Raw genomic sequence first — 115,343 nt, 5'->3', positions numbered from 1 at the left:
AATAGCGAGCAAGCTTATAACGCTGCGCAGTTGAGCATTTTAAGAGTTGTTGGTAATCATTTGGCAGTGGCACTTGCTAACTCACTGTCTTACAGTGAACTTAAAGATGCTGAACAACGCCTAGAGCTTGCTATGCAGGGAGCGAATGCGGGCATGTGGGAGTGGGATAGTTATAGAGATATTTTGGTGACCAATAGTACTTGGTCATCCATGTTGGGCTATTTGGGTGATGAGCTTGAACAAAAATTCGGTAAAAGTGTTGCCCGCTGGCGAGCCTTGATCCACCCAGATGACTTTGATCACGTACAGGGTACGTTGATAGCTTATTTTAAAAAACAAACGTCGATGTTTCGCTGTGAATACCGTATGCGTACCGCTGATGGCTCATGGAAATGGATTTTGACAATTGGTCGCAGCATGCAGCACGATGCGAGTGCGCAAAAAAAGAGTATTTTTGGCATCAATATGGATATTTCGGATGCGAAGCATTTAGAAGCCGCATTGAAGCAAGCCAAAGAGACCGCTGAGCGAGCCACTCAGGCCAAATCTGACTTCTTATCTAATATGTCTCATGAAATTCGTACGCCTATGAATGCCATTATAGGGATGAGTTATTTGGTATTGGATACAGAGCTGGATCGCAAGCAGCGAAATTATGTTGAAAAGATTCATCGCAGTGGTGAGTCGTTATTAGGCATTATTAACGATATCTTAGACTTTTCTAAGATTGAAGCCGGTAAGCTGGATATTGAACTTGTGCCCTTTTCGATTGAAGAGGTACTGTCGAACTGTGTTGACGTGCTCAGTATCAAAGCTCAAGAAAAAGGGCTGATGCTCAATATCTCGTTAGACCCACATATTCCTAGACAGCTGCAGGGAGACCCATTACGCATTGGGCAGGTATTGCTTAATCTTGGCTCTAATGCCATCAAGTTTACCGAGCAAGACGGGCAGGTCATGATCAACGTCACACTTGAGCAACAGCTCGATGATAGGGTGACGCTGGCCATCGCTGTGATTGACTCTGGTATAGGCATGACTGATGAACAACAGCAAAGGCTGTTTGAGTCTTTTAGTCAGGCCGATTCATCTATTACTCGTAAATACGGCGGTACGGGGTTGGGTCTGGCGATTAGCCAAAAGTTGGTCACGCTCATGGGTGGAAAAATAGAATGTCAAAGCACGCCAGAGATAGGGAGTACCTTCTCCTTTAACTTGTCAGTGCAATGCCTCACGGATGAGCAGATAACCAAGCCTCAGTTAGCGATTAAACATGCTTTGGTTGTGGATGATGATCAATACGCCAGCCGAGTGCTATCTATGTACTTACAACATGCGGATATACAAACGCATTGCTACAGTGCAAGCCAAATAGAGCTGCTTAATACGCAGTTTGAGCACTCAGATATTCTGTTTGTCGATCAGCAGGCACAACATATTATTGACAAGTTCAAAGAGCAACAACCGACTGGTTTGGTGGTACTCATGGCACCTTACGACACACACCATTTAGAGCACTGTGTAAGTGGCGATGACATCATATTACTAAGCAAACCTATCTTCCCCACACCACTTTATACACATTTACAGGAGTTGAGTGGTGAAAAGAGACCCGATAAACAAGTTTATTCTGAGCATGATACCAGCCAGCCACTTGCTGGGGTAAACTTACTACTCGTTGAAGATAACGAGTTGAATCAAGAGCTAGCAGTTGCATTGTTGACGAAGCAAGGCGCTCAGGTCAGTGTTGCTGGCAATGGCAAACAGGCACTCAGTAAACTTCAAACACACACTTTTGATGGTGTGCTGATGGATTGCCAAATGCCGCATATGGATGGCTATGAGACCACTCGACAGATCCGTGCTCAGACAAACCTTGCGCAGTTGCCCATCATCGCGATGACCGCCAGTGTCACCAAAGACAACCAACATGCGGTTAAAGCCTGCGGTATGAACGACATTATTTTTAAGCCCATTGATATTGCCCATATGGTCTCTACCATACAGCAATGGGTTAAGCCTAGCATTGCGATAAACACTGAATCCGTTAAGGTCAGCGAGCAGGATGTGAGCGCATTTGCTGATATTCAGGGTTTAAACCCAAGACAAGGGCTGCACATTGCTGGTGGCGATATTGCATTGTATATACAACTGCTAAAACGCTTTGTAGATAAACAAGGTTCACTCTTAAGTGAGTATGAACACATGATATCTCTACATGATGAAGAGCAGTCAGACACTCAGCCTGCGGCGTCGGCATTAGTATTAAATTGGGCGCATACCATGAAAGCATTGGCAGGTAACATCGGCGCTTATCAGCTCCAAGGAGCGGCCGCAGAATTAGAACAAGCGTGTATGGTGAATACGCAGCAGCTCAGGCCCTATATTGACCGAGTAGGTCAACAAATTGCGCCCATAATTGATGGAATTAAACACGCCTTGCGGGCATTGAAGCCGCACTATAAAGCGGCAGATAAAACACTTAATAGCGCATTAAATACCGCTCAGGTGAGTAATAAGTTGACCAGTTTGGCGACGATGTTAGAAGACAGTGATACAGATGCAGCGGACGTGGTAGAGGAATTACTTTACATCATGCACGATGAGCGCTGTAAAGGTTACTTGAAAAAGCTCAGCAAAGTTCTGGATGAATATGATTTCGATACAGCCAGTGAGCTCATGCTCAAACTAATGAGCCAATGGCAAGTAACACATCAAGATAGTGAATAAATCTATTTGTGTGGGCCACTTTGGATGGCCCACACACTATTATAGGCTCATGCTGAAACTAAGTTTTACATTACGTTCTTCCCCTGGCATGCCGCCTAGGAACATCGCTTTACTGTAGTACTTTTTGTTAAACAGATTGTTTAGGTTGAGTTGTAGCGTCCAGCTGTCAGTAACGTAGCTTAGTGCTGAATCAAATACGGTATAACTGGGAACATAGCCATCAGGGATCCCAAATGATGTTGAGTGGGTACTGCGTTTATCAACATAGTTTGCACCTAGGCTTAGCTCTATAGGGTGAGCCAGTGCAGTCCAGTGATGAGCGTAGCTTAACCAAGTGCCAGCGCTGATATACGGTACGCCCTTTTGGCGACTGTTGTAAGTCGTTTCATTGTTGGGGTTGGTTTTATCACGCGCGTCTTGATAAATGGCATTCACATTAAGCTTCCAATTGTCATTCAGGTGCGCGTTCAAATCCAGCTCTACGCCTTTGGTTTGCTCTTTGCCATCATAGAAATAGCGAGGTACATCGGCAGCAGACACGGCCTCATCATACTCTGGGTTATTATATTGTAGATTTGTACGCGCACTTTCAAATATTACGACAGAGGCGAGCAATTGATCGTCAAACGCTTTAAAACGCAAACCAATATCGTTGCTGAGTGATTCTGAATCGTCACGATCTTGCTCCGTGCCCGATACGCTATCAAGAATTCCGTAGGCCGTTCGACCTTTTGCATGGTTGATAAAAACAGAGAGGTTATCGGTCGGCATATAGGTTACACCTAGGTTGTAGGTAGCCCCCTTATCAGCGGTATTTTGTTCTGGCGTCGGTTGTGCGGCGCTGGCTCGGTAGCGTGCATCAACACCAAAGTGTTCGTAGCTTTGCTTGATTTCATTAAATGCCACACCAACGCGGGTGGTAAAGCCATTATCGAAATAGGCAACATGTTGCACACCTGTGCCCCAAGCACTCACGGTTTTGTTGTAGTTGGCAGTATTGAGTGGATCATAATCCTCGAAACGGCCTTGTGCCCAATTAGGTGAGCGAATGTCGAAGATATAAGGCAGTGTACCGCGATATATCACATCACCTTGTTTGTTCTTGATCACCTTATCCGCGTCGTAGATTGAATACTGTTTGAAGCGAATGTCACGATCTTCATAATTCGCGTTGACCAATAGCTCTTGATTGATATCTGCTAAATTAAAGTCATAACGCAAGTCTGCAAAGTATTGCCATGAACGTTCATCTGCGCTGACTTTACGGTACTCCTGACGTCTGGCTGCAAAAGGGTATAGCTGCCCATCAAGCACCAAAGGCGCGCGAGGGTCAGCATTGATAGTCCCTCTTCGATCCCAATAAACGTAGTTGTAAGCACCGGTTTGACGCGCAAAGCCTGTGTCATAGTCGCGGTATTGCAGCTGCTGGTTTAAGAACAGATTATCAGTTAAATAGAGGGTATGCGTTAACTTAACGCGCAGCTCTTCGCCTTGGTTGTCGCTGGCCATTGGGGAGATAAGCCCTGCATGACCAAATGAGTATGGCGTCAGCCCATCATTGTCTGCCAATGAAGTTGCTAAGCGTTGGCGCTGTTCATCAGTAAGTTGAATGCCCTCGCCGTTTGGGTCGTTGATGAGATCTTGCCACGTGGCTTGTGCTGCTGATTTATTGCCAACAGACTCAGCATTATAGATACGAATGGGGTGGCCTATCGAATCAACAGCAATACTATCTTTGATATAAGCTGTGGCAAGGGTTAGATCTTGGTTATCATCGACCAAGTAGCGAAATGACAAATAAGCTTCATCGCGGTCATTGTTGAGATCGCGAAACCCTTCGCTACGTTCATGTTTTGCGACAAAGCGATAAGCCAGTTGATCCGTTATAGCATTTGTTGAATCTAAGCTCATGGCATAGCTTTGCCACTGACCTAGCTCAATGAGCATGGTGTTGTGTTGCTCAAACTGAGGCTTTTTCTCTATTAAGTTGATGACCCCCCCGGCGCTACCCATGCCATATAGGCCCGTTGCTGGCCCTTTCAATACCTCTACCGACTCTACATTGGTTAACGAGCGCGTAGGGTTAAAGGTGTTGCCAAGCCCTGCTCCGCCATACATACCGTCATAGGTGTAGTTTGCGCCTAGGCCTCGCACCACGAGGTTATCGCCAATACCATAGTTGTTACCCGCCTGTGTAACACCACTAATATTGCGAACCAAGTTCTGTAAGTTATTGACGCCTTGAGCCTTGATCATAGCTTCGTCAATCACAACGACCGCTGCGGGGGTCGCCATTAGTGACATGTTTGATTTTGTTGCTAGTCCAGAATTCATAACCACATCATTTTGTTTACCATAAACGCTGATGCGTTCTACGCTAGGATCATGGCTCTGTTCATTGGCTTGGGCCGTGGTGGCGACTAAGCACGCTAAGGTGACTAATGATAGGTTAAAAGTTTGCATAAAAAATTCCGACTAAAAAATAAGGTTGCGAATATTAATGGTTCTCATTTAGATTGCAATAAAAATTAGTCTGAAGGACATGGCTTTTTGAACGGTTAAAGCTGAGTTAACAGTGCGCTTACCAAAGTGGTGTATTTATTACATGAAGCTGATGTTTTCAAAACAAAACTTGTCGCGCAGTGGTAGAGTTGGGGCTAGGCCTTTAAAGCGAACAGCTAGACGTTCTATAATAGAGCCTAATGTCCCGTGTGTATGTTTATTGGACGCGGGTACCAAAGAATTCATTTAAGGACTTATTGCATGCACAAAACGCTCATAGTGATCCCCGCCCGATACGGAAGTACCCGCTTGCCAGGTAAGCCATTGCTGAAAATTGCAGGCCGAGAGATGTTGTTACGTGTTGCCGATATTGCGCGTTATGTGTGCCAAACTCAAAGTGACTGTGACTATGTGGTTGCAACCGATGATGAGCGTATTGTGCAGTTGTGTGAGCAGCATCAGGTCCGGTACCTAATGACCTCCGAGCAATGTAATAGTGGCACTGAACGCTGTTTTGATGTGCTTCAACAACTAACTGAAAAGCCAGATTTTATTGTTAATTTGCAGGGAGATAATCCGTTATGCCCACCTTGGTTTATCAGTGCCTTGATAGAGTCATGGAAATCCAGTGACGTTGGTGAGGTGTTTACGCCATACGTTGAGCTGAGTTGGCCCGAGCTGGATAAGCTTAGGGAAGTCAAACAAGTAACGCCGTTCAGTGGCACGACGGTACAAATCAATCGAGAACAATTGGCACTCACTTTTAGCAAAAACATCATTCCGGCTATTCGTAAGGAGGCATCGATGCGCCAAAGTAGCGCGTTGTCACCGGTGAAACGGCATATTGGCTTATATGGCTATACAGCCAAAGCGCTAGAAGGGTATTTTGCAATGCCAGAGAGCACCTATGAGCAATGCGAAGGGCTGGAGCAAATGCGCTTTTTGGAAAACAGTATCGCAGTTAAAATGGTCAAAGTTGGCTATCAGGGTCGTACTGGTATGAGCGGAGTTGATAGTCCTGAAGATATTCAGCGTGCAGAGGCGATTATTGCCAGCGACGGTGAATATGAGTTAGTGCCTTAATGGCGATCACTTATTTGATATGAAATACAGAACGGATGCTAAGTGTCCGTTCTATAACAGGATACTCCATGACAACACGCTTAATTGTGGTAAGACACGGCAATACTTTTTTACCGACCGATACGCCCACGCGGGTTGGGGCTCGTACCGACCTGGATTTAGTTGAAACAGATAAAGGGACGGCAGTTGGCCAATATCTGTTGGCAAATAATTGGATACCTAGCAACGTGTATGCAGGCCCACTAAAACGCCATCAGCAAACCGCTCAGTTGATATGTGCGGTGTTAGGTTTATCGACTGATGAGATCTTAAGTGATGAGTTCTTAAATGAAATTGACTATGGGCCCGATGAAAACAAGCCAGAAGATGAGGTCATGTTGCGTTTGGGGAAAGGCGATGTAGCAGCAGGTAAAGCGGTAATCGAGCGTTGGAACACGCATGCTCAGGTGCCAAACGGTTGGTTAGTCAACCCAGATGAGTTGCGTCAAGGGTGGTTGTCGTTTGCTAATACTGTGCTTACGCAACAGCGTGACAAAACCACACTAATGGTGAGCAGTAATGGCATAATGCGTTTTAGTCATGTGATTGATAAGCAGTTTAATGAACGCAACCTAAAGGTCCCTACGGGTGGTGTGTGTATCTTTGAGAATGATACCAATCAGCCAGATGGTTGGCGCTGTGTTACATGGGGTAAGGTGCCTAAAATTACTGCTTAAAGAATAAGAGCACAACCTATCGTGCTCTTTTTGTTAGTAAAGACGCTCGTTTAGCGAATATCAAAGCGATCAGCGTTCATCACCTTGTTCCAAGCCATGATAAAGTCTTGTATGAACTTTATGTTGTTGTTGTCACAGGCATACACTTCACTGATGGCCCTAAGTTGAGAGTTGGCGCCAAATACAAGGTCGACGCGAGTTGCTTGCCATTTTTGCTGGCCCGTTTTTCTGCAACGCCCCACAAAGGTTTGTGATTTGTCGTCATCTGGGCTCCACTCGGTGTCCATATCCAGCAAGTTGACAAAAAAATCATTACTCAAAGCGCCTGGACGAGCGGTCAAAACACCGTGTGGGCGTTGTTCAAAGTTAGCATTCAAAACGCGAAGCCCACCAATCAACACGGTCATTTCTGGTGCGGTTAATGTGAGGAGTTGCGCTTTGTCGAGCAATAGCTCCTCAGCGCTGATACTATAGTCGCTCTTTTGATAGTTTCGAAAGCCATCAGCAATGGGCTCAAGTAAGCCAAATGACTCAACATCGGTTTGCTCGGCACTGGCATCACTGCGTCCAGGAGTAAAGGGCACCACGGCGTCAATCCCTGCGTCTTTGGCTGCCTTTTCGATGGCTGCAGCACCTGCCAGAACAATCATATCGGCAAGTGAAATCGCTTTGTTACCTGACTGTGAGTCGTTAAAACTCTGTTGGATCTGGCTCAACGTCATCAGTACTTTGTGTAGCTGTTCAGGGTGATTTACTAACCACTGGTTTTGCGGCGCTAACCTTAATCTTGCGCCATTGGCACCACCACGGCAATCAGACCCTCTGAAGGTGGATGCTGATGACCATGCGGTATAAACCAGCTCTGAAACGCTTAGCCCTGATGCAAGGATCTGTATGCTCAGTTGGTCAATATCGCGCTGATCTACCAGCTCGTGATCGACAGCAGGAATGGGGTCTTGCCAAATTAAATCTTCGTCAGGAACTTCTGGTCCTAAATAGCGTGACTTTGGTCCTAAATCGCGGTGTGTAAGCTTAAACCAAGCTCGGGCGAAGGCGTCTGAAAAAGCCTCTGGGTTATCGTGATAGTATTTGGAAATCTCTCGATATTCAGGGTCTTCACGCATTGCCATATCAGCGGTGGTCATCATGATCCCTACACGTTTGTTAGCATCTTCGGCATCGGGGGCATGATGCTCTGGTGTTAAATCCACAGGCACCCATTGGTGTGCACCAGCTGGACTTTTAGATAAGGTCCACTCATAGCCAAATAACACATCAAAGTAGCTGTTATCCCATTGTGTTGGTGTGGGAGTCCAAGCGCCTTCAATACCGCTGGTAATGGTATCTGCGCCTTTACCTGAGCCATATTGGTTGTGCCAGCCAAAGCCCATTTGTTCTAGAGGAGCGGACTCGGGTTCGGGTCCAACGTGAGAGTCGGGTGCAGCCCCATGGCACTTACCGAATGTATGGCCGCCTGCGGTTAGCGCAACGGTCTCAGCATCGTCCATTGCCATGCGTTTAAAGGTTTCGCGGATATCTTTACCTGAAGCTATTGGGTTTGGGTGGCCATCAGGGCCCTCTGGGTTCACATAAATCAAGCCCATTTGCACTGCCGCTAAAGGGTGCTCAAGATTTCGCTCGCCATAGTAGCGATTGTTGTCCAGCCATTCTTTTTCGACGCCCCAGTAAATATCTTCTTCAGGCTCCCAAATATCTTCACGTCCACCTGCAAAACCGAACGTTTTCAAACCCATTGATTCGAGCGCGACATTGCCTGCGAGGACAAAGAGATCGGCCCAAGAAAGATTGTTGCCATATTTTTGCTTAACAGGCCATAGCAAGCGACGTGCTTTGTCGAGGTTGGCGTTATCTGGCCAGCTATTGAGCGGTGCAAAGCGTTGGTTACCCGTCGCAGCCCCGCCTCGACCATCTGCGGTTCGGTAGGTGCCTGCAGCGTGCCACGCCATACGTATCATCAAAGGGCCATAATGACCAAAGTCGGCAGGCCACCAAGGTTTTGAGTCAGTCATAATGGCATGTAGGTCTTGTTTTACGGCGGCTAAATCAAGCTGATTAAAGGCTTTTGCGTAGTTAAATCCTTCTCCCAGTGGGTTCGCTTTTTTGTCATTTTGGTGAAGAATTTTTAAGTTTAACTGATTGGGCCACCAATCGGTATTTTTGGTTCTTTGATCCCCAAGGCGCGTGTTACTGCCATGCATAACTGGGCATTTACCGGCTGCATTTTCGTTACTCTTATCCATGCTCTATACCTTATTGACTGAGGTTTAAAAATGACAAAGCACTTAGCTTGTGTGCTTAGCTAAGCGCTTTGATTACATTTTAGACTATAAAGAGGATCTTCGGCGAAATACAATGGCTTATCTAGATTGCTGTCATCGCTTTTTTTCATCTGTGTTTAGCTATCGCTGCGCTCTACTCGCCATGGTGGATTCAGGCGGTTGTTGCCAGCCCAATAAAGCTTGATGCTGTTGCCACTGGGGTCTCGCAGTTGCGCTTCTCGCCACAAATACCTTTTATCTTCTGGGAGGCTATCAAACGTAATATCTTTGCTTTGAAGTTCTGCGACCCACTCGTCTAGTTGCTCATGCTCAAAGTAAATCGTGGTACCGTTTGTTTGCATATTCTTATCGAGTGATAACGAAAAGGTTGCGCCGTTTGGACATTCAAAGCGTGCATAGTGCGGCGTGTCAACGATCTGCAAAAAGCCGAGTTGACGGTAAAACAATGTGGCTTGATCCATGTTGCGTACGCTCAGGGTGACTTGATTTAAGTTCATAGCATCTCCCTAGTTGGTTTTTTGTTTAGCCAGTATAAAAGGGATGAACAGATAAACAATGGCGATTGCAAGCGCGTTATTTTGAACGGATGGTAGCTGGTGGATGTGACGGTTTAGAGCAAATGTAGGCCATCACCAGTAGCTCACACAGGGCCACACAAATAAGCACCCAAATTGGCGGCGTATTGTAGGCTAAAATAACCAACCCCAGTAGCATACCTAAGCCCGCGTAACACTTACCTTTGGTTGGGATCACTCGGTAGTCATGCCATTGTTGCAAAGTGGGACCAAACTTTTTGTGATTAAGCAGCCAGTTGGCCAATCGAGGGTTGGAGCGAGTAAAACACGCCAGTGCGAGGATAAAAAATACCGTGGTTGGCATCACCGGCAGCACTATGCCCACAAAGCCTAAAGCAACAAAGCTGATACCTGCAACATGCAGCCAGAAACACCGATTAAAAAGCGCTGTTACTTTGTTTACCATAGCTTTGCTCACTACACATGATGATGCTTAAAGCTTACCACAGCGCAATCAGTTTGCGAGTTTTTATCTCATCAGCAGTGATGTGGGTCACTGCTGATGAGCAAAGGTAGTAGTCTAAAAGCTCGCGTTTTTAGAAGTAATAGCCGATGTTGATATTAAAGCGTTGCTCAGTTTCATCGCTGTCACCAGCAATTGAACCACCGACAAATGGCTGATTTTTCGCGTTTACAAAATCAAAGTAAGTGAAAAAGCCACCCGCTGCAACGGACACACCGGTGACATTCATCCAGGTATCTTCACTGTTGTCTGATTTGTCGTAAATGATTCCAAAGTCATTGTAAAACTGCAGGCCGGTGACTGCGCCCCATTTAACAGGCAAACTGTAGGCCACGTTGAGGTTTGAGGTCATCGCTTCAGCGGCAATACTATCGTAGAAAGCATATGCACCCACGGCCATGCGATCGACATTGGCATCATCTACATCGTAGCTATACTCACCGTGTTGTAACTGAAAGTTCCACGGACCCATATGGCTGTTTACATGCACGGCCCATGAGTGATAGTCACCCGCGCGTTCTATGCCGTTGTGCAGGCCGCCCGTTTGGCCTGAAAAGCCGACTTCCGTACTGCCACCTTTGTGTTTGAAGTGATACGCATAACGGCCAGCAAACGTATTATATTCACCTAGCGGCTGCGTTGGATCATCATACACGCCATCATCTGCATTACGGTATCCAACAATATCGTATGAGTAGCGGTCACTGCGATCTTCAACATAGCCATCAACACCGCCTAACTCATCATTTTTGAAAAAGCCAATGTCTAGTTGCCAGTTGTCTTTTAGCTTGCGTTTGAACAATACGCCTAAGTCATGGTCGTCTTCTAAGCCGATATAGTAAGTTGTGTTGAAGAAATAGTTGTGTGAGTTATATGGCCAATTACCAAAGGGAACTTTGGTAATACCGGCCTGTACTTGCCAGTCTTTGGCAAAGTCATAGCCCACATACGCATATTTAATCGCGCTCATATAATCGAAAAAGCGTACTTCGGCGTTGAGTTGAACATCGCCAATATCGCCGGAGAAGTTGACTCTGAAAATGTCAAAGTCAAAATCACCACCGCGATTTTTGTTGCCATCGTTATACGAGGTGTGACTAAAGTTAGTCCGTACAGCACCACCTACTTTGATACCAGAAGACTTTTTCTCTTCTTTTTGGGTGGATTTGGCTTCAAGCTTTTGGATTTGCTTTTGCAAATCTGCCAGTTGTTGCTTTAGTTTGTCTATTTCTGCATCGCTCGCCTGAGAGAAGCTCGGAAACAGGCTCATTGCGAGCGCTAGAGGTGTTAATTTATGCATGGTTACCCACTTTTTAGTTACTGTGATAGTTACTTGTCTGTATAGGGTAGACTATTCTAACTGATTACCTCAAATTAGAAACCATATACGATTATAAGGAAATTCAATCTATTACATCTTGTAGCCTTGACCATTTGGTGAGTTGCTGACTATATTTTTTATACGATAAATGTGGATAGTCGCATTATGAGTATTTCGCAAAAGCTCCGTCTGGCTTTTATTTCAGCGATTGTGCTACCCCTTTTGATCATTGCTGGGTTGATGATTTCACAAACCCGACAAGCATCACTGGATAACTTTTCGCAATTGGCAAATCGAGAAGCGCTGCAAATTGATAATGGTATCAGTATGTTTTTTGCTGAAATAGAGAAAAATGTAGATTACCTTGCCAGCCATCCGAAAATTTTAGCAGCACGTACACAGGTCAAAACGTATGTCAATTCAAGTGCCGCAACACAGCTCAACTCCATACAAAACCACGAAGTGGAAAAGGCAGCCTACCAGCAGTTTGAGTTGTTTGGGCAAACGCATCCTGGCATTGCATACATTTATATGGGTAATACTGAAGGTGGATATATTCAATGGCCACAAGGTGAGGTAAATGCTCGATATGACCCTCGCACTCGACCTTGGTACAAAACGGGCGAGCTAGGTGGCGGCAAAACAACTCGTACGGACGCTTATTACTGGGCACCAGATGATATGGTTATAGTCTCAACCGTTAAAGCCATCAAAGATAACGGACGAGTGATGGGTGTGCAGGGTATGGACGTGTCGTTAAGTGGACTAACAGACATCGTTAAGAAGATCCGTTTGGGCGAGACGGGTTATTTAGTGTTGGTTGAAAATACCGGCACCGTGTTAGCAGACGCCAGCAACGCGGAGCATACATTCAAGTCTTTTACTGCCATATCTGATGGTGCATTTACTAAAATCTCGGATTACAACTCGGGAACTTACAGCATACAAGTGAACGGAACAGAGTATTTCGCCAACATTTATACGTCTGAGCGGTTGGGGTGGAAGTTTGTTGGGTTGGTACAAAAAAGTGAGGTGATGGCGTCAGCCAATAATATGACCATCACAATTGTGGCGATTAGCGCAATATTGATAGCGGTATTTGTGGCGCTTTCAACATACATAGCGCGCTTAATATCGGGTCCAATAGTGGAGGTAAGTGATGGCCTTACCGTGATTTCACAAGGTGGTGGAGATTTAACGCAACGCCTCAATATCGTCGCCAAAGATGAAACGGGCAAGTTGGCCAATAGCTTTAATCTGTTTTTGAACCTGATTGCACAGCTGGTCACGCAAATTAATCAGTGTGCGCAACAAGTGACCCATACTGCACAGTCTACCTCAGCTCAAGCCAGTGAATTGACGGAGTCTACGATGCAGCAGCAACAGGCACTGGAAATGGTGGCTACTGCCATAAATCAAATGGCAGCAACGGCCAATGAGGTTGCTGCCAGTTGTGCGAATGCGGCACAGCTTGCCTCTCAAACTCAACATGCATCGCAGTTAGGGCAAGAAGTGATCACGAAAACAGTATCCAGTGTGGCTGATCTCGCATCGGTGATAGCCAGTGCTACATCGGATATCACACAACTGGACAGTGAAAGTGAAAACATCATGTCTATCTTGAGCGTGATACGTGGCATTGCCGAACAGACCAATTTGTTAGCGTTGAATGCGGCTATCGAAGCGGCTCGTGCGGGTGAGCACGGTCGCGGCTTTGCGGTGGTGGCGGACGAAGTACGTGCCCTGTCGCAAAGAACTTCTGAGTCTACCGAAGAAATTGCAGCCCAACTTGATAAGCTGCATAAAATGACGGAACAAGTTTCTCAAGACATGCGTAAAAGCTTAAAAGCGACTGAGCAAACGGTTGAATTGAGTCGCTCTGCCCAGACCCAGTTTTCAGAGATCACTCAATCCATTCAAACCATCAGTGATGTGAATACTCAAATAGCCACAGCTGCGGAGCAGCAACAACATGTGGCTGAGGATATTAGCCGCAATGTAGTCGATATCAAAAATGCCGCAGATAGCGTGACAGAAGTTGCGAATAACACTGCTACAAGTGGTGAAAAAATGAATCAGTTGTCTGGCAAGCTTACGGATTTAGTTGGGCAGTTTAAGGTGTGACAAGATTTACCTCACCATAACGGCCAATGATGAGTATCCTTCATCTTGGCCGTTATTTATTTACTCTCAGGGCACTTATTCGGTAATGTAGCAGTCAGCAAGCAATTTAATAACAAGGTGAGATATGGAGTTATCAGCATCAGTTTCGATTCGACATACTGACAGTGGACTTGAATACATAAATGTTGACAGTCCGTTGTGCACAGGCAAAGTATTTTTACAGGGCGCGCAACTTAGCGAATTTACGCCTAAAGGCAAAGGGAGCCTGATCTGGGTCTCGGCTGATGAAGATTACCAAGAAGGAAAGGCAATCCGTGGTGGTATCCCCATTTGCTGGCCTTGGTTTGGCGTACATGAAAAAATCGATTGGCCAATTCATGGTGTTGCGCGCAAGCTACTGTGGCGTGCTGAAGATGTGCATGAGCATAGTGACCATATAATTGTGCGTTTGTCTCTGCCCATGCGTTTAGTGGATAAAACCTACTGGCCGTATGACTCAAAACTAGAAGTAGAGTTTAAGTTTTCAGAGCAATTGGAAGTACGTTTGACCAACACAAACCTAGGAAAAGAGCCATTTACTTTATCTCAGGCATTACATACTTATTTTCCGACCTCTGCTATTGAGCAAACGCAGGTTGATGGCTTGCAGGGCGCAAGTTACATTGAGTTTGGTGAGGGGCCGTTTATGCAAAATGAGGTGGTCACCTTTGCGCGCGAAACGGACATGGTGTACACACAAGCCCAAGCAGTGCAAACCATTCATACCCCTGAGGGGGTCATTGAAGTGGCCCGAGAAAACTCAACGTCTTGTGTGCTTTGGAACCCTTGGATAGAAAAATCCAAACGACTTACCAACTTTCGTGATGATGAATATCACACCATGCTGTGCCTAGAAGCCGCAAACGTTATGGAAGATAGAGCGCGGGTGGAACCCGGTCAAAGTCACACTTTGGCAACGATCATACGTTGGATCTGATTTTGGTAACATATGTGACACGCTCGGTGTACCTTCATTGAGCGTGTTTCATAGCTTGGTAAACGTTTTGTCTAAACATCCGCAGTTATTTTCATGTTTTAAAACAGTTGCGACACGGCTATTTAATTGTATATACAACTAAAGTGCCGAACGATTGGCTCCCAGTCTGATGGTTGATATGGCCTAACAGTCGTTGTTCGTTACAATTTTTCTAAGTTTTTAAAAAAGTTACCCCTGATTATTTGGCATACTGATCACAGTCAAACTTGTGAGGTTTAGAATTTATGCGTTTACAATGGATATGGGTGAGCTTAGTCACCATCGCAGGCCTTTGGATAGTATTGCTATGGCCCGTGCAGGTTTTAGCTGCGCCGACTTGGCACACCATACAAACCGATAACTTCAACATTCATTACACTCAAGGTCATAAGGCGTGGGCTAGCAGTGCTGCCAAAGAGCTAGAAATAGTGCGCGACAAGGTGTGGCAGCAGCAAAATAGGGGGCTGGGCACAAAAGCCGACGTGGTCGTTTTTGATCCCTACCATGCCGCGAATGGATTTGCGCTTCCCAGTACTGATAGTCCACTTATGGCTTTGTTTACGACGCCACCGCAATCAGACACTGTTATTGCCAATCACAACAGTTGGCAGCAACTCCTTATACTGCATGAATACATACACTTAGTACATCTTTCTCAACCCAGTAGACACGTCTGGAAGCAAACATTGCGAGATGTGTGGGACTTGTACGATGTCTCTGAAACAATGATGCCCCGCTGGGTGGCTGAAGGATACGCCACATTGTTGGAGTCCAAAATGACGGGACGTGGCCGATTGTATGATAATTATAGTGAGGCATTGCTGCAGGAATTGGCACAACAAGGTGCCTTGCTTAGCTACCAACAGTTGAATGATGGCAATCATGAATATAAATCTAAGTCGATGGCCTATTTGTTGGGAGCTCGGTTTCTTGCTTGGCTCGAGCAACGCTATTCACAACAGACACTTGATGCGGTATGGATCCGTATGCGAGCGGTAACCGCGCGAGATTTTACCAGTGCTTTTAAGGGGGTATTTGCAGAGCATCCCGCAACTTTATATCGGCGCTTTACCGCGGAATATACCTATCAGGCAATGGCCAAAGAGCAGCAAGAACCTGAACTACCAAGTCGCCTATGGCAAGAGTATGCCTATGGTGCTCGTAGTCCCGTATTGTCGGAGGATGGTAGTCGATTAGCCATTGTTGAGTACGATAAAAAGGGACGAATTAAGCTTAACGTCTATCAGAGCGAAGATGACCCCGACGCAGAGCAAAAGTTTGAGGAAAAGCAGCGTGCGCTGTTAGAGAAAGATTCGCAAGACGTGGCAGACGTTCGACCTAAAGTATTCGCGAAAAAGCGGCTCTTTTCACTCGAACCTTTCAATTTTTCTGGTATTCGCTACCCTCACTGGCTAGATAATAATACGTTGTATTTCATTGCCTCTACAGCAGACAACACAAATTCAAACCAGCGTCGAGGAGAGCTGTTTCGTTGGTCACTGACCTCAAATAAAGTTGAGCAATTAACTAAAAACCAAGCAATACGTCGCTTTACCTTAGTCGATGATGGGCAGAGCATTTATGCCGAACAGGTTGCTTTTGGTTATTCTGAGCTGGTAAAAATTCATTTACCCAGTGCGCAGGTTACACCATTATTTGGCAAACAGTTGAGTACGTTATATGACTTTCCCGTATTTAACGCCATGCAGCAAAAACTGGCATTTTTGAAGCATACAATCAATGAAAATTGGCAGTTGTATATACAAGATGTCGATACCAATAAGACCATACCTGTTCCCCTACCGAAAGGGTATCAGTATTTAACACAGCCAAGTTGGACTTCTGACGGCAGCGCGCTGCACTTTGTTGCGGGCAAAAACGGTGCTTTGGATATTTACCGATATGAGCTGGTTACGGGGGCGCTATATAAACTGACACAAGGGCAGGCACTGTTTCAGTTTCCCATTGCTTATGAACACGGCTCGCTACTCTATTTATCGAGTGGCTTTGAAGGCGTGGACATGTATCTGTTGCCAGTTTTGCAAGGAGAGTTGGTGAATGAGCTTGAATCTAGGCATCAATCAGGTAATGAGAACGCGCTAGCCGATGAACAAATGCGCAATGTTTATAGTGTTCAATTGCCACCAGCACAGATATATGAAGATGAGATACCGTCGCAACAATATAATATCTGGCGTCAGAATGCTTCACTGGCTTTGGGCGCACAATATGCCTCAACAAGCACCACGTTATTTGATGTTGGTTTAAAAGGGTCAGATTTTCTGGAGCAATTAAGTTGGCATATAGGGCATACCCATGATGTCTCGCACGGGGTGTTAAAAGGTAGCTTCGCAAAGCTGCGTTATCAATACAATCAGCTACAGCTGGATGTGCATGGCTTTGATTTTGAAATAAACAGCACAGCGGAAACCTCATCAACTCCGATTAATGATAAACAGCACGGAGTGTTTGCACAGTTAAGCCAGCAATACCAATGGAGACAGTTCAAGTTACAGGCTCAGTTTGCGGGTTTGGTTGGCAAACAAGCACAACAACAACAGTCAGCTTCTGTGCATTGGCTACGCGCAGGTATACAGCAATCATGGCTGTACGACCAGCAATCCTTTGCCATTGGTCAAAAGGTGTCTGGCTATCGGGTGGAAGGTCAAACTTCTGAACAAGATTGGCAGGGGCAAGGTTTTTCAGCGAGTGTATATGGAAAAGCGTTTTACATTCCGATGAACGTGTCTTACCAGTACGCCAAGCGACAAGATCAGGCTCTTCAGCTTGGAGGGTTTAGCTCTTCATTGCTCAGTGAAATGCGCATGGTCAATGTCATAATGGCGCCAGAGTTGCCTTTTTATTCGGCTCAAGGGAGTAAATATGAGGGTCTTAGTGGTGCCATAACACTCAAAGAGAGCTACCCATGGTTGTACTACCAACAGCACCAACTTGATGAACAGTCATATGCACAAAGTTACGGTATCAAATGGTCAACGCAGTTAAATGGGCGGACATGGTTAGGTAAGTTTGCGCCAGCAGGCTTGAGTGATTTTAAAATTGATATGGGTATGAGCCGCGTTGAAGGCGAGCGATTTGAAGATGAGAATAGAGCTTGGTTTGGTCTATGGTACGACTTATAGATTATCCTGAACAGGCCATGAAATAAGGCGACACATTGTGTCGCCTTGAGTATAAAACAGATATGGAGAATGAAGTGCATGTCAGGGTGTACACCTGTTTGGGTGGAACTAAAACGCACTGTTCTACCCATTCACTCCCGATATGCCTTAGTTAGTATAGTCGGCTGTTAGCTGTACGCCATTAAATGCAGAAAATGCTCTGATCATGACATGATATCTGCCAGCACCATCGTTTTGTGTACAGGTTTCACCATTACCCCAACGGTAAGGGCGGCAGTCATATGTAGACGTTGTAGGCTTTTCATCTTTACGCACGTACAAGTCTGCATCCCCCGTGCCTCCGGCCATTTTAAAGGTGATATTGGTTGCACCCATTGGGACATCAAAGTAGAAGAACTGTTCTGAGTACTTTTCACCTGAGAGGTCTTTTCTTGTCACACCTTTTTCAAGTTGTGCTGGGTCGGTCGCATCAGAAACAGAAATTGTTTTGCTTAAAGAAGCCGTTTGACCTTGGTCATCTGTAACGGTCAGAGTTACAGAGTAATCACCACCATTGGCATAGGTATGCGCAACATTACTGCCAAAGCCATTGCTGCTATTGTCGCCAAATTGCCATTCATGCTGGTTAATTGAACCGCCAGGTACACTAGAGCCTGAGCCATCGAATTGGCAAGCTAACTTGTCACAGCTATAGGTGAAGTGAGCCACAGGTACTGGGTCGCTGCCAGGTTGATCGCCAACCGGGATTTGATTGTTAAACTCGCCGGCAACTTGTGGCCAAATCTTACTGATTTTAGCCCCTTTGTTTGTGCAGCCACCCAAGTGGTGTAACGCGATAACATTGTTGGTTGCCGCAGCAAGTACAGGGGAGCCTGAAGAGCCACCAATTGTATCGCAATAGTAACCAAGGTCTGTGCCCGTACCACGGCCATTTGCATTGGCTTCATTCACCTGACATAAGCCGTTGCTGTCTTGATCTGATTCAATCGATAGTTCTTTTGGATTACCAGAACCGTGCTGTGGAATATAGATACGTTCGCCTTGCGTTGCATCGCGTACATCTAGGCCAAAATAACCAAAAGGTTCCGTTAGTTCGAAGTTATTAACGGTAAATAGTGTGTAATCCAGAGTGTAATCTGTTTTAAGGAAATCTTTACCTGTTACCTTGACCACTGTTTCTTTAGTGCTGCCGTTACAGGTGGTATGCTGGTAGTTAAACCACACTTCAGTTGATGTCAGTTCTGACGCTGTTTCTACACAGTGGTTGTTGGTAAACATGTGGTTGTCGGCACCAACGCGCCAACCGGTACACAAGCTGCGACCACCAATAACCAAGCGAGCCACTGGGCGACTACGTTCAAACTCAGTAGGGTGAGATTGTGCCCAACACTGAACGTCTCTGCGCTCATTAACACCACAGGTAGATGAAGTATCAACGTCTGTAATACTTAGCTGGTCTTCAGTGCCAAAGTGATAATAGTCGATGATAGGCGTGCCTAAGTTAGCATTGTTCGCCTGACCCGGTGTGTACTCAACGATTACCGTGTCGCTTGATACTGACATGGCCGCAAAGTCACTGGCACCGTTGTCACCTTTTTCTAAAGTTGCTTTACGCATGTCAGAAGCTGTGTACTCATAACGTTCGCTATTGTCCGTTGCTCTAACAACCAGTTTACCACCACCATTTAAGTTAATGTTTTTAAAGTGTAGTTTTATATAACTGGCGTTTGGGTGCGAAATGGTTTGTGAAATTGTATTGGCTTTGCCACTGAGGGCTAAGTTCAATGTTTCAGTTTTACCTATGATGGTCTCGGTGGTCTTGCTTGTGTAGTTTAACATTTGCTCTTCAGTTAATGGCGCTTGTGCAAAAGCACTCATCGAAACGATACTAAGAGCTGGGAGAAAATAGCGTTTTTTCATTGTTGATCCTTACATGTTTTGTATTTTGTCTAAAAGTTAGACACATCTAAGGTAGAACGAAAAAACGCAAAAGTAAACAGGTTGTTAATAATAAATTAACATTGAGTTTAATTTTGTTCTTTGTTTTGGTTATAACTACGACCAACATACTCGAGGGTATTTAGCTTAGCCTGATAGACCCCTTGCTTTTCTCTATCTTCCGATTTGTCGATCGCATATTGTAAATACATTGCAGCTTTTGCTTTTTTATCCTGCAGGTAGTAAATCTTTGCCAATGCGAAGTAAGGTTCAGGAATGTAGGGGGTGCTTGCGATGAGCTCTTTAAGCAGCGCTTCGGCGCTAGAATAGCGTTCTTTGGCAATATCTTGTTCGGCAAGTTGTAGAAAATCAAACGGAGTTTTTGCGTTGTTCAACAATTGCTCTTCTAGTTTCTCTTGAAGTGGTGTATCAGCGAGTTGCTGTGCAAGATAGCTGTAACTATATAGTAAGTTGTTGCTTACTAGTTGATTGTTTAGCGCAAACTCAAACAGCTTCTTTGCGGTGTCTGTGTCACCGACTCTGCGATGTAAAATAGCGGCTAAGTTGATAAGTTCTGGATCATATGGGACGTATTCAAGGGCTTGAGAAACGAGGGAATAGCTCATATCGAACTGTTCTGCCAGTAAAGCTTCAGTGGCTAAATTTGCATAATATTTTGCCACTAAATCAGCGTATGTTGCGCTACCGATAAATACTAAATCTCTTGCTGGGAAGTAATCAATGACGGTACCTGGACGAATTGCATATAGCCACTTCTCATCCTCTTGCTCTTTAGGTGCGTATAGCTTGGTTTTAAAATGGTTAGAGACCAAAATGGTTTGGTCCTGCTTTTTGTAAACAGGCATTGTCGCAACTTCTTTGAAGCTGGTTTCAATACCTAGCATATTCGCATAGGCTTGCGTCAAAATAGCGAGACTGATGCAATTGCCTTCATTCATCGCCAGCGTAGCGGTGGCATTAAGCGTAGCACCATCATAAGTGAACTTGTCGAGATTACTATCTAAATAGTTGGCAATGATTGTATCGGCTCGGATATTTTGTAGCTTTTGCTCTTGAGCATAACTTAAAAATTTGTGTCGTTCGGCTTCGGGCAGCGCAAAAATACTCTCTTCACTCTCAATATTCAAACGCGTAAAAAGGCTATGGTTAAGTAGCGTTGATGGGTTTTTAAGTGGTTCTTTTACATCAATTTTCTGAGTGTGATTGCAAGCTGTTAAGAACAGAATTAAAGACAGCGCAAAGAGTTGTTTCATGGTGAGATACTTCCTTATTTGTTACTCAAAAATGTAATCTTTTGGGGCGGATTCACAACTTCAAATCAGGTGCATGTTTAAGCTACCTGAGAGGCGTATTTTTGCGATATAAATTATGTCGACCCCTGAGCTATTCAATGCTTTTGGAGCTGGCCCCAAAATATGTAATAGAAACTTACAAATGTCACGTTTTTCTCAGCCATAAAGTTGTTATGATAGATGTAGGAAAATTACACAAGGTGCAGTCATGAAAACGAACATAGTAAGGTGGATTTTGCCTTTTGCCGTATTAACGCTCGGCGGTTTAGGTGCGTTGGGTATTAATGTAATGGCAGCAGATCCCAAAGAAAAGGAACCCGTTGACAGCAGACCCGTGGTCGAAGTGGAGTCGATATCAGCGTTAGACCATCAGGTTGTCATCAACAGCTACGGTGAAGTAAAACCCTATGAACAGACCAATCTGTCCGTTCAGGTATCAGGTGAGGTAACGTATTGGCATCCGAGCTTTATTCCAGGTGGTGTAATCGCTCGTGGTGACGTATTAATGCGGGTAGAAAAAGATAACTATGAAGCCGCATTGCTACAAGCTGAAGCTGAGTTATCTCGCGCTAGGGCTGCATTGATAGAAGAGCAAGCACTGGCAGATGTGGCTGCCGATGAAGCGAAACGCTTTCCGAACAAAAAGCACACCGATTTATTTTTACGTAAGCCTCAACTAATGAGTGCCAAAGCAGCGGTTAAATCTGCAGAGGCTGGGCTAAAAAGAGCGCAGCGAGATCTAGACAATTGCGAGGTTGTGGCGCCTTATGATGCATTGGTTGTTTCTCGTAGTATTGGTTTAGGTCAGTTTGTGAGTGTTGGCACACCGGTTGCGCAGCTCAATAATATTGAAGCAGCCGAGGTTGTGATCCCTATTGCTGGGTTCGACAGTGCTTTCTTACCTGAGCGTATAGAAGGCATACCTGCTACCGTGACGCAAAGTGGTTTAAACGGGTTTACACGTCAAGCTGTGATCGATCGAGATTTAGGGGTTGTGGATACCCAAACCCGAATGGTGAATTTAGTGGTCAGAATTGACGACCCCTATGGCATTGAGTCTAAACAACCTGCTCTGAAATTTGGTGCTTTTGTGCAAGTGGACTTTGCGGGTAAAACGCTAAGTCGTATATACAAGCTTCCTCAGGACTTAGTGAATAACCAAACGGTTTGGTTGCTAACGGATGAAAACAAATTAGAACCGCGTAAGGTTCAGGTCATTCGTGAAGAGGGTGAGTACTTCTATGTAAACGTCGGCCTGAACGGTAATGAGCGCATTGTAACGACGGTACCTGAGTACCCGCAGAAGGGGATGGCTGTTAAAGTCGCTGGCGCTGATTCATCTGATGCAAAAGCGTCAAAGCAAACCTTGTAAAGGCTGGGATCAGGAATGAGTACACAACAGCATGAAAAACAAACGGGCATAATTGCCTATTTTGCAAACAATACTGTCGCAGCCAACTTATTGATGTGGTTTATCATTATTGTTGGTATCGCCTCTTATTTTTCAATTCAGAGGCAAATGTTTCCGAATGTAGAATTAAATTACATCAATATAGAGGCGAATTATCCTGGGGCATCTCCACAGGAAATAGAAGAAAGTATTCTGGTCAAAATAGAAGAAGCGCTCAAAGATATCACTGAAATAGAAGAAGGGGTATATCGAGCGTTTCGTAATGGTGGCAGTGCAACATTAGAGATTGACCCTGATGTAGAACTGGCCGACGTAATGGACAAAGTCAAGCTTCGCGTGGATGGCATAGCAACGTTTCCAGCGGCCATGGAGCCGCTCACGGTCAGTCAGCGGGAGTTTCGGCAAGACGTGATTGGGATGACGGTCTCAGCCGACTTACCACTGACGGATTTAAAACCCATCGCTAAGAATATAGAAGATGAATTGCTACAACTCAGTAGTGTCTCTTTGGTTGAGGTGAGTGTCCCGTTGGATGAAATCGCTATCGAGATTGACCCAGATATGCTGCGCCAATACGATCTCACCATCAACGATGTGACACAGGCTATTCGTGGTTATTCTACCAATCTATCGGCTGGGCAAATACGCACCGGTGCGGGAGTCATTTCTGTGCGTGTTGAAAACCAGTCTTACAATGGCGATCAGTTTCGACAACTGCCAGTGAAGATTGGCGACAATGGCGCCAAGTTGTTACTCAAAGATGTTGCGGTAATAAAAGACGCGTTTACTGAGGGAGAGCGCTACTTCAAACTCAATGGTAACAATGCTGTTTATATTGCGGTCAAGGCCACTAAAGACCAAAACATGATCCCCATTGCTGAGACGGTTAAAGACTACATTGCCCATAAAAATGAACAACTACCAGCGGGGGTACAAATTGACCCATTAGTTGACATGACGTACTACCTCAATGGCCGTCTCGATATGATGAAGAGCAACCTTTTTCAAGGGGCGATTTTGGTGGCCATCATGCTTTCCATCTTCTTACGCTTTAAGCTTGCGTTATGGGTGATGGTTGGCCTGCCGATTTGTTTCTTAGGCGCGATCATGACGATGCCTTTACTAGATATTACCGTCAATGTGGTGTCGCTTTTCTCGTTTATCATGGTACTGGGGATAGTCGTTGATGACGCGATTGTGATAGGTGAAAGTGCCTATACCGAAATAGAAAAGAAAGGGCCAGGTGTTGAAAGTGTTGTGCGTGGCGCTAAACGTGTAGCGACACCCGCAACATTTGGGGTGTTAACCACGATGGCCGTGTTTGTGCCACTCATGTTTTCAAGTGGTCCAGATAGCTCCAATTTTGTGTCTATTGCGGGGGTTGTTCTACTGTGCCTTGCCTTTAGCCTAATCGAATCAAAGCTGATCCTACCTGCGCATATTGCCCATACTAAATTTGAACCAATGCCAGAAAACAGTTGGCGCGTTCGTTTTAACAAGCGGTTTTTTGGTTTTGTGAATGGGCCTTATAAACGATTTGTAACCCTGTGCGTGCAGTGGCGTTGGACGGTACTTTTTGCATTTGTTGGCATGTTCATTATGAGTATTGCGCTCATCTCAAGCGGAGCGGTACGTACGCTGTTTGTGCCTAAAATACCGCATGATTTCCCAGCAATAAACCTAACCATGAACGACAATGCATCGGACGAGCAAACGATTTCGGCCATTCGTCAATTAGAAGCGCTGATTGTTTCGGTGGATAAAGAAGTCGAGCAAGAGTACGGGCAAAAAATGGTGCGAGATATCATGGTTATGAACGAGGGGCGTACTGAAGGACGAGTGTTAGCGCCTTTAGTGGATGAGCCACTTAGACCATTTAATACCTTTGAACTAACCCGTCGTTGGCGTGAGAATATGCCAGAAATAGCCGGTGTAAAATCGATCCTTATTGAAGAGGAGGTGATTAATATTGGCGGAGATGGTGATTTTGGCTATTTGCTGTATGGCTCGGACATTGACACCTTGAACGCTGCGGGCAGGCAGCTAATTCGCATGCTACAAGATGAAAAAGGCCTGTTTGATATCAGCTCGACCATTGACCCTGCCAGCAAGGAAATTCAACTGATACTTAAACCTGTTGCCTATGATTTAGGGTTGAACCTACAAAACATCGGGTCACAAGTGGGGGCGAGCTTTTACGGTGGCGAAGCACAGCGTGTGATACGAAACGGTGAAGAGGTGAGAGTCATGGTGCGCTATCCAAAGCTAACACGTGAAGCCTTCTCATCGCTCAAGCATACTGTGATCACCACGCCACAAGGCAAAGATGTGATGTTAGGTGATGTCGTTGAACTCATCGAAAAGCCGGGGATCAGCTATATTCGCCGTGAAGAAGGTTATCGCACCGTTTATGTTTACGGCAACATTGACGAGGAAGTGGTTGAGCCCAATGCTGTAACCAAACGCATTGATGATGACATTTTGCCTGAGTTGTTAAAAACCTTCCCTTCGGTAAAAACGAAACTGGGTGGATCGGTTGAAGAGCAGCAGGCTCAGGCCAATGAACAATTTGTATTTTTCATTGTTGGTATGTTGATTGTTTATATTCTCTTGGCGATACCACTTAAGAGCTATGCACAACCTTTGATAGTAATGTCAGTGATCCCTTTCAGCCTTGTAGGCGCTATTTGGGGGCACCTATTCTTTGGGCTGGACCTGAGTATGATGTCAACCTATGGGATCATTGCGGCGGCCGGTGTGGTAATCAATGACTCGCTGGTCATGACTGATTTTGTAAATCAGGCCCGCAAAGAAGGTATGCCATTAAAAGAAGCGGTGATTAGCGCAGGCTGTACGCGCTTTAGGGCGATCACCTTAACCTCTATTACGACTTTTGCTGGTGTTTTACCCATCATGTTTGAAACCAGCTTACAGGCAATGTTTGTGATCCCAATGGCGGTGTCACTTGGCTTTGCGGTTATTTTTGCAACCTTGATCACCTTATTGTTGGTGCCTTGTTTGTACATTATTATGACGGATATCAGGGCGTTTTTTATCGCTTTGTTTCAATCATTGAAACGCGTTGTCACAGCGCGAAAAAGCCAACAAATGCCTAGTTGAGCACCGTAATATAATCAAGGGCTAATTGTAATGATTGGCCCTTTTTTACGTGTTTACTCCCCCGCCCAGCTGGTAAAAGTTATGTTAGACTGCACAAAAAAGAAAATAGGAACAGCGTAGTGACTGAGAAAATGTCTGCACCCATTGCAAAAAAAATTCCACACAGTATGACGCTTCATGGACATACTCGTATCGATAATTACTATTGGATGAGAGATGACGACAGGCAAGATGACGAAATTATTGCCCACCTTAAACAAGAGAATGTCTTTACCGATCATCATATGTCTGCCCATCAGTCACTGCAGGATACCTTGTTCGAAGAACTTAAAGGGCGGATTGTTAAAGATGACAGTTCGGTGCCTGTGAAAGATGGCGCTTACTGGTATGTAAGCGATGTGCAAGGGGATGACGAATATGCCAGTCACTTTCGTGCGACAGATGAACAGCTCTCTAATAAAACCTTACTGCTGGATGTCAATGAACTGGCAAATAAATACGAATATTATGATATTGGAGAGATAAACGTTAGTCCAAATGACGACCTGCTAGCATACAGTGAAGACACAGACGGGCGACGAATCTACACAATTCGTTTCAAAGACCTGACGAGCAATCAATATTTAGCAGATGTATTGGAAAATACCGAAGGGCAGCTAGTTTGGGCAAACGATAACAAAACGGTTTTTTACGTAAAAAAAGACCTACAAACTTTGCTGGGCTACCAGGTTTATCGCCATGTGCTGGGCACACCACAAAGCGATGATACTCTAGTGTATGAAGAGCAAGATCGACAGTTTTACATGGAACTGGGCAAAAGTCGTGATGAAAGTGAAATCTATATCCATCTTGCTGCGACGCAAACCAGTGATGTTATGGTACTAGATGCAAATGCGCCACTGGGTGAGTTTAACAGATTGTTCCCGCGTACTGAGGGCCATGAGTTTGGAATAGATAAACACGCAGGAAGTTACTACATCTTGTCCAATCATCAAGCTAAGAACTTTCGTCTGTTAAAAGCAAGTGAGACAACGATTGCAGACTTATCGCAGTGGCAGGAACTGATCGCCCATCGCGAACACATTTTGATAGAAGGCATGGAGTTATTTGATAGCCACTTTGTCATAACCGAAAGAGAACTCGGACAGATCCGCTTTGTGGTGCACAACTATGAGGGTGAGAGTTATCATCTTAGTTTTGATGACGAGTGTTTTTATGCGGGGATTGGGTATAACCCTGAGTCGAGCGGCAACTCTGTTAGAATTCACTACTCCAGCCTCACCACACCAAACACAGTGTACGATTGTGATTTAAAAACGGGGCGTAAAACTCTGCGTAAGCAACAACAAGTATTAGGCGGTTTTGATGCCAGCAACTATGCCTCTAAACGACTTTTTGTGACGGCCAGAGATGGCGTGCAAGTGCCTGTCTCTTTGGTCTATCACAAAGACAAGTTCCGCAAAGATGGTACTAACCCAATGTTGCAATATGGCTATGGCGCTTATGGTATTACTATCGATCCGAGCTTCGCCAGCTCAACATTGTCGTTACTCGATAGAGGCTTTGTGTATGTGATTGCACATATTCGTGGTTCTGAAATGTTAGGGCGTCCTTGGTATGAACAGGGTAAAAAAGAGCACAAGCAAAATACCTTTAATGATTTTATCGACGTGACAAAGAGCCTAGTTGAGCAAGGTTATGCGGATAAAAACAAGGTATTTGCATCCGGTGGCAGTGCTGGTGGCTTGTTAATGGGAGCCATAGTTAATCAGGCACCGCAACTGTATTTGGGAGTGGGTTGTCACGTGCCATTTCTCGATGTGTTGACCACCATGCTAGATGAATCTATTCCACTGACTACCAACGAATATGACGAATGGGGTAACCCAAACGATGAAACGGCTTATCAAACTATTTTGAGCTATTCACCGTATGATAATTTGACACAACAAGATTATCCTCACATTCTGGTGACAACGGGTTTATATGACTCGCAAGTACAATACTGGGAGCCGATGAAGTGGGTTGCCAAATTGCGAGAAGTAAAAACCGATGATAACTTGTTACTGTTCAAAACGGATATGGATGCGGGTCATGGTGGAGCATCTGGACGCTTCAAAAGTTTGCAGGATAAAGCACTGGAAATGACTTTTTTCTTGGCCTTGCTGTCTTCTTGACAGCATTACTGATGAGTAGGGTGTTTTAGATGTTTTTAGCTCATGGTCTGTGGCGTGTTTATATGCAGCCTCCTTATGCTTATATGAGCCTCAAGGGGGCATTCAATAAAGAAGGTGTGTTGGCCTTTCAAAATGATTTGCGTGCTTATGCAGGTAAATTCCCCGCTCATAGCATAACCTATGGCGTGGTGGATCTGAGTGAGTTTGAAATGAGTACCGCTGATAGCATTGAAGATACGAGGCAGTATTTTACTGGTGTGACGCAACGTGGTCTAAAGCATGTAGATTACGTGGGGGCAAATGTACTTGCCCGCCACGTTTTGACTCAGTTGTGGCAAGGTACTGCAACCAGTATTACCTTTTATGCCAACATGGCAGAGTTGGTTAGCCAACAGTCTCAGCATGAAGGCAACATCAAGCGCTTAGTTGAGATAAGCTTTAAGCATCCAGACTAGCTTTTCTTGCTCTTTAATGTAATCGCTCATCAGCGCTGCGGTGCCTTCATCCTGTGCATCGCCAGCTTGCTCTAAAATATCACGTTGCATGGCTATCAAGACCTTGTAACCCGCTAACAGGTTGTTTAACGCGTCAGCGCCGTCACTGATATTTTTCGCTTCAGCTATCTTGCTGGTTTCCAAGTAGTCAGAAAAAGCATGTAACGGCTTACCTTCTATGGTGAGGATGCGTTCAGCAATTTCATCGACTTTTTCCAACAGTAAGTTGTAAATCTCTTCAAACTTAAGGTGTAGCTCAAAGAAGTTACGACCTTTGATGTTCCAGTGAAAGCCACGCGCATTCATATATTGGATCTGATAACTACTCAGTAATGTGTTGAGTGATGTCACCAGTGACTGGCTTTTTTGATTGTCTAAACCAATTGAGTTCGTTGTATTCATAATAAGCTCCTTGTTTTGATGTTCATAGTATGGGTGAAAGTCGCTTAAATTCCCATCGACTATAATCTATGTAACTAATCGAAAAAATCAATTGAATAGGGGACTTCGTCCCAATAATATTTAATATGAGGGTTATACGCGATTTTTCTACCCTAAGATCAAAAACTCATGATTTGGTATTGGGATGGGAATAAAGCTTGCCAACTTTTTATTACCCTAAAGCTATTTCGTTGAAAAATTGATCTGAAACATATCCATCGCGAAGATGAAAGCAGCGCTTGCCATGGTTTGATGTAGGTCAAAAATTACGCTTTCTCTGGGCGCATAATGAACCTGTAGTACACAAGGTCATTATTGAAGGAGAGTAATCATGCAAGGTAAAACCAAATCACAACACAAGTCAGAGATCATTGTGGTTGTCATCGCTTTAGTTGCATTTTTGATAGGTTTGATTGGTCATCTAGCAGGAGCGAGCTTTGCTAACTCCGATGCATTTGGCTACATCGCAGCACCTATTCCGCTTATCACTGGAATAATTGCTTGGGTTGCATACAAAATTGCGCAAAGTGGAGACCACTAGTTGAGTTGAGCGTGACGGTCTTGATTAAGCAATTGTAGGATATACTCGGTTACCTGACGTGAGTAAATCATACTGGTATGGCTTAGGTGAAATACTTTATGTTCCGCCATACCTTTGAGTTTGGTTTCTTCTAACAGTACCGTGCCATCTGAGCGACTGCCCTTTTTTAGCAATGGCATTAGGCCTATGGGTAAGTCGCCAGCGATGCTGTACAACTTCGCTTTAAACGGCCAGTCGTGATTGTCACTTAATAAAAACTCTATGCTATCTTTGAGCAGCATGTTCAGGCCTTTATCATGCATGTGTTTGGCAATGGCGCTGCCTTTATGTGGTGTGCCCAGTGTGATCACTTTGTCCACACATAGACTAGGTTGAGAGTTATTCTCTAAGTAGGCTCGGGCGACCAAGCCGCCCATAGAGTGGCAGACTAACGCTGTGGGTTGGTCTGCAATAAACTGATCAATGGCAGTAAAGATAGAAGCTTTGTTTGGCGTTAGGGTGTTGTAACTGAGATTGAGTATTTCAAATCCCTGATTGGTTAATCTAGAACACAGTGGCTGCATTACAAAGCCAGACATGTACAAACCGTGTAATACCACAACACGTTTTATCGCCATTTTAACTCCTACTTTAATTGCTCCGGTATCAGATGTACGCTGCGCTGTTCGTCGCTTATCCATATCTCTTTATCTTGAACCGTGATGGTTAAAGACATTGAACGAGCTGCCATTTCTGCTAGCTGTTGTGTTGCGCTATAAGGCAGGCTTACCACGGATAAATTGCCAAAACTATTGAGCTTAGCCTGATTTTTTTGCCACCATAAGGTTTGAGTGTTTTCGCCATAGGTGTACAACACAACGTGTTTAGCGCGATTACAGGCTTTCTTTACACGTTTATCATCAGGTAAACCTAAATCAACCCATAACTCAATTTCGTCGCTGTAGTTTTTAACCCAAATTTCAGGTTCATCATCGGCGCATAGGCCTTTGGTAAACTCGAGTTGCTCTTGGTATTGCAACGCATACGCAAGCAACCTTACCATCAACCGCTGTTCGTTCTCTGATGGATGCTGTGCAAGGGTCAAAGAACAGGTGTGATAAACGTGCCTATCCATATCACTAAGTGATAGCTGTGTTTTTATAATAGTTGACTTTAATGCCATATGAATATGTACCCGATAAAATGATGCGCGCAGTATACTGGAGTTAAGCGGGTATGCGGTGTTATTGACGACAAAAAGATAAAATTTTACCTAGATTAAGGTAATTTTGTGATTACCTAGGTAAAATGGCGTTTTGATTTTTACCTGTAGGAGAAAGCGATGGCCATCCAGTGGTTCCCTGGGCATATGAATAAAGCTCGTAATGAGATTAAAGAAATTATGCCGCAGATGGATGTAATTATTGAAGTGTTGGATGCACGCATTCCTTACAGCAGTGAAAACCCCATGGTATCAGCACTTCGTGGTGACAAGCCGGTCATCAAAATATTAAATAAAGCCGATTTAGCCGATCCTGCGTTAACTGAACGATGGATGGCATATTTTGAGCAAGAAAGTGGTGTGAAAGCCATTGCCTTTGGTCACGATAAAGCAGCTGAAGTACACAAAATAAATGAATTGTGTAAGAGGTTAGCACCACACAAGGTGGGGGCTGACAAACAACTTAAGGCCATGATCATGGGGATCCCCAACGTTGGAAAATCAACACTTATCAATATTTTGGCAGGTAGGATCGTTGCTAAAACAGGCAATGAGCCTGCGGTCACAAAGGCACAACAGCGTATTAAGTTGGAAGATGGCATTATGTTGTACGATACGCCGGGTATGCTGTGGCCAAAAGTTGAAAATGAAAACTCGGGTTATCGCTTAGCTGCAACTGGGGCCATCAGAGATACCGCCATAGATTATGAAGAAGTGGCCAGTTATACCGCTGAATATTTACTACAAGCTTATCCCGAGTTACTCAAATCGCGTTATAAGCTCGACGAGCTGCCAGAACAAGATTGGGAGTTTATTGAAGTTGCAGGTAAAAAGCGTGGTTGTATCCGTGGTGGCAATCAAATAGATACATACAAAATGTCAGAAATCTTAATCAATGAACTGCGCGATGCAATCATTGGCCGCATTACAATGGAAACACCACAAATGCGTGAAGCAGAAGAAGTGATGGTGGCACAGCTAAGGGCCGAAGCCGAGGCGAAAAAAGCTGCCAAAGAGGAAGAAAAGAAACAAAGGCGTGCTCGCGCGCGGAAAAACCGTCGTTAAATGTTGAGGGGGGCTGCTCAGTTACGCGGCCAACTCGACTCTATCTCGTCCGCGATTTTTGGCACGATATAACGCATCATCGGCACGTTTAAGAAACTCATCCTCACTCTCTTGAGGCTGATATTGGGCGATGCCGACGCTTATCGTAATGGGTACTTCACACTCACATGCTGCCAGTCTTTCTCGAAGCTTTTCACTGAGTTGTTGAGCATGGCTCAAATATGTATTGGGCATCAAGATCATAAACTCTTCGCCTCCCCAACGACAGATGATATCACTATGATTTGCCACAGATTTGCATAGCTGTGCAAAGTGTTTTAACACTCTATCACCCGCCAAATGACCATGTCGGTCATTGACTTGTTTAAAGTGATCAATATCCAGCAACAGTAAGCTCAAAGGCACTCGGCCCATTCTGGCTCGCGCGATATGCTTTTGTAGCTGAGGCTCAAAAGCTTGGCGGTTTAATACATTACAAAGTTTGTCAGTCAGCGCGATGGCCTCCAGACGAGATTGGTATTGATTAAAGGTTAACTGTGCTATTGCTAAAATGCACAATGTGATTACCACACCAAGTAACAAGTTGGCGATCAGCGCATCTGTTAACGTTGTTTGAGTTGTGAACTCTTGCTCTACTAACAGATACCAGCCTAATTCTGGGATGTAACGGCTGTTTATCAGGCGTTCAACGCCATTGTGTTTAACTGAGAATTTATAGTTTTTCTGATCGATTATTGCGCTTTGGTGCGCGCCAAACTCAGAGTGTAAAGTACGGTTGGGCAGCAAAGATTGATTGTAGAACAGTAGCCGCCCTTGGTGATCAGCGAAATAGACTTTGCGTTGATATAGGGTCTGGTACTGTTTGATGAGTGCTCGTAAATCGGAGAGCTGAATGCCAACACCTGCGACCCCAAGTAGTTCACCATTGAGTACAATTTTATGGTTCACATATACGATGGCTCTAAAGTTATCCTGCGGTGTAACATCAACGTTGAGTATATAGTCTCTGTGTGAAGATGTAATAGCTTGTTGGTACCAAAGCGATTCTTGTGCATTTAAATCTAGCCTATGAGTGCGGCCATCGTAGTGGTAGTAAGTGAGTGTTTTATGGTTGACCAAAAAACTGGTTTGGCTTTGAAATAACTTTCTGGTTTTATCTAAAAAAACAAATAGCTGATCGGTACTGGGGTCGCTGTCGTTGAGCCACAAATGGACAAAGTGATTTTGTGCCATGCTTTGTGCAACATAAATTGGTGCCTGTAACTGTTTTTGTAGATCGGTGCTGATCAAGTGACTCGTCAGTGGTAATGCATCGTCCACAATGCCCTCGCTGAGTGAATTGTGGGCCATATGAAAGCTAAACCAACTGGTAAAGGTAAATCCTGCCAGCAACAACAGGGTTAGAATAAGGTTGCAGCGGCGTCGAGCATGGGTCATTAGAGTAATTTTTATTCACGCTTCAAGTACCTTTTATAATACAGAGTGTTGATTTTATAGTCGATTACAGCTCATTACAGCCAGTTTTCTTAGCCTAAAAATAAAAAAAGCCCGCAAGGGGCTTTTTAGTTTTCATATCTACCGTCACCGATATGAGCAATGTAGCAAGTAAAATTGTGAATGTATGGACGAACAAGTATTGTGCTTGTTCTCGATACTGAGCAGTTTACGTATGCCAAACGAATTCAGGGCCTTCAAAGAAGTTTAGAGTAACAAAGTAATAATGCCTTTGTTGATATTGATTATCATTTAGATCTAGTGTTTGGTCAAGGTCTTTTTGAAAATAATTTTCATTTAGATTGCGTGTCAGGGTATTTTCGAGTGCAGAAATAAAAAAAGCCCACAAGGGGCTTTTTAGTGTCATATCTACCGTCACCGATATGAGCAATGTAGCAAGTAAAATAGTGAGTCGGTTGAAAGTGTTTGCTTCAAGGGGCGTTGTTACAAACACACTCAACCTATGGCTGTTAGCGTGCGCCACACGTCTGTTTCAGGGTCGAGAAACAATTCGAGTTACCTAACATGATGAGCCGTCAACCTCATCATGTTGAGATTGATTATCAATTAGATTTAGATGGGTGTCAACAACCTTGTTGAGATTAATTTTCATTTTTATTTGAGGGGCTTTAGACGGTCTTAATGTAATTTAAAAGTAAGCATTTGGTTTTTACAGTGTTACGATTGGGTGTGGAAGCCCTGTTTATTTATCCTAGGGCATTCGATCTAAAGTTGATTTTACAGTATAACAAATACGCAAATACAAATAATAACTATAAGGTAATTGTATGCTTAGCATGGTTGGTCTTATTGGCGCATTAGCATTATTGATTGTTCTTACACTCAGAGGTGTTAACTTATTTATATCCGCCCCACTGTGCGCGTTATTAGTCGCACTGAGCAGCCAAATAGCGGTTTTTCCAGTGGCGGATCAGCCTGCATTTATCAGCAGTTATATGGCGGGCTTCAGTGGATTTGTTCAGGCTTGGTTCTTTATGTTTCTACTGGGGTCATTGTTTGGCAAATTTATGGAAGATACCGGCTCTGCGGATGCCATCGCTCACTATATAGTCTCTAAATTGGGCATGAAGTATGCCGTGCTTGCAGTCGTTTTGGCCTGTGCTTTGCTCACCTATGGTGGTGTGAGCGTGTTTATTGTGGCGTTTTCTGTATTTCCGATGGCGCTGAGCTTATTTAAGGACGCAAATCTTCCTCGACGATTTATTCCCGCGACTTTGGCCTTTGGTTCGGTGACCTTTACCATGACCTCAGCAGGTTCACCAGAAATTCAAAACTGGATCCCAATAAAGTATTTGGGCACATCACCTTATGCTGCATGGCAAGAAAGCTTAGTGGTGGCCATATTTATGGCGGTATTGGGCTATTTCTTACTGATGCGCATGATCCGAAAAGCACAGCAAAATGGAGAAGTGTTCGAAGCACGTGATGATGATCCTGTGGAATCTAAGCGACGTTTGCCGCACCCTGTTACGGGGCTTATTCCGCTTATTGTGGTGTTAACGTTGTCATTTACGCTGCACGAAGCACTACAACAAAGTGCACTAATTGTCGCGTTATTGGGTGGGGTGCTGAGTATCTTGGTGTGTAACTTTAAGCACTTTGTCAATTTACAACAAGCTATCAACTTAGGGACAACAGGGGCATTGGTAGCCATCGGTAATACCGCAGCGGTCGTCGGGTTTGGCGCGGTAGCAAAAGTGACCCCAGCTTTTGGTGAAGCGGTGGCTCTGATGACGCAAATTCCCGGCAATGAATTACTCGGTGCCGCCATTGCGGTCAGTGTGATCGCAGGATTAACAGGCTCGGCATCAGGTGGGCAGGCTATTGCATTGCCTTTGGTTGCGCCGCACTATATGGACTTGGGTGTCAACAACTCAGAATTACACCGTGTTGTGGCGATAAGCTCCGGTGCGATTGATACCTTGCCCCATAATGGCTACGTGGTCACAACCGTCAGAGCGATATGTAAAGAAACACATCAGGCGGCATATTGGCCACTTGCTATGTTGACTGTGGTTGTGCCTTTATTAGGGTTAGGGGTTATTCTGGGTTTATTTATCTTGTTTTAGCGGCATAATTGCGGTGAACGGGGCGTAAAAGGCTGGAGTTTACTCAACTTTCAGCATCGTTGTTGATTTTATCTAGATAACCTAATAGTGGCTGTGTTTATTATTACTTATCGCCACGAATAAAAACTTTTTCACAAATTGTGCGCATTTTAAGCGATATCAAGGATGATGTTCGCAATAAGAGGTGATATACTCCCGCCGAATAATTTTTCTACTTTAAATAGAGCAAAACAATGGCAGATTTATCGAAGTACAGAAACATTGGTATTTTCGCGCACGTTGATGCGGGTAAAACTACCACCACTGAGCGTATCCTAAAGCTTACAGGTAAGATTCACAAAACTGGTGAGGTACACGACGGTGAGTCTACTACTGACTTCATGGAACAAGAAGCTGAGCGTGGTATCACAATCCAGTCAGCTGCTGTAACGTGTGAGTGGAAAGGTCACCGTTTAAACGTTATCGACACTCCAGGACACGTTGACTTCACAGTTGAAGTATACCGTTCATTAAAAGTTCTTGACGGTGGTATCGGTGTATTCTGTGGTTCAGGTGGTGTTGAGCCACAATCAGAAACTAACTGGCGTTATGCGAACGAATCAGAAGTTGCACGTGTTATCTTCGTAAACAAACTAGACCGTATGGGTGCTGACTTTTACCGCGTAGTAGGTCAAGTTAAAAACGTACTTGCAGCAAACCCACTAGTGATGACTTTACCAATCGGTATCGAAGACGAGTTCTGTGGTGTTGTAGACGTACTTGAAAAGAAAGCATACGTTTGGGATGACACAGGTCTTCCTGAAAACTACGAAGTACAAGACGTTCCAGCAGACATGGTAGACAAAGTTGAAGAATACCATGAGATGCTAATCGAGTCTGCAGTAGAGCAAGACGACGATCTAATGGAAGCATACATGGAAGGTGAAGTACCTTCTATCGAAGATATCAAGCGTTGTATCCGTAAAGGTACACGTGACCTTGCTTTCTTCCCAACTTTCTGTGGTTCAGCGTTCAAGAACAAAGGTGTTCAACTAGTACTTGACGCAGTTGTAGATTACCTACCTGCACCAACAGAAGTTGATCCTCAGCCGCTAACTGATCCTGAAACAGGTGAGCCTACTGGTGAAGTAGCAACAGTTTCTGCTGATGAGCCACTTAAAGCGCTTGCGTTTAAGATCATGGATGACCGTTTCGGTGCACTTACCTTCATCCGTATCTACTCTGGTCGCATGAAAAAAGGTGACACTATCCTTAACTCTGCAACAGGTAAAACTGAGCGTATCGGCCGTATGGTTGAGATGCAAGCAGACGAGCGTAACGAACTAACTGAAGCACAAGCGGGTGACATCATCGCGGTTGTGGGTATGAAGAACGTTCAAACAGGTCACACTCTTTGTGATCCTAAGCACGAATGTACACTTGAAGCGATGATCTTCCCTGAGCCGGTAATCTCAATCGCGGTACAGCCTAAAGATAAAGGCGGTAACGAGAAGATGGGTATCGCAATTGGTAAGATGGTTGCAGAAGATCCATCATTCCAAGTTGAGACTGACGAAGATTCAGGTGAAACTATCCTTAAAGGTATGGGTGAATTACACCTAGACATCAAGGTAGACATCCTTAAGCGTACTTACGGCGTAGACCTAATCGTTGGTCAGCCTCAGGTTGCTTACCGTGAAACTATCACGCAAGAAGTTGAAGATAGCTACACGCACAAGAAGCAATCAGGTGGTTCTGGTCAGTTCGGTAAGATTGATTACCGCATCAAGCCAGGTGAGCCAAATTCAGGCTTTACGTTCAAGTCAACAGTTGTTGGTGGTAACGTACCTAAAGAATTCTGGCCTGCAGTTGAGAAAGGCTTCAAGTCAATGATGGAAGAAGGTGTTCTAGCTGGCTTCCCTGTATTAGACGTTGAAGTTGAGCTATTCGACGGTGGTTTCCACGCAGTTGACTCATCGGCAATCGCGTTCGAAATCGCAGCGAAAGGCGCATTCCGTCAGTCTATCCCTAAAGCGGGTGCACAGCTTCTTGAGCCAATCATGAAAGTTGACGTGTTCACACCAGAAGACAACGTGGGTGACGTAATCGGTGACCTTAACCGTCGTCGTGGTATGATCAAAGACCAAGAAGCTGGCCTAACTGGCGTTCGCATCAAGGGTGACGTACCACTTTCTGAAATGTTCGGTTACATCGGTCACTTACGTACAATTACTTCAGGTCGTGGTCAGTTCTCTATGGAGTTCTCACACTACGCACCATGTCCGCAAAACGTTGCTGACACTGTAATTGCTGCAGAAAAAGAGAAAAAAGCGGCTAAGTAATTCTTAACCACTTTTAAAAATTTAAAAACCGCTTGATCTTCAAGCGGTTTTTTTATACCTAATAAAAAAGCATGAAAAATTCATATTCTACGTATTGATTTGGGTACGTTAGCTGTTATTATTGCTTCTACATAAATAGTCCCCCCTCAAATAATGCTATGTGATATGGAGGTTTTTAGTGCGAACGGTCGATTTAACAGTGAACTGGCGCTTATATGGCGTGTTCTTGATACTAGGCTTGGGCCTTTTTACGCTCTGTTCAATATCGGCTACTGGGACCATCACACTATCGGTGCTGTGCTATGGGTTATTGGGTGCAAGTCTCGTTTCGATAGTGCTCGCACTGAGTGATAAACGCTTTGTACACATAGATAAAGCAGGGGTGAGTTACTCTTTCGGGCTTGGAACGCATTATATCCATAGTGAAGATATTATTAGCATCAAACGCAAGCGGGTGTATCTACTGACAGTCGTACAAATTCAAATTAAAGCGGGTGCAATGAAGTCATTTTATTGCTGGGACCTGAGCGATTCAGACTTCAGCAGAGCTGAGCAGCTTTTAGCAAGCAAATAAAAAAATGCGCCTTGGAGCGCATTTTTTTTATCACTGTAAATTAAGCCGTTTACTATGATTTTTCATTAAGCCAGATAGCAGCTTGTTTAGCAAAGTAAGTGAGAATGCCATCGGCTCCTGCACGCTTAAATGCTAATAATGATTCCATGATACACGGCTGCTCTGCAAGCCAACCATTGTCAATTGCTGCACGGTGCATGGCATACTCGCCACTAACCTGGTAGGCAAAAGTCGGAACCTGAAACTCATCTTTTACGCGGCGTACGATGTCAAGATAAGGCATCCCAGGTTTAACCATCACCATATCTGCACCTTCTTGCAGGTCCAGGGCAACTTCCCTCAATGCTTCATCGGAGTTAGCTGGGTCCATTTGATAAGTCTTTTTATCAGCACCTTTTAAGTTACCAGCTGAGCCTACAGCATCTCTAAACGGGCCATAATAGCTAGATGCATATTTGGCCGAATAAGCCATAATGCGCGTATGAATATGGCCCTCTGCTTCAAGCGCCTCACGAATGGCGCCAATACGGCCATCCATCATATCTGAAGGCGCGACAACATCGGCACCGGCTTCGGCATGAGACAGAGCTTGCTTGATTAAAACTTCAGTTGTTACGTCGTTGATCACATAGCCTGCTTCATCAATAATGCCGTCCTGTCCATGTATGGTAAATGGGTCGAGTGCCACATCGGTGATGACCCCTAACTGCGGATGCGCTTCTTTTAGCGCTCTAACGGTACGCTGTGCAAGTCCCTCAGGATTATACGCCTCTTCAGCCTCTAGAGACTTTTTGTCGGCAGGGGTAACAGGAAATATGGCTATTGCAGGCACGCCCAAGGCCACAAGTTGTGCGGCTTCTTCAAGTAACAAGTCAATTGATAAACGTTCAATACCAGGCATTGACTCAATGGCTTCACGTCGATTTTTACCTTCTAACACAAAAACGGGGAAAATAAGGTCGTTGACAGTGAGCTGGTTTTCACTCATCAGGCGTCTTGAAAAGTCGTCGCGACGCATTCGGCGCATTCGCGTGTAAGGGAATAAATCTAATCCAGATTGAGCCACAATGTTCTCCTAAATTATTTATAGGCAATTACCCGATTTCGCCCTTGTTGTTTCGCTTGATACAAGGCTTTATCGGCTAAATCGGTAAAGATGGTTGGGTTTTTACTATCGTTGGCAATAGCGCAGTAGATGCCCGCACTGAGTGTCATGGTCAGTTGAGCGGTGCCAAAATCAAATTGAGCTTGGCTCAAACTTTTACGGATCTCTTCAGCAAGCGCTACGGCTCCTTGCTCTTGAGTATTAGGTAGCAGCAACACAAACTCCTCGCCACCATATCTGAATACTTCATCAGAGGGGCGCTTGAGATGTTGCTCTATCATTTTTGCCACCGCACAAATAGCCTGATCGCCGACTACGTGACCATAGTTGTCGTTGATTTGTTTGAAATGGTCAATATCCAGCATCACTACACTGAGGGTGGTTTGTTCACGGCGGGAACGTCTCACCTCCATCAAAACTCTTTTGTCAAAGTAGCGACGGTTTTTGACTTTAGTCAGGGCATCTTCCATATTCAGCTTTTCTAACTCGCGATTTTTCTCTTCGAGCTCTCGTAAGGTGACTTCAAGTTCGAAGGTACGTTCATCTATACTGCTCTCCAATGCTTCTTGAGCTTGTGCTTGAAGGTGAATTCGCTCTTTTAGCAAAGCATCTTCTGCTCGAGTTTGTGCCAGCCGCTCTTGTTGTTGCTTGATTTTATCATCACGGTCTTGGATATAACGTCTGGCCAGTGCGTAGCTGATAGCAAGGCTGATAAGCAGGTAACAGACATAGGTTAATGGCCTATCGAGTACGGCACCAGAAAGTAGGCTGAGCTCGAAGGCACATTGGTAGCTCAATACCATGAATAGCAAAAAGAACAGTAACAAATGGGTTTTGTGAGAGAAGGCATCACGTTGCCAAGCTGAGACTGCTATCCAAATATAGGAGATTGCCAATGCAAAACAGTAAGCAAATGCAATGGGTAAAGCAATACGGTGCGGGAAAAACGATAATCCGGCTGCGATGATGATGCTCAGTTGAAACAGAATATTCAGTGCTCGCTGGAGTCGTACAGCAGATTTAGGCACGAGCGTGGTTTTTAACAACGGGATAAAAAGCCAAGTGGACAGCAACATAAATAAAGTCTGGCCATATTGTTGTAGCCAGAGCCACTGGCCATAAATATAACGATGACTAAATCCATACAAGTGTACGTTGAGCAACCAAATCGCGGCAATGGTTAACCCGCCATACAAGAAGTAGCGCTTGCGGGTAAACGAGTACATCGCTGCATTGGTGAGTACCATGGCGAGTATCAAACCCGCCAAAATGCCGTATAGCAAATTGAACTTACTGGTGTATTTTAGGTATTCAATCGGATGCCACAGGCTCAGCGGTAAATACGTTTGCTCACTGTTCTTAATGCGTATGTATATCACAGTATGCTGCTGGGGCGGTATTTTCAAAGGCACAAGTTGGGCCTCGTGTAAGATAGGGCGCTGCTCGTTAGCAAATTGATTAGGTGATGCAGGCACGAGAATCGAGCGGTTTTGTTGTGGTACAAATGCACTTACCTCATCCAGCTGATTGTTATGGATGCTCAGTAACAGAGGGAGTTCCAAATCTGAAGTGTTACTTAGGGGAACTCTAAGCCAGATAGTTTGCATGGTGTGGCTTAGCTGTAAAAAGCCACTGGGAACGGGCTGCCATAATGGTGTGCTTTGTTGTAACTCTGCTAGGTTTTCACTGTTATTTTGTGTGTACGCAAATGGTAATGAGAGATGTTTATTAAAGTTCTCAGGTACTTCAAACGCAGTGCCCGATAAGGCCATAAACAGGCAAAATAGCACAGTAATAAAGCGGATCATGGTGACTCATCCCCGATTGAGAATAAGCGTGTAAAGTTAGCCTGACAGCAGGCGGCGACATGTTCTGCGCTTTGTCCTCTTAACTGTGCGATGTGTTGTACAACAGCACTAATAAATGCAGGCTCATTGCGCCTTGATTTAGGCTTAGGTTGTAATGTTCGAGGAATTAGATAAGGAGCATCTGTTTCAACTAGCAAGCGATCATCTGGGATATGCGGTACCAAAGCTTGTAGTTGCGCACCTCGGCGCTCATCACACACCCAGCCTGTTACACCAATCATCAAACCATAATTAAGGTAAAAAGAGAGCGCTTGGGCATCTCCGGTGAAACAGTGTAATACGCCTTTTACGGTAACACGTTCAAGTTGTGCTTGCATGGCACTGAAGGCATCTCGTTCGTGTAGATACACAGGTTTGTTTAATTGCTGTGCCAGGTTAAGTTGTTCATTCAAAACAGCTTGTTGCTGTGGACGAGGAGAGAAATCGCGGTTGAAATCAAGTCCGCATTCCCCAACGGCAACAACCTCGGGCTCACAGAGTAGTGTACTTAATTGTTGTAAGTAATCATCACCAACGCTTTTGGCGTCATGAGGGTGGACACCTGCCGTACTGACAAACCCATAACGCTTGGCAAGTTCTAGGCTTTGTTTTGACTGTGCAACATCAGCTCCTATGAGTAACATATCGGTCACGCCAGCGAGCTTTGCGCGTGCAACGATGTCGTCACAATCTTGTTCGAACTGATGACTGGTTAAGTTCACGCCCGCATCGGTGTATTGTATCGTCATCTATTAGTTCACCAGTATGTGTTCCATTGGCTTATCACTCATTCGCTTCTTTTTCACTTGGCGCTTTGGTATACAACTTGGCTAAGAGTAACCCTAGTTCAAATAACATTAGCATAGGGATGGCCAATAAGGTTTGTGATAACACGTCCGGCGGGGTGAGAAACATAGCCACAACAAATGCACCCACGACCATATAAGGGCGCTTTTCTTTCAAGCTTTGTGTAGATGTTGCACCACTCCAACACAACAACATAATGGCAACCGGTATCTCAAAGGCAACGCCGAATGCAAAAAATAGTTTGAGAGCAAAGCTGAGGTAACTGCTTATATCCGGTGACAGGGTCATCATATCTGGCCCTACACTGGTGAAAAACCCCAATACAATTGGTAGTACTACGAAGTAGCAAAAAGCGATACCAGCATAAAACAGTACAATGCTGGAGAACAAAACAGGGATGAGCATTCGCTTTTCATGTTGGTATAGGCCAGGCGCAATAAAACTCCAGACCTGATGCAAAATCATGGGGATTGCAGCAAATAATGCAACAAAGAGTGTTAGCTTAAAAGGCGCAAAAAACGGCGCGGTGACATCTGTTGCGATCATCGTGCTGTTTTCGGGTAAGCTAGACACCAAAGGTGAGGCAACAAAGCTATAAATGTCGTTGGCAAAATACACTAAAGCGATAAAGATGAGTAAAATACTCAACAGCGCTTTCATGACACGGTTTCTAAGCTCAATTAAATGGCTAATAAAACCGCTTTGATGGGCTTGTGACATTGGTTACTCTTTTACTTCTTGCACGTTAATCGGTTTTGTTTGACGGTTCAGATACATTTTTGTAGCTGTGTTTCACTGACTCGGCCGCTTTTTTTAACTCATCGACAGAGTGTTTTACGTCGTCGGGTAAATCCTGCATATTTTGTTGCTCGGCCTTTTTTAAGTTGTTGTGCAACTCATGTACACGTAACTCTTCATTGACCTCGGCCTTCACCGAGTTAGCAACCGATTTTATGGTGTTGATCCAACGACTGACAGTGCGAATGGCGACGGGCAGGCGCTCAGGACCTAAAACAATTAGGCCGACGACCAGTACGACCACAAGCTCCCACATGCCCATTTGTTACGCCTTATCTTTCTTATCTTGTTCTGCTGGGCTATTCGCGTCTTGCTTCTTTTGCTCGGTTAACTGGGCTGCTGACTTATCTTCGTCAGACATTGCCTTCTTAAAACCTTTCACGGCACCACCTAAGTCACTGCCAATACCACGCAATTTCTTTGTTCCAAACAGTAGAACAATGATGGCTAGGATTATTAATAGCTGCCAAATACTGATCCCACCTAAACCCATGATGACTCCATTTATAGTAGATAAGTTGAATGATTAGTGATTATACGCCCAGTGTGTAAAATATCACCCTATTTTGCGCCATGCGCCGACAAATAAGGCAAAGCTTGAGGATAGAGTGAGTCCGCTTAGCAACCAATCCTCAGCGAGATAGGTCAGGCTGGCACAAATGAGTAAGGTGCATGCCAACATACCTAGCAGTATTGGTTTACTGTTATCTTTTGTTGTAGGCGTATTTAATTGACGATTGTTTTGTTTAAGGTTGTGATAAATCAAGTCAGGTATTTCAGGCATTTTTTCAGCCCAAAAAGGGAGATTAGCGTACATTTTCTTAAGTACAGATAATGGCCCTACCTGCTCTTTAACCCAGTGTTCTAAAAAGGGCTTAGCTGTTTGCCATAAATCTAATTGTGGGTAGAGCTGGCGGCCTAGGCCTTCAACATACAACAAGGTTTTTTGCAACAATACCAGCTGTGGTTGCACTTCCATGTTAAAACGCCGAGCTGTGTTAAACAGGTTCACCAACACATGACCAAATGAAATTTCGGCAAGTGGCTTGTTAAAAATGGGTTCACACACCGTGCGGATGGCAAACTCAAACTCTTCAACGCAGGTGTCAGGTGGCACCCAACCAGAGTCCACATGTAGCTGTGCCACTTGGCGGTAATCACGATTAAAAAAGGCAATAAAGTTCTCAGCAAGGTAGCGCTTGTCATCTTTATTGAGTGTACCTACAATGCCGCAGTCGATACCGATATATTGAGGGTTGTGCGGATTATTACGAGATACAAAAATATTTCCAGGGTGCATGTCCGCATGGAAAAAGCTGTCTCTGAACACTTGCGTAAAGAATACTTCTACACCACGCTCGGCCAATAACTTCATGTTAGTGCCTTGCTTTAACAAGGCTTCTGTGTCAGACACAGGTATCCCATAAATGCGTTCCATCACGAGTACATTGGTACGTGAATGGTCGCTGTAAACTTCTGGAATATATAAGGATTCAGAGTCAGTAAAATTGCGTTTTAGCTGAATCGCATTGGCGGCCTCACGCATGAGATCTAGTTCATCAAGCAGGGTTTTTTTGTATTCTTTCACCACTTCAACAGGGCGTAAGCGTCGGCTGGGTTTAAACAGCTTAACCAGTAAGCGGGCAAATTGTGCCATCAAGGCTAAATCGGCTTGAATTTGTTGTTCAATCCCAGGTCGTATGACTTTAATTACCACTTCTTTTTCTTGTTCATTATCCAGCAGTGTGGCGGTATGAACTTGCGCGATTGAGGCTGAGGCAAGTGGTATTTGTTCGAACTGAGAAAACTGCTCACTGATGTCACCTAGCTGTAATGCTTGTTCTATCAGTCGTTGTGCTTGGGCGCCGTCGAATGGCGCGACCTTATCTTGTAACAGCGCCAACTCTTCAGCCACATCAAGCGGTAACAGATCTCGGCGGGTTGACAGCATCTGTCCAAATTTAACCCACACTGGGCCAAGGGTCTGCAATGCAAGTCTCAGTCGCTCGCCAATACTTTTATCTTGATGTTTATTGCGGATCCAAAACAAACTGCCTCGTGCGATACGGGCAAACCACGGACGTTTATTCTCTGGGATAAAGTCATCAAGCCCGTAGCTGAGTAATGTATGTGTGATTTGGTATAAACGAGCGATGGCCAAACTGGTTTCCTTAGCGAGCTAGCAGTTGGTTAATACGCTGCTCAAGCACAGCAGCATGTTGTTTGAGTTCGCGGGTATGTGCTTTAAATTGTGCCATTTCCAGCGGGTGAATGGCGACTTTCAGCTCATCTTGAAATAGCCCAGCGGTGGTCGTTTTAAGTACCCCATCTAGTTGTTTAGTGCGTTGTTTTGCTTGGCGTAGCTGTTGCACCAATAGCTGTGCAGGTCCGTCCCCTACATATTTTGACAAGTGCTCTGCCCAGTCGATGTCGAGTTCACTGAATATTTGGCTATAAGCTTGAGCTAAGTGCAAATTGCCTTCTAGATCAAGTTCACCCTGTCTTATCAAACGGGTGAGCTGGCTTGGGTCTTTCAGTTGTGACAACGTGTCAATACTGGCGCTGATGTGGCAGTCAATGTGCTCTTGGTAATTGTTAAACACCATAAAGCTGTGACCTGTGAAGGTGACTGCAATGGTTTGTTGCCAGTCACGAACTTCAACAGCCAACACCTGATGCTGTACCTTGCTCAGTGAAGCCTGCACGCTAGGCTCCAAACTCAAAATGGTGTTGAGTATGTGTTCGGCAGTCGCCGTCAACAGCGTGTTGATCATGCCACCCTCTAGTATTTAAAACCGCGATGAAGTGCTACAATACCGCCGGTCATATTCTGATAGCTGGTTTGTTCAAAGCCTGCTGTTTCCATCATGCCTTTCAACGTTTCTTGATCTGGGTGCATACGGATTGACTCCGCTAGATAGCGGTATGATTCACTATCGTTGGCTACCAATTTGCCCATAGTCGGTAGTAGGTTAAATGAGTAGAAATCATAGATCTTTGACAGGGCTTCACTGTCAGTTTTTGAGAACTCTAGTATCAGTAAGCGACCGCCTGGTTTCAATATGCGATACATTGACCTGAGCGCGGCGTCTTTATCTGTGACGTTACGTAGTCCGAATGCAATGGTGATTACGTCAATGCTATTATCTGGAAAAGGCAAAGCTTCCGCGTTCATTTGCACATATTCGATGTTGCTTACCAGCCCAAGATCACGCAATTTATCGCGGCCAACTTTTAGCATGGAGTCATTAATATCACCCAGAATTACGCGGCCGGTATCTCCCACAAGTTGGCTAAACTTAGCGGTTAAATCACCTGTACCACCGGCGAGATCTAATACTGTATGACCCTTGCGAACGCCAGAACAAGCGATGGCTTGACGTTTCCACAGGCGATGAATGCCGAACGACATCAGGTCATTCATAATGTCGTACTTGGCAGCTACGGAATGAAATACATCCGCCACCATTGAAGCTTTTTCTTCTCGGGCGACCGTTTTATAACCGAAATCTGTGGTGTTTTGTTGCGACTCTTTCATGGTGCATCTCTGAATGGGCGGTTAAGCAAAGTTATGCCCTAGTGTACTTGATTGCGTGACTCAGGTGCAATTTATACGCAGTAGAATTTGGCTGATTTATCCAACAAAATCGTGATGATGCTTGGATTAAGGGGCAATGAAGCTTGTTTGTCCACAAAGATGTGCTTTGTGTGCCGCTAAATGCGCTTTGTGTGCTAGTTCGTCGAAACTTTGCTCTTGATATCGTTTGGTTATACCCAACGCAAGCTCAATCTTTGGCAACTCTTTATTACCTTTTGTGCTGACAAACTTGAGTCTGTCGACTCCTTTTTTGATTTTTTCAGCGATCACATTAGCCGTACTTGGCTCAATATCGGCCAATAGAACGGTAAATTCCTGTTTGCGGGTACGTCCGGGCAGTCCACTTTCAAACACATATTTTTGTACTTTTTTGGCGACTCGATTTAGGACCACATCGCCAACAAGGTCCCCGTATTGCTGAGTAAAGTCATCAAGGTTTGTGATTTGAATGGCAATCGCACAAATTGATTTGTCTTTTGCCATCCAAGCTTGCGTTTGCTGGTTTAAATAGTGACGCTTATAAAGCCCTGTTTGAGGGTCAATAATATGCTGTCTACGCAGTTGCTGTAGCTGTTGTTGAGATTTTACGTACATTAAACGGGCTTTTTTCATCTGTGCTTTAAACACTTGATGTTGTTGCAGTAGATCTTCTGTGGTCTGGCTGAGTTGTACTATCGCTTTGCGACTCTTTGCGACATTACCTTCATCGAGGGTTTGTATACAGGTACTGATAGATTGCGCAAAACTGGAAATTTGTTTATGCGACTCGTGTGTTGTTTTTGATAGGTTGGTGAGAACACCATCGACATTTTGTAATAACTCGGTTTCGGTTTTGTGGCCTGGGTTTAAGTATTCAAAGTACAAGTTTTCGATATAAATGCTATCGATGGTTTTCTTGTTGTTGATTGCATCGTCAAGCGCTTTATTGAGCGCTGTATCACACTTACTGATATAGGTGTATGCGACGTGATAGTTCATAGGCGTAGGTGGCAAATGATACTGCTCTAAAAACAGGCAAACCTGTGTCATCTTTTCTTGTGCATTAGCCATGGAGTCATGGAACATCATTTCATTTACCGCAATAATAGAACTATCTGTTGAGTTGAACGACTACCCCCTATCAGGCTGGGTTATGTCTCACCGCTATAGTACTAATCAAAGTACTGGGTGCAACGGGTATTAAAAAGCAAAAAGCGCATATTTGAAATAGAAAAGTTAAAATTATGCGACTGTTTGATTTTTTTATCAGCAATTTTTCTTAGTTTGCCTGCTATTTCTCCATATTGCAATTTAAGGGATTGAACTCTTTTATTTGCAGTGAGTGTATAGGCTCGGTTAGAGTCGTTAGAAATGCCCCAGAGTAGGAAAAGAAAGTGGTTAAAAACTTTGCGTTATTGTTAAGCTCAGTATTGCTCAGTGCTTTGTTAGTTGGTTGTAAACTCACACCAAAATCTGCGGATAGTGAATTTACAAAGCTTGCACAAGAGGTGGAATTATATACCAAGCAAATAGAGCCGTATAAAAATCAATCATTGGATATGGCTTATTATCTACCTAATTTGAGCGAGGATGCTTTAGCGGATCAGTATCGTCGCCGTCAGGCGTTTTTGTCACGCTTAGACAACATACCTGAATCACAGCTCAACGACGAGAATCAGATCAACCTGACAATTTTACGCGCACAAATACAAAATAAAGTCGATGAGTACCGCTTTAAAAAGCACTATATGCCGCTGACCTCAGAAGGTGGCTTCCATTCTAGAGTTGCCATAGAAGCAATTGGATCAAATGATTTTAGTCATGCCAGTGGCTTCGAATTGTATTTGTCTCGGTTGGATGATATTCCACGCTTTTTTGAACAAAACATAGCCTGGATGCGAAAGGGCATAGCAACGGGACGTGTATTACCCAAAGTGGTTCTTCAAGGCTATGAAAGCTCAATTAGTGGGTTTATTTTTGATGATGTGACTCAGTCGGCATTTTATTCACCTTTTAAAACCAATAGTGCCAGACTCTCTGAAATACAATTTGCCAAGCTACAAGCCAGAGCTAAGACTGTGATAAAAGAGAAGGTAATGCCAGCCTACCAAAGCTACCTTAAGTTTTTCACCGAACAGTACCTCCCTGCTGCACGCGATACCATTGCGGTTAAGGATTTACCAGACGGTCAAGCGTACTATGAGAACCGTGCTGCACATTACACCACAACAGATATGACGGTAGAGCAGATCCATCAACTTGGTTTGCAAGAAGTAGCTAGAATTCGCGGCGAAATGGAAGCGATCATTAAAGAAGTCGGTTTTAAAGGTACGTTCGCCGAATTTACACAGTTTCTTAGAACGGATCCCCAGTTTTATGCCACCACACCAGAGCAGTTGTTAAAAGAAGCAACCTTTATCTCAAAGCGTATTGATGCCCAATTACCTAAGCTCTTCCACACCTTACCAAGACGTCCGTATGGCGTCGCTCCGGTACCTGCGAGTATTGCACCAAAATACACAACTGGACGCTATTACCCAGCCAGCAACGATTTAGAAGCGGGTTATTATTGGGTAAATACTTATGCCCTAGATAAGCGTCCATTGTACGTGCTCGAAGCGCTTACGCTACATGAGGCTGTACCCGGTCATCATTTGCAAATTGCTTTAAATGAAGAAATGGACCATTTACCGAGATATCGACGCAATGAATATATTTCTGCATTCGGTGAGGGATGGGGACTTTACTCAGAGTACCTAGGGTTAGAGGTTGGGTTTTATCAAGACCCATACAGTAACTTTGGCCGTTTGACCTATGAAATGTGGCGTGCTGCGCGTTTGGTTGTTGATACAGGTATGCACATGTACGGTTGGAGCCGTGAAAAGGCAATGAACTTTATGCGTGATAACACCGCGCTGTCTTTGCACAATGTGAAAACCGAAACAGACCGCTACATTTCTTGGCCAGCTCAGGCTTTATCATACAAAATTGGTGAGCTGACGATTAAACGATTACGTGCAGATGCAGAGCAAAAGCTAGGTGAGCACTTCGATTTGAGAGAATTTCATTATCAGGTGCTACGCCACGGCTCAATTCCACTGTATGTTTTGGAAGAACAAATCAACCGATATATTGAGCGTACACTGACACAGCTCGGCACTAACAATTAAAAAGCAGCCTTCGGGCTGCTTTTTTACACAGAGTTTGAAGCTTATAACAATAAGCTAATCAATAGCTGCGACAAGTCCTCCTTGGTGTTGCAATGTGGCGCTTGTAAGATTAATTGTTCACCCAACAAGAGTGCTTGTTTTTGCACCTCCAGTCTCGCAACTGGATTTTCAATATCCTCAATATCAGCAACATGTGCCAAACCTATGGTACGGCGGATCAATTCCGTACCGCAAAAACCATAGGCATCGCGTAACACCTGATTGATAAAGCGTTCTGCGTAGCCTTCGGCTTGCAATGACAGATCTTGGCTTTGAGTTTTTGCAAGGTGCAACCAAGTCTGCTCAAACTGGGCAACACAGGTTTGGATGGTGTTTAGCAGATATGCATGAAGATCTCTTCGCTTTGGTAACTCTGTAATTCGTTTGTGCTGAGCACAATAATTGAGCAGCAGGTTGCCAATAAATGAACCCAAGTCAAACCCAATGGGCCCAAAAAAACCGAACTCAGGGTCAATCAGCTTGGTGTTGGTTTGATCGACAAAAATACTGCCAGTGTGCACATCTCCATGGAGCAAACTTTGTGCAGAGCTTAGAAACTTGGCTTTAAGTTCAGCTACGGCCAGTTTCACAGCCTGATTGTTTTGTAACGCAGTGACTTGCGGTTGTAGCTCATCTGGATAATTGTTGCGTTCGCTGTAGCGATAGGGATCGTCAAAAAACAAATCTTCCGTAATTGCACAAAGCTCAGGGTTTGTGAACTCTGTCACTAGGGCCTTCTTTTGTGCTGGGGGCAGATAGAAGTCACTGTGATAAAAACTAGTCTTTGCTAAGTAATCGGCAACATCAGTGGCCAAATTTGCATAGGTGTGGCCTTCACATAGCTGTGCACGCAAAATTTGCATGTGCCCTAAATCTTCTAGCACAGTGATAGCGAGTGCATCATTTCGATGTAGCACTTTGACTGTAGTTTGCGGACATACTTCGCCATGCCTGACAAGCACGCTGGCTTCAATGCGAGCACGCTCTAACGTCAGTGGCCATGATTCGCCAACACAGCGCGCATATGGCAGTGCTTGCTTTAAGATCACGCTATTGCTCTGCTCATCGTGAACTCTGAATACGAGATTCAGGTTGCCATCACCAAACTCGTAACATGTAAGTTCAGCCTCTGGTGCGAAAAAGTTGGTCTGGTTTTTTACATATTCAAGTGCCTGAGCGCTATCGAAAGCGGTGTAGTCAACCATGATATGCGGCCTTTAATAGAAATACACTTCCAGCATTCTATGCTTTTATCTGTTTAGATGTCTATACTTCTCAATCTAAAAGCGTAAAATAGTCACACTTGTTTTGTTCGAGAATAGTTATGCAGACCTTACTTGCGCGCAGTTTAAAATACACAAACAACGAGTTATCGGTGTTAGATCAATACTTGCTTCCACATCAAGAGCATTGGCACGTTTGTACCAGTGTTAAGCAAATGCAATCACTTATTTTGTCTCTTAAAGTGCGCGGCGCACCGTTAATTGGCTTGGCGGCGACTTTATTGGTGGCGCATTTAGCCGAGCAGGGCGATAGCAAAGAATGCTTAGCCAAGGCTATTGATGACTTAGAAGCGACCCGACCGACCGCGGTTAATCTGATGTATTGCATGGCTAAAATGCGTATCGCGTTAGTGCAAGAAGACTATGTAAGTGCACTCGTTGGTATGGCAGAGCAGTTATTCAATGAGGACGTGGCGCTGTGTGAGGCGATGGCAACCCTTGGGGCCGATTTGGTGAATCCAGGAGATAATATTCTCACCCATTGTAACACCGGAGCGCTTGCCACCGCGGGAATTGGCACCGCTTTGGGGGCGATCTACAAGGCACATCAACAGCAAAAGCACATTCACGTCTGGGTTGATGAGACTCGACCTTTATTACAAGGAGGCCGATTGACTGCGTATGAGCTGGCGCAATGGGAGATACCTTACACACTGATTTGCGACAACATGGCGGCCAGTTTGATGCGCGCTAGACAAGTAAACAAGATTTTTGTTGGCGCAGACCGCATCGCAGCCAACGGTGATTTTGCCAATAAAGTGGGAACCTATAACTTGGCGGTGTTAGCAAAATATCATCAGATCCCATTTTATGTAGTTGCGCCCGAGACAACCTTAGATAGGACTTGCCCACATGGCGAAGCCATTCCAATTGAGCAACGAGACTCGCAAGAAGTTATCGGCGTAAGTGGCAGTTTTGGTGCGTGTCAGTGGGCACCGAGTAAAGCGAAGGTGTACAACCCCGCGTTTGATGTGACGCCTGCCAATCTTGTAACAGGTTGGGTGTTAAATAGTGGGGTATATTCGCAGCAAGATGTGCTGGCTGGCATTTTCAAATAAAGGTACAATCACCAAAAATTAACAATTACTGAAAGGGATGACGTGAATAAAATTTTTAAACTGTTTGTGTGCTTAATGATCTGGAATGGGCTAAGTGTGGCACAAGCATCACCGCTTATCCCCATTGAGCACTTCAGTAAAGACTTTGCCTACCGGAATGTAAAAATATCACCTGATGGTAAATATTTGGCTTTTATCTCAAAAGTAGACGGCAAGAATAATCTGTATGTATTGGATATAAAAAAGAGCAAAATTATCAGCGGCGTCAACTTTAGTGAAAATGCGCAAGTGGGCCGCTATGAATGGTCTGGCGATGATCGTTTAGTTATGGAAAAGCAGTATCTCAGGGGGTGGCAGTCTTTTCCTAAATACTATGGTGAGCTATTCGCGATGAACGCTGATGGTAGTAGAAAGCGCTATCTTGTTGGCTACAAAGGAGAAATGCAAACCGGATCGGCGGTGCGTAAGGCTACTCCTTTGTACGGAACTTCTTTTATTCTGGACCCTTTGGAGCATGATGAGGATCACATCCTGATTGTGACCCGCCCATGGAATAATGTTAAAGAACCAAAAACCGTTGTCTATGAGGTGAATGTCAATACTGGGTATAGAAAGCGAGTTGCAGGTTCACCACATAAAAGCGGCTGGTTTTTAACAGATAGACAGGGCAATGTACGAGTTGTCTCTTCTACTGAAAACTACGTGGACTTTGAATTCTTTGTACGCGCTCCTGAGGGCGGAGAGTGGCAACCTTTAAAACTTGAAAACAACGCGTTACGTAACATTATACCTGTAGCGTTTAGTGCGTCAGGAAAAGACGTATTTCTTAGCGCTAGCGAAAATGGTCAACCAGAAGGCTTGTATAAACTTGATTTAGCGACAGGCAAAACCAGCTTAGTATTTCAAGATGATGTGGTATCGCCAACCTCTGTTTGGGTCGACCCTTCTAGTAAAGAGGTTTACGCCGTTGAGCTAGAAGCTGGGTATCCCAGCTACGCGTTTATTGATGGTGATTCAAAAAGCAGTATTAAACTCAAGTCGTTATTGGCCGCTTTACCGAATTCACAAGTGCATATCTTCAGCTCTAGTAGAGACGGCAAACACAGTGTGGTGTATGCATACAGTGATATCGATCCGGGACAATATTATTTGTATAGTGAGAAAGAGAAAAGTCTAAAGTTCCTATTCTCAGAGCGAGGGTGGATCAAACCGCAAGAGATGTCAGCAACGAAACCAATTTCATTCAAGGCTCGTGATGGTATGACAATTCATGGCTATTTAACCTTGCCAAAGGGTAAAGCTACGAAAAATTTACCGCTCGTGGTGATGCCTCACGGTGGTCCACATGGCCCGCGTGATTTTTGGGGCTTTAACGCGGATACACAACTGCTGGCCAGCCGAGGAATCGCCGTATTGACGGTAAACTTTAGAGGCTCGGGTGGCTATGGCAAATCGTTTGAACGAGCCGGACATCAAAAATGGGGTCGCGAAATTCAGTTTGATATCATCGATGGGACTAAGTACGTCGTTGAACAAGGCTACGTCAATCCAGAGAATATGTGTATTATGGGCGCCAGCTTTGGTGGTTATTCTGCGTTACAAAGCTCTATTTTGGCTCCAGAGTTATTTAAATGTGCGATAGGTGTTGTTGGCGTATATGACCTACCACTGATGTTTGAAGAAGGTGATATTTCTGAGCATGAAACGGGACGCACTTATTTGACGCAAGTGCTTGGCAGCGATCCTAAGGTACATAAAGCGTTTTCACCTAGCTACAATGCCGATAAGCTCAAGGCCAAGGTCTTGATTGTGCATGGTGGTGAGGATAAACGAGCGCCAATCGAACAAGCAGAATCTTTGATAGAAGCATTGAAAGAGGCAGAGCATCCCTACGAATACATGTTGTTAGAAAGTGAAGGGCATGGATTTTATAAAGCCCAGCATCGTCAAGAATATTACGACACAGTGCTGACTTTCTTAAATAAAAATCTAAAACTTTAATAGCAAAAAGGCGACCATGAGTCGCCTTTTTTAAGACTGTTAATCTAAGGTGGGAAAGTGCTTGGCAATGTCAGATTCTGTGCTTTGTGCGACCCATCCCGCTTCATTGTTGAAAAAGCGAATGGCAGTAAACTCGGGGTCACTGCCCATATCAAACCAGTGTGCAGTGTTGGCGGGCACAGAGATCAAGTCACCTTGTTGACACAGTACCTGATAAACTTTATCCGCTATATGCAGACAAAATAAGCCTTGCCCCTTAACGAAAAACCTTACTTCATCTTCGCTGTGGGTGTGTTCAAATAAAAACTTTTCTCTGAGTTGTGCTGCATTCGGATTGCCTTTGGCAAGCGATATAACGTCGACAGTTTGGTAGCCACCACCCGCTTGCACGCGCGTAATGTCCTGCTGGTAAGCTTGCTTGATATCCGCTTCACTCATATCGTCGACAATAGCCTGTGAGGCTTGCCACTGCTCAAAGCTCACACCTACCGCTTCTAGGTGTTGTTGAATGAGTGTGGCATCCGCGGTACTGAGCTGTGCTGTATCAGGTTGCTTGTCTAAAAAAACCTGGAGATGGCTCATAGTTTGCTCGCCTCAAATTGATTAAAGTTTTCAATGACAGGGTGATGCTCGCTTTGTGGCTGAGCATCGCGCCAAAGTTGTAGTGTTTTCATACCCGCCGCTTTAGCTGCATCCAGCTCCGCAACAACATCGCTCAAGAATAAGATCTTCTCAGGTGGATAAGGAAGCTGAGCTAATATGGCTTGATAAGATTGTGGTTGTTGCTTTGCGCCAACTCTGGTGTCGAAATAGTCGCTAAACAAATGGCGTATATCGCCAAAGTCAGAGTGGGCAAACAGCAGCTGTTGTGCTTTCACCGAGCCAGAAGAATAAACGTACAAAGCAACGCCATTGGCCTTTTGTGCGCACAGAAACTCGTAAGCATCGGGGTAGAGGTGGCCAGTAAAGTCGCCTTCTTCATAACCTGATTGCCAAATATAACCCTGTAATTGCTTCAATGGTGTCACTTTTTTATCTGCTTTTATCCACCCTAACAATGCGGCTATAACTTCATCAATGCTGGCATCAGGGTTATCTAATTCGTTGCGAACTGCATGGATTTGCGCACTTACCTCTTCGCGTTGCTGATGTGTTCTTACAAAGTGTTCGAGGTGCTTTACAGCGTATGGAAACAATACCTCCTTGACGAATGAAATACGTGTAATCGTTCCCTCAATATCCGTCACAATGGCCTTTATCATTTTGTTGACTCCAACTTAATTCTTTCCAGTTCACAGGCGAATAAAAACTCTAGCCCTTCGATATGGCGGCGTGTTTCGTTTACGCTGCTACCCAGAGCATATAATCCATGCCCTCGGATCAGCACTGCGTGGTGAATAGGGCTGTGCTGATGATACTCGGCAACACACCCGGCAAGTCTTTCAATGTCTTGGTCGTTATCGAATATCGCAACTTTCAACGGTGTGTGATGGCTGTGTATTCCCGACAAAGACTTTTGCATTTCGTAGCCGTTGATGGTCAGTACCTGACCTGTTTCAAATCGAGATAGCACAGTTGCAGCGACAGAGTGGGTATGTAATACGCACTCAGTTTTAGGTACGAGTTGATATAGCTTCAAATGCAGGGCGGTTTCAGCGGAAGGTTTTCCCTGACCTGATATGACTTTTCCATCCGTATCTAGCTCCAAGAAATGTTCACACGTTAGATGGCCTTTGTCATAGCCACTGGCGGTGACGACAAATCCGTGTTGCGTTTTGATAGAAAAGTTACCACCGGTTGCAGGCACCCATCCGCGTTGACTTACCCATTTACCCGTTTCAATTAGTGCTGATTTAGCAGCATCATTGTTCATCCTGTGTTACCTTGTTCTGGCGAAGAAATAAAAAATATTTAGACGGCTATACATCTATTCGTGTAATCATAACACTGCTTTTAGTTTTGCACCATCATCAAAGAGAGAAGGACATTGGAAAGTAAATTACCACACCTAGGCACCAGTATTTTTAGCCAAATGAGCGCACTGGCAAACCAGTATCAGGCGATTAACTTATCTCAAGGATTTCCTGAGTTTGATGCGCCAGACTTTCTTAAAAAACAGTTAGCGCATTATGCCGCTTCTGGCTTGAATCAATACGCACCTTCATCTGGTATTGCAGGTCTACAAGCGCAGATTGCCAGTTTAGTACAGCGACGTTACGCGCACACTCTCGACCCAGATACCATGGTGACAGTGACCAGTGGCGCGACAGAAGCGCTGTTTGTGGCAATACAGGCAATTACCCATCAGGGAGATGAAATCATCATTTTTGACCCTGCATATGACAGCTATGCACCAGCGATAGAGTTAGCTGGTGGTAAAGCGGTGCATATTGCGCTTCGCTCGCCAGATTACCGTATCGATTGGCAGCTTGTATCGAGTAAGGTGACTACTAAAACGCGCGCCATTATTATCAATACACCGCACAATCCCAGCGCGAAGATCTTGACTAATAAAGATATCACCGCGCTGAAGTCGTTGCTGATTGAGCACGATTTATTGCTTATCAGTGATGAAGTGTATGAGCACATCACGTTTGATGGCCAGCCACATTTAAGTGCATTGGCGGATAAAGAATTGTTTGAACGTAGTTTTGTGATCTCCAGTTTCGGTAAGACTTTTCATTGTACTGGTTGGAAAATGGGCTATTGTGTCGCACCAGCCAAGCTAAGCGAAGAGTTTCGTAAGGTTCACCAATACGTGACATTTTCAAGTTTTACGCCAGCGCAGTTTGCACTGACCGATATGCTGCGTGAACATGGCGAACATGTTGATGAACTTGCTATGTTTTATCAACAAAAACGTGATGTATTGGTTGAGGCACTTCAGGGCAGCCGTTTTAAAGTGTTAGCCAGTGAAGGAACGTACTTCTTATTATTGGACTATTCAGCGATTTCACAGCTTGATGATGTGGCATTTTGTGAATACTTGGTCAAAGAGATGGGGGTTGCAGCCATTCCGTTAAGTGTTTTCTATGAGACCCCACCGGGTGATAAAATTATCCGTTTATGTTTTGCCAAGCATACTGAAACGTTATTGAAAGCCGCGGAGAAGTTATGTCAGTTATAGCAAGTAGCTTAAAAGTTGCATTGGTTCAAAGCGATATACACTGGTGCCAAGTGACACAAAACCTAGTTAATCTTGATGCGCTTTTGACGTTGGATGAGTCAATCGATTTGCTGGTCTTGCCGGAAACGTTTGCTACTGGGTTCGCGATAAACCTTGATGTGGCTGAGCCAGAAGAAGGACCGATCTTTACATGGATGAAGTGCACTGCAGCACGTTTAAATACGGTGGTGGCAGGCTCGGTGTTGGTACAACAAGCGGATAAAAAAGCAAACCGCTTTTATTGGGTCTGGCCGAATGGACATTATGAGTTTTACGATAAGCGCCACCTTTTTTGCTTAGGGAACGAAGGAGCACACGTAGTCGCTGGCACACAAAGAAAAATATTCACAGTCAACGGCTTTAAGGTCCTACCTCAGGTCTGTTATGACCTGCGTTTTCCTGTATTTCAGCGCAGTTTAAATGATTACGATGTGATGATAAACGTGGCGAACTGGCCAGCAGCTAGGCGTTATGCGTGGGATCAGCTATTAATTGCTCGGGCGATAGAAAACCAATGCTATGTGTTAGCATGTAATCGTATTGGTGACGATGGTAACGGCGTGGCACATTCAGGCGGTACAGCAGCGTATGATTACCTTGGGCAGCCAATCTGTCAGGTTAATGATGACAACCAAGGTGTATGTGTTGTCACTCTAAAGCATGACAAGTTAGCCCAATTTAGAGAGCGATTTCCTGCACACTTAGATGCAGACGCATTCACACTCAACATCTAGTTGCATCCCTCACTTATAAAAAGTGAGGGCATGGTTAAGAGGCGTTGTACTGGTGTACCAATAAAGTCGCTTGGGGCGTGTCTTTGGCTAAATTAAAATATTCCAACAGACGGCGCATTTCGTGAGATTGTTCAGCCATTTGTTTGGCGGCAGCCATTGTTTCTTCGGTAATTGCAGAATTTTCTTGGATCAAATCAGTGAGCCGCTGTACCACTTGGTCAACTTCTTTAATCGCGTGTTGTTGACTGGTGGTGGAGTGATTGATTTTCACGATGGTTTCACTGACTTCTAAGACTGCCGAGACGATTTGCTCAAGCTTCAGCCCTGAGCTATTGGCCATTTCAATTCCTTGGCCTACTTTTTCATTGCTATTAGCGATAATTTCTTTGATTTGTTTAGCGGATGCAGCACTACGCCCTGCCAGTTCTCTGACTTCATTGGCAACTACAGCAAAACCTTTTCCGTTTTCTCCCGCTCTTGCGGCTTCAACAGCGGCATTGAGTGCGAGTAAGTTGGTTTGAAACGCTAACCCATCAATAACAGAGACAATCTCATTAATACTCTTGCTCGCCTTGTCCACTTCGTGGATGGCATCAACGGTTTCGTTTGACAGCTCACCACCTTCTTTGGCCGTTTCTTCTGCATGGTGGGCAAGTTTTACGGCGGTACCAGATTGGGTCGAGACTTGGGTTAATGCATCCAGCATTTGACTGGTACTGGCACTGGCTTCTTCTAAGTTAGCAGCCTGCTCCTCTGTGCGAGCACTGATCTCGGTGTTACTGTCAGCAATTTCGGAAGCGCTTTGTGATACGTTACTCGCAGTTTGTTGAATACTTTCAATCACCTCAGTGAGTTTAGCGATTGTGGCGTTCACATCGCTTTTCAAAGTACTGAATACGCCTTCATAATCGCCATTGATGGTATGGGTTAAGTCACCTTTTGCTAAGGCACTCAATACTTGCGTTACTTCACTAATCGCGTCGTTGATCACAGCCGTGGAGCCGTTCACATCCTCTTTCAGTTGCAGTAATTCGCCCTGTAAATCGGAATGAATCTGGAGGCTGAAGTTCCCCTCACACATTGCTGCCATCACACTGCCGAGCTCGGCAATGACCTGACTGAGGTTGTTAACCGAACGGTTGATATCCGTTTTGAGTGAATGTAGCTGGCCTTTCATTGAGGATTCGATGGTTCGGTCAAAACGACCATAGCTGATGGCTGTCATTACCGATGAAATCTCGCTGACGGCCACATCAAGAGACTCGATTGACAGGTTGATGTCTTTTTTAAGTTTGCCGAGTTGACCATGAGCTTCGCACTCTACGACATGCTTGAAATCTCCTTGACTGACCGAAGCCATGACACTACAAATATCTTCTATCACTTCGGCGAGGTTGGTGACGCTGAAGTTGATGTCATCTTTTAAGGTTTCTAATTGTCCTTGTAGTGGCAGACTAATACGCTTGGTGAGATCACCATTACGGATAGCGCTCATTACTTTGCTTACATCATCAACCGCGCCAGATAGGCTCTGCACCGAATTATTCACACAGTTTTTCAACTGCTCTAACTTGCCACCTGCTTCTATATTTATTTGTTCCTTGAAGTTACCTTGTTCAACGTTCTTCATAACATGAACTATGGCGTTCATGGTGTTATCCAGCGAATAGAGTGAGTAGTTCACGTTGTCTTTGAGTTTTGCGAGATCTCCAGACATGGTTGCATGGATTTGGCCATCAAACTGCCCCTCAGACATTGATCTGATGATGTTATTAATTTCGCCAATCGCACTGTCTAAAGTGCTAGCACAGTGGTTAGTGGCCTGTTTTAGTACGTCAAGCTCGCCTTTACATTCAACTTTTATGCGGTCTGAAAAACAACCATCAGCCATTTTATTCATAACGCGATTAGTCGCAGTTAATGAAACTTGTAGCGCGTCTAGCATAGAATTGAATGCCTGAGCTGACTCGCCAATTTCATCGCTGGTAGACACGGGCGCCCGCAAAGAGAAATCCCCTTCATGCTCAACTCGGCGCATGGTAGAAACCAGTGCATGAACAGGTTTAGTGAGCGTTTTAGCAAACCACATGGCGGCAACGATGATGACCACGATACAGACTAGCAGCATGATGGTGAGCACCTGAGTCAGCTGAGTGATGGCGGCAAACGCCTCGGTTTCGTCTATCTCTGACAGTAATGCCCATTGTACGCCCATAATGTTGATTGGGGTATAAGCTGAAAGCACACTTTGACCGTTGTAATCGGTGACTAACTTTTGACCTTCTTGGCCTGCAATAGCCAAGTGATAAGACTCAGTATCAATTCTGCCTTTTTCAGGGTGTTTAAAAGAATTAACCACTGAATGATCGAGGGGATCTAAATAAGAGTCAGAACGCATCAAGCCATCGGGTCCAACTAAATAGGTTTCGCCGCTTTGTCCAAGTCCTTCTCGTTCAGTCATAATACTATTGAGCGCTTCTACAGAAAGCTGAAACACCAAAGTTGCCCCTGCCGTGCCTGCAATATCAATGGGAGCGGCAATAAAACTCGCTGGCGCATTGTAGGAGGGGAGGTATTGTTCATAGTCTGCAAAAGCATATGTTTGTTCGCCTTTTAGCGCTTTGGCGGCGCTAAATACTTTGGCTAAATTACTCTCGGCATAAGGGCCATTAAGCAAAGATGTGGCGAAATCTAATTCTTTGAAAACTGAATAGACTATGATGCCCGTATGGTTGTCGATGATAAATAAATCGTATAGCTCAAACACATTAGAAACTTCATTGAAGTACTGATGAAACTCACGGTGAGCGAGATCATAATTGTCTAAATGGCCCGTGCTGACTAATCGCGATTTTTCGCCTAGTGGGTAGGTATTGTTTGCTATATATCGTGTTTGCAGCTCAATTCCCTCGGGTGAGAGCGTATCTAGTAGTCCCTCAGGTGGCCTCTTCTCTGGGTTTTGTTCGATAAACTTATCCGTGAACTGGGTTTGATAAAAGCTACGTAGGTTTTGCGGAATATGGGTTGGTGCGTCTAAATTGGCGATAGCATAGGTAAAAGACTCGGCGGCTTTGGCTGTGTGTGGGTTGATGGCTAACATTTGTAGTTTATCGCGTACTCCATCAAAGTACCTAAGTACCGCATTCTTTTTAACTTCGCTGACTGCGCCAAGTTGTGCGTATGACTGCTCTTGGAGTGCTGAAGAAGAGTGATACAGCGCGATGGCAATAATTCCTGCAGTGGGGAAAAGTGCAACCAATAAAAACGCAATAGTAAGCTTTTTTGTTAAGTTAAGCGTGGTGAAATGCTTGATTAAGTTGCGCATAACATATTCCTTGTTACCAATTTTTAGAAGTATCAACTAAACAACTGACTGATAGAAAGTGTAGAACAATTCTTGTTTGCGTCGAGAAAATAGTGTCTAAAAAATCGGCAAATAAGCTGGGGGATAAGTCGTTTGCTAGCCAAAAAGTATGAAATGCAGTGTGAGGTGAGTGATACATCTACACCTCACGTCCGCTCGAAATTAGCCTAAGGTATTCTTTCTTATAAAGCTTAAATAGGCTTCCAAACTTTGCTGCCATAAATTCATAGCCTGGGTGAGCTCTCCATCACTGGATTTACCATCAAGCAAGCGGCGCTCAACTTTTTTTAGTGCTAGGCCATAGCGGTTAAAGCCTAGTTGCAAAGCGGTGCCCGCTTGACGGTGTAGCAGTTTAATGCACTGGTCGTTGTTGACCCCTTCTAACTGCTGAATGTGGATTAGCTTATTGCGGGCCGACAAAACAAATTCATTATACACCGAGGAGATTTCATCTTCACTAAAACCACTTTTCAGCGAATTAACGGCCGTGTCATCATACAGCGTATCAGTCAGCTCTATGCTGATGTTGGGTTTCTGTGCGCTTTGTGAGTCACTTAGTGCCTGTCGGAGCTTTTCTTGTTTAATGGGCTTGCCAACGATATCTTTGATCCCCAGTGCTAAATATTCTTTGATTTCATCTGGGCTGAGGCTGGCGGTGAACGCTAAAAATGGTGTGCGTTTGTTTTTATGTTCAATATTTTTCAGCTTACGCATGACCTCTTGACCTGTCAGATCTGGCAGGTTCATATCCAAAAGTACCACATCAAATTGGTGTTGCTGCAACAGTGTCATGGCGCTTTGACCATCGGTGGCAAGTTTAACTTTATGTTCGTCGGCGGCCATAAACTCAATGGCAATCTTTTGGTTTAAATCTAAATCTTCTACCAATAGCACATTGAGGCCAATAATACAGTCTGGGTTATGATGACGCTGCTCTACGAGGCTTAGCTCGCCTAATGTCAGGGTCACATCAAAGCTAAATACGCTGCCTTGGCCCACCGCACTGTTAATGTTTAATTTTGAACCCAAACGCTCTAGCAAACGGCTGGTAATTGCCAGCCCAAGCCCTGTGCCACCTTTAATTTTTCCAGCGCTGCTTTGCACATACGGCTCGGTTAACTTATCGATATCTTCTTTGTCGATACCTGGGCCTGAGTCAATGACGCTAAAGCGAACGGTATGATCCATATTGGTTTCTTTGACCAACTCAACACGGATTTTAACGCTTCCTTTATCAGTAAACTTGATGGCATTGCCGACTAGGTTGATCACAATTTGCCTAAGTTTTTGTTGGTCGCAGTAGTAGCAGGCTTGCTCAGGTAGATCATAAATCAGCTCAAACGATAGCTTTTTCTGTTCTGCAAGTGGACTAAGTAGCAAGCACAAATTGTTTAGCCAACTTTTTAATTCGACATCTTCTTCATATAAGGCCTCGTCACTCTGATCTAAGCTTGCGTAGTCTAGTACTTTATCAATCAGTAAATTAAGCGATTCAGCGGAATTAATAATGGCTTCACAGTAAGCCTTATTACGGTGATTGGTGGTACGGTTAAGTACCAACTGCGCACTGCCTAAAATACCATTTAACGGGGTGCGGATCTCATGGCTGATGGTAGACAAAAACAATCCTCTGATCTCCAAATCTTTTTGCGCTTTTTCTGTGAGTTGATTGAGGTTTAATTCACGTTTCTCATTACATAGCAGTGCCATACCTGTGGCGTAAAATATGGGCGCTAACACGCCGTTAATAAATAATGTGGTGACAAACCAGTTGTCATCCAGCAGGCTGAATTGGGTGACGTCTCCCATTAAGAAGGTACGCGCCGTAAACGCGCTCATTACCAGCAACAAAATAATGGTATAAACGATCGTGCCATTTGGGTACAAAGGACGAGCAAAGCGTAAAAACAAGTAAAGCAAAAAAATGGTTTCAGCGATATGCTGTAGATCTGAGACCAAAATCCGGTAACGCAAATTGTCATCAAACGCACTAAAGTAAACTAACCCGACAAATAGTATGGCGGTGATGCCTAGAAATAGCTTAAGTTCTACGCCCTTGTAATTCAGAAACTGTGAAATTGAAAAGCCGTGAATAATTGAGGCAGTAAATAATAACGCGTTTGCAAAGCCAATGCTTTGCCATAGGTGCAGCTGGCTGTGTACAGAAAACCCGATCACCGCAGCAAATAGAACAAGCGGGTAAAATATATAGAGCAAGGTGCCCGGTGTATCTTTGTTCGTTCGCCAAGTGAGAAAGTTAAGCAATACCATCATTGCCATCATCGCTGCGCTGGTGATGTACAGAGTTTTCGGATCAAACATATTTTTTTATTTATTATGTTAGGTACTTAATTGGTTAGCATAGAGACTTGTGGTGGGGGAGTAAAGAAGCAAAACAGCCGCCAAAGCGACTGTTTTAATAACACAATTGATAAAACTGCTGCTTAGCGAATTTCATCAGGAATATTTTGCTGAGCCCAAGACAGCAACTCGATTCGGTTACGGCATTTGGTTTTTCTAAAAGCACTATATAAGTGAGTTTTAACGGTATGCGGGCTGATATTTAGATCTTCGGCAATTTCTTTGTTCTTAGCACCTTTACTCATCAAAGAGATTATTGCCTTTTCTCGTTTAGTGAGTTTTACTGGTTCGATGTCACCTTCTGTAAGTTTATGCAGTGCATCTTTATTAAATTGCAACATACGATTTAGCGCATTACACATGATCTCACGGCGATACCAAAGCTGGTTTTCCATCAGCAGGCGGATACCTTTCATCAATACATCTGCGTTGTCGGTGGTATAAAAAACACCACGGATACCACTTAGCAGTGCTCTGTTAGCCAGCTCAGGGTTTTCATCAAGGTTGAAAAGAACGATGTCACAATTGACTTGTAGCCTAGAGAGCTGCTCTTTGAGCGTATTCCATGCATCTTTGGGTGATGTTTCGATAAATAGGATTCTTGTTCCTTCCGGTACATCTTCGATGTTGGTACTGGTAATAACTTCTAGCCCTTGCGTTTTGAGCAATGGCTGAAGCACGTTTATACCTATGGTATTAATTGGATTTTTATCTAATAACAAAAAGGCAGAACTGCTCATTGATACTAACACTCTCATTCAAACTGATACTTCAATGCTAACATGAGGTTCCGCCCTTTTGTATTAGTATTTTCATCAAAGCATAGAAGTATTTGCTATATGTTACTGCTAGGTAAGATCATGAGCAGTAACATATTATCAAATTAAAATGTTAACCTTTTGATATGAATAAAGTTTTGTTTTCCCGTATAATAACTTAACTGTTTACTTTATTTAACAAAGAATAGTTTAGAATAGTTCTTTTTTCTTATTTTGATATGGAGGCCACCCCATTGCCTGCCCAGCCAGCATGTGTAAGTGAATATGATACACCGTTTGTCCGCCATGCTCATTGCAATTCATCACCACACGGTAGCCATCTTCGGCAAAGCCGTGTTGCTTGGCAAGTTTTGCCGCAACAACATATAAGTTGCCAACAAGGTGGGCGTTTTCTTCATTTACATCGTTAATGGTCGCAATACGCTGTTTGGGGATCACCAACACATGGAACGGAGCCTGAGGATTAATGTCTTTAAAGGCGAGAGTGTGCTCGTCTTCATAAACAACATCGGCTGGAATTTCTTTGTTGATAATTTTGTCGAAAATTGTGCTATCTGTCATGTTAGATCCTACTAAATACATGCTCGATTTCAATCATTGAACGGCATGGTGGGTATACTAAGGTTGAATGGTTACACTAATGACAAAGTTTACACCGCCTGTCAAACTGCAAATGTACACATCGCCATAAAATTGAAGGATATAACATGACTGTTAAGATATATGGTTTATTCATTACGCTACTTACATTACTCAACTTTGCCTATGCAGGCAGTGCAACGGTCAATTTTTCGTCAGAACTGTACCCTTTGCAAGTGAATGAACAAGAAGTCGAACATTCGCTATTTAGCAAAGTTACTGAACTAGAACTTGCGCCGGGTCGTCACATCTTAAAATTAAAATACAACGACTTATATGAGTTAAACTATGATGAGCATGAGGTGATTGAGTCTGACCCGTTTTGGGTGATTGTGGAGCTGACAGAAGAGGGCGATTATCAGGTGTTGTTTCAACGCCCTGAGAGTGTCGACTTGGCTAAGCAATTTGCGAAACATCCCAGTGCTTCGTTGCAAACACCGAGTGGACAAGCTGTCGAGCTTAAGACATTAAAGTTTCGTCCAAACCTTTCCCAAGAACGACCGGTGACGGCGAGAGAACTTGCTCCTACGGCCTCAACACCCGTTGCGCCACCTAATGATAGACCTGCAAAAGGCATATCTCATCCCGATGCGTACTCTATGTTGGAATTTTGGTGGCAACAAGCAAACGATGCACAAAGAGCCGCATTTCTAGAAAAAATAAAGGGCCAATAGTGGCCCTTCTAATCTATAATTTTCGCGTCGTTTACTACTCAAAAATCGCGTCAATTGTGCCTTGTGCTAATGGGTGATAACCCGGACGTGCATTCTGGTACACCTTGTAAGCCCAGTCACGCTTACCATGCTTAACCAGTGCTTTGTATAGAGGAACAATCAACTTACGACGACCAATACCCGTTAGATGTTTGTCCAAAGCAGGATAAATGGCTTCATAACCATTGCCTACAGCTAGCATGTACCAAGCAAATGCGCGTTCCGCATTGGTAGATTGGGTTAGGTTAAATGCCTTATCCAACTCAGTCATTTTGGCTGGCGCAAGATCTCGAGGTAAGTTGTTGATAAAGTGCAACCACTCGTGAACCGTCCAACTGTCGGTTGGGAGGCTGCTTAAATCTTGTTTTCCTGTTAACCAAGCCTGTGTGTGAGCATCTACTTTGTCAAATGCGTCGGATGTGGGGTTAGGGGCATCACTGGGAAGTCCAGGTTCAAAGATCCACTCTTTGGCCTTGTCCAAACTAACAACACCTGGGTATTTCTCAAGTAGATTTACTTTTAAGTATTCAACAAACTCTGCTGTAGTTAACGATTTAAACGCGTAAGTTTTAAAATATTCTTTGACGAACACATCAAACTTTTCACGACCAAACTGTTCTTCTAGGTAAATTAAGAACAATTGACCTTTGGTATAAGGTACCGAACTAAAGGCATCATCAGGATCGCGACCATTAAGCTTTAGGTTCAAGCGTGTGTCGGGTGCAGCGATCGTTTTGAGTAGTGCGCGTAAACCCGCTGCATCTAGTGCTTGCTCCATTACCGCACGTTCTCGACCAAATACTTCTTCCATGATGCGGTTTTCAACATACGACGTAAAACCTTCGTTCAACCACAAGTCTTCCCATGTCGCGTTGGTAACCAAGTTACCAGACCAAGAATGAGCCAGTTCATGGGCGATTAGATTCACCAAACTCTTATCACCGGCGACAACCGTTGGTGTGATAAAGGATAAACGTGGATTTTCCATGCCGCCAAATGGAAAGCTTGGTGGTAGCATTAACAAGTCGTAACGACCCCATGCATACTCGCCGTACATAGCATTGGTTTTGTTGATCATGGTTTGCGTGTCATTAAACTCCGCAACCGAGGCATCCAAGATTTGCGGCTCAGCAAAAATTGCCGTTTGGTGAGACATTTCTTTATATTCAAGGTTGCCCGCACCGATAGCGATTAAATACGGTGGGATAGCTTGAGGCATATCAAACCAATAATCGCCATCTTTGATAAGTGCGCCCGAGTTATCTGCACTCATCACCGCTCGCACGTCTTTCGGAGTGTTGATGCGAGCCGAGTAAGTGACACGCATGGCCGGAGTATCCTGTACTGGGATCCAGCTGCGGGCATGAATAGCCTGAGACTGACTGTACATGAACGGGTGTGTTTTGCTGGCTGTTTGGATGGGTGTTAGCCACTGTAGGCCAGATGCTTGTGGCAGGCTGTTATAATAAACGCGTGCTTTTTTTGCTTGTTCTTTGAAACGTATTGTCAGCTTAGCGCCTTTTACATCATCACGTTTGGCAAGTGTGAAGCTGGCCTTATGCCATTTGCCATCACGACCTTGATACATCACTTTATCGACTTCTAAATCACGGGTATCAAGTACCAAAGTGCGAGCTTTGCTATTCTTCCACTCCAAGGTGTGCTCAACAAAGCCTTCTAGTTGTTTGTCGGCAAAGTCTACGTCCAAATCTAGGTGCAGATGAGTTGAGATTACATCATTGAGATTGGCATAGGTGTGTTGGTCTACTGCTTGAGTTGCTGTGACAGAGTGTGAGAGTCCCGCCAGCGCAAGGCTGGTCGCGAAGGCTGTTAATTTCATAAAATCCTTGCTCGTTATGGAGTGTTTGTGGTCATGTTATAACACGCTTGTGGTTAAGATCACACATGGATGCGCCCAGTTAAGTGATCGGGTAAACTAGCGCTATTGAAATTATTTGTTAAGGCCATGCAGTGCACGCTTTACAGTCTCTACATACATTTGCCCTACCCAGTCAATGCCATCAGCTAGTGACTATTAGTGATTGGCACCAACTTGAAGGTATTGATTTCTCAAAGCCATTTTGTTTGCTTGGAGAAGGGAGTAATACCATCTTTGTCGATGATTTTGCCGGCACCGTACTGAAGATTGCGCTTCGAGGCATCACAATTGAAGAACGCGGTGACAACTGGTTGGTAGAAGTGGCCGCAGGAGAAAATTGGCACGCGCTGGTCATCTATTTGCTAGAGCAAAATATTGCTGGGTTAGAAAACTTAGCGTTAATCCCAGGCACCGTAGGAGCGGCCCCCGTGCAGAATATTGGCGCTTATGGCGTTGAATTAGCACAATTTGTTGAGTACGTTGAGGGCTTTGATATTGCAACAAAGCAATGTGTCAAGCTGAGTAATGAGCAGTGTGAATTTGGCTATCGTGATTCTGTGTTTAAACATGCACGCAAAGGATGCTTTGTGATCACGCGTGTGGGACTTAGATTGAATAAGCAATGGCGGCCGCAGCTAAGTTATGGTCCATTACAAGCTCTTCATGAGCAACAACCAACAGCCAAGCAAGTGTGTGACACGGTCATCAATGTCCGACAAAGTAAGCTACCAGATCCACAGCTACTGGCCAATGCGGGCAGCTTTTTTAAAAACCCTATTGTCAGCAATGAGATGATAGCTGTGCTCAAACAGCGCTTTGCAAATATGCCTGTTTATTATGTTGACCCGCAGCAGCAAAAAATTGCTGCGGGGTGGTTAATAGAACAACTTGGCCTCAAGGGCCACCAAATTGGCGATATTGTTGTTTATCAGCAGCAGGCTCTGGTGTTGGTGAACCAAGGTAAAGGCAGCGCAGAAGATTTGATAGCCATGATAGAATATATTCAGCAACAGGTTTGGGGTCAGTTCCGTGTCCGTTTGGAGCATGAAGTACGTCTGATGGGGCAATATGACGAAATACACATTCAGGGAGTCATGAATGGCTAAAGCGCTTCAAGGTAACAAGCTTGCGGTTTTGAATGCACTCAACCAAGGTGGGTTTGTGTCTGGACAATTGTTGGGAGAACAGTTAGGCATTAGCCGAGCGGCGGTGTCAAAACATATTGCTTCGTTGCAAGAGATGGGAATTGATATATTTACCGTCAGTGGCAAGGGCTACAGTCTTAACCACAGTTTACCTTTGTTAGATAAAACGCAGATAAGTCAGCACCTCACTCAGTTACAGTGCCATAATCCAATAGAAGTGGCTGCGGTGATTGATTCAACCAATAGTGAGTTAATGCGCCGTGTGCAAGCAAAGCGACCGATGGCTTCGGGGCAGATCTTAGCGGCGGAAATGCAACAAGCCGGTCGAGGTAGGCGCGGTCGTACATGGCAATCCCCCTTTGGCGCAAACCTTTATTACAGTTACTACTGGCGATTAGATGATGGTTTGCAAGCTGCCATGGGGGTATCTATTGCGGTGGGGTTAGCGGTATATGATGCTTTGAAGTCTTTGTATCAACTCGATGTATCACTCAAATGGCCAAACGACATTTACCTAAATGGCAAGAAACTCGCTGGGGTGCTAGTGGAGTTAGATGGTCAAGTAGAAGGCCCTTGTCACCTAGTGATTGGTATAGGTATTAATTTGCTCATGCCAGATGGCGCCTCATCTCATATCGACCAACCTTGGACAGACTTGTCGAGTCATATCGGAACACTGGATAAAAATCAACTGGTTGCTGTGCTCACCCAGTGCTTGACTGCGCGTTTGGCGCAATACCAGAAAACTGGTTTGGCTGAGATGAAAGTGCAGTGGAACGCGCTCAATGCTTTTGCAGGAGAAGTTGTTACACTAAGTACTGGTCAACGCCAGTGGCGTGGAGTGTGTGAAGGTATCGATGAACAAGGCGGGATTGTATTACGTCAGGATGGTGAATTAAAAAGCTATTTTGGTGGTGAAATATCATTGCGTAAGGACGACTAATGCGTTTGTTAATAGATGTGGGCAATACCGCGGTCAAGTTAGCCTTGGCTGAGCAACAAACTATAAAGGTGATAGCGCAAAGCGATATTCCGTGGGGGAAGCTCAGCGAGGTGCTGGTGGCACAAGTCGGAAAGTCAGATGAATTAACTCCCTACACCGTCAAAGCGCAGCAGTTGAACATTCCAATTATTCACGCTTATGTAACACCTGTGTTAGGCCAATTACACTGTGCGTATACACAATATCAAAACCTTGGGATCGATCGCTGGTTAACTGTGGTGGCATGTCATTATTTATATCCTAACAAGCATTGTGTCATTGTTGATTCGGGCACCGCCACCAAAGTAGATGTGCTTAGCGCCCGTGGCCAGCATTTGGGTGGCTGGATACTGCCGGGGTTGGATATGATGGTCAGCAGTGTGGTGAGTAATACGCAAAAAGTATTCAGTGATGAGCAAAGCTTATATACCCAGGAACTGGGTAAGAATACGCCTAATGCGGTCAAAAATGGCGCTTTGGTGGCAACATTGGGGGCTGTGTATGCGGGAATAGCAAGCTTAGAGTGTGATAAACATGACCTTAACGTGATTTGTGCAGGCGGATACGGTGAATTTATATCTCAGCAGCTTGAATGTGAGACTTTGTTTCATGACTTTTTGGTCTTTCAGGGACTACTGTTTTGGCGTAAAAACATTCAACTTTGAATGTTTTAGCGCGTTTTTGCCGTAAATCTGAGCACTTAAGCATTATTTTCACATTTTTTTGCAGATTGTTGTTGCATCGCCCGAAACCTTGCTCTAGAATCTCGCCCCGTACTAAAGCAGTGCCGACTTAGCTCAGTTGGTAGAGCAACTGACTTGTAATCAGTAGGTCATCCGTTCGACTCGGATAGTCGGCACCATTTTTTACACTGCAATCTGCAGATGCTTTAGGAAAGAATTTTTCGTGGAGGGGTTCCCGAGCGGCCAAAGGGATCAGACTGTAAATCTGACGGCACTGCCTTCGCTGGTTCGAATCCAGCCCCCTCCACCACTTTATTCTTGACGGTTCGAGGTAGTTAAGAACAGGTTCCTAAAGCGGGCATCGTATAATGGCTATTACCTCAGCCTTCCAAGCTGATGATGCGGGTTCGATTCCCGCTGCCCGCTCCAGTATTCTGGTGTGCTGATATAGCTCAGTTGGTAGAGCGCACCCTTGGTAAGGGTGAGGTCGGCAGTTCAAATCTGCCTATCAGCACCAGTCTTAAGAATCTTCTCAAATACTTCCTTTGATTTGTCATTAAATAACTGAAAGAATAATCTTAGCTCGCATATGGCGGGTTATTTTTATATGTAATCTAGATACACAAAAACTGATAGGTTCCGTCATGGCAAAAGAAAAGTTTGAACGCGTAAAACCGCACGTAAACGTAGGTACAATCGGCCACGTTGACCACGGTAAAACAACTCTAACAGCAGCAATCACTAACGTACTTGCAAAAGTATACGGTGGTGTAGCAAAAGACTTCGCATCAATCGATAACGCTCCAGAAGAGCGTGAGCGTGGTATCACAATCTCAACTTCACACGTTGAGTACGATACACCGACTCGTCACTACGCACACGTAGACTGTCCAGGACACGCTGACTATGTTAAAAACATGATCACTGGTGCTGCACAGATGGACGGCGCGATCCTAGTAGTTGCTGCTACTGACGGTCCTATGCCTCAAACACGTGAGCACATCCTACTTTCTCGTCAGGTTGGTGTACCTTACATCATCGTATTCATGAACAAATGTGACATGGTTGACGACGAAGAGCTTCTAGAGCTAGTAGAGATGGAAGTACGTGAACTTCTTTCTGAGTATGACTTCCCAGGTGATGACCTACCTCTAATCCAAGGTTCAGCGCTTAAAGCGTTAGAAGGTGAGAAAGAGTGGGAAGACAAAATCGTTGAGCTTGCAGAAGCACTAGATTCTTACATCCCAGAGCCAGAGCGTGACATCGATAAGCCATTCATCATGCCTATCGAAGACGTATTCTCAATCCAGGGTCGTGGTACAGTAGTAACAGGCCGTGTTGAAGCTGGTATCATCAACGTGAACGACGAAGTTGAAATCGTAGGTATCAAAGAAACTACGAAGACAACTTGTACGGGTGTTGAGATGTTCCGTAAGCTTCTAGACGAAGGTCGTGCGGGTGAGAACATTGGTGCACTACTACGTGGTACTAAGCGTGACGAAGTTGAGCGTGGTCAAGTACTAGCGAAGCCTGGTTCAATCACACCTCACACGAAGTTCACTTCAGAAGTATACGTACTTTCGAAAGATGAAGGTGGTCGTCACACGCCATTCTTCAAAGGCTACCGTCCACAGTTCTACTTCCGTACAACTGACGTAACAGGTAACGTTGAGTTACCAGAAGGCGTAGAAATGGTAATGCCTGGTGACAACATCAAGATGACTGTAGAGCTAATCTGCCCAATCGCGATGGACGAAGGTTTACGCTTCGCTATCCGTGAAGGTGGCCGTACAGTTGGTGCTGGTGTTGTAGCTACAATCGTAGAATAATTTCTAGATTGCAGTAACACTGTAAAAAAGGTCACTTCGGTGACCTTTTTTAATGCCTGCAAAAAGTGGTAGGTCGGATAAGCGAAGCGCCATCCGACGGAGAGTCCCGCAGCCATTGTTAGACTGGGGCATTTCACCTTGCGCAAAAGCCACGGACTTCGTCCATGATTTTGTACGTTAATGATGATAATCATTGTCTCTAAAAAACCGTAAAAAGCGTTTGACCTCAACCTTACTTGAGCTTTTATCGTACGTGTAACGACTTTAAAAGTATAAGGAAAACTGGATGCTAGAGCTAAAATCATCACCTATCGCAGAATATATTATTCATTACCTCAGTCGCTTCTCTATTCACGCCCCCGTAGGTACTTTAAGTTTTGTGCAAGCCTTACAGGCGCAGCACATAGCTATGTACAGCTTCAGCAGCATTAATGCGATGCAGGGCACTTACCTAAGTCTTGAACCTGAAGCGCTGTTTGAGCGGCTAATTGCACTGCGCCAAGGTGGTTATTGCTTTGAGCATAATCGCGTGATGTTTTTAGCGCTTGAAGCGCTCGGTTACAGTGTCAGGCCCGCATTAGCACGGGTGATGCTTAGTGGTAAAAGCGATAATCCGCGAACGCATCGAGTCACCTTACTCACTTATAATGATCACACATATGTGGTGGATGTGGGTTTTGGCGTAAAGGTGCCTATCATGCCGATTGCCATCGATCATGATCATGTGGCCAACGAAGGACCCAATCAGTATCGGGTAGAATGTACAGACTCCCATGTGAAAGTCTCGTTACTTGAACCTGAGTCACTCACTTTATATGAGATTGACTTAGCAAAGGTATTTGAAGAGGACTGCGAGGTGGGGCATTTTTACAGTCACCAGCATCCCGAGGCGGCGTTTGTGAATAACCTGGTTGTGTCACGTGTTGATGATGGCAAGCGCTACCTGATCCGCAATACGACTTTTTTATGCCTAGATGAGCGCGAGCAGACACAAAGCGAGCTGGAGATCCGTAGTGTGTCTCAGCTGCAGCAGTTGCTACAAAGGCACTTTAATATCGTCGTCACCAAAGAGTGCTTGAACAAAGTATTTGCTAAGGTACAAGTGCGGCAGTTGGCGCGAGTGGGCTAGCGGCTTAATGCGCTCTTATTGCCTGCTCACAGCGGGCCTCGGTATTGAGCTTGCTTTTAAGCATGTGATGGCTTTTTTGCAGTTTGCTGATTAAGCTCTCATCGCTGTTAATATTGGCGGCGAGGTACATGCGTTTACTCAAATGGGGAGAAACATAAACACGCTCCCACTCTCCGTGCCTACCTAATGCCATTTGTACATTTTTCACGAATAGGTCGGCGCCATACAACAGGTCAACTCGTGCTTTGTTGAGCATTTGTGCGCCTTGTTCATGGCTGGCTAGGATCACTAAGTTATCATCTTGGCTGAACCCGATTTCCACCAAATGTTGCTCGGTTGGTTGTCCTGAGGCCACGGCGACAACGTATTGCCTGACATCCTCAATATCATTAATCTTTATATCTTTTCTCGCTTTGAGCTTATAGAAAGATACATTTATTTCGCACAGGGGGGCGACCCAATGATATTGCTTTTCGCGCTCTTGTGTGCGTGCCAGAGAGTAAATAAAGGCGTTGGGGGTATTGTTCACCACATGATTGGTTCTAAACCAAGGTAGAACATGAATTTTGTAATCAATTTTGCTGTGCTCAAAAAGCATTTTTACCAAATCTGTAGCGACTCCGCCAATTCGCCCCGGCCCCAGAAACTCCTGATAAGGAGGGAAGTCTTCGGTATAAATATGTACTGGATCATTTGACTCATCAGCATGCACGATACTTTGGAATATTAATAAAGCCCCTGTGGCTATCCAGCGGATTGATTGTTGCATTATTCTCGCCCTGTTTTTTTCCCTTTTTATAAAGCGTAGTCAAAGTGATACATTTTGGTGTTATTTTATCCGTCGCCTAGTGCGCCTTAATTGGATACAATGGATCTATACTCAGAAATAAAACAGCCTGATAGGTAGTGAACACAAGGATTTAAGCGGTATGACTCGTATGTTAGCGTTAGTGGGCGCGGTTTTTTTTCTCAGCGCCTGTACCAGCCTCGTTGAAAAAGGAGACAAATTATACGAACAGGGCATGTATCAACAGGCAGCCGAATTTTATCAGCAAGCTTTAAACGAAGATGCAACAGATGTTGAGGCTCAGCAGCGGCTTAATCAGGCCCGCCACAAAATTATAGACCGCGGACTCATTGAGGTTCGCATGTTGCGATTGGCTGCAAATCAAGTGGGGGCTGCGGATAAGCTTGAAGCTATCTTGAGAAATCAAAGCGCTTGGCATATTGAAGCGATGGGGGCACAAGCTGCAACACAAAGTGAGGAAATTCGTTACGCTGAGCAGTTTTTACGTACTCAAGCCAAAGATCTAGCCAGCAGCACATATCCAGATAAGTTTCGTTGGTTTGAGCACAAGTATGCGTTTTTGGTCGCCAACGCGCAACTTACTTCATTGTTGACGGGCTATCAGCAACAACTAAGCGAACAAGCAACAAACAAATGTCACACGCTGGCTGAGCAGGTGCAGGGACAGCGTTTTTTTCTCAAACAGCTCGCACAAAAATATTGCTCGGCTTGGGGAGTGTCACCAACGTTCAAGCTAGATCAGCGTGACCAAAGCCGTTATAGAAGTATTGTTTTCAATAAGCAACTACAACTTAATACCTCAAAACGACGCGCTCATCAGCAGTTAATAGATGGTGCCCTCAGGGAGCTTAAAGACCAGTTTCAGCAAAGTATTTGGTACTCTCCTTTTGGTGATAATGTACTTAACTTGACGATAACCGCCGATGTTGACTATCAGCGCAACAGCATACAAAAGCAACAGGAAAAACGCTATTTGGTCAAGGAGCTACGTCTTGATCCAAATGACAAATCTAAACAAGTTGAGGTAGATATTGAACGGGTCTATATCTATCCACAAACACACTACTATGAAGAATACTCTGCACGCTTAAGCTACAGTGGCCAATTGGCTACAATGCAGTTTGCAAATCAGTATATAGATAGCAAAAACAATCGAACCGTCAGTCATAGTGCCGACTTTGAAGAAGCTGAGTTAACCCCTAGAACGGCCAAATTTTTAGATCAAACGGGCGCATTTTCTGACTATTTAAAGCACCTGACACAAGGCACCAGCGAAGAGCTGACAAAACTATGGGCTAACCAATACTGCCAAAATCAGTATGCGCAAAACTCGACTGAAAATGTGCTCAGATGTGCTCGCGTGGCACCTGATGATGATTATGTAAATAGTTGGTTTGAGCGTCAGTTTGGCATCGATTACAAAGCGATGCGCACGTTATATGGCGCGTAAGCTGGAGCGTAAAAGCATGGACTCAGTCCATGCTTTTAGTCGATACTAATCAATTAGGCGTGAAACCACAAAATAAGGGTTGAGGTAACTCTCTTTTTGGTTGTATTGCAGTGGCGTACCATCAATTTGGCTGACCGTTGCGCCTGCAATTTCTGCGACAGCGTGACCTGCACCCGTATCCCATTCACAAGTTGGTCCAAGTCGAGGGTAAATATCAGCTTGGCCTTCAGCAACGAGACACAGCTTTAGCGAGCTGCCCTTAGGAACCATTTCAACTTCTTCAAATTGTTCGAGATATGTTGCTAAGTCAGGAGATGGGTGTGAACGAGAACCAACCACATGAATTTTGCCTTTGTTAGGCTTTTTAGTCACTTTTAGTTCAATGCGCGCTTCGCCACACTCTCTAAATGCACCAATGGCTTCAGCTGCTAAATAGCTGACATTCAAAGCGGGTGCATGTACCACCCCCAGTATTGGTTTAGCGTTTTTGATTAACGCAATATTGACGGTAAATTCGCCATTCTTTTTGATGAACTCTTTAGTACCGTCGATTGGGTCGACCAGCCAGTATTGTTCCCATGCTTGTCGGGTTGGCCAATCAATATCGGCACTTTCTTCACTCAAAATAGGCAGCTCGGGAGTGAGTTTTTTTAGACCTTCAACTATTACCTTATGGGCCGCGAAATCGGCATCGGTTACTGGACTTTCATCAGCCTTATACTCGATATTAAAATCTTTGGCATAAATCGGCATGATGGCGTCACCCGCTTTGCGTGCTAACAGTAAGATCTCTTCCAATAGATCGGTCTGGTTCATAACTTATCCTATGATGTTTCTAGTTTTTAGATACTCTACTAACTGTTCGACGGATTGCTGCAAGGTGTTTTTACTGGTATCTAAACGCACTTCAGGGTTACTAGGCACCTGATAATCAGAATCTATCCCAGTAAAGTGTTTTATCTCCCCAGCTCTAGCTTTTTTGTACAGTCCCTTGGGATCTCGTTGTTCACACACATCTAAAGGTGTATCCAAAAAGACTTCAATAAACTCACCGTCTGCTAATAGCTCACGTACCATATCACGTTCTGCACGAAACGGGGAAATAAAGGCTGTTAATACCACCAAACCAGCATCAGCCATCAATTTGCTCAGCTCACCTACACGGCGAATGTTTTCCACGCGGTCAGCATCACTGAACCCCAAATCTTTGCATAGGCCATGACGTACATTATCTCCATCTAGCAGATAGGTATGTACACCTTGCTGATGTAGCGCACTTTCTAGTGCACCTGCAACGGTACTTTTACCAGAGCCAGAGTAACCTGTGAACCAAAGCACGCAGGGCTTATGACGCTTATGTTCACTACGTTGGGCTTTATCAACGGCATAGTTATGCCAAACTATATTTTCATCCATATTACTACCTATTAAAATGGGAACACTAAAGGTATTAAGGTTAAAACGGTCACCGAATAAATAAGGGAGAGGGGTAACCCCATCGTGACATAGTCTTTGATCCGATAGTTGCCTGCGCTGTACACCATTAGGTTGGTTTGATAGCCAAAGGGCGAGATAAAACTTGCTGATGCACCAAAAGCCACTGCCATAACAAAAGGTAACGGGTTGACACCAAAGCCAACTGCTAAGGCATACGCAACAGGGAAAGAGAGGGCTGCGGCTGCATTGTTGGTGATCAACTCGGTAAATACCACGGTCATTACGAATATGGCGATGAAGGCGCCATAAGGACCAAAGTCACCTAGCAAGAAGAACAAAGCACTGGAGATTTGGCCGGCCAAGCCAGTATTGATCATTAGCTTTGCAAGTCCAATAGCACTGCCGACGATAGCAACCAGTTCAAGTGGAAAGCGTCGTTTCAATTCATTTATTTTAATGGTGCCCATTAACATAAGGCCGACTAAAAGTACCATTAGGCCTTTAACAAGCGGGACTATATCGAATATGCTCAGTGCTAGTACGGCGGTAAACGCACCGAGTACAAAATTGGATTGCTTCGATTGCAGATGAGTTTGTAAGTCCAACCCCGAAATATAAACAAACTCGCGTTTAAGATCGGGTAGTTCATAAAACTGACTGCCAGGGGCAAGAATAAGAGAGTCACCAGCTTGTAATCGAACCTGACCTAGGCCACCTTGCAGGCGGTCATGACCACGGCGAATTGCAATTACGGCTGCGTGAAATTGCTCGCGAAAACGAATTTCTTTAACAGTCTTTCCGATAAACTTAGATGATTGGCTCATCACCACTTCGACCAAATGCTCTACATCTTTTTCATGCTTGTCATGAACGATTTTTAGGCCGTCAAATTGTGCTAGAAGTGGCACTGACTTGATATCTCCAACAAATAGTAAAACATCACCTTGTTGAATTACCTGTTGTGGTGTTACCGCAATAATACGGCGATCGCCATGAATAATCTCTGCGAGGAATAAGTCTTTCAGGTCGCGTAGGCCATTTTCTTCAACGGTGCGACCAATCAACTTTGAACCTGGTTGCACTTTACCTTCGAGATAAAATGGCACTACTTCTTGATCGTTTTTGCCATTATCGGGAAGATATTTTAGTAGCACCATAATCGTTAGCAAGCCTGCTAACAATGCACCTAACCCAACTAAGGTAAAGTCAAAAAAGCCTAATGGCGCCATGCCCGCGTCGACGGCAAAGCCATTGACGATGAGATTGGTGGAAGTGCCGATTAAGGTTAATGTCCCTCCCAGAATTGCTGTATAAGACAATGGCAATAATAGCTTTGAAGGAGAGTGGGTTGGGCTATCTTTTATTGCAGAGATGAGTGATGCCACAACGGCCGTATTGTTGGTAAACGAAGATAAAAAAGCTGTCGATAAGCCCAACTTCATTACTGAACAAGACAAACTACCTTTTGCCAGCGATCGCGCCAAGGTTTGTACCAATGTGGTTTTTTCTATCGCAATGGATACCAAAATCAGCAAGATAAGGGTTATTAAAGAGGGGTTTGCGTAGTTAACAAGCATTTCCTCAAGCTCAATTAAGCCTGACAGGTAGCTGATACTTATGGCCCCAACAAATAGCCATGCAGGATTCAGTCGGCTGCCGAAAAGGCAACCGACTAGTACTAACATGATACCTGTTAAAATGATTTGCTCATGCACTGAGAGATGCTCCTATTAACAGGTGTTAGGTCATTACTTAAGTTTACTGATGTCAAGCGCTTGCCAGTGTGGGAAGTGCTTGCGTACCAAAGCATTAAGTTCAATTTCAAACTCACTAAACTGTGAATGTGATGCATTTTGTGCCGCTAACAGGTTTTCAACCATGCCAGCGCCAACCGTCAAGTTACTTAGGCGGTCGATTAAGATAAATGCGCCTGTTTCGCGGTTGTTACGATAAACATCGGCCAAAATACTTTCTGTTAGTTCAAGCGTCACGATGGCAATTTCGTTCAATTGTAAGGTGTCTGCTTGGCCTTTTTCCAACGTATTTACATCGATTGTGTGATCGATGTACTTCACGATGGCAGAGGTATTTTTGCTGCCCAGTTTGAAGTTATAGCTTTTACCAATCACCAAGGGTGATTCATGCATCCAAACTAGCTTTGCTTGAACTAAGTTGGTCACCTCAGCGTCAGACTCAGCCGGTACAATTACATCGCCGCGGCTTACGTCAACTTCGTCATTCAGTGTGATAGTAAACGCTTGACCTGTTTGAGCTCGCTCTAAGTTACCATCGAAAGTCACCAGTTCTTTGATGCTAGAACGTTTACCTGAAGGAAGTATCTTCACCGCTTGGCCAACTTCTAACGAGCCTGATGTGAGCGTGCCCTGAAAGCCACGGAAATCTAGGTTTGGACGTACAACATATTGCACAGGGAAACGTGCTTCAAAGTCTGTATTTGCCAGTGCAGCTGGAGAATCTTCTAGCAGCTCTAACAATGGTTTATCTTTATAATAAGGCGTATGTTGTGAGCGTGTTACCACGTTGTCACCTTTGAGCGCAGACATTGGCACGAACTTTATGTCCGTAACATTTAGCTGCTTTGCAAACTCAAGATACTGTTCTTTGATACGGTTAAAAACGGCTTCATCAAAGTTACAGATGTCCATTTTGTTTACAGCGACCACAAATTGTTTAATACCAAGTGAATCACAGATAAAGCTGTGGCGTTTGGTTTGGATCTGAACACCATAGCGAGCATCAACTAGGATAATAGCCAAGTCACTGGTAGATGCACCCGTTACCATATTACGAGTATATTGTTCATGTCCAGGCGTGTCTGCGATAATGAATTTACGCTTAGCTGTTGAAAAATATCGATAAGCTACATCAATGGTGATCCCTTGCTCACGCTCTGCTTGCAGGCCATCCACAAGTAATGCTAAGTCTAGCTCTTCACCGGCATTACCAACTTTTTCATTGTCTTTGTGTAGCGCAGCAAGCTGATCTTCATAAATTTGGTGGCTATCGTGCAGTAAGCGGCCAATCAACGTTGACTTTCCATCATCTACACTGCCGCAAGTCATCATACGTAGCAGGCTCTTGTCTTGCTGGCGAGCAAGATAAGCTTCAATACCTAATTCTTTTACTTCATTGGCAGTCGACATTAGAAGTACCCCTCACGTTTTTTCTTCTCCATTGAGCCTGCAGAATCATGATCAATGACACGACCTTCTCGCTCTGATGATGTTGATAACAACATTTCTTCGATAATCTCAGTTAATGTACTGGCCGTCGACTCCACCGCGCCTGTTAGCGGGTAGCAGCCCAAGGTACGAAAACGCACCGATTTCATTTGTGGCACTTCGCCCTCTTCAAGTGGCATACGATCATCATCAACCATGATCAATGTACCGTCGCGCTCTACCACAGGCCTTTCTTTGGCGAGGTACAGAGGAACCATTTCAATATTTTCTTGATAGATATATTGCCAGATATCCAGCTCAGTCCAGTTAGACAATGGGAAAACACGAATACTTTCACCTGGATTTACTTGGCTGTTATAAGTATTCCATAACTCTGGTCGTTGGTTCTTAGGATCCCAGCGGTGATGCTTATCACGGAATGAGTAAACACGCTCTTTTGCACGAGATTTCTCTTCGTCTCGACGAGCACCGCCAAATGCAGCATCAAACCCATATTTGTCGAGGGCTTGTTTTAGGCCCTGTGTTTTCATAACGTCGGTATGCTTTGCAGAACCATGGGTAAAAGGCCCAATGCCCATAGCAATGCCTTCCGGGTTCTTGTGTACCAACAGATCAAAACCATATTCTTTGGCGATACGGTCACGAAACTCAATCATCTCGCGAAATTTCCAGTCAGTATCAACATGCAATAGTGGAAATGGGATCTTAGCAGGAAAGAAAGCTTTTCGAGCTAAGTGAAGAAGTACCGAAGAGTCTTTACCAATAGAGTAAAGCATGACTGGGTTTTCAAACTCCGCGGCGACTTCGCGAATAATCTTTATACTCTCAGCTTCAAGTTGCTGAAGGTGTGTTAAAGCCATGGTCGTCGTCCTACATCAAAAATTAAATATAAAATAAATTGTTTTTATGCCACACCGGTAAGTGGCTGAGCGAAGCTGCTTACTTGTGCTGTTTTGCCAAACCAAGCAAGTTGCTCATGTAAAGCGGCAACTTCGCCAATAATAAGTAACGCTGGCGATACAATTTTATGCGCTTCTATTTCAGCAGCTAATTGGTTCAATTGCATTCTTACTACCCTTTGTTCTTTGCGGGTACCATTTTCAATAATTGCAACGGGTGTTTTACCATCTCGACCATATTTGAGCAGTTGTGCCTGAATATGAGGGGATTTAATAACACCCATATAAATCGCTAAAGTCTGATTAGGCTTCGCAAGTGATGACCAATCTAGCTCTTGTCCGTCCTTCTTACAATGACCGGTAACAAATTGAATTGCTTGAGCATGATCTCGGTGCGTCAATGGAATACCGGCATAGGCACTACAACCCGCCGCTGCGGTTATGCCAGGCACTATCTGGTACTTCACTCGGTTTTCTGCCAATACCTGCACCTCTTCGCCTCCGCGGCCGTATATAAATGGATCGCCGCCCTTTATACGACACACTTTTTTGCCTTGCTTAGCCAAATCAACCAGCATCTGGTTAGTATCCTCTTGCTTAACACTATGGTTACCAAGGCGTTTACCTACACAGATTAAATCAGCATCTCGGCGAACTAACTCCATAATTTCGTCAGAAACTAGATAGTCGTAAACCACAACATCAGCCTGCTGCATCAGTTGTAGTGCTTTTAAAGTAAGCAATTCGGGATCACCTGGACCTGCACCAACAACGTAGACTTCACCCTCAGGAGTTGGTGCTGCATTAAGCATACCATGTAGTTGCTCGACGGCAGCTTCGGTATTTCCTGTTTGCACTTTACTGACCACGCTTGAGTCGAAGACACGCTCCCAAAATTGACGTCTGTCAGCAAAATGTTTATATCGTTTTTTAACTTGGGCACGAAAATCACCAACGAGTCTAGCCAAAGGACCAATATGCTGTGGGATCAAGGTCTCTAACTTTTCTCTTAATCGGCGAGCGAGTACCGGAGCCGTACCTGCACTGGAAATAGCAATGGTTATAGGATTTCTATCTACAATAGAAGGGAAAATGAAGGTGCACTTAGGCTGATCATCCACAACATTGACGAAGATATTGCGCGCATTTGCGAGTTCAAAGACCGTATTGTTCACTGAGTCGTTGTCTGTGGCTGCGATGACGAGCATTTTTCCATCTAAATGGGTTGCATCGAAATGCTCGCTTACAAGTGTGACTTCACCTTGAGCTGCGTGTTCGTGAAGCTCGTCACAGAAGTTGGGCGCAACCAAAGTGACTTCAGCACGTGCCTTTACCAACGCACGGCACTTCCTGAGTGCTACATCACCGCCACCGACGACGAGTACCGGCTTATTATCAAGTTTGGTGAATATAGGTAAATACTGCACAGTCTGCTCCACAAGCATATAAATAACATAACCACGATGCGCTCAAAGTGGTGAATACGGAAGCAGAATATAGTGCTCCCAACAGAGTAAAAAATAATTAAAACCTAGTTTATATAACTACAAGTTATATGCAACCTTTGAAAATGGCTTAAGCCTTTATTTACAACACTTTGCACGTTAATTCTTTCTGTGTCAGACTGCTTATAGTGTTTGGTTATGAGTTATTCAGCATGACATTGTTAAAGGGCTTAGTTTTTGCGGACATATGTCCTGTGGTGTTTGCTGAGGATGCTTTTTACTAAGCTAGAAATGTTGAACTCACTGGAATCGAATTATGGCATTGCATGAAGATGCGACAATGGCATTAAGTTTAATGGACTTAACCTCATTGAATGATAGCGATGACGAACATGCTATTGCTGCACTAATTGAAAGTATCAATCCCGAATTTGGTGTACCTGCTGCGCTATGCGTTTACCCGCAATTCGTGGCGTTGGCCAAGCGTTTACTCGCTAAGCGTAACTTGCTGGAAGTGAAAGTGGCAACGGTGACAAACTTCGCTGATGGTAAACAACCACTCAAGGCGGTGCTGGCACAAACTGAGCAAGCGCTGGCAGACGGCGCAGACGAAATCGACTTAGTATTGCCTTATCAGCAACTTATCGCGGGCGATCCAGATACACCTTGGCAATATGTCAACTCCAGCAAAACGATATGTAAAGATAGGGCAAAGCTAAAAGTTATCATAGAGAGTGGAGTGTTAGAAACAGAGGCGTTGATCAATCAAGCCTGTGAAGTCGCGATGCTCGCTGGGGCTGATTTTATTAAAACCAGTACAGGAAAAGTGAGTGTAAATGCCACATTAGATGCAACACGCACTATACTTGAGTGTATAAAGCGCTCAGGTAAGGATGTAAGCTTTAAAGCCGCCGGTGGTGTTAAAACAGTCGCACAGGCCGCTGAATATCTACGTCTAGCCGAAGAAATTATGGGTGTCCAGTGGGTAAATGCGGAGCATTTCCGTTTTGGTGCCTCAAGCTTATTAGCGGATATACATGAAACAATCTCTACTTCGGGAAAGTGATTTAGAAAAGCTAAAGTTGGAACATGACGCAGCTAAGCTGTTTCTACGTTGTTATGAACAACAATATGGTACCCCAATGCGGCATATTTGGCACAACGAGCCAAATATGCCAGATATCAGCTGTTACCAAGATGGTGAGCGCCTAGATATTGAAGTTGCACATCTTTATGGCAGCGAAAAAGAAGCGATGGCAGTCCTTGGTAGGCCATTATCCCTTGAAACTCAACGCGAGTTAGCCGCTATGGCTCAGGCCCCTACAGAGCAGCGGTTACGATTTGCATTGGGCCGCTTATTAAAACAAAAAGCCTACAAGCGTTATCATTCTGAGCGTACTTGGTTACTGATACGTAATGCGAGCACATTGTGGCACCATTGTGATTTTGTTGCTGTTGTTGGCCACTTGGATTACCCAAGCAACCATGCTTTTGAACAGATCTGGTTGCTGACAGACTTTTATAACCCCGATTTAATCCGATTAGATACTTGATTTTGTCACTGGCAAACCCATCTAAACAGTTGTATGAACCGTGGTTGAATGGAATATTTGTGTTTGCACATCTTTTACTCTTGTTTTCAAATTGTTCGTAAGTATAATGGGCATCCACTTTGCAGGGGCGTAGTTCCAATTGGTAGAACAGCGGTCTCCAAAACCGATGGTTGCGGGTTCGAGTCCTGCCGCCCCTGCCAATTCATAACATGAGTCCAAATCTAAAATAATGTGTTTTCAGTCATGAGCGCTTATTTGTACATTTGGATTTAATGGATTTACCCTGTTATATGCAGGGTTGTTGTGTCTGTATTTAAGGTAAAATTGATTATGAGCACTAATGTTGAAAACCCGTCAAGCTCGATGGACATGGTAAAATGGCTAATTGCAATCACGCTACTAATGGGTGCGGTAGTTGGCAACTATCTTTATGCAGATATGTCTGTATTGGTACGTGCGGTAGGTGTGGTTGCGGCGGTAGCTGCAGGTTTGGGTGTTGCAGTTACTACTGAGAAAGGGCGTACTTTTATTGCTTTTGCAAAAGAGTCTCGCATTGAAGTACGTAAAGTTGTTTGGCCTACGCGTCAAGAAACGACTCATACTACATTTATCGTAATGGCTGCGACAGTAGTAATGGCGTTGATCCTTTGGGGATTGGACGGCATTTTATTCCGAGTTGTTGGCTTTTTAACTGGATTGGAGATCTGATCCCATGTCGGATGAGAACAAAGAAAAGAAATTACGTTGGTACGTAATTCAGGCGTTTTCAGGTTTTGAAAAGCGCGTAGCACAAACCATCATTGAGCATATTAAAATTGAAGGTTTGGAAGAGTATTTTGGCGAAGTGCTAGTACCGACAGAAGAAGTTGTTGAAATGCGTGCAGGCCAAAAGCGTAAGTCTGAGCGTAAATTCTTCCCAGGTTATGTGCTTGTTGAAATGGTTATGAACGATGCGTCGTGGCACTTAGTCAACAGTACGCCACGTGTAATGGGCTTTGTTGGTGGTACGTCAGATAGACCGGCACCTATCAGCAAAAAAGAAGCAGACCGTATTCTAAATCGTCTGCAAGAAAATGCTGAAGCACCGAAACCTGCAACATTGTTTGAGCCAGGTGAAGTGGTTCGTGTTACCGATGGTCCATTTGCAGACTTTAACGGTGTGGTGGAAGAGGTTGATTACGAGAAGAGTCGTCTGAAAGTATCTGTACTTATCTTCGGTCGTTCAACACCTGTTGATCTAGAATTCGGCCAAGTGGAAAAAGATAAATAATCTTTCCTTCGCTGGCTATTGAAAAAGGTCGCTGGTTAACTTATAATCAGCGGCCTTTTTGTATGTTAAGACACTAAATCTTAATAATATCAAAAAGTTTTTTTTAATTGGGAAGCCGTTTGAGTACGCGTCCTCGCGCGCACAAGGCTAAGACCCACCTAATGAGGTATTATCATGGCTAAAAAAGTTGAAGCTCTAATCAAGCTACAAGTTGCTGCTGGTATGGCTAATCCAAGTCCTCCAGTAGGTCCTGCACTAGGTCAACACGGTGTTAACATCATGGAATTCTGTAAAGCGTTCAACGCACGTACAGAGTCTATTGAGAAAGGCGCACCGGTTCCTGTAGTAATTTCTGTATACAGTGATCGTTCTTTCACGTTCGACATGAAGACTCCACCTGCATCTTACCTTCTTAAGAAGGCTGCAGGCATCAAGTCTGGTTCTGGCCGTCCTAACACTGAGAAAGTGGGTACTGTTACACGTGCTCAACTTGAAGAGATCGTTGAGACTAAACGTCCAGATTTAACAGCAGCTGATATGGATGCTGCGGTTCGCACGATTGCAGGTTCTGCACGTGCAATGGGCTTGAACGTAGAGGGTTAATAGAAATGGCTAAACTTACTAAACGTATGCGTACTATCCGCGAAAAAGTGGATGCTACTAAAGATTACGAAATCAATGAAGCAGTTGCATTACTTAAAGAATTAGCAACAGCTAAATTCGTTGAAAGTGTTGACGTTGCTGTTAACCTTGGTATCGATGCACGTAAATCAGACCAAAACGTACGTGGTGCAACTGTACTACCACACGGTACTGGTCGTGACGTTCGCGTAGCTGTGTTCACTCAAGGCGCTAACGCTGATGCTGCTAAAGAAGCTGGTGCTGATTTAGTTGGTATGGAAGACCTTGCTGAACTAGTTAAAAAAGGCGAAATGAACTTTGACGTTGTTGTTGCTTCTCCAGATGCAATGCGCGTTGTAGGTCAACTAGGTCAAATCCTAGGTCCACGTGGTTTAATGCCAAACCCTAAAACTGGTACTGTAACACCTAACGTTGCAGAAGCAGTTAAAAATGCTAAAGCTGGTCAGGTTCGCTACCGTAACGATAAAAACGGTATTATCCACACTACTATCGGTAAAGTGGATTTCTCTGCTGAACAGTTACAACAAAACCTTGAATCTCTACTTGTTGCGCTTAAGAAAGCTAAGCCTTCTCAAGCAAAAGGTACTTACTTGAAGAAAGTAAGCATCTCAACAACTATGGGCGCAGGTGTTGCTGTTGACCAAGCTACTCTAAATACGCAAGTATAATTTATTAGAGTTTAGCATTTACATGGCGTAATTTTTGAACTATAATCTTGCGCCATTTTGTTGATAAATTCATTTGAATATATTCAACAAACAAAGAATTCGGGTTGAAGCGCATAATTTCGCAACACTTTTTAGTAACGCGATAAATTGCGCTTCCGTCCAAGACCGTAGGGGGCCTTGGCCTTAATCGTCCTACGTAGACGGTGTGAATCCCAGCTAGATTTTTCCTAATCTTCTGGCTCTCGCCGTAAAAAGCATCTCTGCTAAATTTTTAGCAGGGTAGAGTAGAACTGAAAAACAAATCTTTGTTTTTCTATAAACCAGGAGTAACACCCATGGCTTTAAATCTTCAAGACAAAAAAGCAATTGTTGCTGAAGTCAACGAAGCTGCCAAAGGTGCTCTTTCAGCAGTTGTTGCTGATTCTCGTGGTGTAACAGTAAGTGCAATCACTGCTCTTCGTAAAGAAGCTCGTGAAGCTGGTGTATGGATGAAAGTTGTTCGTAACACGCTAGCTAAACGTGCTGTTGAAGGCACTGATTACGAATGCCTTAACGAATCACTAGTTGGTCCAAGCCTTATCGCTTTCTCTTCAGAGCACCCAGGTGCTGCTGCGCGTATCTTCTCAGATTTCGCGAAAAAGAACGAAGCATTCGAGCTTAAGACAGCTGCATTCGAAGGTAAAGTTGTAGACGTAGATATGCTTGCTAAGCTACCTACTTACGACGAAGCTGTTGCACGCTTAATGAGCGCTATGAAAGAAGCGTCTGCTGGCAAATTGTGTAAAACAATTGAAGCGGTACGTGTACAGAAAGCTGAGCAAGCTGCTTAATTTAAGCCCGCTCCTTTCTTTAATAAATTTTTTTGAACCACATGGGTTCGTAAATAATTAGGAAATTTGAAATGTCTGTAACTAAAGACCAAATCCTTGACGCTATTGCTGAAATGTCAGTAATGGAAGTTGTTGAACTAGTAGAAGCAATGGAAGAAAAATTCGGTGTAACTGCAGCTGCTGCTGTTGTTGCTGCGGGTCCTGCTGAAGCTGCTGAAGAAAAGACTGAGTTCGACGTAATCCTAGCTGCTGCTGGCGGTAACAAAGTTGCTGCAATCAAAGCGGTACGTGGCGCTACAGGTCTAGGCCTTAAAGAAGCTAAGGCTCTTGTTGAGTCAGCTCCAGCTCCAATCAAAGAAGCTGTTTCTAAAGAAGAAGCTGAAGCACTTAAGAAAGATCTTGAAGAAGCTGGTGCTGAAGTTGAGATCAAGTAATCTAGCTTACGCTAGGTTCGCTGCCTGAAAAATCAGGCAAGGGCTGGTGATTATTTAATCACCGGCCCTTTTGCGCTATAGCGAGATGGCTTTCTATCGCGCAATAAAATTCTAAATTTCAATGGTATTTTCAATAACTTACATGTTTTTGATAATAGCAATGGCATTTAGTACAACAATTAGATGTTGTTATCATGGCTTGAATGCCAGTTAAGTCTGTTCTTACAAGAACAGGTTGGGTCAAAGATCAGCAAGCTGAGGAACCCCATGGCTTACTCTTATTCTGAAAAGAAACGTATCCGTAAGGATTTTGGTAAACGTCCACAAGTTTTGGACATACCTTTCTTACTGTCGACGCAGTTGGAATCGTTCAAAAAATTCTTGAATCCGGACGCTGATGGCGACCACGGTTTGGAAGCTGCTTTCCGTTCTGTGTTTCCGATCAAAAGCTACTCGGGAAATTCTGAGCTACAATACGTAAGTTATCGTATTGGTGAGCCAGTATTCGATGTAAAAGAATGTCAAATTCGCGGTGTGACTTATTCTGCTCCACTTCGCGTTAAATTACGTCTTGTGTTAATGGATAAAGATGCACCAGGCACAGTTAAAGACATTAAAGAGCAAGAAGTATACATGGGCGAAATTCCGCTCATGACTGACACCGGTACTTTTGTTATCAATGGAACAGAGCGTGTTATCGTTTCTCAGCTACACCGTTCACCTGGTGTATTCTTTGATAACGACCGTGGTAAGTCGCACTCGTCTGGTAAAGTGCTGTATAACGCTCGCGTTATTCCTTACCGTGGTTCATGGTTAGACTTTGAATTCGACGTAAAAGATAATCTTTACGTTCGTATTGACCGCCGTCGTAAACTACCTGCATCAATCATTTTACGTGCACTTGAGTTCTCTACAGAAGAGATCTTAGGCTTGTTCTTCGAAACAACAATGTTCGAAGTCGCTAACGGTAAAGTGTTAATGGAGCTTGTACCATCACGTCTACGCGGTGAAACAGCTGCATTTGATGTTAAAGATGCTGACGGCGAAGTAGTGATTGAATCTGGTCGTCGTATTACCGCGCGCCACATCAAAACACTAGAAAAGAAAGAAATTAGTCAATTAGAAGTACCGCACGAATATATCATTGGTCGTGTTGTTGCGAAGGACTACATCGACGAGTCAACTGGCGAAGTGATTGCCACTGCTAACGATGAGTTATCGCTTGAGCTAATGGCTGAGCTGGTAAAAGCTGGTCACACTCGCATCGCAACACTTTATATCAACGACGTTGATAGTGGTGCCTACATGTCAGATACAGTACGTATCGACTCGACAAGCAACCGTTTAGAAGCATTGGTAGAAATCTACCGTATGATGCGCCCAGGTGAGCCACCAACAAAAGAAGCGGCAGAAGCGCTATTTGACAACTTGTTCTTCTCTGAAGAGCGTTATGACTTGTCAACTGTTGGTCGTATGAAGTTCAACAGCCGTGTAGGTTATGACACGGATACAGGCCCAGGCACATTAAGCAAAGAAGACATCGTTTCGGTTATGCGCGTATTGATCGACATCCGTAACGGTAAAGGCGAAGTTGACGATATCGACCACTTAGGTAACCGTCGTATTCGTTCTGTTGGTGAAATGGCAGAAAACCAGTTCCGTGTTGGTTTAGTACGTGTTGAACGTGCAGTACGTGAACGCCTAAGCCTTGGTGATCTTGATGCAGTAATGCCGCAAGATTTAATCAACGCTAAGCCTATTTCAGCGGCAGTAAAAGAGTTCTTTGGCTCTTCACAGCTGTCTCAGTTCATGGACCAAAACAACCCGCTATCTGAAGTAACGCACAAACGTCGTATTTCTGCGTTAGGTCCGGGTGGTTTGACACGTGAGCGTGCAGGCTTCGAAGTACGTGACGTACACGTAACGCACTATGGTCGCGTATGTCCAATCGAAACGCCTGAAGGTCCAAACATCGGTCTGATCAACTCATTATCTACGTATGCGCGTACTAACGACTATGGTTTCTTAGAAACGCCATACCGTAAAGTTGCGGACGGTGTAGTAACAGACGAAGTTGATTACCTATCAGCTATCGAAGAAGGTCAGTTTGTAATTGCACAGGCAAACTCAAACTTAGACGAAAACAATGAATTTATTGATGAGCAGATCCCATGTCGTCACAAAGGTGAATCGACATTCATGGGTCGTTCTGACATTCAATATATGGACGTATCTCCACAGCAGGTTATCTCGGTGGCAGCGGCGCTTATCCCATTCCTTGAGCACGATGATGCGAACCGTGCATTGATGGGATCGAACATGCAACGTCAGGCAGTTCCGACGTTGAAAGCAGATAAGCCGCTAGTAGGTACTGGTATTGAGCTGACGCTTGCAAAAGACTCAGGTGTAACCATCGTTGCTAAACGTGGCGGTGTGGTTAAGTATGCCGATGCAAGCCGTATCGTAGTTAACGTAAATGAAGACGAGCGTATTCCAGGTGAAGCGGGTATCGACATTTACAACCTAACTAAGTACACGCGTTCAAATCAAAACACCTGTATCAACCAAAAGCCAACTTGTATGGTTGGTGAGCCGGTAGTACGTGGTGATGTACTTGCTGATGGTCCATCTACAGATTTAGGTGACTTAGCACTGGGTCAAAACTTACGTGTGGCATTCATGCCTTGGAATGGTTACAACTTCGAAGACTCGATCTTGCTATCTGAGCGCGTAGTTGAAGAAGATCGTCTAACGACTATCCATATTCAAGAGCTACAGTGTATTGCGCGTGATACTAAGTTAGGTCCAGAAGAGATCACTGCGGATATTCCAAATGTGGGTGAGTCTGCGCTTGGCAAGCTTGATGAATCAGGTGTTGTTTATATCGGTGCTGAAGTAAAAGGCGGCGATATCCTAGTCGGTAAAGTAACGCCTAAAGGTGAAACGCAACTGACTCCTGAAGAGAAGCTACTACGTGCTATCTTTGGTGAAAAAGCGTCAGATGTTAAAGACAGCTCACTACGTGTTCCAAACTCTGTAACTGGTACGGTTATCGACGTACAAGTATTCACCCGTGACGGTGTTGAAAAAGATAAACGTGCCCTTGAAGTTGAAGACATGCAGCTTCGTGAAGCGAAGAAAGACTTCAACGAAGAGTTCAAGATCCTTGAAGGTGGTGTGTTAACTCGTGCACGTAATCTACTTGTTAAAGCTGGTTTCGATGAAAGCCGTATCGATGGCCTTTCAGCTGACAAGTTGCTTACGCAAAGCCTTGCAGATGAACAGCAGCAATCAGAGCTTGAGCAATTAGCTGCACAGTACGATGAGCTTAAAGCTGAATACGATAAGAAGTTCGAAAACAAACGTCGCAAGATCACTCAAGGTGATGACTTAGCACCGGGTGTATTGAAGATCGTTAAAGTTTACCTAGCGGTTAAACGTCGTATCCAGCCTGGTGATAAGATGGCGGGTCGTCACGGTAACAAGGGTGTAATCTCTACAATCGTGCCAGTTGAAGACATGCCATACGATGAAAAAGGTCGTACCGTAGACATCGTATTGAACCCACTAGGTGTACCATCGCGTATGAACATCGGTCAGATCCTTGAAACTCACATGGGTCTAGCGGCACGCGGTATCGGTGAGCGCATCGAAGAGATGATGAAAGAACAGCGTGAACTTGCTGAATTACGTGACTTCATTAAGAAGGCGTATGAAGTGGGTGACTGTCGTCAGAAAGTTGATATTGATAGCTTCTCTGATGATGAAGTTCGTCGCTTAGCTGAAAACCTAAAAGGCGGTTTACCAATTGCAACGCCAGCATTTGACGGCGCTAAAGAAAGCGAAATCAAAGAGCTACTTGAGCTAGGTGGTTATCCATCAAGCGGTCAGGTAACACTTTACGATGGCCGTACTGGTGATGCGTTTGAACGTCAAGTAACTGTTGGTTACATGTACATGTTGAAACTTAACCACTTGGTTGATGACAAGATGCACGCGCGTTCAACAGGTTCTTACAGCTTAGTTACTCAGCAGCCGCTGGGTGGTAAAGCACAGTTCGGTGGACAGCGTTTCGGTGAGATGGAGGTATGGGCATTAGAAGCATACGGTGCTGCCTATACACTACAGGAAATGTTGACAGTTAAGTCGGATGACGTAAATGGTCGTACTAAGATGTATAAGAACATCGTTGACGGTAACCACAAGATGGAACCGGGTATGCCTGAGTCATTCAACGTACTGCTCAAAGAAATCCGCTCACTGGGTATCAACATCGAGTTGGAAGAAAATTAATCCGACCGCCGCAGCCTGAGCTGCGGCAGTTACCCTCCCAGTGGGTAGCCGGACTGAAAGAATGAAGGGGTGAGCTTTGCTTGCCCTCAAGATTAACCTCCGACAGGAGAGCTAAGGTGAAAGACTTACTTAAGTTTCTGAAGCAACAAAATAAGACCGAAGAATTTGATGCAATTCGCATTGGTCTTGCTTCACCAGACATGGTGCGTTCATGGTCTTACGGTGAGGTAAAGAAACCTGAGACAATCAACTACCGTACTTTCAAGCCTGAGCGTGACGGCTTATTCTGTGCCCGTATTTTCGGCCCAGTGAAAGATTATGAGTGTTTATGTGGTAAATATAAGCGCTTAAAACACCGTGGTGTGATCTGTGAAAAATGTGGCGTTGAAGTAACGTTAACTAAAGTGCGTCGTGACCGTATGGGTCACATTGAACTTGCAAGCCCTGTGGCGCATATCTGGTTCTTAAAATCATTACCGTCGCGTATCGGCTTAATGCTTGATATGACATTGCGTGATATTGAACGTGTACTTTACTTTGAATCATTCGTGGTAACTGAGCCTGGTATGACGACGCTTGAGCGTGGCCAGTTATTAGGTGAAGAAGAGTACCTAGATGCACTTGAAGAGCACGGTGATGAATTCGAAGCGAAAATGGGTGCAGAAGCTGTACTTGATTTGCTACGCGAACTAGACCTTGGTCAATTAATCGCAGAAATGCGTGAAGAGTTACCAACAATCAACTCTGAGACTAAGCGTAAAAAAATCACTAAGCGTCTTAAGCTTATGGAATCATTCCACCAATCAGGTAATAACCCTGAGTGGATGATCATGAGCGTGCTTCCGGTTCTTCCACCAGATTTACGTCCTCTAGTACCACTAGATGGCGGTCGTTTTGCGACATCTGATTTGAACGACCTATATCGTCGTGTTATCAACCGTAACAACCGTTTGAAGCGTCTTTTAGATTTAGCTGCACCAGACATCATCGTACGTAACGAAAAACGTATGTTACAAGAAGCGGTAGATGCGCTACTTGATAACGGTCGTCGTGGCCGTGCGATCACAGGTTCTAACAAGCGTCCACTTAAGTCGCTTGCAGACATGATCAAAGGTAAGCAAGGTCGTTTCCGTCAAAACCTTCTTGGTAAGCGTGTTGACTACTCAGGCCGTTCTGTAATCACTGTTGGTCCTACACTTAAGCTTCACCAGTGTGGTCTTCCTAAGAAGATGGCACTTGAGCTATTCAAGCCATTTATCTACGGTAAGCTAGAGCGCCGTGGTATGGCGACAACCATCAAAGCTGCGAAGAAGATGGTTGAGCGTGAAGTACCAGAGGTTTGGGACGTACTAGATGAAGTAATTCGTGAGCACCCAGTTCTTCTGAACCGTGCACCGACACTTCACCGTCTTGGTATCCAAGCATTTGAACCGGTACTTATCGAAGGTAAAGCGATTCACCTACACCCACTAGTGTGTGCGGCGTATAACGCTGACTTCGACGGTGACCAAATGGCGGTACACGTACCGTTAACAATTGAAGCACAGCTTGAAGCCCGTGCGCTGATGATGTCGACTAACAACATCCTATCTCCAGCGAACGGTGAGCCAATCATCGTACCTTCACAGGACGTTGTACTTGGTCTTTATTACATGACGCGTGATCGCATCAACGCCAAGGGCGAAGGCATTGTATTTAAAGATCCAAAAGAAGCTGAAAAAGCATACCGTACTGGCACAGCAGAGCTTCACGCTCGCGTAAAAGTACGTATTACAGAAGCGCGCATTGACGAAGTAACTGGCGAACGTACCGATGTAACAGAAATCATCGATACAACCGTTGGTCGTGCGATTCTATCTCTTGTTTTACCAGAGGGCTTACCGTTTGAGCTTATTAACAAAGCGCTAGGTAAGAAGCAGATTTCTGGTCTTCTAAACGAGTGTTACCGTCGTCTAGGTCTGAAAGATACTGTGGTATTTGCCGACCAAGTAATGTACACCGGTTTCCACTACGCGATGAAGTCAGGTGTTTCTATCGGTATTAATGATATGGTTATCCCACCAATCAAAGCCGAAATCATTGAAAATGCAGAAGCAGAAGTAAATGAAATTAACCAACAGTTCCAATCAGGTCTTGTAACTGCGGGTGAGAAATACAACAAAGTTATCGATATCTGGTCACGTGTTAACGAAAACTTATCACGTGAGATGATGGCGAACTTGTCAAAAGACACTGTTATCAACGCGCAAGGTGAAGAAGAAGAGCAACCGTCATTTAACTCAGTGTTTATGATGGCCGACTCTGGTGCTCGTGGTAGTGCCGCTCAGATCCGTCAGCTAGCTGGTATGCGTGGTCTAATGGCACGTCCAGATGGTTCAATCATCGAGACGCCAATCACGGCGAACTTCCGTGAAGGTCTAAACGTACTACAGTACTTTATCTCAACCCACGGTGCGCGTAAGGGTCTTGCCGATACGGCACTTAAGACAGCGAACTCGGGTTACTTAACACGTCGTCTAGTAGACGTGGCACAAGACTTAGTTATCAATGATGACGATTGTGGCACTTTAGACGGTCTAACTATGAAGCCGCTGATCGAAGGTGGTGACGTTGTTGAGCCACTACGTGAGCGTGTACTAGGTCGTGTAGTTGCAGAAGATGTGGTTAAACCAGGTACTAACGAAGTATTGGTTGAGCGTAACATCATGCTTGATGAAAAACTGTGTGACCTGTTAGAAGAGCACTCAGTGGACGAAGTACGTGTACGTTCAGTTATCACCTGTGATAACGACTTCGGTGTATGTGCTAAGTGTTACGGTCGTGACCTAGCACGTGGTCACTTGATCAATGCAGGTGAATCTGTAGGTGTTATCGCGGCACAGTCAATCGGTGAGCCAGGTACACAGCTTACGATGCGTACGTTCCACATCGGTGGTGCGGCATCAAGAGCATCTGCTGAGAACAGCGTACAGGTTAAGACTAACGGTAGCTTGAAACTGCACAATGCGAAATACGTATTGAACACAGATGGCAAGATCGTTATTACTTCTCGTTCAACAGAAATTACTATCATTGATGAGCACGGTCGTGAGAAAGAGCGTTATAAAGTACCTTACGGTGCGGTATTAACGGTTCAAGATGGTGCGGAAGTTAAAGGTAATGACATTGTTGCAACTTGGGACCCACACAGTCACCCAATCATCATCGAGCACGAGTCTAAGATCAGCTTCTCTGACATCGATGACAGCAACACTGAAGCTCAGACGGATGAACTAACAGGTCTAACCCGTGTGGTTGTTAAAGACTTGTCTAAGGTTAACGCGAAAGAGCCTAAGCTAATCGTAGAAAACGAAGAGCGTGGCTTACAAGAAATTCGCTTACCATCGTTCACCACTATCGAAATTTCTGACGGTACAACGGCGGCACCTGGTAAGGTACTAGCACGTATCCCTCAAGAAGGCTCGAAGACACGTGACATCACCGGTGGTCTACCGCGCGTAGCGGACCTATTTGAAGCGCGTAAGCCAAAAGATCCAGCAATTCTTGCTGAGATCACAGGTACTATCAGCTTCGGTAAAGAGACTAAAGGTAAGAAGCGTCTTGTGATCACACCAGAGCAGGGTGATGCATACGAAGAGATGATCCCGAAATGGCGTCAGCTTAACGTGTTTGAAGGTGAGCAGGTTTCTAAAGGTGAAGTTATTGCCGATGGTCCTGAGTCTCCACACGATATCTTGCGTCTACGTGGTGTGACTGATGTATCTAACTACATCGTAAACGAAGTACAAGAAGTATATCGTCTACAGGGTGTAAAGATTAACGACAAGCACATTGAAACTATCATTCGTCAGATGCTACGTAAGTGTATCATCCTAGACGGTGGTGACACTGAGTTCCTAGCTGGTGAACAAGTTGAAGTGGCACGCGTAAACATCGCGAACCGTGAACTTGAAAAGCAAGGTAAGATCCCAGCGAAGTATGAAATTCAGCTGATGGGTATTACTAAAGCTTCACTTGCGACTGAGTCGTTCATCTCAGCAGCATCGTTCCAAGAAACAACACGTGTTCTTACGGAAGCTGCTGTAAATGGTAAGAGCGATGAGCTACGTGGTCTGAAAGAAAACGTAATTGTAGGTCGTCTGATCCCAGCGGGTACAGGTTTTGCGTATCACCAAGATCGCATCAACCGTCGTAAGCAAGCTGAGATGGCTGTTGAAGAGCAAACGGTAAGCGCTGAAGAAGCAACTCAAGCACTGACTGATGCACTGAACGCTGATTTACTAGGTGGAAACGAATAAGGTTTCCCAAGTAACGGATTGAAAAGCCGCCTAATTTAGGCGGCTTTTTTGTATTTAAATTTTACCTATCGGGTTTCAACCGAAGGACAATTTATAGAGTAAGTCAAAATTCAGAGCATTTACTCACTCGTGTAACAAACTTTCTCGCCTATTGTTCTAAAACTGCTCTATATTTCTAAACTAGCGTAAGAAGCTACTATAAATTTTTGATATTTATTTCTTTAAGCAGAATCTTTTACCCCAAGTAATACGCAATCTAGCGCTCCAAAAATGCATATTTTCATACGTAACTCCATGATAAAGAAGCTTTTATAATAACTTATTCACTTGCACCTATTTTTTTTAAAAACTCATTGATCTCATTAACATTACGCTCTAATATGGGTACATAATTTAGACAACCCTCTTGAGAAATAGGAAGTACAAGTGGGTTTAAACCGATAAAAGGAATTTAAAATGATACGTGCTATTTCGAATAAGCATGCTGGGCTTTGTGTTGCCTTTTTACTGGTAAACACATGTGGTACAGCCTCAGCTTTGGCCTCTAGTGGTAATTGCCCTACCAAATTTCAGGTCAGACACTTTCAACCACAGATCTGTTACTCAGAGTACGACCTGAGTAGTTGTAGTGATGTATGTGCAGCAGCCACTCCTACAACACAACCTGCTTGTTTCAAGGAACTCTCTTTACCATGTGATGTGGTTGCAGATATGCGCCAAACCGCAGAAGGTTATCAACAAGAAGGTGGTCAGACGTGGTTCCACGTAACTGATTTACTGTCTTACACGCCGTTACATACACAGTTGAATGTGTTTCAGGCTTCGCTACATTACGAGTTGTATCAAGATTATATTAACAGTCCTGGAAATTTTGGTTTTACGCCAGCGAGCGACGAGCTGCGCAAACAAAACTTCAGACTCGACCTGTTAGGCCGACTTGAACGAGAATCAACGGCGCTCAGATATGCAGCTGTTTATAGACGCTACTCGTTAGGTGTTGAACTTGAAGATAGGCTCAATGAAACATTTGCGCAAATGATGTCTGATATAGATCAGTTTTCTCACTTCAATGCGGCCGAAAAACAAGACTTAAAAGACGAACTTAGCAATAACTTATCATCACAAGTACGATTGTGGGAGCTGTTAAAACGATACAGCTTGGAAACCATCGCTAACAGTCGAGTCAGACATTTAAACCGCCGTATGACCACCTACGTGTCACTGGTTCAAAATTTACCAACTGACTTACAAGACATCATGATTAATAAGTCTGCAGTACTTGATGAATATATTAATACTGCAGTAGCGCGATGTGCTCAAGGTGTATGTTTCAATGAAATTACAGCACCGCAAGGGACGCCTTTTTATCCGAACTTCGATCATCGCCTGTCTTACTTTGAGCAATCATTGGTGGCGTTGGCAAATGAGGCTTCAGCACTGAGCTATGTATACGATGGAGACTACCAGTTAGTGCCTCCACAGCAACTTAGATTCCCTGATTTAGCGGGGTTTGTCAGCAATAAATTATCTGACTATCGTGCTGAACGAACTGACGTCAATCTTGAGCGTTTGGCCACGGCAATTAATGTTGCTTATCTTGCTAAGAACTCATCGGGGCAACAAACCCTTGCTAACTTGTCGCAAGTGGCTGATGTAGTTAATAATCAAGGGCTTGTAACGCTAGAAACACTCGCTGGTAAACCTATCCTGCTGTGTAAAGAGTTTAACAAAATTAGTCCTGAGATGACTCGAATACAAAACGAAAGTTTTGCGTTAGCAATTGAAGCTAACAGGCTCCTCGATATTATGCTTAACCTCGACTATTCAGAGGAACTCATGCTACAGATAGAGGAAATCATCTTAAAACTTGAAACGTTAGCAATGAGAAGTCAGGCGATTGCGAACGTTAGACAGTTTGACGAAGACCGCATTCTTACCATCAATTGGCAGCTGTTTGACTTACCAGAAATGAACAGTGATGAGCTACTAATTGAGGTGGAATATTTTGATTATAACGGAATGTTCTGGCTCCCAAGAATGTCATCCAATTTGTCCGAGCTGTTTCCTTCAATCGATGGACTCAGTACGTCGACAAATTCACTACTGCCGAACGCTGTAGGGATCAACTCCCCATTGAATAACTTGCAGTTGAAGATCAGGCAGTCGGCATTTCATGGATGTTCTGAGAATAATCAGCAAATCAACATGGTAGTTAAAATTACTGATGAGCAAGGAATCGTAAGCCGTCAGGTGTTAACTGCAACCCTCGAGCAAATATAAGTTCTATTAAAGGATATACATAATGAAAGCTTTATTAATAGCGACCTTGTCTTTGACAAGTGCGGCGTCGGCTTATGCCTTTCCGGTCAAGGTTTTTGAGGCCGAAGAGCAATGTCAATCGCGTATGACATCACAAGGCGAGCGCTTTGTGCCACCTTGCCAATTTTCAGGTATGAACGTATACGCGCAGAAAAACAATACATATGCAAGCGGCAGCCTGATTAATAATGGCCTGTTTAAAACAATGCTTAACTATACGTTTGCATGTGAATCAATACGTCCACTATCGGTGCGCTTCACGCTGTCAAACGCAGATGGTTCGTCGGTTTCAAACCGTATTGCAGGTTCTCGTACATATGAGCCAAGTTCAGTTGAGCTGACTCATGGCAACAACGCTTCTGTATTAAACTTCTCCGAGCTATCGGGCGCAACTGGTTTTCAGGCAATAAAGCCAGGCTGTTTATTAGAAGTACAGCAACTGGTTACTTATCCAGAGCCTCGTTACTTTAACCAAGTTGCTACGCACTTAGTGTCTTTCAACGTGCATTTGGAAGGCATGTTTGCACAGGCAGTGCCATCAACAGGCCACACAAACTTACTTACTGCCATCAACAACACCATTGCTTCATTAGAATTCATGCAGTTTGATGTTGAAGACGAAATCTTGGCAGCAGAGCTACAAGATGTACTGAGTGATCTAAGCAGCACCAAGACTTATTTAGAAAGTAACTGTGGCACAGGCAGCTATTCAAGCTTGTGTACGGCTCAACTTGCTAACTTGAGAAGTTCTTTGTCTTCAGCTCTTTATGTAAATGAAAGCAATATTTCTCAGTTGTACAACTTCTTAAACTCACAGACAGCGTGGCTTGCCAGTAAATACGTAGGCAGGGATCGTACGATCCTACAAAACGCAGTCAGTAAGTTAAGAACGAGGCTATAAGGCTTTTATAGCTTATAAATCTGACCCGTAAAGGATCTATTAACACCGTAAAGGAAATATAACTATGTACGGAAAACTCATAGCAGCTTCTGTTGCTGCTGCTTTGGTACACAGTGCCACTGCACACGCTTTACCGGATAATACATCAGGTAATCCACTGAGTAAGTTGGGTATTGCAACACCGGCTGGGATTGGCAATGTAGTACCGGACCATGAAAATCCAAAAACGCTCCACGTGTTCCCTGCAAATGACAAGGACATGATTGGTACTTATTTTGATACAGGCGGCGGTCCAAACTGTTCTTCATACGTTGCGATGAAAGAGCAGGCATACAGACTACCAAGTACACCTCAGCAGATTCAAGAGGCGATTGACAATAACGATTATGTTAGTAACTACTTTCAGCTAACTGTCGGTATTCCAGCGCGTAATACTAAGTCGACAAACGATATTGTCGCTAAGTATGAAGAGATCAATAATCTTGCGATTGCGAACGGCGGGTTGATCGAAAGATTCAATCAACTAGATAGTGTGTGGACCGGTATTGTTCTTGATTTAGAGCTTGCTCGTAAAAAATTGGACTCGCTTAAAGATGAGCAATCTGCAGCGAACAACCAATGTATCGTGAACTCAGGTGGCGACTTCTCCAAAATGTACGAGTGTATCATGGGGGTTGCAAATCGATATACGCCACTGATAGAAGCAGCAAGAGCAGAGGTTACGGAAGTTGAAGCACGTAAAGCTGCAATCCGTGACGAGTACTACGCTACTAAAGGTGAGTACGATGCATTTGAGGACAAGCTAACTCGTATTGATAATCAACTAGATTTCTTGATGCGCGTATATCAGTCTCAACTGTTAATCGTAAACAATGCCTATGAAGTTGAATATAGATCGGTCAAAGAGGCAGGGAGTCTAATTGCTGGTATTGCTTCTGCAGGATATAACCTGTGGGGCGATGAAGCAGCTATCTTGTCTAATGCGCTTGCCAGTGCAGGTAAAACCGATTATTCAGTGCAGCAGCTTAACGTCTTTGATATTCGTTTGAACTCAGGTGTGACCAGAGATAACCCAAATATCACGACTGACGATAATCAACCTATCTTCCGCAAAAATGTTTGGACTTATCCTGCAAATACCATCATTAACTTCGGCAATATCGGTGATAAAACCATGCCGTTTGAACGTGAAACAGTGGGCGACCAAATCCACTTTGACGCGACAACATGGGACTCTCTAGGTTCTGGTGGTGTTGATTTCCACGTTACAAAAGATGCTCGTTGTGGTGATTATGAGGCGAACGTTGTTCGTAATTATAGCGCGACTCACGAGGGCGAAACGGCTTCTTGGAAAGTAACTCGTGATGAATACAAGCCGGTTCTTAACAGCCCTGTATTCTCAACAAACATCGCACTTTCATATAGTTACTACGCTTATCCGGGCAAGCTTAAAGGTGAGTGTTCAATTGACGTAGATCGCATGAACTCGTACTGGAGAAATGCTGGTAAGTCTAAGAGCTGGAGCTGGTTCAAAACCAAAACCAAGAGCTGGGATCATATTCGTACCACAGCACGTGATGAGCTGGGGATGGAATGTAATTTGAGCCTAGTACCAGAGTCAAATGATCCTGAAGAAGCAAGAAGACTGGCTGAGAAGTTTGAAACACAGATGTACAACGATATGTGGCAAATGTTCTTGGCTGTATATGCAGAGTCTTATGACTTGATTGTTAAAGACCCTGAAGTAACAGACCCAGGTCAAAGCGATGTCGGTGCAACACTTGGTGACGGCTTGATGAAAGTATGTCCTGCGAACATGTACTGTCAATTCGCTAATGTTGTTCTTCGCGCCCTAGATAAGATCGGTGGTTCTAAAGCGCAAGGTACGACGTCTTCTGTTTCACATGAGTACGGAAAAATCTGGAAACGATACGAGAAAGACTCATTCAACGTATATCAAGGCAGTGCTTCTATCAAAGCTAAAGTGTGTATTGACTCAAGTCAATGTAACTAAGCCATGATTTCGGAGGGGGCTTGCCCCCTCATATCGTTCTCAAATATTAGGTTAGGATTTTTTTATGAAGGCAAAGATTGTAATTGCAGTCATCTGCACTGTTGTTATTGGTTATTTGGGTTGGAGTGTGTACGTCCCAAAAGATGAAGTACAGCCTCAGACTAAAAAGCCAAAGGTAGAAATGGAAAAAGAACATAAAGACCCCGAGGTTGAGCAGCAAAGTGTTGTGGCAGCCAAAAAAAGTGTGGGAGAGATCTTAGAGCGGGCAAAGCGTCACCGTGAAACGTCAGACGTCATCGAACAGGCCGCTAAGGTAGACCCAGATAAAGAAGAAGAATACTACAAGTTTGTTATCACTTCTTTTCCGCACCTTAAAGATCAAGTGAATGCATATCGTGAAGCGACACGAGTGCAGAAAGAGCGCTTAGCCGAACTTGCAAGTCGAGTGGAAAAACGAAACAAAGATTTCGTTGCAACGGGTTCAGCCTCGCAGAGTTTAGATGACGATATTTTATATGAACAAAATCAAATAGCTGAAAATGCTCGAGTGTTGGGGAAGCAAGCTATGGCGCTAACCGAAGCTATCAGGCAAGCAGCGTACAATTAATTGAAAGTTAAAAAGGAATACTGAAATGATATGGAAAAATAGCTTTCCCATTCCACTGTGTATATTGATCTCCGCGTGTGGAGGTTCGGGCAGCACAGAGGTGCAAGCAGAAACAAACAGTGCAGCTAAAAATCAAGCACCTATTGCGGTGATCACCTCTAGTGACACAACGATTACCAAAAATAAGTTGGTACACTTTAATGCTTCGAAAAGCTACGACCCTGATGGAGATGCGTTGAGTTACGAGTGGACGCTCACCAAAGGTGCCGAGCGAACGCCTGTGGCAATAGATGTGCATAACAAAGAAGAAATTGCAGTGCAATTAAACACTGCTGATAAGTATGTACTCACTTTAACGGCAAGCGATGGAAAGGCATACAGTAAGCCTTCCAGCTTCGAGTTTGTGCTTAATGATGACATGAATTTAGTCGCATCAGCGGGCCAAGATATTACTGTAAAGAAAGGCCAGATTGTTTCGTTAGATGGCAGTGAAAGCCGTGATCTAGATGGGGTTATCACAGGTTATCAATGGCGCATTATAGAAAAACCAGAAAGTAGCCAAGCAAAAATCTTCAAAGATAGGAAGGTAAAAACGACCTTTGTTGCGGATCAGGTTGGACAATTTGTTGTTGAATTGAGTGTCCAAAATGATCAAGGTGACATTGCCACAGATACCTTAACAGTTACCAGTGATGCTTTGGGTGTAAACTCAACGCCCGTCGTTGTGCTTAAGAACCTCGAGACTCAGCTAAAACCCAATGAAGTTATCGTTCTTGATGCCAGTGAAAGTTATGATCCTGACAGATTTGACAACTTGTCTTTTGCTTGGGAAGTGGTGTCACAACCTGCGGGAGCAAGTGCCAATTTAAGTACATTATTTGATGCACAAACTAGCTTTTCAGCCGAAACTTTGGGTGATTATGAAGTGCAAGTGAGTGTTACTGACTCACAAGGAGCTTCTGCGCAAGCGTCGTACTTATTATCAGTTACCACCGACAACTTACCACCGGTTGCACAGCTTGGTGAAGACATTCACGCACCTGTTGCACCACTTGAGCTGGTCTGTAAGTCTTGTTTTGACCCTGAAGGTGAGCCACTGACCTATCAATGGCAGTTACTCAGTCGCCCACAGCAAAGCGTTGCTCAATTGCAAGCGGCCACAGAAGCTGTGGCGAAGTTACATCCTGATGTTGCGGGTGAATACGCGGTAGCAGTGAGTGTATCGGATGGCCAAACAGAAGTAACCTCTAATACGCAGACCTATTACATTGATGCGAATCAGCAACCAACAGCACATCTAACAGCTCCAGATGTGGCGTACATTGGTAATACAGTTGAGCTTGACGCAAGCCAGAGCTCAGACCCTAACAACGACACACTGACGTATGAATGGCAGCTGATTGAAAGCGCGGCACAAGTGCAACTGCATACAAGAGATGATGGCACAGCCTATTTCACTCCAACGGAACTTGGCAACTACATTGTGTCTTTACGTGTTCATGATGGTCAATATTACTCAGATCCGCTAACGCATACAGTACAAGTACAGGCTAACTTACCACCAGTTATAGTGTTAGCAGATGACTCAGCAAGAGAGGTTGAAGTCGGAGCACAGGTGCTATTCAATGCGTCGGCAAGTTATGACCCAGAAGGCGATGCTTTGTCCTATCAATGGTCTTTGGTAAAACCCGAAGATTCAACAGCACAACTCACTACGGACGCGTCAGATTCGACCAGTTTGGTAGTGGATGTAGCGGGTACATACGCTATAAATCTACACCTTAGCGATTCAATCGGTAACTCAAGCTCTAAGACAGTACGTGTGGATGTATCAGATCCTGTCAATATGCTCACAGGCTATGTTAGAGGAACAGTTGTTAACTCATACAAACACCCAGTTGCAGATGCCGGATTCATGATAAATGGAAAGCAATATGTGAGCGACGCACAAGGTGTATTGAATGCGCAAGTAGAAGTTGAAGAGGGCGCAGCTTTGGTGATTAAAACCGAGGATGAACGTTTAGCTTCGGGCACTTACACCGCACCTAGCGTGACTCAAGATGGGTTTGTCATCAACTTTGGTGAGGCATTTGTGCCAAATATGCAACCGATTGAAGTGCGGCTATTTACTTGCCCTCAGTACAGCGGCCCAGACGTTATTGAGGTTGGCTATCGCATGTATTCAACCGTTCCTGAGATGGGCTCTATCACCTCTGAGTATGATCAAAAAATCAGCTTTACACTCGATAGCTTAAGTAGATCAACCCAAGCATTCAGCTTACCAGCAACCGCTAAGTATGAATTATACGTGGATGATAATTTGAAAATCACCTCGCCAAGCAGCCAACTGATGAATGTCTATTACTCAGTTGATATTCCATCTAGAGGCTTTGTAACTATTTGTAATCAATAATATAAAAGGAAAATTAATATGAAAAAACTAACAGCAGCATTGGCACTTTTGCTCACTTTTGGTGCACAGGCAATTGAGCCAATCTATGTGGGCGGTGAACAGTATAGCTATACCATGGATGACTTCACCCCTGTCTATGCCAATGGACAAGTAGTCGGCTACGACGCAGCTATCCCTGTCGGTGTGGATATGTATGACGACTTTATCGGGGACTACCCTGAGCTTATTTTCGATGTGAGCGGTGAAGCTGTAGGGACCACTGATGGTTCGCCAATGTTAATGGAAATGTCGGTTGTATGCTCTGGTATTGATATTGGCTATGACGCTGATGTGGTGATCAATCGCAGAGGCCGCTTATTACCTGCTCGCTTCTCTATATATAACCGTAAAAAAACCAACGGTGAGTGTAAGGAGTTAAAGCTTAGAGTTAATAAAACAGGGTCATCAGCAACTAACCCCGCCGCAACAATTGACGTACTAAACGTAAATTTAATCGTCTTTTTAAATCTTAATTTTTAATACACAAACTAAAAAAGGAAATTGTTATGAAAACCAAACTGATACTACTGATTTTTTCGGTACTTACCATCTTCTCATTTCGCGCTACAGCGAGTACCGAAGCGCCAAATATGGATGCGTTTACGCTGGCAGCTTCTGCTCAGGAACAAGCATTTAGATACCCATGTTGTGATAGATACAGTGACAGATATTGCGACATTCGCATAGAAGCCCTAAAAGAGTATCAAGCCGTAACACCACAGCAAATGATGGAAGCTGCGAAGGCGGTAACAACAATGGCCTCTCCAATTTACATTGGTGGTGCGCGCTATTCGCTTAGTAAGTCAGACTTTAGCCCTGTTTATACCACCCGTGTGATTTACGAGCCTTGTCTTATGCCTGAACCGATTACTGTAAATGTTTTATCAGGTTATGAAGCGACGTTTGCAGTCAGTGGTGACTATTCTCAAGACCTGTTTTTTGACATCAGCGGTCGTTCAGATAAATCAATGAACTTAGCGGTGTCATGTGGCTCTTTCAGCGCGACGGACTCAGGTACTAAGTGGGTGATCTCTAAGTCTCAAAATACCGGTGGTACGTGTAAAGCAATGAAAGTGAAGTACTCGTTTTCAAACTCAACAGCACCAACGTCTATCGATCTAAACATCACTATTTCAGAAGAACTTTACTAATCAAGTTGATAAATAAGGAATTGATGTGAAATTAATTAATTTATGCAGTGGTACTTTACTTACGTTGGCTGCGGCAAGCTCACTCTCGGCGCAGGCTAAGCCAAATGATGGTATCTATCCACCACCGAATGAGCCATGTACTTACAGCACGGGCCCAGAAGTTAGGTCGTTTGGTTTGCAAGCTTTTAATCAAAGCATTCAGCAAGCCTCTCCGATTTTCATCGGCGGAGAGCGTTACACCTTAAGTCGCAGTGACTTTAAACCTATTGTTAAGGAAGTAACGTACACCTGTCCTGGCCTAGACCCTTTAGTCGTTACTGAATACTCGGGCTACACATTATCGTTGCCTGTTTACAATGACTTTGGCCAGAAGCTGTACTTTGATATTTCTGGTAGAGCGGCCAAGCATATGAACTTAAGTGTCTCTTGTGGCTCATTCAGTGCTTCTGACTCCGGAGACAAGTTTTATATCTCGCGTGCGGCTACCACGGGCGGGAGTTGCACACGATTGGACTTGAGGTTGACTTTTAATAAAACGAAATGGCAGCCAAGTTACTTAGACTTGAACGTGATGATCTCTGAAGCATTGGATTAATACGCAAAGGAATACTGTATTCAGGCTGGTGGTTTTGATGCTTAATCAGCCTGATACATGAGTGCAAAATAAGGAAATATAAAGATGAATAAACTTTTGTTAGCAGCAGGCATCTTGGCCTGTTCGAGCAGTGTATTTGCTTCTGTAATTGACAAAACCGTGAGTGTTGATCAAGAAGCTTTGTTATTAACTACAGCTGATTTTACGCCCATTACAACGGTGTGGGCTGGTCGAACTGTTGTCACTGGCTACCAGGCTTTAGTGGATGTACAGGGCGCACAATCGGCACTATTTTTTGATGCCAGTGGTGAGGTTTCAGCACGTTGGTTTGCGTCTAATTTCAGCTTAGTAACTAAAATGAGCTGCAATGGCGTGCCGGTTGGAATGAGTAAAGCTTACGGCAAACGCGTCGATGGTCAGTCGACACCAGCACAGCCTATAATCACTGAGTTGAGAAAAGGCGTAGAGGGCTGTACTCAGTTAAAAATCGAATTATCTAAAGAAGGATCTTTAAGCCGCCAGTTCTACACGCGCATTCAAGATATTTCGTTTACTGTTGCAGTAAAAGGATTTAACTCACCTCAAGGAGCACTATAAGATGTTAAAAGCAATCGCAATGGGCACCAGCTTGCTCGCATTCAGCACCCTAGGACTTGCTTCTGAGATAAGCAGCACATTTACTGATAAAGATATGCAGCAACAAGGTAGCAGCTATGAATTGAACTTGGCTGCTTCTGGCTTAACCAGCGCCGCTGTAATCGACGTACACTTGGAGATATCAGGTCTTGGAGCTTTAAGCTCAGGCCAGCAGCCTGTGTGCACACAATGGCAGGGGTTGGAGTGTACAGGGGCATATGAAAATGTGTTACACAGTGAATTGTTGCATGAGGCGAGTCTTTCGTTGTCGTGTGATGACCAACTCTTGTATGAAGACCGAAAAAGCTACAGTGAATTTACCAACGAAGAACTAAGCAGTGCTGACAGCTCACTGTCGTTTGATATCTCATTGGTTAAATTAAACCCGATCACATGTCAATCAGTGAAGTTGCATGTCACAACTTTAAGTGGCGAAAGTGATGCACAAATCAAAGGCTCTATGAACCTGAAAAATACTACCACGGGTTCAGAGTCAGTAAAATATGAGGTAATTCAGTGAAAAAATTAATTATCGTTTCTAGCTTATTAACTGCATCGCAAGCATTTGCAGCTCCCGTGGATGTAGGGGGAGTTGCTTATGAACTTGGCTTCAATGACTTTGAACCAATTACAGTGCCCTATGCGGGACGTGAGGCAGTTGTGGCGTATGAGGCTAAGTTCGCAATGGACGGTGATTTTGGGCAGAACCTGAATTATCGCGTTGATGGGCTGGTTTATACGCGTTGGTTTTCGGGTAACATGGCCGCCACGTTGTCGGTAACCTGTAACTCACCGTATATAGATGAGCCCATTTTCATCGGTGAAGATATGGACTTTGGTATTCGTATTGACGGGGTTTCTTATTTAGCTAAGCCTGCTATCTCAAGTTACCTCAATACAGGTGGAAACTGTCAGGAACTTACCGTGCGCATCGATAAAGAAGGCCATCTAAGCCGACAGTTCTATACTCGAGTGACCGATCTGCAGTTCAATGTACAAGTGATTGAGACCATACCGCGTTAAGGTTTTTGAGGCACCGATTGGTGCCTTAATTACAAGGAGTGATTAATGAAACATTTAATGGCATTAGCCGCGTGTTTGATGGCGTCGAGTGTATCGGCATTACCTACCTTCTTTGTTGGTGAAACGGTACAAATAACCAAAGATGACGTGCAAGTCATTAAGCAGCTGTATAAGCGTGAAGGTGGTGTCGACAAATATGCTGAGGTGGCGTACGAAGTTGAGTTTCCATTATATGGCACATGGGGGCTTACAGAACTAGATGTGCAGCTGACGGGGGAAATCGCCTCAGCGTGGTATTCATCTAATTTTGGCATGACAGTCTCAGTGTATTGTAATGACGTGGTGGTTGAATCAGATACCTCGTATGGTCTGCGGTATGAAAGATCAAGTTATGTGGTCAAACCCCAAATTCGCGTTGCAAATCATCCAATTCCAGCTGGGTGTGAATCTGTAAAGGTGAGAATGGACAAATTGGGTAGTCTTGCGCGTATGTACTTTACCGATATCGCAAGTATTGATCTTAGACTTTACATGACGAATAAGTTCTAACGCCAAGCGTGTAAAACCAACGTTAAGTGATAACTCCTAGCTTCCTTGATGAGTAATTGTGTCCAATCATCAGTGATGGAGTTGTCACTTGGCTTATCTATTGCAGTACCCACTATTTTGAGCATGAACCCACAACAAACCATCCCAAAAGCGTTAAAGTTAGTGCTTTTGGGATGGTTTTTATTGACAGGTCAATCTTTGCTCATTAAAATTCGGCCACCCATTTACTCGTTCCATGAAAATGACGAAGAAATAGGGTCGATTTTTATATTTTTTCAGTAGTAATTTTAACTAATCAGGAGCTATTTAATGGCAACTATTAACCAGCTAGTGCGTAAGCCACGTCGTAGCAAGGTTACAAAAAGTAACTCAGCTGCGCTTAAAGCTTGTCCGCAAAAGCGTGGTGTATGTACTCGCGTATATACAACTACACCTAAGAAACCAAACTCTGCATTACGTAAAGTAGCACGTGTGCGTTTAACTAACGGTTTCGAAGTAACTTCATACATCGGTGGTGAAGGTCACAACTTACAAGAGCACAGTGTAATCCTTATCCGTGGTGGTCGTGTTAAAGACTTACCAGGTGTGCGTTTCCACACTGTTCGTGGTGCACTTGACTGTGCCGGCGTAAACGACCGTAAACAGGCTCGTTCTAAGTACGGTGCAAAACGCCCTAAGGGCTAATGGTTCTCCGTTAGTAAGGCCAAGCACTTAAGTTTTAATTTTTAAATAATTTGTTTTGGGAGTCGCCCATAAGGCGAACCTGAAGATATCGGAGATATAAAATGCCTAGAAGACGCGTAATAGGTCAACGTAAAATTCTTCCAGATCCGAAGTTCGGATCAGAACTTCTTGCTAAATTCGTTAACGTAGTAATGTTAGACGGCAAGAAATCTACTGCTGAAAAAATCGTATACGGTGCGTTAGACGTGGCTGCTGAGAAATCAGGCAAGTCGCACCTAGAAATCTTTGAAGCTGCACTTGAAAATGTACGCCCAGCGGTTGAGGTTAAATCTCGCCGTGTTGGTGGTTCTACATACCAAGTACCAGTTGAAGTACGTCCAGTTCGTCGCAACGCATTAGGTATGCGTTGGTTAGTTGAAGCTGCACGTAAGCGTGGCGAGAAATCTATGGGCTTACGTTTAGCTCAAGAAATCGTTGACGCTGCTGATAACAAAGGCACTGCGGTTAAGAAACGTGAAGACGTTCACCGTATGGCTGAAGCGAACAAAGCATTCGCTCACTACCGTTGGTAATCTGCTAACACCCTTTAAGAGGATAATATGGCACGTACAACTCCTATTGAGCGCTACCGCAATATCGGTATTTGTGCTCACGTAGATGCAGGTAAAACCACCACGACAGAACGTGTTCTGTTCTACACGGGTCTTTCGCATAAGATCGGTGAAGTTCACGATGGTGCTGCAACTATGGACTGGATGGAGCAGGAGCAGGAGCGTGGTATCACTATCACGTCTGCTGCAACCACGTGTTTCTGGAAAGGAATGGACGCGCAATTTGACGACCATCGTATCAATATCATTGATACTCCAGGACACGTTGACTTTACCATTGAAGTAGAACGTTCTTTACGTGTACTCGATGGTGCGGTTGTCGTGTTGTGTGCTTCATCAGGTGTACAGCCACAAACAGAAACAGTTTGGCGTCAGGCGAACAAATACGAAGTACCTCGCATGGTCTTTGTAAACAAAATGGATCGTACTGGCGCAGACTTCCTTGCTGTTGTGGGACAGGTGAAATCTCGCCTGGGCGCCACACCTGTGCCTATTCAGCTACCGATTGGTGCTGAAGACGAATTTAAAGGTGTTATCGATCTCATCAAAATGAAGGCCATCAACTGGAACCAAGAAGACCAGGGGATGACGTTCACTTATGAAGAGATCCCTGCAGATCTTCAAGACTTAGCTGAAGAATGGCGTGCTCACTTAGTTGAAAGCGCCGCTGAAGCGTCTGAAGAACTAATGGAAAAGTATTTAGAAGACGGTGAACTAAGCGAAGCTGAAATCAAAGCAGCGCTTCGTCAACAGACATTGGCCAATGAAATTGTACCAATGACCTGTGGCAGTGCATTCAAAAACAAAGGCGTACAGGCTGTGCTTGACGCTGTGATTGAATACATGCCATCACCTACTGAAGTTAAAGAGATTCAGGGTATCTTAGAAGATGACTCTGAAGGAACTCGACCTGCAGATGATAATGCGCCGTTCTCGGCATTGGCATTTAAAATTGCCACAGACCCATTTGTAGGTACTTTAACTTTCTTCCGTGTTTACTCTGGTACTGTTAAACAGGGTGACGCGGTATATAACCCGGTTAAAAGCAAAAAAGAGCGTTTGGGCCGTATTGTTCAAATGCATGCAAACTCTCGTGAAGAGATCAAAGAAGTGCGCGCTGGTGACATCGCCGCTGCAATTGGTCTTAAAGATGTGACTACTGGTGACACATTATGTTCACAAGAAGCTGTTATCACTTTAGAGCGAATGGAATTTCCAGAGCCTGTGATTTCAGTTGCAGTTGAGCCAAGAACCGTAGCTGACCAAGACAAAATGGGTATCGCGTTAAGTAAATTAGCGGCAGAAGATCCATCATTCCGTGTAGAAACGGATGAAGAATCAGGTCAAACGATCATCTCTGGTATGGGTGAACTACACTTAGATATCATTGTTGATCGTATGAAACGTGAATTCAGCGTTGAATGTAACGTTGGTAAGCCTCAAGTGGCATACCGAGAGACGATTCGTAACTCGGTAGAAGCAGAAGGTAAGTTCGTACGTCAATCTGGTGGTCGCGGTCAATATGGTCACGTTTGGCTTAAGCTTGAACCGATGGATATCTCTGATGATGAGGCGCCAACTTACGAATTCGTTAACGAAATCGTCGGTGGTGCAGTTCCAAAGGAGTATATTCCAGCGGTTGATAAAGGTATTCAAGAGCAGATGCGACAAGGTGTTCTTGCCGGCTATCCGCTATTGGGTGTTAAAGCGACATTGTTTGATGGCTCGTTCCATGACGTAGACTCAAACGAGATGGCGTTTAAAATCGCAGGTTCAATTGGTTTTAAAAACGGGGCGCTACAAGCAGACCCAATTATTTTAGAACCAGTAATGAAAGTTGAAGTTATCACCCCTGAAGCTAACATGGGTGATGTAGTAGGTGATTTAAACCGTCGTCGTGGCATAATCGAAGGCATGGAAGAGGCATTCGGTGGCTTGAAGCAAATTAATGCACAAGTTCCGCTTTCTGAAATGTTTGGTTATGCAACCGATCTTCGTTCTGCTACACAAGGTCGTGCCTCGTACTCAATGGAATTTTCCAAGTACGCAGAAGCGGCTAAGAGTGTGGCTGACACAATTATTGCAGCTCGCGCTGTTAAGTAATTTTAGTTCGGTCCGGTCTCTAAGGGCTGGACTTTAATTTCTTTATAGGAATTTTTTAAGATGGCAAAAGAAAAGTTTGAACGCGTAAAACCGCACGTAAACGTAGGTACAATCGGCCACGTTGACCACGGTAAAACAACTCTAACAGCAGCAATCACTAACGTACTTGCAAAAGTATACGGTGGTGTAGCAAAAGACTTCGCATCAATCGATAACGCTCCAGAAGAGCGTGAGCGTGGTATCACAATCTCAACTTCACACGTTGAGTACGATACACCGACTCGTCACTACGCACACGTAGACTGTCCAGGACACGCTGACTATGTTAAAAACATGATCACTGGTGCTGCACAGATGGACGGCGCGATCCTAGTAGTTGCTGCTACTGACGGTCCTATGCCTCAAACACGTGAGCACATCCTACTTTCTCGTCAGGTTGGTGTACCTTACATCATCGTATTCATGAACAAATGTGACATGGTTGACGACGAAGAGCTTCTAGAGCTAGTAGAGATGGAAGTACGTGAACTTCTTTCTGAGTATGACTTCCCAGGTGATGACCTACCTCTAATCCAAGGTTCAGCGCTTAAAGCGTTAGAAGGTGAGAAAGAGTGGGAAGACAAAATCGTTGAGCTTGCAGAAGCACTAGATTCTTACATCCCAGAGCCAGAGCGTGACATCGATAAGCCATTCATCATGCCTATCGAAGACGTATTCTCAATCCAGGGTCGTGGTACAGTAGTAACAGGCCGTGTTGAAGCTGGTATCATCAACGTGAACGACGAAGTTGAAATCGTAGGTATCAAAGAAACTACGAAGACAACTTGTACGGGTGTTGAGATGTTCCGTAAGCTTCTAGACGAAGGTCGTGCGGGTGAGAACATTGGTGCACTACTACGTGGTACTAAGCGTGACGAAGTTGAGCGTGGTCAAGTACTAGCGAAGCCTGGTTCAATCACACCTCACACGAAGTTCACTTCAGAAGTATACGTACTTTCGAAAGATGAAGGTGGTCGTCACACGCCATTCTTCAAAGGCTACCGTCCACAGTTCTACTTCCGTACAACTGACGTAACAGGTAACGTTGAGTTACCAGAAGGCGTAGAAATGGTAATGCCTGGTGACAACATCAAGATGACTGTAGAGCTAATCTGCCCAATCGCGATGGACGAAGGTTTACGCTTCGCTATCCGTGAAGGTGGCCGTACAGTTGGTGCTGGTGTTGTAGCTACAATCGTAGAATAATTTCTAGATTGCAGTAACACTGTAAAAAAGGTCACTTCGGTGACCTTTTTTAATGCCTGCAAAAAGTGGTAGGTCGGATAAGCGAAGCGCCATCCGACGGAGAGTCCCGCAGCCATTGTTAGACTGGGTCATTTCACCTTGCGCAAAAAGAGCGTATTCGCTTCGCTCAAGTCGCTAAGATTTAAGTACCCTGACATTACCTCTTTAGTGCTTATCATTGCCCTTTTGCAGTATCTCGTCTCATTAAATCAAATTGCATATTCCGATAATCTCTACTATCAACATTAATGATGTTTGAAAAGGCGAACGACTATGACAAGACTGACCCATGTGCATTTGCACGAATTTTGTTGGGCTGAGCTGCGCGCTGCGGATTGGCGAATTGCGAAACCCTTTTATTGTGCGTTATTTAACTGGGACTTCGACGATGAGCTAGGCGCTAATGGGCAGGTTTATACCAACTTTAAAAAGCAAGGCGATGTGGTCGCGGGCATGTATGAAATGTCTGAAGACAAAAAGGCTGCACGCACTCAAAGTGCTTGGCAGTCCTATGTCGCGGTGCGTGATGTTGATGCCACGATTGTCAAAGCACAGCGCTTAGGTGGGGCGTTGCAGCGTGGGCCATACAATATCGGCGAAGCAGGAAGGATGGCGATTATTTGCGATTCAGGTGGCGCACAGCTCACTATCTGGCAGGCCAAGGAGCATATTGGCAGCCGTAGAGTATTTGAGGCCAATACACCTTATTGGCATGAACTTACGTGTCGAAATCGCGATGTGAAAGAACTCTTCTACAGTAAGCTCTTTGATTGGCATTCGATTCATCAAAATGTGGATGGTATTGACTATGTGATTTTCAGTAATGATGATCATGCGCTCGCAGGTATGGTAGAAATGACAGATGCGTGGAGTGCAACGACCCCGTCACATTGGATGATCTATTTCGCGGTCCTCGATTGCGATGCCATGGCAAAAAAAGCGGCGGGGTTGGGCGCCAAAATTTGTTTGCCACCCACAGACATTCCCGAAGTAGGGCGCTATGCCGTTATCTGTGACCCCCAAGGGGCATTCTTTTCGATTATTGAGTCTAAGATGGACACCATTACGCGTTAACCTGATCAGAACTATTGCTGATCACTGAGTAAGATTACATAGCAATCAATTGCGCCTAAAAGGCTTGTTACTGGCGTTACAGACTCCACAACTAGCCCTTGCTCTTGCAGCTCTTCTAATTGTTGATTGAGTAAATCTAAATCGGGTTGGCTTGCAAGCCAGTGCTTTCTTTTACTGAATGTGAACACTTTTTTTCATCTTGAAACTACCAGATAACGTATTGAATTAAAAGTATATTACTTGCTGTTAGCATTGAGGAACCTATTGAGAAACGCGTCAGCTTGTGCCTCACTACAACCAGTCTTTTCAATCACATACACTTTTGGGTTGGTGATTAATCCACTGGTGATACGCTGTTTAAAGTGAGTATCAAAAAGCTGCTCGTTGGGAAACTCAATATCTGCGTGATTGAGCATCGCTTGAAATTGAGATTTGGTAAGCTTTGACAATGTTTGAACTTCACGTCTTAGCTTTAAGATATGAAACCAAAAAAGGCTCAGCATAAAACAGTTTAGTAAGTAATACATATGTGCTTCCCTATAGCATACAGAGTATCTATTTAGATCCCTAAAGTAGGTGTTGAAAGATAACAGGTTATCGTCAGCTGCATTGTACCTATTTTGTTTGTTTTATCTAGAGACAAGGCCGCAGAATGTGTGGGAACTACAGAGTCTGATTAATTGATACACAGAATTCGTTTTCGAGCTCTAAATTTGGCTTGTTTGGTTAAATTAATTGCCTTACAAGCCTGTTTTAAAAAATAGTTTTTCCAATATTGACGATAAAAATTTTCTCACTCAAATATTTAATAAATGGAGCTAAGCCGTTGGATGTATTTTTGGTATTCCTTATATTGTGGAGAGTTCAAGG

At 44.4% G+C, this 115,343-nt stretch carries 95 protein-coding genes and 5 tRNA genes (1 of these 100 running past the window's edge); 60 read left to right on the top strand and 40 right to left on the bottom strand.

Annotation, left to right across the window (positions count from 1 at the left end; genetic code table 11):
- On the top strand, nt 1-2,730 hold the 3' portion of the coding sequence (locus L1070_RS13230; RefSeq protein ID WP_237125874.1) for a two-component regulator propeller domain-containing protein. Its footprint begins 2,841 nt before the window's first position; the window shows 2,730 of its 5,571 coding nt (coding positions 2,842-5,571); the start codon falls outside the window, past its left edge; it ends in the stop codon at nt 2,728-2,730.
- A 39-nt stretch (nt 2,731-2,769) separates the two neighbouring features.
- Here L1070_RS13230 and L1070_RS13225 read toward each other — a convergent pair whose 3' ends face one another.
- Nucleotides 2,770-5,193: a TonB-dependent receptor gene (locus L1070_RS13225; RefSeq protein ID WP_237125873.1), complete on the bottom strand. Its 2,424-nt coding sequence runs from the start codon at nt 5,191-5,193 to the stop codon at nt 2,770-2,772.
- 300 nt (nt 5,194-5,493) lie between these two features.
- Here L1070_RS13225 and L1070_RS13220 point away from each other — a divergent pair, with 300 nt between their 5' ends.
- Both L1070_RS13220 and L1070_RS13215 read left to right on the top strand, forming a co-directional pair.
- Complete coding sequence (locus L1070_RS13220; protein ID WP_070982864.1) at nt 5,494-6,315, top strand: manno-octulosonate cytidylyltransferase; 822 nt, start codon at nt 5,494-5,496, stop codon at nt 6,313-6,315.
- A gap of 68 nt (nt 6,316-6,383) precedes the next feature.
- The gene (locus L1070_RS13215) at nt 6,384-7,031 is read left to right on the top strand and encodes a histidine phosphatase family protein (protein ID WP_237125872.1); all 648 of its coding nucleotides are present in this window, start codon (nt 6,384-6,386) and stop codon (nt 7,029-7,031) included.
- A gap of 50 nt (nt 7,032-7,081) precedes the next feature.
- Here the strand turns inward: L1070_RS13215 and katG are convergent, their stop codons facing one another.
- The 4 genes from katG to L1070_RS13195 all read right to left on the bottom strand — a co-directional run bounded on the left by katG (nt 7,082) and on the right by L1070_RS13195 (nt 11,669).
- Nucleotides 7,082-9,292, bottom strand: a complete 2,211-nt coding sequence (gene katG, locus L1070_RS13210) for a catalase/peroxidase HPI (RefSeq protein WP_275423283.1) — start codon at nt 9,290-9,292, stop codon at nt 7,082-7,084.
- 155 nt (nt 9,293-9,447) lie between these two features.
- Complete coding sequence (locus L1070_RS13205; RefSeq protein WP_237125871.1) at nt 9,448-9,828, bottom strand: VOC family protein; 381 nt, start codon at nt 9,826-9,828, stop codon at nt 9,448-9,450.
- Between the two features lie 76 nt (nt 9,829-9,904).
- Nucleotides 9,905-10,312, bottom strand: a complete 408-nt coding sequence (locus L1070_RS13200) for a YbaN family protein (RefSeq protein WP_070982860.1) — start codon at nt 10,310-10,312, stop codon at nt 9,905-9,907.
- A 130-nt stretch (nt 10,313-10,442) separates the two neighbouring features.
- Nucleotides 10,443-11,669, bottom strand: coding sequence for a porin (locus L1070_RS13195; RefSeq protein ID WP_237125870.1), 1,227 nt, complete (start codon nt 11,667-11,669; stop codon nt 10,443-10,445).
- 186 nt (nt 11,670-11,855) lie between these two features.
- Here L1070_RS13195 and L1070_RS13190 point away from each other — a divergent pair, with 186 nt between their 5' ends.
- The 3 genes from L1070_RS13190 to L1070_RS13180 all read left to right on the top strand — a co-directional run bounded on the left by L1070_RS13190 (nt 11,856) and on the right by L1070_RS13180 (nt 17,972).
- Complete coding sequence (locus L1070_RS13190; protein ID WP_237125869.1) at nt 11,856-13,814, top strand: methyl-accepting chemotaxis protein; 1,959 nt, start codon at nt 11,856-11,858, stop codon at nt 13,812-13,814.
- A gap of 124 nt (nt 13,815-13,938) precedes the next feature.
- Nucleotides 13,939-14,790, top strand: a complete 852-nt coding sequence (locus L1070_RS13185; protein WP_070982857.1) for a D-hexose-6-phosphate mutarotase — start codon at nt 13,939-13,941, stop codon at nt 14,788-14,790.
- 284 nt (nt 14,791-15,074) lie between these two features.
- Entirely contained in the window at nt 15,075-17,972 is a 2,898-nt protein-coding gene (locus tag L1070_RS13180) for a hypothetical protein (protein WP_237125868.1), read from the top strand.
- Between the two features lie 147 nt (nt 17,973-18,119).
- Here the strand turns inward: L1070_RS13180 and L1070_RS13175 are convergent, their stop codons facing one another.
- Nucleotides 18,120-19,892 carry a PKD domain-containing protein gene (locus L1070_RS13175; protein WP_070982856.1) on the bottom strand — a complete coding sequence of 591 codons (1,773 nt, stop codon included), beginning with the start codon at nt 19,890-19,892 and terminating at the stop codon, nt 18,120-18,122.
- A gap of 107 nt (nt 19,893-19,999) precedes the next feature.
- Complete coding sequence (locus L1070_RS13170; RefSeq protein ID WP_237125867.1) at nt 20,000-21,184, bottom strand: hypothetical protein; 1,185 nt, start codon at nt 21,182-21,184, stop codon at nt 20,000-20,002.
- A 247-nt stretch (nt 21,185-21,431) separates the two neighbouring features.
- Here L1070_RS13170 and L1070_RS13165 point away from each other — a divergent pair, with 247 nt between their 5' ends.
- The 4 genes from L1070_RS13165 to L1070_RS13150 all read left to right on the top strand — a co-directional run bounded on the left by L1070_RS13165 (nt 21,432) and on the right by L1070_RS13150 (nt 28,386).
- Nucleotides 21,432-22,595 (top strand): efflux RND transporter periplasmic adaptor subunit, encoded by a 1,164-nt coding sequence (locus L1070_RS13165; protein WP_237125866.1) that lies wholly within the window; start codon nt 21,432-21,434, stop codon nt 22,593-22,595.
- A 15-nt stretch (nt 22,596-22,610) separates the two neighbouring features.
- On the top strand, nt 22,611-25,754 hold the full coding sequence (locus tag L1070_RS13160) for an efflux RND transporter permease subunit (protein ID WP_237125865.1): 3,144 nt from the start codon (nt 22,611-22,613) through the stop codon (nt 25,752-25,754).
- Nucleotides 25,755-25,885: 131 nt separating this feature from the next.
- The gene (locus L1070_RS13155) at nt 25,886-27,931 is read left to right on the top strand and encodes a S9 family peptidase (RefSeq protein ID WP_237125893.1); all 2,046 of its coding nucleotides are present in this window, start codon (nt 25,886-25,888) and stop codon (nt 27,929-27,931) included.
- Nucleotides 27,932-27,960: 29 nt separating this feature from the next.
- Nucleotides 27,961-28,386: a hypothetical protein gene (locus L1070_RS13150; RefSeq protein WP_237125864.1), complete on the top strand. Its 426-nt coding sequence runs from the start codon at nt 27,961-27,963 to the stop codon at nt 28,384-28,386.
- On the opposite strand, the gene L1070_RS13145 is transcribed toward L1070_RS13150, so the two are convergent.
- The gene (locus L1070_RS13145; RefSeq protein ID WP_237125863.1) at nt 28,354-28,827 is read right to left on the bottom strand and encodes a Dps family protein; all 474 of its coding nucleotides are present in this window, start codon (nt 28,825-28,827) and stop codon (nt 28,354-28,356) included. The two genes, L1070_RS13150 and L1070_RS13145, sit on opposite strands and share 33 nt — an antisense overlap.
- A 370-nt stretch (nt 28,828-29,197) precedes the next feature.
- Between L1070_RS13145 and L1070_RS13140 the strand changes: the two genes are divergently transcribed.
- Nucleotides 29,198-29,407: a hypothetical protein gene (locus L1070_RS13140; protein ID WP_070982850.1), complete on the top strand. Its 210-nt coding sequence runs from the start codon at nt 29,198-29,200 to the stop codon at nt 29,405-29,407.
- On the opposite strand, the gene L1070_RS13135 is transcribed toward L1070_RS13140, so the two are convergent.
- Complete coding sequence (locus tag L1070_RS13135) at nt 29,404-30,024, bottom strand: alpha/beta hydrolase (RefSeq protein ID WP_237125862.1); 621 nt, start codon at nt 30,022-30,024, stop codon at nt 29,404-29,406. The two genes, L1070_RS13140 and L1070_RS13135, sit on opposite strands and share 4 nt — an antisense overlap.
- Before the next feature lie 8 nt (nt 30,025-30,032).
- On the bottom strand, nt 30,033-30,569 hold the full coding sequence (locus L1070_RS13130; protein ID WP_070982848.1) for a YaeQ family protein: 537 nt from the start codon (nt 30,567-30,569) through the stop codon (nt 30,033-30,035).
- Nucleotides 30,570-30,728: 159 nt separating this feature from the next.
- On the opposite strand from L1070_RS13130, the gene ylqF reads away from it, so the two are divergent.
- Nucleotides 30,729-31,673, top strand: a complete 945-nt coding sequence (gene ylqF / locus L1070_RS13125; protein ID WP_237125861.1) for a ribosome biogenesis GTPase YlqF — start codon at nt 30,729-30,731, stop codon at nt 31,671-31,673.
- Between the two features lie 21 nt (nt 31,674-31,694).
- Here ylqF and L1070_RS13120 read toward each other — a convergent pair whose 3' ends face one another.
- Together L1070_RS13120 and L1070_RS13115 are read right to left on the bottom strand one after the other, a co-directional pair.
- Nucleotides 31,695-33,110: a sensor domain-containing diguanylate cyclase gene (locus L1070_RS13120; RefSeq protein WP_237125860.1), complete on the bottom strand. Its 1,416-nt coding sequence runs from the start codon at nt 33,108-33,110 to the stop codon at nt 31,695-31,697.
- Nucleotides 33,111-33,336: 226 nt separating this feature from the next.
- Nucleotides 33,337-33,621: a hypothetical protein gene (locus tag L1070_RS13115; protein WP_237125859.1), complete on the bottom strand. Its 285-nt coding sequence runs from the start codon at nt 33,619-33,621 to the stop codon at nt 33,337-33,339.
- Between the two features lie 334 nt (nt 33,622-33,955).
- On the opposite strand from L1070_RS13115, the gene L1070_RS13110 reads away from it, so the two are divergent.
- The 3 genes from L1070_RS13110 to L1070_RS13100 all read left to right on the top strand — a co-directional run bounded on the left by L1070_RS13110 (nt 33,956) and on the right by L1070_RS13100 (nt 38,152).
- Complete coding sequence (locus L1070_RS13110; RefSeq protein WP_237125858.1) at nt 33,956-35,257, top strand: GntP family permease; 1,302 nt, start codon at nt 33,956-33,958, stop codon at nt 35,255-35,257.
- A 233-nt stretch (nt 35,258-35,490) separates the two neighbouring features.
- A complete protein-coding gene (gene fusA / locus L1070_RS13105; RefSeq protein ID WP_237125857.1) occupies nt 35,491-37,578 on the top strand; it encodes an elongation factor G in 2,088 nt (695 codons plus the stop codon).
- A 178-nt stretch (nt 37,579-37,756) separates the two neighbouring features.
- The gene (locus L1070_RS13100) at nt 37,757-38,152 is read left to right on the top strand and encodes a hypothetical protein (protein ID WP_237125856.1); all 396 of its coding nucleotides are present in this window, start codon (nt 37,757-37,759) and stop codon (nt 38,150-38,152) included.
- A gap of 52 nt (nt 38,153-38,204) precedes the next feature.
- Here the strand turns inward: L1070_RS13100 and hemB are convergent, their stop codons facing one another.
- The 10 genes from hemB to L1070_RS13050 all read right to left on the bottom strand — a co-directional run bounded on the left by hemB (nt 38,205) and on the right by L1070_RS13050 (nt 47,375).
- Nucleotides 38,205-39,218, bottom strand: a complete 1,014-nt coding sequence (hemB, locus tag L1070_RS13095; RefSeq protein ID WP_237125855.1) for a porphobilinogen synthase — start codon at nt 39,216-39,218, stop codon at nt 38,205-38,207.
- 14 nt (nt 39,219-39,232) lie between these two features.
- A complete protein-coding gene (locus L1070_RS13090) occupies nt 39,233-41,065 on the bottom strand; it encodes a diguanylate cyclase (protein WP_237125854.1) in 1,833 nt (610 codons plus the stop codon).
- Complete coding sequence (locus L1070_RS13085; RefSeq protein ID WP_237125853.1) at nt 41,062-41,853, bottom strand: TatD family hydrolase; 792 nt, start codon at nt 41,851-41,853, stop codon at nt 41,062-41,064. Before L1070_RS13085 ends, L1070_RS13090 begins: the two co-directional genes overlap by 4 nt.
- A gap of 34 nt (nt 41,854-41,887) precedes the next feature.
- Nucleotides 41,888-42,631, bottom strand: coding sequence for a twin-arginine translocase subunit TatC (gene tatC, locus L1070_RS13080; protein ID WP_070982838.1), 744 nt, complete (start codon nt 42,629-42,631; stop codon nt 41,888-41,890).
- A 25-nt stretch (nt 42,632-42,656) separates the two neighbouring features.
- The gene (gene tatB, locus L1070_RS13075; RefSeq protein ID WP_070982837.1) at nt 42,657-42,971 is read right to left on the bottom strand and encodes a Sec-independent protein translocase protein TatB; all 315 of its coding nucleotides are present in this window, start codon (nt 42,969-42,971) and stop codon (nt 42,657-42,659) included.
- A gap of 3 nt (nt 42,972-42,974) precedes the next feature.
- Nucleotides 42,975-43,202 (bottom strand): Sec-independent protein translocase subunit TatA, encoded by a 228-nt coding sequence (tatA, locus tag L1070_RS13070; RefSeq protein ID WP_070982836.1) that lies wholly within the window; start codon nt 43,200-43,202, stop codon nt 42,975-42,977.
- A gap of 63 nt (nt 43,203-43,265) precedes the next feature.
- Entirely contained in the window at nt 43,266-44,870 is a 1,605-nt protein-coding gene (ubiB, locus tag L1070_RS13065) for a ubiquinone biosynthesis regulatory protein kinase UbiB (RefSeq protein WP_237125852.1), read from the bottom strand.
- A 10-nt stretch (nt 44,871-44,880) separates the two neighbouring features.
- A complete protein-coding gene (locus L1070_RS13060; RefSeq protein ID WP_070982834.1) occupies nt 44,881-45,483 on the bottom strand; it encodes an SCP2 sterol-binding domain-containing protein in 603 nt (200 codons plus the stop codon).
- Nucleotides 45,484-45,491: 8 nt separating this feature from the next.
- Complete coding sequence (gene ubiE / locus L1070_RS13055) at nt 45,492-46,247, bottom strand: bifunctional demethylmenaquinone methyltransferase/2-methoxy-6-polyprenyl-1,4-benzoquinol methylase UbiE (RefSeq protein ID WP_070982833.1); 756 nt, start codon at nt 46,245-46,247, stop codon at nt 45,492-45,494.
- A gap of 126 nt (nt 46,248-46,373) precedes the next feature.
- A complete protein-coding gene (locus L1070_RS13050) occupies nt 46,374-47,375 on the bottom strand; it encodes a diguanylate cyclase (protein WP_237125851.1) in 1,002 nt (333 codons plus the stop codon).
- Between the two features lie 305 nt (nt 47,376-47,680).
- Here L1070_RS13050 and L1070_RS13045 point away from each other — a divergent pair, with 305 nt between their 5' ends.
- Entirely contained in the window at nt 47,681-49,456 is a 1,776-nt protein-coding gene (locus L1070_RS13045) for a DUF885 family protein (protein WP_237125850.1), read from the top strand.
- Between the two features lie 41 nt (nt 49,457-49,497).
- Here L1070_RS13045 and mtnK read toward each other — a convergent pair whose 3' ends face one another.
- Entirely contained in the window at nt 49,498-50,700 is a 1,203-nt protein-coding gene (gene mtnK / locus L1070_RS13040) for an S-methyl-5-thioribose kinase (protein ID WP_237125849.1), read from the bottom strand.
- Between the two features lie 119 nt (nt 50,701-50,819).
- On the opposite strand from mtnK, the gene mtnA reads away from it, so the two are divergent.
- Both mtnA and L1070_RS13030 read left to right on the top strand, forming a co-directional pair.
- Entirely contained in the window at nt 50,820-51,836 is a 1,017-nt protein-coding gene (mtnA, locus tag L1070_RS13035; protein ID WP_070982829.1) for an S-methyl-5-thioribose-1-phosphate isomerase, read from the top strand.
- Between the two features lie 42 nt (nt 51,837-51,878).
- Entirely contained in the window at nt 51,879-53,837 is a 1,959-nt protein-coding gene (locus L1070_RS13030; protein WP_237125848.1) for a prolyl oligopeptidase family serine peptidase, read from the top strand.
- A gap of 39 nt (nt 53,838-53,876) precedes the next feature.
- Here the strand turns inward: L1070_RS13030 and L1070_RS13025 are convergent, their stop codons facing one another.
- The 3 genes from L1070_RS13025 to L1070_RS13015 are packed head-to-tail and all read right to left on the bottom strand — an operon-like array spanning nt 53,877 to nt 55,710.
- Nucleotides 53,877-54,419, bottom strand: a complete 543-nt coding sequence (locus L1070_RS13025; RefSeq protein WP_237125847.1) for an acireductone dioxygenase — start codon at nt 54,417-54,419, stop codon at nt 53,877-53,879.
- Nucleotides 54,416-55,099 carry an acireductone synthase gene (gene mtnC, locus L1070_RS13020; protein WP_237125846.1) on the bottom strand — a complete coding sequence of 228 codons (684 nt, stop codon included), beginning with the start codon at nt 55,097-55,099 and terminating at the stop codon, nt 54,416-54,418. The genes L1070_RS13025 and mtnC overlap by 4 nt, the downstream gene beginning before the upstream one ends.
- A complete protein-coding gene (locus tag L1070_RS13015) occupies nt 55,096-55,710 on the bottom strand; it encodes a methylthioribulose 1-phosphate dehydratase (RefSeq protein ID WP_237125845.1) in 615 nt (204 codons plus the stop codon). The genes mtnC and L1070_RS13015 overlap by 4 nt, the downstream gene beginning before the upstream one ends.
- Before the next feature lie 114 nt (nt 55,711-55,824).
- Here L1070_RS13015 and L1070_RS13010 point away from each other — a divergent pair, with 114 nt between their 5' ends.
- Both L1070_RS13010 and L1070_RS13005 read left to right on the top strand, forming a co-directional pair.
- Nucleotides 55,825-56,964 carry a methionine aminotransferase gene (locus tag L1070_RS13010; RefSeq protein WP_275423282.1) on the top strand — a complete coding sequence of 380 codons (1,140 nt, stop codon included), beginning with the start codon at nt 55,825-55,827 and terminating at the stop codon, nt 56,962-56,964.
- Nucleotides 56,952-57,737 carry an amidohydrolase gene (locus L1070_RS13005; RefSeq protein ID WP_237125844.1) on the top strand — a complete coding sequence of 262 codons (786 nt, stop codon included), beginning with the start codon at nt 56,952-56,954 and terminating at the stop codon, nt 57,735-57,737. The genes L1070_RS13010 and L1070_RS13005 overlap by 13 nt, the downstream gene beginning before the upstream one ends.
- A 34-nt stretch (nt 57,738-57,771) precedes the next feature.
- On the opposite strand, the gene L1070_RS13000 is transcribed toward L1070_RS13005, so the two are convergent.
- The 4 genes from L1070_RS13000 to L1070_RS12985 all read right to left on the bottom strand — a co-directional run bounded on the left by L1070_RS13000 (nt 57,772) and on the right by L1070_RS12985 (nt 64,802).
- Nucleotides 57,772-61,062 carry a methyl-accepting chemotaxis protein gene (locus tag L1070_RS13000; protein ID WP_237125843.1) on the bottom strand — a complete coding sequence of 1,097 codons (3,291 nt, stop codon included), beginning with the start codon at nt 61,060-61,062 and terminating at the stop codon, nt 57,772-57,774.
- 201 nt (nt 61,063-61,263) lie between these two features.
- On the bottom strand, nt 61,264-63,423 hold the full coding sequence (locus L1070_RS12995) for an ATP-binding protein (RefSeq protein WP_237125842.1): 2,160 nt from the start codon (nt 63,421-63,423) through the stop codon (nt 61,264-61,266).
- Between the two features lie 122 nt (nt 63,424-63,545).
- The gene (locus L1070_RS12990; RefSeq protein ID WP_070982821.1) at nt 63,546-64,202 is read right to left on the bottom strand and encodes a response regulator transcription factor; all 657 of its coding nucleotides are present in this window, start codon (nt 64,200-64,202) and stop codon (nt 63,546-63,548) included.
- Nucleotides 64,203-64,430: 228 nt separating this feature from the next.
- On the bottom strand, nt 64,431-64,802 hold the full coding sequence (locus L1070_RS12985; RefSeq protein WP_070982820.1) for a histidine triad nucleotide-binding protein: 372 nt from the start codon (nt 64,800-64,802) through the stop codon (nt 64,431-64,433).
- 146 nt (nt 64,803-64,948) lie between these two features.
- Here L1070_RS12985 and L1070_RS12980 point away from each other — a divergent pair, with 146 nt between their 5' ends.
- Complete coding sequence (locus L1070_RS12980) at nt 64,949-65,554, top strand: DUF2057 domain-containing protein (RefSeq protein ID WP_237125841.1); 606 nt, start codon at nt 64,949-64,951, stop codon at nt 65,552-65,554.
- A gap of 34 nt (nt 65,555-65,588) precedes the next feature.
- Here the strand turns inward: L1070_RS12980 and L1070_RS12975 are convergent, their stop codons facing one another.
- Nucleotides 65,589-67,433 carry a M1 family metallopeptidase gene (locus tag L1070_RS12975; RefSeq protein ID WP_237125840.1) on the bottom strand — a complete coding sequence of 615 codons (1,845 nt, stop codon included), beginning with the start codon at nt 67,431-67,433 and terminating at the stop codon, nt 65,589-65,591.
- 131 nt (nt 67,434-67,564) lie between these two features.
- Here L1070_RS12975 and murB point away from each other — a divergent pair, with 131 nt between their 5' ends.
- The 9 genes from murB (at nt 67,565) to L1070_RS12930 (ending at nt 73,240) form a co-directional block, all read left to right on the top strand.
- Entirely contained in the window at nt 67,565-68,578 is a 1,014-nt protein-coding gene (gene murB, locus L1070_RS12970; protein WP_237125839.1) for a UDP-N-acetylmuramate dehydrogenase, read from the top strand.
- The gene (birA, locus tag L1070_RS12965; protein WP_237125838.1) at nt 68,571-69,560 is read left to right on the top strand and encodes a bifunctional biotin--[acetyl-CoA-carboxylase] ligase/biotin operon repressor BirA; all 990 of its coding nucleotides are present in this window, start codon (nt 68,571-68,573) and stop codon (nt 69,558-69,560) included. The genes murB and birA overlap by 8 nt, the downstream gene beginning before the upstream one ends.
- The gene (locus L1070_RS12960) at nt 69,560-70,264 is read left to right on the top strand and encodes a type III pantothenate kinase (RefSeq protein ID WP_237125837.1); all 705 of its coding nucleotides are present in this window, start codon (nt 69,560-69,562) and stop codon (nt 70,262-70,264) included. Before birA ends, L1070_RS12960 begins: the two co-directional genes overlap by 1 nt.
- A gap of 121 nt (nt 70,265-70,385) precedes the next feature.
- Nucleotides 70,386-70,461 (top strand) — tRNA-Thr (locus tag L1070_RS12955).
- Between the two features lie 46 nt (nt 70,462-70,507).
- A tRNA-Tyr gene (locus L1070_RS12950) sits at nt 70,508-70,592 on the top strand.
- Nucleotides 70,593-70,636: 44 nt separating this feature from the next.
- Nucleotides 70,637-70,711, top strand: a tRNA-Gly gene (locus tag L1070_RS12945).
- Between the two features lie 12 nt (nt 70,712-70,723).
- Nucleotides 70,724-70,799, top strand: a tRNA-Thr gene (locus L1070_RS12940).
- 127 nt (nt 70,800-70,926) lie between these two features.
- Nucleotides 70,927-72,111, top strand: a complete 1,185-nt coding sequence (gene tuf, locus L1070_RS12935) for an elongation factor Tu (protein WP_237125819.1) — start codon at nt 70,927-70,929, stop codon at nt 72,109-72,111.
- 286 nt (nt 72,112-72,397) lie between these two features.
- Complete coding sequence (locus L1070_RS12930; protein WP_237125836.1) at nt 72,398-73,240, top strand: arylamine N-acetyltransferase; 843 nt, start codon at nt 72,398-72,400, stop codon at nt 73,238-73,240.
- Between the two features lie 4 nt (nt 73,241-73,244).
- Here L1070_RS12930 and L1070_RS12925 read toward each other — a convergent pair whose 3' ends face one another.
- Nucleotides 73,245-74,009: a transporter substrate-binding domain-containing protein gene (locus tag L1070_RS12925; RefSeq protein ID WP_083330374.1), complete on the bottom strand. Its 765-nt coding sequence runs from the start codon at nt 74,007-74,009 to the stop codon at nt 73,245-73,247.
- Between the two features lie 160 nt (nt 74,010-74,169).
- Here L1070_RS12925 and L1070_RS12920 point away from each other — a divergent pair, with 160 nt between their 5' ends.
- Nucleotides 74,170-75,498 (top strand): tetratricopeptide repeat protein, encoded by a 1,329-nt coding sequence (locus L1070_RS12920; protein WP_237125835.1) that lies wholly within the window; start codon nt 74,170-74,172, stop codon nt 75,496-75,498.
- 45 nt (nt 75,499-75,543) lie between these two features.
- Here L1070_RS12920 and cysQ read toward each other — a convergent pair whose 3' ends face one another.
- From cysQ to cysG, 6 genes are read right to left on the bottom strand one after another with little or no spacing between them, the layout of a single operon-like run.
- A complete protein-coding gene (cysQ, locus tag L1070_RS12915) occupies nt 75,544-76,314 on the bottom strand; it encodes a 3'(2'),5'-bisphosphate nucleotidase CysQ (RefSeq protein ID WP_237125834.1) in 771 nt (256 codons plus the stop codon).
- Between the two features lie 3 nt (nt 76,315-76,317).
- Nucleotides 76,318-76,914, bottom strand: coding sequence for an adenylyl-sulfate kinase (cysC, locus tag L1070_RS12910; RefSeq protein ID WP_070982809.1), 597 nt, complete (start codon nt 76,912-76,914; stop codon nt 76,318-76,320).
- 11 nt (nt 76,915-76,925) lie between these two features.
- Nucleotides 76,926-78,650, bottom strand: coding sequence for an SLC13 family permease (locus L1070_RS12905; protein ID WP_237125833.1), 1,725 nt, complete (start codon nt 78,648-78,650; stop codon nt 76,926-76,928).
- A gap of 33 nt (nt 78,651-78,683) precedes the next feature.
- The gene (cysN, locus tag L1070_RS12900) at nt 78,684-80,099 is read right to left on the bottom strand and encodes a sulfate adenylyltransferase subunit CysN (protein WP_070982807.1); all 1,416 of its coding nucleotides are present in this window, start codon (nt 80,097-80,099) and stop codon (nt 78,684-78,686) included.
- Nucleotides 80,099-80,998 carry a sulfate adenylyltransferase subunit CysD gene (gene cysD / locus L1070_RS12895; protein ID WP_070982806.1) on the bottom strand — a complete coding sequence of 300 codons (900 nt, stop codon included), beginning with the start codon at nt 80,996-80,998 and terminating at the stop codon, nt 80,099-80,101. The genes cysN and cysD overlap by 1 nt, the downstream gene beginning before the upstream one ends.
- 44 nt (nt 80,999-81,042) lie before the next feature.
- Nucleotides 81,043-82,464 (bottom strand): siroheme synthase CysG, encoded by a 1,422-nt coding sequence (gene cysG, locus L1070_RS12890; RefSeq protein WP_237125832.1) that lies wholly within the window; start codon nt 82,462-82,464, stop codon nt 81,043-81,045.
- 334 nt (nt 82,465-82,798) lie between these two features.
- Between cysG and deoC the strand changes: the two genes are divergently transcribed.
- The 29 genes from deoC to L1070_RS12745 all read left to right on the top strand — a co-directional run bounded on the left by deoC (nt 82,799) and on the right by L1070_RS12745 (nt 114,473).
- Nucleotides 82,799-83,548: a deoxyribose-phosphate aldolase gene (deoC, locus tag L1070_RS12885; RefSeq protein WP_237125831.1), complete on the top strand. Its 750-nt coding sequence runs from the start codon at nt 82,799-82,801 to the stop codon at nt 83,546-83,548.
- The gene (locus L1070_RS12880) at nt 83,520-84,035 is read left to right on the top strand and encodes a hypothetical protein (RefSeq protein ID WP_070982804.1); all 516 of its coding nucleotides are present in this window, start codon (nt 83,520-83,522) and stop codon (nt 84,033-84,035) included. The genes deoC and L1070_RS12880 overlap by 29 nt, the downstream gene beginning before the upstream one ends.
- Before the next feature lie 123 nt (nt 84,036-84,158).
- A tRNA-Trp gene (locus L1070_RS12875) sits at nt 84,159-84,235 on the top strand.
- A 130-nt stretch (nt 84,236-84,365) separates the two neighbouring features.
- Nucleotides 84,366-84,743, top strand: coding sequence for a preprotein translocase subunit SecE (gene secE / locus L1070_RS12870; protein ID WP_070982803.1), 378 nt, complete (start codon nt 84,366-84,368; stop codon nt 84,741-84,743).
- 4 nt (nt 84,744-84,747) lie between these two features.
- A complete protein-coding gene (gene nusG / locus L1070_RS12865; protein WP_070982802.1) occupies nt 84,748-85,305 on the top strand; it encodes a transcription termination/antitermination protein NusG in 558 nt (185 codons plus the stop codon).
- Nucleotides 85,306-85,479: 174 nt separating this feature from the next.
- Complete coding sequence (gene rplK, locus L1070_RS12860) at nt 85,480-85,908, top strand: 50S ribosomal protein L11 (RefSeq protein ID WP_237125830.1); 429 nt, start codon at nt 85,480-85,482, stop codon at nt 85,906-85,908.
- A 5-nt stretch (nt 85,909-85,913) separates the two neighbouring features.
- On the top strand, nt 85,914-86,615 hold the full coding sequence (gene rplA / locus L1070_RS12855; protein ID WP_070982800.1) for a 50S ribosomal protein L1: 702 nt from the start codon (nt 85,914-85,916) through the stop codon (nt 86,613-86,615).
- A gap of 335 nt (nt 86,616-86,950) precedes the next feature.
- Nucleotides 86,951-87,445 carry a 50S ribosomal protein L10 gene (gene rplJ, locus L1070_RS12850; RefSeq protein WP_237125829.1) on the top strand — a complete coding sequence of 165 codons (495 nt, stop codon included), beginning with the start codon at nt 86,951-86,953 and terminating at the stop codon, nt 87,443-87,445.
- A 71-nt stretch (nt 87,446-87,516) separates the two neighbouring features.
- Nucleotides 87,517-87,879, top strand: coding sequence for a 50S ribosomal protein L7/L12 (gene rplL, locus L1070_RS12845; RefSeq protein ID WP_058028511.1), 363 nt, complete (start codon nt 87,517-87,519; stop codon nt 87,877-87,879).
- A 267-nt stretch (nt 87,880-88,146) separates the two neighbouring features.
- Nucleotides 88,147-92,172: a DNA-directed RNA polymerase subunit beta gene (rpoB, locus tag L1070_RS12840; protein ID WP_237125828.1), complete on the top strand. Its 4,026-nt coding sequence runs from the start codon at nt 88,147-88,149 to the stop codon at nt 92,170-92,172.
- A 116-nt stretch (nt 92,173-92,288) separates the two neighbouring features.
- A complete protein-coding gene (gene rpoC, locus L1070_RS12835) occupies nt 92,289-96,470 on the top strand; it encodes a DNA-directed RNA polymerase subunit beta' (protein WP_070982796.1) in 4,182 nt (1,393 codons plus the stop codon).
- A gap of 456 nt (nt 96,471-96,926) precedes the next feature.
- The gene (locus L1070_RS12830; protein WP_237125827.1) at nt 96,927-98,750 is read left to right on the top strand and encodes a hypothetical protein; all 1,824 of its coding nucleotides are present in this window, start codon (nt 96,927-96,929) and stop codon (nt 98,748-98,750) included.
- 22 nt (nt 98,751-98,772) lie between these two features.
- Entirely contained in the window at nt 98,773-99,690 is a 918-nt protein-coding gene (locus L1070_RS12825; protein ID WP_070982794.1) for a hypothetical protein, read from the top strand.
- Nucleotides 99,691-99,754: 64 nt separating this feature from the next.
- Nucleotides 99,755-101,704, top strand: coding sequence for a hypothetical protein (locus L1070_RS12820; RefSeq protein WP_237125826.1), 1,950 nt, complete (start codon nt 99,755-99,757; stop codon nt 101,702-101,704).
- A gap of 64 nt (nt 101,705-101,768) precedes the next feature.
- Entirely contained in the window at nt 101,769-102,311 is a 543-nt protein-coding gene (locus tag L1070_RS12815; RefSeq protein ID WP_070982792.1) for a hypothetical protein, read from the top strand.
- Between the two features lie 25 nt (nt 102,312-102,336).
- Nucleotides 102,337-104,724, top strand: coding sequence for a PKD domain-containing protein (locus L1070_RS12810; RefSeq protein ID WP_237125825.1), 2,388 nt, complete (start codon nt 102,337-102,339; stop codon nt 104,722-104,724).
- A gap of 18 nt (nt 104,725-104,742) precedes the next feature.
- Entirely contained in the window at nt 104,743-105,243 is a 501-nt protein-coding gene (locus L1070_RS12805; RefSeq protein WP_237125824.1) for a hypothetical protein, read from the top strand.
- Nucleotides 105,244-105,269: 26 nt separating this feature from the next.
- Nucleotides 105,270-105,914, top strand: a complete 645-nt coding sequence (locus L1070_RS12800; protein ID WP_237125823.1) for a hypothetical protein — start codon at nt 105,270-105,272, stop codon at nt 105,912-105,914.
- A gap of 25 nt (nt 105,915-105,939) precedes the next feature.
- Nucleotides 105,940-106,509, top strand: a complete 570-nt coding sequence (locus tag L1070_RS12795; RefSeq protein ID WP_070982788.1) for a hypothetical protein — start codon at nt 105,940-105,942, stop codon at nt 106,507-106,509.
- Between the two features lie 84 nt (nt 106,510-106,593).
- On the top strand, nt 106,594-107,106 hold the full coding sequence (locus L1070_RS12790; protein ID WP_237125822.1) for a hypothetical protein: 513 nt from the start codon (nt 106,594-106,596) through the stop codon (nt 107,104-107,106).
- 1 nt (nt 107,107) lies between these two features.
- Entirely contained in the window at nt 107,108-107,665 is a 558-nt protein-coding gene (locus L1070_RS12785; protein WP_070982786.1) for a hypothetical protein, read from the top strand.
- Nucleotides 107,662-108,168 (top strand): hypothetical protein, encoded by a 507-nt coding sequence (locus tag L1070_RS12780; RefSeq protein ID WP_070982785.1) that lies wholly within the window; start codon nt 107,662-107,664, stop codon nt 108,166-108,168. Before L1070_RS12785 ends, L1070_RS12780 begins: the two co-directional genes overlap by 4 nt.
- A gap of 45 nt (nt 108,169-108,213) precedes the next feature.
- The gene (locus tag L1070_RS12775; RefSeq protein ID WP_070982784.1) at nt 108,214-108,717 is read left to right on the top strand and encodes a hypothetical protein; all 504 of its coding nucleotides are present in this window, start codon (nt 108,214-108,216) and stop codon (nt 108,715-108,717) included.
- A 48-nt stretch (nt 108,718-108,765) separates the two neighbouring features.
- Nucleotides 108,766-108,999, top strand: a complete 234-nt coding sequence (locus tag L1070_RS12770) for a hypothetical protein (protein ID WP_237125821.1) — start codon at nt 108,766-108,768, stop codon at nt 108,997-108,999.
- 27 nt (nt 109,000-109,026) lie between these two features.
- A complete protein-coding gene (gene rpsL, locus L1070_RS12765) occupies nt 109,027-109,401 on the top strand; it encodes a 30S ribosomal protein S12 (RefSeq protein ID WP_070982782.1) in 375 nt (124 codons plus the stop codon).
- A gap of 101 nt (nt 109,402-109,502) precedes the next feature.
- Nucleotides 109,503-109,973, top strand: a complete 471-nt coding sequence (gene rpsG, locus L1070_RS12760) for a 30S ribosomal protein S7 (RefSeq protein ID WP_070982781.1) — start codon at nt 109,503-109,505, stop codon at nt 109,971-109,973.
- A 27-nt stretch (nt 109,974-110,000) separates the two neighbouring features.
- The gene (fusA, locus tag L1070_RS12755; protein WP_237125820.1) at nt 110,001-112,115 is read left to right on the top strand and encodes an elongation factor G; all 2,115 of its coding nucleotides are present in this window, start codon (nt 110,001-110,003) and stop codon (nt 112,113-112,115) included.
- 60 nt (nt 112,116-112,175) lie between these two features.
- The gene (gene tuf, locus L1070_RS12750; protein WP_237125819.1) at nt 112,176-113,360 is read left to right on the top strand and encodes an elongation factor Tu; all 1,185 of its coding nucleotides are present in this window, start codon (nt 112,176-112,178) and stop codon (nt 113,358-113,360) included.
- Nucleotides 113,361-113,672: 312 nt separating this feature from the next.
- Nucleotides 113,673-114,473 (top strand): VOC family protein, encoded by an 801-nt coding sequence (locus tag L1070_RS12745; protein ID WP_237125818.1) that lies wholly within the window; start codon nt 113,673-113,675, stop codon nt 114,471-114,473.
- A gap of 11 nt (nt 114,474-114,484) precedes the next feature.
- On the opposite strand, the gene L1070_RS12740 is transcribed toward L1070_RS12745, so the two are convergent.
- Nucleotides 114,485-114,661: a hypothetical protein gene (locus L1070_RS12740; protein WP_237125817.1), complete on the bottom strand. Its 177-nt coding sequence runs from the start codon at nt 114,659-114,661 to the stop codon at nt 114,485-114,487.
- A 48-nt stretch (nt 114,662-114,709) separates the two neighbouring features.
- Nucleotides 114,710-115,000 (bottom strand): hypothetical protein, encoded by a 291-nt coding sequence (locus tag L1070_RS12735; protein WP_237125816.1) that lies wholly within the window; start codon nt 114,998-115,000, stop codon nt 114,710-114,712.
- Nucleotides 115,001-115,343 lie beyond the last annotated feature (343 nt).

Source organism: Pseudoalteromonas sp. MMG022 (assembly GCF_021654245.1).
Taxonomy (GTDB): domain Bacteria; phylum Pseudomonadota; class Gammaproteobacteria; order Enterobacterales; family Alteromonadaceae; genus Pseudoalteromonas; species Pseudoalteromonas amylolytica.
This window is presented reverse-complemented; position numbering and strand designations above follow the sequence as displayed.

Excerpts from the sequence above, each read along its gene's own strand:
- L1070_RS13195 (WP_237125870.1), bottom strand. The coding sequence starts at position 11,669 with ATGCATAAATTAACACCTCTAGCGCTCGCAATGAGCCTGTTTCCGAGC.
- L1070_RS12975 (WP_237125840.1), bottom strand. The coding sequence starts at position 67,433 with ATGAAATTAACAGCCTTCGCGACCAGCCTTGCGCTGGCGGGACTCTCA.
- L1070_RS13130 (WP_070982848.1), bottom strand. The coding sequence starts at position 30,569 with ATGGCATTAAAGTCAACTATTATAAAAACACAGCTATCACTTAGTGAT.
- L1070_RS12990 (WP_070982821.1), bottom strand. The coding sequence starts at position 64,202 with ATGAGCAGTTCTGCCTTTTTGTTATTAGATAAAAATCCAATTAATACC.
- L1070_RS13180 (WP_237125868.1), top strand. The coding sequence starts at position 15,075 with ATGCGTTTACAATGGATATGGGTGAGCTTAGTCACCATCGCAGGCCTT.
- L1070_RS13000 (WP_237125843.1), bottom strand. The coding sequence starts at position 61,062 with ATGCGCAACTTAATCAAGCATTTCACCACGCTTAACTTAACAAAAAAG.
- L1070_RS13220 (WP_070982864.1), top strand. The coding sequence starts at position 5,494 with ATGCACAAAACGCTCATAGTGATCCCCGCCCGATACGGAAGTACCCGC.
- L1070_RS12830 (WP_237125827.1), top strand. The coding sequence starts at position 96,927 with ATGATACGTGCTATTTCGAATAAGCATGCTGGGCTTTGTGTTGCCTTT.
- mtnC (WP_237125846.1), bottom strand. The coding sequence starts at position 55,099 with ATGATAAAGGCCATTGTGACGGATATTGAGGGAACGATTACACGTATT.
- mtnK (WP_237125849.1), bottom strand. The coding sequence starts at position 50,700 with ATGGTTGACTACACCGCTTTCGATAGCGCTCAGGCACTTGAATATGTA.
- rpoB (WP_237125828.1), top strand. The coding sequence starts at position 88,147 with ATGGCTTACTCTTATTCTGAAAAGAAACGTATCCGTAAGGATTTTGGT.
- rplK (WP_237125830.1), top strand. The coding sequence starts at position 85,480 with ATGGCTAAAAAAGTTGAAGCTCTAATCAAGCTACAAGTTGCTGCTGGT.
- L1070_RS12880 (WP_070982804.1), top strand. The coding sequence starts at position 83,520 with ATGAAACAATCTCTACTTCGGGAAAGTGATTTAGAAAAGCTAAAGTTG.
- rpsG (WP_070982781.1), top strand. The coding sequence starts at position 109,503 with ATGCCTAGAAGACGCGTAATAGGTCAACGTAAAATTCTTCCAGATCCG.
- L1070_RS12985 (WP_070982820.1), bottom strand. The coding sequence starts at position 64,802 with ATGACAGATAGCACAATTTTCGACAAAATTATCAACAAAGAAATTCCA.
- L1070_RS12810 (WP_237125825.1), top strand. The coding sequence starts at position 102,337 with ATGATATGGAAAAATAGCTTTCCCATTCCACTGTGTATATTGATCTCC.
- L1070_RS13015 (WP_237125845.1), bottom strand. The coding sequence starts at position 55,710 with ATGAACAATGATGCTGCTAAATCAGCACTAATTGAAACGGGTAAATGG.
- L1070_RS13060 (WP_070982834.1), bottom strand. The coding sequence starts at position 45,483 with ATGATCAACACGCTGTTGACGGCGACTGCCGAACACATACTCAACACC.
- tatA (WP_070982836.1), bottom strand. The coding sequence starts at position 43,202 with ATGGGTTTAGGTGGGATCAGTATTTGGCAGCTATTAATAATCCTAGCC.
- nusG (WP_070982802.1), top strand. The coding sequence starts at position 84,748 with ATGTCGGATGAGAACAAAGAAAAGAAATTACGTTGGTACGTAATTCAG.
- L1070_RS12785 (WP_070982786.1), top strand. The coding sequence starts at position 107,108 with ATGTTAAAAGCAATCGCAATGGGCACCAGCTTGCTCGCATTCAGCACC.
- L1070_RS13175 (WP_070982856.1), bottom strand. The coding sequence starts at position 19,892 with ATGAAAAAACGCTATTTTCTCCCAGCTCTTAGTATCGTTTCGATGAGT.
- L1070_RS13200 (WP_070982860.1), bottom strand. The coding sequence starts at position 10,312 with ATGGTAAACAAAGTAACAGCGCTTTTTAATCGGTGTTTCTGGCTGCAT.
- L1070_RS12930 (WP_237125836.1), top strand. The coding sequence starts at position 72,398 with ATGCTAGAGCTAAAATCATCACCTATCGCAGAATATATTATTCATTAC.
- L1070_RS12735 (WP_237125816.1), bottom strand. The coding sequence starts at position 115,000 with ATGTATTACTTACTAAACTGTTTTATGCTGAGCCTTTTTTGGTTTCAT.
- L1070_RS13155 (WP_237125893.1), top strand. The coding sequence starts at position 25,886 with ATGTCTGCACCCATTGCAAAAAAAATTCCACACAGTATGACGCTTCAT.
- L1070_RS12820 (WP_237125826.1), top strand. The coding sequence starts at position 99,755 with ATGTACGGAAAACTCATAGCAGCTTCTGTTGCTGCTGCTTTGGTACAC.
- secE (WP_070982803.1), top strand. The coding sequence starts at position 84,366 with ATGAGCACTAATGTTGAAAACCCGTCAAGCTCGATGGACATGGTAAAA.
- L1070_RS12800 (WP_237125823.1), top strand. The coding sequence starts at position 105,270 with ATGAAAACCAAACTGATACTACTGATTTTTTCGGTACTTACCATCTTC.
- cysQ (WP_237125834.1), bottom strand. The coding sequence starts at position 76,314 with ATGAACCAGACCGATCTATTGGAAGAGATCTTACTGTTAGCACGCAAA.
- tatB (WP_070982837.1), bottom strand. The coding sequence starts at position 42,971 with ATGGGCATGTGGGAGCTTGTGGTCGTACTGGTCGTCGGCCTAATTGTT.
- L1070_RS13145 (WP_237125863.1), bottom strand. The coding sequence starts at position 28,827 with ATGAATACAACGAACTCAATTGGTTTAGACAATCAAAAAAGCCAGTCA.
- L1070_RS13050 (WP_237125851.1), bottom strand. The coding sequence starts at position 47,375 with ATGATGTTCCATGACTCCATGGCTAATGCACAAGAAAAGATGACACAG.
- L1070_RS13150 (WP_237125864.1), top strand. The coding sequence starts at position 27,961 with ATGTTTTTAGCTCATGGTCTGTGGCGTGTTTATATGCAGCCTCCTTAT.
- L1070_RS13170 (WP_237125867.1), bottom strand. The coding sequence starts at position 21,184 with ATGAAACAACTCTTTGCGCTGTCTTTAATTCTGTTCTTAACAGCTTGC.
- cysD (WP_070982806.1), bottom strand. The coding sequence starts at position 80,998 with ATGGCTTTAACACACCTTCAGCAACTTGAAGCTGAGAGTATAAAGATT.
- L1070_RS13205 (WP_237125871.1), bottom strand. The coding sequence starts at position 9,828 with ATGAACTTAAATCAAGTCACCCTGAGCGTACGCAACATGGATCAAGCC.
- rpsL (WP_070982782.1), top strand. The coding sequence starts at position 109,027 with ATGGCAACTATTAACCAGCTAGTGCGTAAGCCACGTCGTAGCAAGGTT.
- rplL (WP_058028511.1), top strand. The coding sequence starts at position 87,517 with ATGTCTGTAACTAAAGACCAAATCCTTGACGCTATTGCTGAAATGTCA.
- L1070_RS13225 (WP_237125873.1), bottom strand. The coding sequence starts at position 5,193 with ATGCAAACTTTTAACCTATCATTAGTCACCTTAGCGTGCTTAGTCGCC.
- L1070_RS12980 (WP_237125841.1), top strand. The coding sequence starts at position 64,949 with ATGACTGTTAAGATATATGGTTTATTCATTACGCTACTTACATTACTC.
- L1070_RS13025 (WP_237125847.1), bottom strand. The coding sequence starts at position 54,419 with ATGAGCCATCTCCAGGTTTTTTTAGACAAGCAACCTGATACAGCACAG.
- L1070_RS13140 (WP_070982850.1), top strand. The coding sequence starts at position 29,198 with ATGCAAGGTAAAACCAAATCACAACACAAGTCAGAGATCATTGTGGTT.
- L1070_RS12770 (WP_237125821.1), top strand. The coding sequence starts at position 108,766 with ATGAGTAATTGTGTCCAATCATCAGTGATGGAGTTGTCACTTGGCTTA.
- birA (WP_237125838.1), top strand. The coding sequence starts at position 68,571 with ATGGCTAAAGCGCTTCAAGGTAACAAGCTTGCGGTTTTGAATGCACTC.
- L1070_RS13085 (WP_237125853.1), bottom strand. The coding sequence starts at position 41,853 with ATGACGATACAATACACCGATGCGGGCGTGAACTTAACCAGTCATCAG.
- L1070_RS13135 (WP_237125862.1), bottom strand. The coding sequence starts at position 30,024 with ATGGCGATAAAACGTGTTGTGGTATTACACGGTTTGTACATGTCTGGC.
- L1070_RS12825 (WP_070982794.1), top strand. The coding sequence starts at position 98,773 with ATGAAAGCTTTATTAATAGCGACCTTGTCTTTGACAAGTGCGGCGTCG.
- L1070_RS12995 (WP_237125842.1), bottom strand. The coding sequence starts at position 63,423 with ATGTTTGATCCGAAAACTCTGTACATCACCAGCGCAGCGATGATGGCA.
- L1070_RS13090 (WP_237125854.1), bottom strand. The coding sequence starts at position 41,065 with ATGATCCGCTTTATTACTGTGCTATTTTGCCTGTTTATGGCCTTATCG.
- ubiE (WP_070982833.1), bottom strand. The coding sequence starts at position 46,247 with ATGAAAGAGTCGCAACAAAACACCACAGATTTCGGTTATAAAACGGTC.
- L1070_RS13190 (WP_237125869.1), top strand. The coding sequence starts at position 11,856 with ATGAGTATTTCGCAAAAGCTCCGTCTGGCTTTTATTTCAGCGATTGTG.
- L1070_RS13120 (WP_237125860.1), bottom strand. The coding sequence starts at position 33,110 with ATGACCCATGCTCGACGCCGCTGCAACCTTATTCTAACCCTGTTGTTG.
- fusA (WP_237125820.1), top strand. The coding sequence starts at position 110,001 with ATGGCACGTACAACTCCTATTGAGCGCTACCGCAATATCGGTATTTGT.
- L1070_RS13165 (WP_237125866.1), top strand. The coding sequence starts at position 21,432 with ATGAAAACGAACATAGTAAGGTGGATTTTGCCTTTTGCCGTATTAACG.
- L1070_RS12960 (WP_237125837.1), top strand. The coding sequence starts at position 69,560 with ATGCGTTTGTTAATAGATGTGGGCAATACCGCGGTCAAGTTAGCCTTG.
- cysC (WP_070982809.1), bottom strand. The coding sequence starts at position 76,914 with ATGGATGAAAATATAGTTTGGCATAACTATGCCGTTGATAAAGCCCAA.
- katG (WP_275423283.1), bottom strand. The coding sequence starts at position 9,292 with ATGGATAAGAGTAACGAAAATGCAGCCGGTAAATGCCCAGTTATGCAT.
- tatC (WP_070982838.1), bottom strand. The coding sequence starts at position 42,631 with ATGTCACAAGCCCATCAAAGCGGTTTTATTAGCCATTTAATTGAGCTT.
- cysN (WP_070982807.1), bottom strand. The coding sequence starts at position 80,099 with ATGTCGACTGCCAATGAAGTAAAAGAATTAGGTATTGAAGCTTATCTT.
- rplA (WP_070982800.1), top strand. The coding sequence starts at position 85,914 with ATGGCTAAACTTACTAAACGTATGCGTACTATCCGCGAAAAAGTGGAT.
- L1070_RS13160 (WP_237125865.1), top strand. The coding sequence starts at position 22,611 with ATGAGTACACAACAGCATGAAAAACAAACGGGCATAATTGCCTATTTT.
- L1070_RS12775 (WP_070982784.1), top strand. The coding sequence starts at position 108,214 with ATGAAACATTTAATGGCATTAGCCGCGTGTTTGATGGCGTCGAGTGTA.
- deoC (WP_237125831.1), top strand. The coding sequence starts at position 82,799 with ATGGCATTGCATGAAGATGCGACAATGGCATTAAGTTTAATGGACTTA.
- L1070_RS12925 (WP_083330374.1), bottom strand. The coding sequence starts at position 74,009 with ATGCAACAATCAATCCGCTGGATAGCCACAGGGGCTTTATTAATATTC.
- L1070_RS12815 (WP_070982792.1), top strand. The coding sequence starts at position 101,769 with ATGAAGGCAAAGATTGTAATTGCAGTCATCTGCACTGTTGTTATTGGT.
- fusA (WP_237125857.1), top strand. The coding sequence starts at position 35,491 with ATGGCAGATTTATCGAAGTACAGAAACATTGGTATTTTCGCGCACGTT.
- ylqF (WP_237125861.1), top strand. The coding sequence starts at position 30,729 with ATGGCCATCCAGTGGTTCCCTGGGCATATGAATAAAGCTCGTAATGAG.
- L1070_RS12805 (WP_237125824.1), top strand. The coding sequence starts at position 104,743 with ATGAAAAAACTAACAGCAGCATTGGCACTTTTGCTCACTTTTGGTGCA.
- L1070_RS13110 (WP_237125858.1), top strand. The coding sequence starts at position 33,956 with ATGCTTAGCATGGTTGGTCTTATTGGCGCATTAGCATTATTGATTGTT.
- rplJ (WP_237125829.1), top strand. The coding sequence starts at position 86,951 with ATGGCTTTAAATCTTCAAGACAAAAAAGCAATTGTTGCTGAAGTCAAC.
- tuf (WP_237125819.1), top strand. The coding sequence starts at position 70,927 with ATGGCAAAAGAAAAGTTTGAACGCGTAAAACCGCACGTAAACGTAGGT.
- L1070_RS12790 (WP_237125822.1), top strand. The coding sequence starts at position 106,594 with ATGAATAAACTTTTGTTAGCAGCAGGCATCTTGGCCTGTTCGAGCAGT.
- tuf (WP_237125819.1), top strand. The coding sequence starts at position 112,176 with ATGGCAAAAGAAAAGTTTGAACGCGTAAAACCGCACGTAAACGTAGGT.
- mtnA (WP_070982829.1), top strand. The coding sequence starts at position 50,820 with ATGCAGACCTTACTTGCGCGCAGTTTAAAATACACAAACAACGAGTTA.
- L1070_RS13005 (WP_237125844.1), top strand. The coding sequence starts at position 56,952 with ATGTCAGTTATAGCAAGTAGCTTAAAAGTTGCATTGGTTCAAAGCGAT.
- L1070_RS13215 (WP_237125872.1), top strand. The coding sequence starts at position 6,384 with ATGACAACACGCTTAATTGTGGTAAGACACGGCAATACTTTTTTACCG.
- L1070_RS12920 (WP_237125835.1), top strand. The coding sequence starts at position 74,170 with ATGACTCGTATGTTAGCGTTAGTGGGCGCGGTTTTTTTTCTCAGCGCC.
- L1070_RS12745 (WP_237125818.1), top strand. The coding sequence starts at position 113,673 with ATGACAAGACTGACCCATGTGCATTTGCACGAATTTTGTTGGGCTGAG.
- L1070_RS13185 (WP_070982857.1), top strand. The coding sequence starts at position 13,939 with ATGGAGTTATCAGCATCAGTTTCGATTCGACATACTGACAGTGGACTT.